The sequence below is a fragment of the Tianweitania sediminis genome (genome assembly GCF_017813335.1).
GTDB classification, from domain to species: domain Bacteria; phylum Pseudomonadota; class Alphaproteobacteria; order Rhizobiales; family Rhizobiaceae; genus Tianweitania; species Tianweitania sediminis.
The window spans coordinates 54,301-168,057 of sequence record NZ_JAGIYY010000010.1; the positions used below are offsets into that span (position 1 = coordinate 54,301).

Below are 113,757 nucleotides of genomic sequence, written 5' to 3' on the forward strand. Positions count from 1 at the left end.
CGACTTCGCCGGGGCGCACCGTCTCGATCCGGTAAGGGCCTGACCCGATCATGGGCTTCAGCGTCGATCTGTCGAAGGCGTCGCGCTCGGTCGCGTGCTTGGGGAAAATCGGTAGCTGCGCCAAAAGCAGCGGAGACTCCCGATCCGCCTTCTCGTTGAACACGAGGCGCAAGCCATGACTGCCAACCCGCTCCATGCGGTCGATCACGCCCACCCAGCGCTGGTAGATCGGACGGCCCTTGTCGCGCAGGAGTTCGAGGGAAAAGATCACGTCGTCCACGGTGACCGGCTTTCCATCGGAAAAGCGGGCGTCGGGATTGAGCGTGAAGGTGACATAGCTGCGGTCGGCGTCCGTTTCTACGCTTTGCGCAAGCAGGGGGTAGAGCGTGAAGGCTTCGTCACGCGACCGCATCATCAGCGTTTCAAAAACGGTGTTGCCAAAATCGACATCGAACAGGCCGCGTGCCGCGTCTCCTTGGACAATGAACGGATTAAGGCTGTCGAAGCTGCCCTGCCACGCATAAACGACCCGTCCGCCCTTCGGCGCGTCGGGGTTGGTGTAGGGCAGGTGCGTGAAGTCGGGCGGAAGTGCCGGCTCTCCTTGCATGGCAATGGCATGGGCGGCTGCCGCCAGCCGGGGAAGCGGCAGCAGAAGCGCGACAGCCAAACAGCCAGTCAGGAGTGTTCTCAGGATCATCGATTGCGGTCCTCGATTCGGCGCACCCTTAGCACGGAATGCCGATGGTCTTGCGCAGCAGCATGATCAAAGGGACGTGTCTGAAGCTGGATTCGCAGCGCACGGCGGTGTAAGGGGCGCCAACAGTCATCCTGTTGCCTCATTTAACGAACACTCAGCGGCCAGCTGCTTCCTAGCGCTGCCTTCCTATCATTCAAAGGGAAAAACGACGTATGAAGTCACCGAACCTCAGTGCGCCGCGAGCGGCCATTCTTGCTGCCGGACTTGCGGCTGTTGTTGCCGGCGGCGCGCCAGCTTCGGCGCAGGAAGCAAATCCTGCAGCGCCGCCCAAGGGCTGGTTCAAGGCGTGCCAGAAGCAGGAAGAAGTGGAGATCTGCAATGTGCAGCAGATCCTGACCGCCAATACCGGCCAGCTTCTCACCGCTGTCAGCCTGGTTGAAGTGAAGGGCAAGGTCAGCCGCCGCGTGTTCCAGGTCACCGTGCCGACCGGCCGCCTTCTGCCGCCCGGCATTGGCCTGCAGATCGACGCCAACAAGGCGCAGAAGCTTGACTACGTGATCTGCTTTCCGGACCGCTGCGTGGCGGAAGCTCCGCTGAACGACGCGCTGGTGAACTCGTTCAAGAAGGGATCCGAGATCACCCTGACCTCGGTCAACTTCCAGAACCAGCCCAACCCGATCAAGGTGACGCTGAGTGGCTTCACCGGCGCTTATGATGGTCCGCCCCTGCAGCAGTCGGATCTCGAAGATCGCCAAAAGAAGCTGGAAGCCTTCGTGAGCAAGAACAACGAAGACTTCGCCAAGAAGCTCAAGGAAGAACAGGAAAAGGCCAAGGCGGCAACCGCCGCGAACTGATCCTTGTTCGAAGCTAGACAACGAAAAGGCGGGCTCAGGGCCCGCCTTTTCCGTTTCCGCTGATGGATGGATCAGTGTTTGGGGAAACCCTTCAGCACATAAGTCCCATCATCGCGTCTGGAAAACATCTGGTCGACCTGGGGATGACGCACGGGCCCCCCTTGCGCGTCCTCAAGCAGGTTCTGCTCCGAAACATAGGCGACATATTCGGTTTCGGCATTTTCAGCGAGCAGGTGATAAAAGGGCTGATCCTTGCGCGGTCGAACCGCAGGCGGAATCGCCTCGTACCATTCTTCCGTGTTGGCGAATTCCGGGTCGACGTCGAAGATCACTCCACGGAACGGGAATACCCGGTGCCGCACCACCTGTCCGATCTGGAACTTTGCTTGTCGCGTGTCTGCCATGCCCCTTAATTCTTCAATGGTGCGCTTTGTTCAACCCCATCTTGCTTGACGCTGCCGCGCCCGCGCTTTAGCGCCACGGGAAGCGCCGGTTCGTGGAGGATGACCCGCAGCGCCGATCCGAGCAAGCGGGACTTTAGGAATGGCGGATGTTGGTGGTTTGGTCTTGCCGTTTTTCGGCATGATCCTGCTTGGCTTCGTAGCCGCTCGCCTGATGAAGCAGCCCATCGAAGGCCTCGCGTGGATGAACATCTTCATCCTTTACGTCGCGCTGCCGGCGCTCTTCTTTCAAATGCTGTCGAGGACGCCGGTGGAGCAGCTGACGCAGTTCAGCTTCGTGCTTGGATCTGCGCTGGCAACGCTGATCGTCTTTTCCCTGATGTTCGTCGGGTCGATGGCAAGCGGAGACCGGATCCCTGAGAGCACCATCAAAGGATTGGCATCCGCTTACGGCAACATCGGCTTCATGGGGCCGGGCTTGGCGCTGATCGCCTTCGGGGAAGAAGCCGCCGTGCCCGTGGCGCTGATCTTTTGTTTCGAAAACGTCATGCACTTCGCGGTGACGCCCTTGCTGATGGCCGTTGCAGACAATGATCGTGCAACGCCGGTGCAGTTGGCTGGGGAGATCAGCCGCAAGATCCTGCTGCACCCTTTCATCATCGCGACAGCTGTTGGCGTGGCGGCTGCCGTTTTCCAGGTTCAAGCGCCATTGCCGCTCGCGCGCATGCTGGAAATCGTGTCCCGCGCCGCCGCGCCTTGCGCATTGTTTGCAATGGGTGTGACCCTGGCGTTACGCCCCTTGAAGCGGATGCCCCGCGCGATCGGCCCGATCCTGTTCCTGAAGCTCCTGCTGCATCCGCTGCTTTGCTACCTTGTTCTGAGCTTCATCGGTGATTTCCCGCCGGTTTGGGTCTGGTCGGCGGTTTTGCTGGCCTCGCTTCCGGCGGCAACCAACGTTTATGTCATGGCCCAGCAGTACAACGTGTGGGTCGAGCGTGCTTCTGCCAGCGTCCTCATCACAACGATCTTCTCTGTTGCGACGGTGACGGGTATCCTACTGGTGATCCGCTCAGGCGCGTTGCCGCCCGACCTTTTCCCATAGGTCACGCAGACCGCTGCCGGGCTGCATGCCTTCCCGCATGAAGAAGGCGCGCAGCGGGCCGAGCTTTTCCAGCAGGCCCAGACCGGCGCTTCGAGCGAGCTGCGCCGGCAGGAGGTCGGAAAGAAGCGACCGGTTGAGGAGGTTCACGGCGCCGTTGCGCGCCATCACGTCGGCACGTCGCGCCTGATTGAACGACCGCATGACGCGCTCGGCACCGGGATCCTCTGCCGACGAGGCCACAATCCTTGCGAGCGCCTGCACATCGCGGATGCCGAGGTTGAGGCCCTGCGCGCCGATCGGCGGGAAAACATGGGCGGCCTCGCCAACGAGGGCGATGCGGTTTCGCGCAAAGGTCACCGGCATGCGTGCTGTAAGCGGATAAATCTGGCGGCCCGGCAAGAGCGATATGCGTCCCAGCATGGATTGCATGCGCTGTTCGATCTGCTCAGCAAGCTGCGCATCGTCCATAGCCGCAAGGCGATCTGCTTCGGTCGGCGAGACCACCCATACGAGGCTCGAGCTTTGGCCGGGAAGCGGCACCTGCGTGAAGGGGCCCATCTCGGTATGGAACTCATTGGATGTGTCTGCATGCGGGCGGGCGTGTTCAAAGGAAAGCACCAGCGCCGATTGCGGGTAGGGATGGCCAACGCTGCGGATCCCCGCCGCTTCGCGGGCTGGTGAGCCTCGGCCGTCCGCCGCAACGGCAAGCAGGCCCTCACATCGGCCGCCATTATCAAGCAGGGCCACGACCTTTTCACTGCCCAGTTCCCACGCGCGGACGCTCGCAGTCACGCGCTCGATCCCCAGCTCGGCAGCAACCGCCTGCGTGAGAAGGTCGAGCAGCACGGAATTGGGGATGTTTTCCCCAAATGACTCGCGACCGATTTCGGCCGCGTGGAACGTGACGGTCGGGCTGCGGATCAAACGTTGGGTCGCGTCGATGATCCGCATCGTGCGCAAGGCTGCCGAGCGCCCGCCGAACTCCGAATCGAGGCCTAGCGTGGCAAGATAATCCAAGGCCGGCGCCATGAGCGCTGTTGTGCGGGCGTCACCCGTGTTGGAGGGCGGGCCTAGGAGTTGCACGGCAAATCCTGCTCGGGCCAAGGCAAGCGCGGCAATCAATCCCACAGGGCCCGCGCCGGCCACGATGATCGGGTTGATGGTGTCGGGAGCGGCATCCATGGGCATGTCCTCGCGGTGGTTGCTTCTATCTAGGGGCGGCTACCCGCCGGGGGCAATGCGGCGGATCGCAACGCAAGCTGTCGATGAATGCGCCGGCAGCGGAGGTTTAAACTTGTTTGCGACGGAAGCTGTTTATAGTGTCCGGCGCATTCAAGGGGTCAGGCCAATGAAGATTTCCAGCGCAGCGATCGGGTGCACAGCACGTGCCAAAGCTTGATCAGCTTGTGAAAAAGCCGAAGAAAGTGACGGCGCCGCAGGCCCGCGCCTTTTCGGTGCATCTGTTCACGGCTTCCGGGTCGTTTCTGGCTTTTCTGTCGCTGGTCGCGGCGAGCGAAGAACGCTGGACAGCCATGTTTTTGTGGCTGGGGCTGGCGCTTCTTGTTGATGGCATCGACGGACCGATCGCCCGCAAGCTTCAGGTCAAGGAAGTTCTGCCGACCTGGTCGGGCGAATTGCTCGACAACATCATCGACTATGTCACCTATGTGCTGATCCCCGCCTTTGCGCTTTACCAGCGCGGCTTCATGGGCGAAGGGCTGTCGTTCCTGTCGGCTGCCATCATCGTGGTTTCGAGCGCGATCTATTATGCCGACACGGGCATGAAAACGAAGGAGAACTTCTTCAGAGGGTTCCCCGTCGTCTGGAACATGCTCGTGTTCACCCTGTTCGTAATCGAGCCTGGTGAGTGGGTGTCTTTTGCCATCGTTGTGGCAGCAGCGATCTTCACCTTCATTCCCATGAACTTCCTGCACCCGGTTCGGGTGAAGCGGCTGCGCAACCTCAACCTGCCTGTTTTCCTGGCTTGGTGCGCGGTTTCCCTGGTTGCCCTGCTTCAGGGCATGAACGCCTCGGGATGGGTGCAGATCGCGGTGGCGATCAGCAGCTTGTATTTGTTTTTCATCGGCGGGGTGATGCAGGTCTTCCCGAACCTAGGACGGCAGGAGGAGCCAACATGACCCACGCAATCCGAATTCATCAGCATGGCGGCCCCGAGGCCATGGTTTTAGAGCAGGTCTCGCTCGGCAGGCCCGCGGCCGGCGAAGTGCGCATCCGCCACACGGCCATCGGATTGAACTACATCGACGTTTACTACCGGAGCGGCGTGTACGCGGCGCCCAACGGTTTGCCGCTCGTTCCAGGCAATGAAGCCGCAGGCGTGGTTGAGGAACTGGGCGAGGGCGTCACGAGCCTCCAAGTCGGCGACCGTGTTGCTTACGCCGCCAAAGGCCTTGGCGCCTATGCAACCGAGCGGCTGGTTGGGGCGGATCAGGTTGTAAAGATCCCCGATGGCGTCAGCGACGAACAAGCTGCGGCGATGATGCTCCAGGGCATGACGGTGGAATATCTTTTGCGCCGCACCTACGAGGTGAAACCCGGGACCACCGTGCTTTATCATGCGGCTGCCGGTGGTGTGGGTCTGATCTTCGGGCAGTGGGCCAAGCATCTGGGCGCGACAGTGATTGGGACCGCAGGCAGTGCCGAAAAGGTGGAACTCGCGAAAGCCCATGGCTTCGATCACGTCATCAACTATTCGAGCGAGAACTTCGTGGAGCGCGTGGCGGAAATCACGGGCGGCGCCAAATGCGACGTGGTCTACGATTCCGTGGGCAAGGACACCTTCGAGGGGTCTCTGGACTGCCTGAGGCCGCGCGGACTGTTTGTGACCTTCGGCCAGTCTTCGGGAGCAATTCCGCCCTTCAACACGGGAATTTTGGCGCAGAAGGGCTCCCTGTACGTGACCCGTCCCACGATCTTCTCCTACAATGCGAAGCGGGAGGATCTGGAGGAAAGCGCCAGAGCCCTGTTCGACGTGGTCAGCAAGGGCATCGTGAAGATCAACGTCAACCAGCGCTACAAGCTGGCCGATGCGGCGCAGGCCCATCGCGACCTCGAAGCGCGGAAAACCACGGGGACCACGGTTCTGCTGCCCTGAATTTGTGCACAGCGACAAGGTGAAGCAGATTTTCAGCAGAAGTTGCTTTTCCTTTTGTCTGGCCTGCGTCATACGATCCGGAAGGTGAGGGCCAAACGATTGGGTTGAGTTCGGTGCAGGGTCCGTGTCTCAGGTGAGTGCCGAAGGCGATCCCGCTTTGCTGGAAACGCGAAAGCTGACGAAGGTCTTCGGCGCCGTCACGGCGTGTGATGCGATTGACCTGCGGATCGCGCGCGGCGAGATCCATGCGTTGCTGGGCGAGAACGGTGCCGGAAAATCGACCCTCGTGAAGATGCTGTTCGGCTCGCTGGAGCCGACGGCGGGCGAGGTCCTGTGGAAGGGAACGCCTACCCGCATCGCCAGTCCGGCGGAAGCACGTCGACTGGGCATCGGCATGGTGTTTCAGCATTTTTCACTATTTGAAGCTCTGACGGCGGCCCAAAACATCGCGCTTGCCCTGCCGGACCGCACCCCAATTGCCACCATTGCGGAGCGGGCACGAACCCTCTCCACGGGTTATGGCCTCCCACTCGACCCTCAATCGCTTGTCGCCGATCTTTCCGTTGGAGAACGGCAGCGCATCGAGATCATCCGCTGCCTGCTTCAGGAGCCGGAACTGATCATCCTGGATGAGCCGACATCGGTACTCACCCCGCAGGAAGCCGACCGCCTGTTCGAGACGCTTCTTCGTTTGCGGGGCGAGGGCAAGTCCATTCTTTACATCTCGCACCGGCTCGACGAGGTGAAGCGCATCTGCGATGCCGCCACCGTTTTGCGTCATGGCAAGGTCGTGGCGCATTGCGATCCGCGTGACGAAACCGCCGGGTCGCTTGCGCGCATGATGGTTGGAACTGAGGTTCACGCCATTCGCCGTAGCGACGCGCCCCTGCTCACCGGGGGCGAGGCGCTTCTGGAGATCAACCAACTCAGCCGGCCGCCTGCCACGCCGTTTGCCATTCCGCTGCGGAACGTGGACCTGCAGGTGCGGGCTGGCGAGATCGTGGGCATTGCGGGGGTGGCCGGGAATGGGCAAAGCGAGCTGTTCGAAGCGCTTTCCGGCGAAACGCTGCAGCCAGACGCGGCAGCCATTCGCATCGGGGGCAGGGACGCGGGACAGCTGACCATATCCGAACGCCGTCTGCTCGGATCCGCCTTTGTTCCAGAAGAGCGCCTCGGCCATGGAGCCGCGCCGCGGCTTCGTTTGTCGGAAAACCTCCTGTTGTCGCGCCACCGCACCGACCGGAACGCTTTTCTCGGCCGGCTTGGCATTGTGTTTTCAGGGGCGATCCAATTGGCCTCCCAGCGCATCACCAAAAGCATGGATGTGCGCAAGTCGGCCGCGGATCCGGAAGCAGCGGCCTTGTCGGGTGGCAATCTGCAGAAGTTCATCATCGGGCGCGAACTTGACCGACAGCCTTCGGTTCTCGTCGTCAACCAGCCGACCTGGGGCGTCGATGCCGGTGCTGCAGCCCGTATCCGTCAGGCGCTGATCGAACTCGCCCGGAACGGTTCGGCGGTTCTCGTGATCAGCCAGGACTTGGACGAACTCTTTGAGATCGCTGACGCCATCGCCGTCATGCATGACGGCCGGCTATCAGCGCCGCTGCCACGCTCGGAAGCGACTTTCGAAGCGATCGGCCTCCTCATGGGCGGCGCCGAACCAGGGCATGCCGGTCGCGCGGGGGAAGCAGCCTGATGCGCGTCGAACTCGTGAAGCGTCCACAGCACTCCAAACTGTTCAGCGCGCTGTCGCCACTGATCGCGCTGGCGCTGACCTTGCTGTGTGGCGCAGCCATTTTTGCCGCACTCGGGAAAAACCCCGCCGAAGGGCTCTACTTCTATTTCATCGATCCCCTGCGGGAAGTCTGGTCTCTGCACGAGCTTGCGGTGAAAGCCGGCCCGCTCATCTTGATCGCGGTTGGGCTTTCCGTCTGCTACTTGTCCAACAACTGGAATATCGGTGCGGAAGGACAGTTCATCATCGGGGCCATTGCTGGGGCAAGCCTGCCGGTGCTCTTGCCCGACTTCCAATCTCCCGTTGTCCTGCCGCTGATGCTGATTTTTGGGATGCTCGGCGGAGCGGCTTACGCCTCTATTCCTGCCTTTCTGAAGACGCGGTTTGGTACCAACGAGATCCTGACCAGCCTCATGCTGGTTTATGTCGCGCAGCTTTTTCTCGACTGGCTCGTTCGCGGACCCTGGCGCGATCCTGCCGGCAACAATTTTCCCCTGACCCGCCGGTTCCACCCGGATGCTGTTCTGCCGGAGATCATGCCCACATCGGGCAGCGCGCACTGGGGCATTGTCTTCGCGCTGGTGGCCGCCGTGGTGGTCTGGTTCCTGGTCAGTCGCACCATCAAAGGCTTCGAGGTGCGCGTGCTGGGTGCAAGCCCACGGGCCGGGCGCTTCGCAGGATTTTCTGGCAAGCGCATGGTCTTCTTTGCGTTTCTGCTGTCCGGCGCCCTTGCCGGCCTTGCGGGGATTTCCGAAGTGTCCGGCGCGATCGGTTACCTTCAGCCGGTCATTTCTCCGGGCTACGGCTTCACGGCAATCATCGTCGCCTTCCTCGGCCGACTGAACCCGCTGGGCATCGTTGCCGCAGGCTTTGTTTTGGCGCTGACCTATCTGGGGGGCGAAGCGGCACAAATCTCGCTTGGCATGTCCGACAAGGTCGCCCGCGTGTTTCAGGGCATGCTGCTTTTCTTTGTTCTGGGATGCGACACACTCATTCACTACCGCGTGCGCTTCGCCGGCCGCGGCGACAGCATGGCGGAGGCGCGCTGAATGCTGTTTGAAAGCGTATTGATCACCATCGCCACGGCTGCCACCCCCTTGTTGCTGGCGGCGATCGGCGAACTTGTGGTGGAGCGTTCGGGCGTGCTCAACCTTGGCGTTGAAGGCATGATGGTCATGGGTGCCGTATGCGGTTTTGGTGCCGCCGCCCTGACCGGCTCGCCGTGGCTCGGCGTGCTGGCGGCAGTTGCTGCAGGCAGCTTGTTTTCGCTGCTGTTTGGCTTCCTGACCCTGTCAATTGCCACAAACCAGGTGGCGACCGGCCTTTCCCTCACACTGCTGGGGCTTGGCCTTTCCAGCATGATCGGAGAGGCTTTCGTTGGGTCGGCCGGAACCAAGCTGCCGACGCTGGCCGCGGGCCTCGGTGCCGTCCCGGTGGTCGGCCCACCGCTGCAGAACCTTCTGACGAACTTGGCGGAGCTTCCGCTGATCGGGCGCTTCCTTTTTGGCCAGGACCCGATCTTCTACATCTCCATCCTTCTTGTTGTGGGGGTGGCGTGGTTTCTGTTTCGCACCCGCGCCGGCCTCACGCTGAGATCCGTGGGAGACAACCATGCCTCGGCCCATGCGCTGGGCATCAACGTCCTCGGCATCCGCTATCTGGCCGTGATGTTCGGTGGTGCCTGCGCCGGCCTCGCTGGCGGTCACCTGTCGCTCGTTTATACGCCGCAGTGGGTGGAAAACATGACGGCGGGGCGCGGCTGGATCGCGCTTGCCCTGGTGGTGTTCGCATCTTGGCGACCGCTGCGCGTGCTGGCGGGCGCTTATCTGTTTGGCGCTGTCACCATCGGCCAGTTGCATGCCCAGGCGATGGGCTTCGGCATTCCATCACAGCTTTTGTCCGCCATGCCCTACCTCGCGACGATCCTGGTTCTCGTTTTGATATCGCGCAACCGGCGCCTGACCTTGATGAACACCCCAGCGTCGCTCGGGCAGCCCTTCGTGCCCGACCGTTGACGAGGCGCGATCAACCATCTTCCCCCCACTTCCCACAGGAGAACACAATGAAGAAACTGCTCCTCGGCGTGTCGAGCGCCATGTTGATGGCCTCAGTCGCCGCGCCCGCGCTCGCACAGGACAAGACGAAAGCTTGCTTCGTTTACATCGGCTCAAAAACCGACGGCGGATGGACCCAAGCGCACGACATCGGCCGTCAACAGGTTGATGCCGAACTGGGCGATCAGGTTGAAACGGCCTTTGTGGAAAACGTGCCGGAAGGCCCCGACGCCGAGCGCGCCATCGAGCGCTTGGCGCGTTCCGGCTGCGACATTGTTTTCGCCACGTCCTTCGGCTTCATGGACCAGACGGTGGCCGTGGCGCAGAAGTTCCCGGACGTGAAGTTCGAGCATGCCACAGGCTACAAGACGGCGGATAACCTCGCCGTCTACAATGCACGCTTCTATGAGGGCCGCTACATCCAGGGGCAGATCGCAGCAAAGATGTCGGAGAAGGGTGTCGCCGGCTATATCGCGTCCTTCCCGATCCCCGAAGTCGTGATGGGCATCAACGCGTTTGTGCTCGGTGCCCAGTCCGTGAACCCGGACTTCAAGGTGAAGGTTGTTTGGGCCAACACCTGGTTCGATGCTGGGAAGGAAGCGGACGCGGCCAAGGTGCTGATCGACCAGGGTGTTGACGTCATGACGCAGCACACCGACTCAACCGCACCGATGCAGGTAGCAGCGGAACGCGGCATCAAGGCTTTCGGTCAGGCTTCGGACATGATCAAGGCTGGTCCTGAAACACAGCTGACGGCAATCCTGGACACCTGGGGTCCTTACTACGTGAAGCGTATCAAGGCTGTGATGGACGGCACATGGACGTCCGGAAATATCTGGGACGGTCTGGCGGAAGGCATTCTCAGCATGGCGCCCTACACGAACATGCCGGACGACGTGAAGGCGATGGCGGAAGAAACCGAGGCGAAGATCAAGTCGGGCGAACTCAAGCCGTTCACCGGCCCGATCAACAAGCAGGACGGCACCCAGTGGCTCGCTGCCGGAGAAAACGCCGACGACAAGACCCTGGCCGGCTTGAACTTCTACGTGGAAGGCGTGGACGACCAGCTGCCGAAGTGATCTGCCAAGAGCATGACGGGAAGAGCGCCTGCGGGCGCTCTTTTTGTTTCTAACGCGGGCTGAGACGGAGGAAGCCGGAGGCGGCAAGCCTTGCCAGTCGACCCTGCAGCCAATGGCGGAGTGGCGTTTCCCCATACTTCCAGAAGAGCAATGAAGCCGTCAGCATCGCCGCCGTGACCAGAAGGACGGCTTGCCAGCGACCCATGGAAGGCGTCAGCGCATTGAGCCCGAGGTAGCCGATGTTCTGGTGCAGGAGGTACAGCGGGTAAGTGAGCCCACCGAGCAGGAGCGTTGTTTTCGACGCAGGCACGCGCCGTCCGAGTGTCACCGCCAGCAGGAAGAGCGCAAACGCAGCGACGACGCCGAGGGACAGCTGTGTTTCGGTCAAGGCTGTTCCATAGTGCTCCAGCATCCACGACCGCCCGCGGAAAGAGGTGGCCAAAGCAAGCAGGAAGGCTCCGGCAAGAAGCCAGCGCGAGGCCGATGGGGGAGAGCGTTTGGCAAGGATCTGGTAGCTGACGATGCCCCCGGCAAACCAGCCGGCATATTCCGTGATGAACACCATGCGCAGAACGGGATGGTCGATCACGAACTCATTGACGGCGGCCAGGAGCAACCATCCAGCGACGAGGACGAGAGGACGCTTCTGGAACTGACCTGTGGCGAGCGCGAGCGTCACCCAGCCGTAGAAGACGAGTTCCAGAACGATGGACCAGTACACGCCATCGACGAAAGGCTGCCCCAGCGCCGGCGAAAGGATCACCAGGTTCGCCGCCCATTGCTCCGGCGTCACAGGCAAACGGCTGTCACCGACGGCAAAAAGAACAAGGAAGCTGGCGGTCATGCCAATCAGGAAGCCAGGGTAAAGCCGGGTGAAGCGAGAGGTGGCGAAGCCGATCCAATCCCGCCCTTCCGCAGACCAGGCAATCACGAAGCCGCTGATGGCGAAGAACAGGCTGACGCCGAGATAGCCATAGAGGGCGAACGGCGCCAGTTCAGGATAGCCGGCGTCGAGAAATGGCTCTCCCGCAGAGCCACGGAAAAGATAATGAAATGCCACCACGCCAAGCGCCGCCACCAGCCGCAGCAGGTCGAGGGCTGCCAGGCGACCGGACGTAGAGGCGAGGGGTTCGGCAGTGGGGTGTCGGGTCATGAGCAGACCCTAGCCGAACCCCCGCACCGCGAGAATTGCTCGAGATGGAAACCTTAAGAGAAGGTAAATGCCAGGCCCCTAGGACACGGTGCCGTGGAGATCATAGGCTTCGGCGCGTTCCACCTTGGCAGTGACGATGTCGCCCACCCGCAAGGGTCGGCGCGCGCTCAGCTTAATGACGCCATCGATTTCCGGCGCGTCATACTTGGTGCGCCCGACTGCCGTCAGTCCATCAGATTGATCGATGATCACCGGCAAGCGCTTGCCGACCTTCTTCTGCAACTGGTTTGCCGAAATCTTCTGTTGCCGGGCCATGAAGCGGTGCCAGCGCGAACTTTTGACCTCTTCCGGCACTTGCGGCAAGCCGAGGTCGTTGGCGCGCGCACCCTTCACCGGTTCGTATTTGAAGCAGCCTGCGCGATCGATCTTCGCTTCGTCCAGCCATTGGAGCAGGAGCTCGAAATCCTCGTCCGTTTCACCCGGAAAGCCCACGATGAAGGTCGAGCGCACCGCAAGATCCGGGCAGGTTTCCCGCCATTTGGTAATGCGGCCGGCTGTTTTCTCGGCATGAGCGGGGCGCTTCATGTTCTTCAGAACGGCCGGCGAGGCATGCTGAAATGGGATGTCGAGGTAAGGCAGGATCTTGCCTTCCGCCATCAGCGGAATGACGTCATCGACATGCGGATAGGGATAAACGTAGTGCATGCGCACCCAGATGCCCATCTCGCCGAGTTCACGCGCCAGGTCGATGAACTTGGCACGGACCTCGCGGTCGCCCAGCAGGCTTGTCTGGTATCTGAGGTCGATGCCGTAGGCGCTGGTATCTTGCGAGATCACCAGCAGTTCCTTGACGCCCGCCTTGGCGAGCTTTTCGGCTTCACGCAGCACATCGGCTGCCGGGCGCGAAACCAGATCCCCGCGCAAAGCCGGGATGATGCAAAAGGAACAGCGGTTCGAGCAGCCTTCGGATATCTTCAGGTAGGCGTAGTGGCGCGGAGTCAGCTTGATACCCTGCGGCGGGACGAGGTCAACGAAGGGATCATGCACGGGCGGCGCAGCTTCATGCACCGCTGCCATGACGCTTTCATAGGCCTGCGGACCAGTAATCGCCAGAACGTTGGGGTGCCTTTGCCGGATCACCTCCGGCTCGGCGCCAAGGCAACCGGTGACGATCACGCGGCCGTTCTCGTTCATGGCCGAACCGATCGCGTTGAGCGACTCGTCACGCGCGGAGTCGAGGAAGCCGCATGTGTTCACCACCACGAGATCGGCGCCGTCATGCTTGCGCGAAATCTCATAACCCTCGGCGCGAAGGCGCGTGATGATCCTTTCGGAATCCACCAGGGCCTTGGGGCAGCCAAGGCTGACGAAGCTGACGCGCGGAGCGGACATGAACGACTTTCGGAGGTGATCGGAGAAGGGCGGGCCTTTACACGACAACAGGCGCCTTGTCACGCGCCACGCCGTCACAGGCGCGTCAGGCGACCAGTGCGGGGTCGGCTGCCGGTCGCATTTCAGCCAGGGTGTAGACCATCGTCGCCGCTGTTCGGCCCTTGACCAGGATAGGGCGAAGCGGCGCCAGCTCGATCTGTTCGGCTGCCGCCAAGGCGGTGGCTTCGCCGATCACGACCGGCACGCCGAGCTCCTTCGACGATCCCTCCAGCCGCGACGCTAGGTTCACCGCATCGCCCAGCGCGGAATAATCGAAGCGCTGCTCGGAGCCCATGTTTCCAACAACGCAAGCGCCCGTGTTGATGCCGATCCCCACATTCAGCACCGCTGCCGCTTCGCCGCGCTCTTGCGCTTCGCGGGCGAGCACAAGGTTGAGCTCGGCGACCGCCTGCACCATCTCGCGCGACGCCTTGACGGCGTGCAAGGCATGGTCGGGATCATCCAGCGGCGCATTCCAGAACGCCATCAGGCAGTCGCCGATGTATTTGTCGATCGTGCCGCCGTGAGCCATGACCACGTTGGACAGTGGTGTCAGCAGCCGGTTGATGAGGCGCGTCAAACGCTCCGGGTCGTCCTTCATCGCTTCGGCAATCGTGGTGAAACCGCGAATGTCGCAAAACAGCACCGTGATGGTCCGCAGTTCACCGCCGAGCTTCAGGAGATCGGGATTGCTGGCCAGCCGGTCCACCAAGGCAGGCGAAAGGTACTGCGAAAAGGCGCGCGTAATTCCTTTGCGCAATTGCCGTTCGGAGGCGTAGTCCAGGAGGCTCTGGCTGCCGGCAACAACCGTGAGCGCGAGGGCTGGAGCAAGCGGTGGCACGAAGATGCGGCCGAAGCGCATCGCCAGGAACGCGCCAAGGCCGATCACGAGCATCCCACCGGCGACGCCAAGCAGAGTGCGCCATCCAGTGCCGCGCCAAACAAGCCCCGCCGCCAGAAGCGCACCGCATATCCCGGTGGCGAACAGCAGCCAGGCTGGCGCTCGTGCGATCGCGTGCCCCTGCGCGAGGTTGTCATAGATGGTGGCCTGAATCTCTACGCCCGGCACCAGTCGGCCGGTTCGCAGCGTCGCCGACGTCGGATAAGCATCCGAGCCCTTCTGGTCGAGCGTCGGCGCGTTCTGCAGGCTCAAGCCCACCATCACAACGCGGTCGCGGAAGAAATTCGGCGGCAGGAAAGCGTCGGGGTCTAACGCCTGGTAGTAGGACACGGTGGTGAAGGTGCGCGCCGGGCCAAGCACCTGCATCATGCGTCCTAGCGCAGGGGGAACGGCAGTGCCGGCGGCCTCGAGCAATGCTCGCGCGAACCCGTCTTCGTAGCCCGGCAAGCGGCGCAAGATACCGTCGCCATCCGGGGAGATCGATGCAATACCGGTGCGCGCGCCGGCTTCGGTAAACTGCGCCAGCGGCTCCACCCGCACGTGTTGCGTGCCATGCGGATCCTCAACGAAGGTTTCATCGCCAGCCAGCACCACATCCGGCCCGACGTTAGCCGCAAGGACGGCATCGGACCGAATGTTGGAGGGTTCGGCGAAGATGATGTCGAGGCCGACCGCCTTGGCACCAGCTGCGCGCAGCTGGCTGACAAGCTGTCCGTGCAGATCCCGCGGCCATGGCCACTGCAGGCCGATTTCAGCGAGCGATGGCTCATCGATCGCAACAATGATCGGGCTGGCTGCCGTTGGTCTCGGCGGGTCGATCGTCGACAGATAGTCGAAGGCCCGCGCTTCGAGGAGTTGCCATGGGGCGAGGTGGCCGAGCGCGCCCGCGAGAATGGCGGCTGCTGCCGCCAGCAGGAGGATGCCAAGTCTTCTGTTTTCGCGGTGGCGGCGGCGTGTCGACGGGCGCCACCACGGACGCCGCGGGTTCATCAGAATCGGACCTTCAGCGAGCCGACAAAGGTGCGGCCCCAGCCCGGTGTCCGCGGCGCTATCTCGAAATCCTCGTCCAGCAGGTTGTAGGCGGCAAGATCAAGCACGAGGCGCTTGTCGAACGGTTCCCAGGTCAGGAAAGCGTCCGTGCTCCAGTAGCCGTCGATCTCCGTTCCCGCTTCATCACCCGCGCGATCACCGACATAGGTCGCCGCGAGCGTGGCCTTGACGTTGCTCGGATGAACATAAGTAAGCCCCACGCGGCCGCTGTGCTCGGGGACGAACGCGAGAGGTTGGCCAAAGCCGACGCTGTCTGGATCCTCGTTTGAGCTGTCCGTGTAGGCGTAAGTGGCAAAGGCACCGAGACCACCACCGATCCAGACATTGGCAGTGGCGCTGACCCGATCGAGCCGACCTTCGGAAAGGCTGATTGTGTCAGCCGTTGCGGGAATGCCGATCGTCTGATCGTGAAACTCCTGATGCTGATAATCAACGGCCGTGAACAAGCGCTGCGTCCACTGCGATTCCCAGCGCGTTGCGATCGTGTCCATATAGCCGTTCGGGGCCAAGCGTGCCTGGTTCGACTGCAAGCCCACCACGCCGATCGGCGCCAGAGTGGTTGAACTCAGAACCGAAGACTCCCGCAAAAAGCCGGCGCGGAGATATTGGCCTTCGAGGGGGGCCCACGCGATGCCGACACGCGGCTCGAGCCGCTCTTCGTCGACATCCGTTCCTGTGAACTCCCCTTGCAAGGACGTGCCGAACAATCCCGCTTCGACCTTCAGGTCTGGGGTGATCTCGTAAAGCGCATCAAGATAGGCGCGGCGCGTGTCCAGGTCCGTTTCGAATGTGGACACGTCCTCCTCAAGCGGGGGCACGGGAGGCACGAAGATCGCCGTCATTGTGTCGCCGCGGATTGTCCCGGCTTCCACGCCATAGCGGAGCGTAACGGCGCCAAGCTCCAGAGAGTGGTTGAAGGCCCCAATGTAAGTTTGCTGGCTGTTCTCGATTTCGGTACGCGGCAGAAGCGCGTCACCATCTGCGGTGATGAAAGGCGTATCAACCGACGAGTTTTCGTCGAGCAGGTTTGTCAGGAACCCGACTGTCGCAACATTGTGGTAGCCGAAGGTGTGCGCCCAAGCCACACCGGCGTTCGTGCTGCGTGCATCACCCGATTGCGGCACGCTTTCTCCGAAAAAAGGAACGAAGATCTCAGGCGTGATCACGCGGAGATCGAATTCGAAGTTCTGCGACGTGACGTAGCCAACCACCGTGTCGTTGAGTGTCGGCCGCGATGCGATGTAGCCGGTGCCGGTGATGGACCGGTCATCGAGACGATACTGTCCCGTTTCAACCGGATCGTCGCCGCGCAAGGAGCCGGCCTCAAGGCCCTCCACATTCACGTAAAGACTGGTCGGGATCGGGCCAGCGGCAAAGCCCTGGACCTCGAGCGAGGCTTGCCAGCCGACATCGCCATTATCCACTGTGACGCCGCCACCCGCGAGCACCTCCAGGAACGGGTAAAGCAGCGCCGTCGGGCTTCCGGAAGGAGCCGCAAGCGATTGCGGGCTGAGCAGCAGGCCCTGCAGCAGCGATGACGCCGAGGTGTCGTTCGTTTCAGGTTCGGTGGGCACGTTGCCGAACCGGAGGTTGTTGATGAACGGGTTTACAGAACCCGCAAGACTCTGATCGAAGTAGGACGAGCCGGAAAAGGGGTCGAAGACCGCATCGCCGTAGAAGCGTCCCCAAGCGTTGAGGTTGAGCAGCCGGAAAGCGTCGTTGAGAGTGGAGCCGGCATCACGGCTGGCGCTGAGCGCGGCGTAATCTCCGCCTCGGTCCCGCGTACGCTTGAGGGCATCCTGCGCCGCGATGATTGCATCGTCGGCGCGGAATTCATCCACGGCGATCGCCGTGCGCACGGATGCGATCACAGGATCGTTGCGGTCTAGCCGATCCGCGTTGTCGAGCGCTTGTTCCCCCGCAACAGGATTGCCCGACTGGTAGTATGCCGCGGCCAGGAGAAGAAGGCTCTGGGCGGACGCCGGGTTGGCGGTGGTGGCGGCGAGCAGATCCTGTTGTGCTTTCGCGTGGTCGTTGGTTTGGAGGTAGTACCGACCGCGTGCGGCAAGCGCCGCATCGAGAGAAGGATCAAGCTGAAGCGCGATATCGATCTGCTCCTTGGCCTCCGCGAAGCGGTTTTCTTCCATGTAGATGAAGGCAAGATTGGTGCGCGTCAGGGGATCAGCCGCATCAAGCGCGATCGCCTTTTGCATGGAAGCCACGGACTCGCGAAGCGCCCCGCGCTGGGATTGGGCAAGCCCCAGCGTGTTCCAAAGCGTTGCAGAGCCGGGTGCAATCGAAACAGCGAGCTCGGCGTCACTCAGCGCCCCCTCGACATCGCCCTTGATGCCAGCTCTGTAGTAGGAGCGGGTTTCCAGCGCGAACGTGTCTTGAGGGTCAAGCGAAAGCGCGCGGGCGATCGCTTCTTCCGCTTGTTCGCGGTCGTCGATCAGCAAAGCAAATCGGGAACGGATCGCCGGCAGGGAAGATTCCTGCGGGTAGCGCTGTTCGGCTCTGCGAAGCACCTCGATGCCCGCCGGCAAACCCTCGATATAAGCCTTTGTGACGGCGTCGGCGATCGCGCCGCCCACGCCTACGATCCCGCCCGATGGTGGCTCTTCCTGCAGGTCGGGATTGGCGAGGGAGCGGGCGAAATATCCGCCAAACCGCGCCACGGATCGCCGCTCGGCGTCGAGGCCGGGCAGCGCCCGCTCGTAAAGCGCAGCGGCTTCGGCATAGCGTCCCGTCTGGTAAGCCGCATTGGCGCGAACAAGGGCGACGCGCGCTTGCTGCGCTCCGGTTAGTCCCCGCCGCTCTGCTTCGTCGGCGGCCGCCACGGCTGCTTCGGGGCCGTCGAATTGCAACCGGATTTCGGCCAGAGCGAGCCAATCTTCCGTGCTGCGCGCCGCGGGCGGGAGCGCCTCGATCCGTCCCCGCTCGGAGCCAAGAGCCGTGCCGGGAAGAGTGGTTGCCGGAAGGATGGTGTTGGTATCGCGGCCGCGCAGCGAGAAGTAGAACTGCATCTGCTCGCGGTCATCGGAGTCCGTCACAACGGTCTTCGAGGGTGCTTGACCGATCGTCGCCGTTGCAGCTTCGCCCGCCGTCAAGGACACCGAACCTTGCGGATTGGAGAAGTCGATTCGCCCCTCAAGGACGATCAGCGATGTGGTGTCCCCGTTCACCGACATCGTCCAATCGGTTCCGCGGATAGCGGCAGCGGCTGCCGGCGTGTCGATCGTCAAGCCTGCGCCGCCCCGTTCGGCGCGGGCCCACAGCGTCCCTGACTGAAGCTCGAAGGCTGAATCGCTGGTGGCGCCCACCTGCTTCACCAGCAAGGTCGTGTTTCGACCAAGCCGCATCTGCGTGCGATCCGAAAACAGAACCGCAAGATTGCCGTTGGCGTTGGTGCGCAGGATGTCTCCAGCCACCACGTCCTGATTGATGTCGACCGTGCGCCAGGCTGGGATTTCGATGAACTTCGCTTCTTCACCCGTTTTGCGGGCGATCACCGCGCCTGCGACACCCTGCGTGCGCGGAAGGATTTCAGCAGAAGCCGAGCCAGCAAGCATTGAGCCGGCAAGAAACAAGCCAACGAACGGCAAAGAACGCATGAAAAGCCACCCCTCGGCCGACGCTCCCTCAAGCGTCCCCTTCGGCAGCCTTATTCTGCCGCAAGGTCACTTCGTCAATATCTTCTCATCAGCAGCAGCAGAAAAGAACAAGATCTTGTTGCGGCAATCGCACACTGATCCTGGTGCAGCAGGTCAGGGACGTCCGCGGGTTGCGTTCACGGCAGCAAGCCCCTTCAGGCCTTCCCGGTTGCCTACGGCAGCAACTGCGCGAAAGACCCGCTCCGCGTCATTCAAGCGCTGCATATTCAGGTAAGCATATCCACGCAGAACCATGAGGTCGGTGCGCTCAGTTGCAAGGCGGGAACGCTGATCCAGAGCCAGAAGCGCCTCGTTATAGCGTTCCTGTTCGAAGAAGCCGGTGGCGCGCTGCGTCAGAATGTCGACTTCGAGCTGATGCGTGCGGTCGCTGGGTTGCGGTGCCTTGACCGCCGCAACGGCCGCGTCATCAACAAGGTTGCGGCGCAGATAAGCCAGCGACTGGCCATAGGCCGCGTCGCGTTGAACGGCAGCATTCCCGGTTTGCAGGGCGCGCTCGAACGCATCGGTCGCCTCAAGCGGCCGGTTGAGGTCCATCAGGCACCAGCCACGCGCCAAGGCGGCTTGGCCAGATAGCTGGTTGTAAAGATCCGTGGTGGCGCAGCCGCGTCCCTGCGGCGTTCGGGCTCTGGGTGCTGCGCTGCCCGATGCGGTTGCGGGCGATGCTGCGCGCGGTCCAGTTAGGGCGGCGGTATACGCCTGGGGAAGCGGCGCAGCGCCGCTCGCCTCGTGCGCTGGGGCTCCCGCAAATCGCTCCACCGCGGCCTGCGGCGTTTGCACGGTTACCGGCGGGGCCGATTGCAATTCCTGCGACGAAGAGGCCGTTTCGCCCGCGGGGGAGGCAACGCTCGAACGCGCCGGGCGTGCCGGCCTTTGGCGCCGGTCTTCGCCCAAGTCGGCGATCCGCTCGGAACGGCCGGCCCAGAGGCGCTGGATTTCCCGAACACCGGCGTGGTCGCCCAGAATATTACGGGTCAGCGCGAGACCATAAGCCGACGCTTCATCGTCAGGCTTCCAGCCGAGTGCTGTTTGAAACCACTGGCCGGCCGTTTGATGCTGGTTCAGGTCACGCGCATACCAGCCAAACTGCTGCGCCGCCGCAGCGTCCTTCACTTCTGCCGTTTCGCCCGCCATGCGCGTCAAAACAGCGGGATCGATGGCAACCCGCGGTTCCGTGGCAAGGTAGTTGGCGACCGCAGCCATGTAGACCCGGCCGATCTCGTCATTTTCATCACGCCACTTGTAAAGCACCTCTTCCGCTTCACCCGGCTTGTCCTGAGCAACGAGGGCAAGAGCCTGCCCCTGCGAGGCCTCCGCCGTATCCTCGCGCTCCCGCGCAGTGGAGAACCATCGCTGCGCGTCTTGCGGGCGATCCCGACGAAGATAATACCAGCCAAGAAGCCGCGCATCCGACGCAGTGCCCGCTTCGGGTTCTGCGGCGGCGGTGACTGCCTGCAGTTCGTCGTCCTGAACAGTTAGGGACGGATCTTCACCGGCATCCGCAACCGATTTGCGGGCGAGCGACAAACGGGCGGCCGCGAACTCATCGCTGCCCGGACGTGCGGTTGCCAAAAGTTCGTCGACCAAGGTGCGCGGCAGAAGCGGAATGGCTTTCTCAACGGTCGCAACGCGCTCTTCCGCATTGTCGCAGTTGTCGAGGACGTATTTGTATGCGTCTCGGGCCCGCTCGGGCCGGTCTGTTTGCGCGAAGGCTTCTGCCACGCGCCACAAAACGTCGACTTCGCTGCAAGTCAGGAGGCTCGGTGTCTCGGAGGCCGTTCGAACCACGGTTTCGAACTGCTTCAGATCAGAGGCGTTCACCAGTCGCTCACGCGCTTCGGCGACTTCGACGCGGTCCAGCAGGTCTGTTGGAGTCGTCCAGGCGGGATCTGCTGCCTGCCGATCGGAAATGGCCTTGCGCAGTTCCGCATACCGGCCTTGGGCGTAGAGTTGCCACATCGCATCGAGTTGCGGATCGCTGACGGCTGGCACCGCGAGTGGATCCGCGGGCGGTGTCCAGTTGGGGTAAAGCGTGCGCAAACGCGCGATCTCGGCTTCCAGGCGGCGCTGGTCGCCTTCGCGAGCGAAGTAGCGCAAGGCTGTTTCGTCCACTTGCGGCTGGCTGACGTCGGGAGCGGTCGTTGCAGCGTTTTGCGCGGTTGCGGCGCTGTCCGCTTGTGCCAGCATCACAGGAGCCGGCGTAGCAGAGGTGGACGGGCGCTTTTGCTCGCCGAGAAAGGCGGAAAAGCGCTCCAGGTTTTGGGGGGCAGCCATGCGCAGCACCCTCCCAGAGCCCGCCGGCGGCGAGCCAGTCGTTCCCTCGGGCGTGCTGGATTGGCTTTGCGTCAGTTCAAACTTTGAAGCGGGCAGCGCGCTGGTTGTTGCCGCATCGAGCATGGCTCTTGCCGCCCTTTTCGGGGGCGCAGGAGCCGTCGGTGCCGGCTCCATCGCGCGCAGCACGAGAGCCGTGCTCAGGCTTGTTGCAAGGGCCGTGGCGATCAGAGCGGTTTTCATGCGCATCCTCCCGGCAAGGCGCGCAAATGGGCAAGCGACAGGAGATGCAGGGTCGATGGGTAGTAAGCGGTCGGCGTGAACTCGAGCAGATCCTCCGGCAGCGCCGTGCCATCCAGAACGCAGGCAACAAGCGCCGGGATAATGCGATAGCCGGGATCAGTGAGGGTCGTGTGGGTGCGGCCGGTTTTGAGATCCACAAGGCTCAGGCCAGCGCCGCCCGCATCTTCCGCGAACGGTCGCAACAGGGCGGGATCGTCGATGCCGGCGCGCAGAAGATAGAGTGGAATGCGGATGGCGTTGTAGCCGAACTCGACTGCAAAACCCTCGGCGGGAGTCGGCCGCTGCTTCAGCGACACCCACTCTGGAGGAAGCTGACGCTCGCTGAAGCGAGCGTTCTTTACGAGAGCCTGACCGGCACGCGCAAGCGCCTTCCAGTCTGTTGCCTTGTCCTGGCTGGCAAAGCGGGTGAAGGCTTCGAACACCCAGTAGGACGGGTTTACCACCGGACCGTCAGGCCGATCGTCGCGGCCAAAGCCGTTGGCTGCCGGAAGAAGGGTGATGCTGCTGTTTAACGGGATCACGACCTCGCGTCCGATCGCGGCTATCAGCCCTTGCGCAGCCGCAGCCAAGTCTGCGCGCTGCCACGCCTCGCCGGCCAGAGACAAGGCGTAAGCGATCAGAACATCGCCGTCGCTGGCATTGTTGGGGTCCGATACATGTGGCGTTTTTCCCGGCTCCCACCGCCACGCCGCCAAACCATCATCGCGCAGCAGAAGCTCTGTTTTCGTGAAAGACCAGATCTGGTCGAAATCCGGGGCGCTGTTTGCCAAAAAAGCCAGAAGCAGCCCATAGCCCTGTCCCTCGGAATGGCTGATTCCTCCATTGCCGGTGTCGACGACCCGGCCCGTGCCTTCGACGAAGCTGTTCTTGAAGGCGCTCCATTCCGCAGCGGTGATTGTGCCGGGCGTGACGGCGACGGGTTGTGCGTTGGCAGGAGACGCCATGATCATCATGAGCGCGCCGATAACAGCTGAAACGAGGCGGTTGGTCATCAGCGTCGCCCAAGATTCTGCAGCAACAGCAAAGTCGCCACGCCGAGGAGCATGCAAGCCACAAACAACGCGGCCGCGAAGGAAAGCACGTTGCCCGAAAGCCAGTTGGCGACCACCAGGCGCACATTGGCGAACGTCAGTGGACCGGTAGGGCGGAAATTGAAGGTGCTGACGGCGTGCGTCGAGGTAGATTGTTCTGTAGCGTTGAACAGCACCATTTCGCCGCCGACCCGGTTCCATTGGGGCGTTTGCGCGAGACCTTCAGCCCCCTCCCACAGCGCATCTGCTGTTGGGGCGGTGACCATGGTCCACACGGCTTCATCGTCCGGTGCCGGCCGCTGTGCGATCAGCAGGGACGTTTCAGCCGAAGGGGTGAATTGGTCAGCTCCGCGCGGCGTCAAGCGCAGCGATTCCAGGGTGATGTCGAAGTTCCGGTTCAGCCACTCCTGCAAGGAGCTGACTTGCCCGCGCCAGCCGGCATTGGACAGTTGATCGCGCCACTTTTCGAACGTCGCGGTGGTTTGCTGCAGATCGATTTCCGGCTGAGGCAAGGCTGTTTCGTCGCCCCAAGCCATGCGGCTTTGCGGCGCGATGCCGACCTGAGCCAGCACCTCAGGCTGGAACTGCGAAATCGGCCCGAAGAACAGGGCGTCGCGCTCGCCGACCATGGCCATCGAGCTGACCGGTTCGATGGCCAGGGGACGACCTGCCGCCACCGACATCTTGGCGAGAAAGGTGGCGGCTGTGGAAAGCGAAGCCGTTCCGCCGCCATTGATCACAACAGGCGTCGGCTGAGGCGAGCGGTTGTAAGGAAAGCCGGTGCCAGCGAGGCCCGCGAGGTTTGGAACCTGAGCCATGCGGGCGAAGTCAGGCATCTCGAAATTACTGGTGTCGAACAGAACGAAGCGGCCTCCGGCATCGGCCTCGCCCCCCGGCACGCAGGCTTCATCGGCCGCGGTGCGCAGATGCGCTTCAACGGCAATCGTGTTCGCGCCCGGCCGGAAGTGCCGCATGGTGACCGAAACCGGCAACTGCCGCAAAATAGCGCCGCCGCCGCTTGTGATCGGCAGCGTCGAAGCGATGTTGCCATTGACATAAACGTCGATGTGGCTGCCGGGCAGAACGTCGGCCGTGTACGCGGCATCCAGCAGGATCCGGGCTTCGCCATAATCGTTGGCGTAGAAGTCGGCTGGAATGCCGATCAGGATCTCTGTTCTGAAGCGCCGCCCCGAAAACTCCTGCGTCGACGCGCCAAGTTTGGCGAAGCTTTGCTTGCCGCCGGAAAAGAAGATCGGTGCATTCGGATAATGCCAAGCCTGCGTTGAAAGAGCACTGCGCTGGGTGTCTATGGGGCGATCAACAGGTGTGGTGATGGTATCCACCGCTGTCTCGATGGCCTGCCACGTCGGTCCGGTCACGACCATTGTTCCGGCGCCGGTTTCCGGGTCGTCCACGAAGCTGATCGTGGGGGAAACCGAAGCTCCGTTGGGCACCTCCGCCAGAACGCGCTGGACATCGGCCGGCAAGCCTACCACGATGTTCAAGCTGCCGGAGCCTGCTGGCCTGACCGCCTCTTGCGTGATCTGGACGCTCTGGTTCGGCATGTTGGCATAAACGGCCAAACCTTCTGCCAAACGTAAAACGGGCTTGGTTGCGGTGACAACATCAATGCCGGGCGCGATGATGTTGAAGCGGGTTTTCCCGGCCGCATCGACGCCGATGCTGGCAACATCCTCCAAACGCGTCATGCGGCGGGTGTCGCCGCGGAATGACAGATACGTCCGTTCCGGTGCGATCTCCGTCCAGAGCTCGTAGGTGGATTCAATCGTGCAGTCTGTTCGATGGCGTTGCTGCGCTGCAATCGTGATCAAGTTCGACCCTTGCCGGACAAGGCCTGCAGGCAGCGGAACAGCGACTTCGCTGATGCCGTCGGGGCTTTTTACCGGGTTTTCCAGGATCGGAACGCCGTTTACGAAGACCCGAAGCACCGAGGTCTCGGGCGCGACAACGATTGCGTTCTGGTAAGCCACGTTCAGCGTGGTTGCGGCTTCCGCTTCTTCCGCGCTGAGTTGTATGGTCCACTGCTTGCTATCAATTTCTCCGGTCAGTGACAGGCGGTCACTGGGAATGACGTATCGCCGTAACGTCGCATCGGTGGGGGTTCCCGAGGGGGCAGGCCTCGAGGCGATGGGCGCGGGTGAGGGCGCAACAGGGAGCTGCCCATTCGATGGGGCGGGGCTCGGAGCTGGTGCCGCTTTTGCAGCTGGTGCGGGAGTTGCAGGTTGCCGCGCTGGCGGTTCGGTCTTGACGGGAGGAGAGGCCTTCCTTTCGGGTGACATGTCGAATGGAGCCGGCTGGCTGGACACCAGTCCGGTGGAGGCAAGCAGCAATGCAAGCAGGGCGGCTGTTCGGGTCATTGATGGGCAACTGCTTGCACGTTGGGCGGGGTGAGCGCGGCTTCCTGCTCGCTGCGGGTTGAGCGGAACAGGTAAACGAGGCCGCGATAGGTCTGGAAAAGCGCCAGTCCAAAGAACCGGACCGAGCCCCGCACCAGTCCAGGATTGCCGCGACGCGACATCTGGAACTGGGTCCACTGGCTTGAATCGGCAAAGACGAGATCCGCGATCAGTTTCTGGTGCATGGGCGCAGCCGGTGAAAACAAGCAACCGACAGCGGTTGTTTCACCCAGCGTCCGCACGTTGCGCACGGTCATCGGCAGAACATGTTGCTCGGCATCGAAGTAGGTCTTGAAGCGAACTCCTGACACGTCGCTGATCTTGGCCGCCGACGCATCATGGCCGTAAAGCACGATGCGCGCGCCATACACGTTGACGTCCTCGATGGTGCCGGGGAGCCAGCGATCCCCCATCTGGAAGTCGCAGCGACGGCTGACCTTGATGCGCCGCGTGATCTGCTTTTCGCCTCGCTCCGAAACGACGCCCAGCGCCGCGCCCGCCATGATGAGGTTCAACAGGTTCCAGCCGCCCACCACCAGCGTGACATCGGCTTTGTAGGGTTCGGTGATGACGCGGTAGATCGTGACGCCGACCGCCACGAGGAGCACGGCGAAAATGATAAAGAAAGGCGCGGCGATCTCCGACAAGCGGCTTTTTGAGATCGACTCGTCCTTCGCCGTCACCTTGAAGGTCGGCTTGCTGGGATGAAGGATGACCGAAACCACGGCCGGCAGCAGGTGGACCGTTTGCACATATTCATAAAGCTCGGAAATCCAGGGCCAGCGGAATGCCCCGTAAAGGTAGTTCTGCATGATCAGGTTCACGATCATGTAGGTCAGCGTATAGGCCATGAACTCACCGCCTGATGCGGTGAAGATCTCAAGATCGAAGAAGAGGTAGAAAAGTGGCGCGACCAGAAAGATGGCCCGCGGAAACGGAAACAGCCAGAACAGCGTCGAGGACATGTAGCAAAGACGCTGCGGCAGGGAGAGGCCGCGCTTCAGGGGCGGGAAGCGATAGCGCAGGATCTGCATCATGCCCTGCGCCCAGCGGCTCCGCTGGCCGATAAAGCTTGCAAAAGTTGCTGGCTGAAGACCGGCAATCAAGGGGCGGTCGATGTAAACGGACTTCCAGCCCTTGGCGTGGAGCGCCAGGGCCGTTTCGCAGTCTTCCGTGATCGAGACACCGCTGAAGCCGCCGGTTTCAGCGAGGGCCTTCCGCGAAAGAACAGCCGCAGACCCGCAAAAGAAGGATGCGTCCCACTTATCGAGCCCGCGCTGGATGATGCCGTAAAACATCTCATTTTCGGACGGCATCTTCTCAAAAGTCTGGAGGTTTCGCTCCAGGGGGTCTGGATTGAGGAAGAAATGCGGGGTTTGCACAAGGAAGAGCTTTGGCTCGTCCAGGAAGTAGCCCACCGTTTCCAGAAGGAAGTCGCGCGCCGGAGCGTGGTCGGCGTCGAAAACCGCAATCAGATCGCCCGTGGAGTGAGCGAGAGCGTTGTTGAGATTGCCGGCCTTGGCATGCTCGTTGCGTTCACGGGTGATGTATGTTGCGCCCAGATCCTGGGCGAGCTGCTTCAGCTCGATGTGGCGCGCTTCGGCTGCGTGGGCATCCGCAACCTTGGCAGAGTTGCGCTTCTGCACGCTTCCGCCGTCGTCCAGCAGCCAAACCTTGAACTTGTCGGCGGGATAATCCATCGACACACAGGCCGCGATGGTCTTGGCAAGAAGATCGGCGTCTTCGTTGTAGGTGGGGATGAATACGTCGACGGTGGGAAGATTTTCGCGATTCTGGCCCTGTGCTTTCGCGCGCGACGGCTTGGATGGAAGCGGGAGCGCAACCACGAACAAGCTGATGGCCAGCATCATGACACTGTACATTTCAGCCATGTACAGCAGGAAGCCTGGAATGAAATCTTCAGGCTGGTTGAAGGGCGGCAGGGTGCTCGTGGTGCGCCAATACACATAGCGTAGAACGATCGCGGTGCCGAAGGCCAGCGAGATCAACCTCCAGATGCCTTCCGGCTTGATGGTCTTCAGCACCATCATGACCACGAGCACGAAAAGGCCCGCGATGAGTTGGGCCCGCAGGTTGATCGGGAGGGTGACGAGCGCCAGGACGATGATCGACATCACTGCCCAGATCGCGATGATCCCTAACTTTCGCATCTGGGCTGATCTCCCACGGATCGCAGCTGGCGGAAGAGATTGCACGCAGTCCGTCCAGAGTCGGCTTTCCTGAACCAAAGAACATGTTCGGTTAATCGCCGGTTAAGATCGGTTAACCGACGGGCTCAAAGCCGCTTCTGGTGTACCTTTCCTTACGGTGCAGGGTACAAATCGCGGCGCGGCGTTAGTTTCCAGGCGGTGGGGGCACGATGGTGCTGGCGCCGACGATAGCTGCCGCGTCGGTCGGCGGTACCAGCGTGGTGCTGACCGCGCCGGGCGGTGGCGGCGGAACAACCGGGCCGATCGGCTGCGGCAGCTGCGGCTCAGCCTGCCGGGGTGCCGGGCGGGCCGTTGGTCGGCGCGCCCTTTGTACGAGACGCGGGGGAGGCGGTGCCGGGGGCAGCACTGTTTCCACCTGTCCGCGCGCAGAAGGATACAGGTCGGGTCCCGGGGCGCCGAGGCCCTCCGGCGGCTTCGCAGCTTCGCCATACGGGTTCCATCCCGTTGCATCTACGAAGGCATTGACGGTGTAGCCATACATGAAGGCAAGCAGGTCCGCCTCGCTTGCATCCGCCTGGCAAAGTCGAACGCGAATGTCGATCGAGCCTCGGTCGTTCCACGAGTACTCACGCGACCGGATGCGCTGAAATCCGTAAAGGCAGGTTTCCGAGCCGCGGCGTCCCACGGCATAGCCGAATGGTCCGTAGCGGTTCTGGACGTAGAAGGGGCTCTTTTGCATCGGCAGCCCCGGAACAGCACGGCGGATGTCATTGTCGACCGAATGCAGCGGCAGGAACTCTTCGGGCATCCGGGTCTGGCCTTCGGAGGGCGCGCGGATTGGACCATAAAGCCGCACCCGAAGTGAGTTCTGCCCCGGGAGGCCGGACCTGGTCGCAAGCGCGATGTCCTGCTGGATGCCATTGGCATAGGTGCGCTGGGTTACGGCAACGATCGCGGGTCCACCGGGCGCCGGCAACACGTAGGCTTCATTCGCCGGAACGACCCGATCCAGCCCGGCCGACCCGACCTGCATGGAGCGGGTACATCCTGTCACCGCGAAAAGGGCAAGTGCTGCCAGCAAGCTGGCGCGGCGTCGATAGGTAAACAGGGCGCATGTCGGCATGGCTGCAGGTTAGAAGATTCGAGCGCCAGCCAGAAGTGCTTGGGATCTCTCCTGTCCAGACCGGCGCAAGCTTCGAAGCATTCGAACGAAATCAACAAATAAGCCGAAACACTTCTCGTGCAGTAGCTCACGCCAGGGGGTTGTCTCTAGCGCAAGCGCATGAAAGGCGGCGGCGGTGAATCCTACTGCTTACGAGCAATATCTTCTTGAACTGATCAACCGGGCACGTGCCAATCCCCTGAGCGAGGCGACGAGCCTCGGCATCGATTTGAACCAGGGGCTCGCCTCTTCTTCGATCAACTCGGACGGCAAGCAGCCGCTGGTTTTCAACGCCACACTCTTGGACGCCGCACGCAGTCACAGTGGCTGGATGCTGGACACCGATATCTTCTCGCATATCGGCGTGAACGGATCGAACCCAGGCAATCGCATGGCGGCAGCAGGCTACAACTTCGCCGCACCTTCTGGTTGGGCCGAAAACATCGCCTATACCGGCACCACCGGCGTCTTGGACCCGAAAACCCACACTTTGCAGAACCACGAAAACCTGTTCCGGAGCCCGGGGCATCGGGTGAACCTGATGGATGCCGACTTCAAGGAGATCGGCATGGCGACACAGGTTGGCGAGTTCTCGTCGGACGGCCGCGTTTTCAAAACGATGATGGTGACTGAGAACTTCGCTTTCTCGGGCTCTCAATCCTATCTCACCGGCGTTGTTCTGGACGATCGCGACCGCGACAAATTCTACGATGTCGGCGAAGGTGTTGGCGGCGCCACAATCAAGGCCAGCGGAACCGGCGGATCCTTCGAGACCAGCACCTGGGGCGCGGGCGGTTATTCGTTGGCGCTGCCATCCGGCACCTACACGGTCACGGTCGGTTATGCGGGGCGCGAAAGCACCACCACGGTCTCCATCGGCTCACAAAACCTGAAGCTCGACGCGATGCTGGCGGACATGCAGGCGGCAACCATTGCGCGCACGGAAGATTCCGGCCCGAACGTGCCGCTGGGCGTGATCTTCACGGGAACGGAGGGTTCAAGCGTCTACCAGGGCACCAGCGGCTTGGATGCGATTGTTTATGAAGGCGTGCATTCCGGCTTCACCTGGTCGCTCGACACGTCGGGAGGGCTCGCCCTCAACAAGCCTTCAGGCGATCGCGACATGCTCCTTGCAATCGAGCGCATAGGCTTCGCCGATGGCGTTCTGGCCGTGGATGTGGGGATCGACGACACCGCAGGGCAGGCTTATCGCATCTATCAAGCTGCCTTCGACCGGACGCCGGATGCAGCGGGGCTGATCTACTGGATCGATCGCATGGACGACGGTTTGAGCCTCGGCGATGTCGCAAAAGGCTTTCTCGCGTCCCAGGAATTTGCATCGATCTACGGCACCGGGGTTTCCGCCATCGACTTCGTGGATCGGCTCTACGAGAACGTCCTTGGAAGGTCCGGCGAAGCCGCCGGCCTGGAATATTGGGTCGAGCAACTCGACACCGGCGCGCAGGATGCGGTGGACGTGCTCGTCGGCTTCTCGCAAAGCGCGGAAAACGTCGCCCTGGTGGGGCAGGCCATCAGCAACGGTGTTTGGTTGCCGGGCGCCCAGTTCGCCTGAAGCAAGGCAGCCGAAGCCAATAACGGCAAGCACAGGGAAGTGACCCCCTGACGCATTGGGCAAAGCGCGTTGGCCGCGTTATAGGGTCTTCCGCAAGCGAACGGAGCCGGAGCACCTCAACCATGGCGATCGACGTCGGCTACCTCAGCGCCATCGGCGCAGGGGCCCTGTCCTTCTTGTCGCCTTGCGTTTTGCCGCTTGTTCCGCCCTATCTTTGCTACATGGCCGGCGTCACCGTTGACGATTTCCGACAGGGCCAGGCGGCGCCGGCTACCCAGCGAACCGCGCTCGTCGCGGCAGCTTCCTGCTTTGTGCTCGGCTTCTCCACCGTGTTTGTGATCCTTGGGCTGACGGCCTCCGTGTTTGGTCGTTTGCTTCTGCAATACAAATACGAGCTTGGTCTCGTTGCAGGCGTCGTGATCGTGGTGATGGGCCTTAACTTCCTTGGGCTCGTGCGAATCCCGTTTTTGTCCCGCGAAGCACGTTTTCAGGCTGAAGGCCGGCCAGCCAGCATGCTGGCGTCCTATGTCATGGGGCTGGCTTTCGCCTTTGGCTGGACGCCCTGCATCGGACCGGTGCTCAGTCCGATCCTGACGCTTGCCGCAGGTCGCGGAACCGTGGGCGAGGGCGCCGTGATGCTGGCTGCCTATTCGTTGGGACTGGGCATCCCCTTTCTGGCTGCGGCCCTGTTTTCCGGTGCCTTCATGCGGTTCCTCGCCCGCTTCCGCGTTCACCTCGGCCGTGTTGAAAAGGTCATGGGAGCAGCCCTCGTAATTGCCGGCGTTGCCTTCATCACGGGCGGCATGCAAAGCTTCTCTTATTGGCTCTTGGAAAGCTTCCCCGCGCTCGGGATGCTTGGCTGACGACCTTCATTCATTTTTTGCCAGCGTTGCGATAAACGGGAACGGCCAATCGTCCCCGGGGAACCTCGCATGACCGATCGCCGCTGTTTGTCCATCGTTCTGGCTGCCGGCGAAGGCACCCGCATGAAAAGTGCGCTGCCGAAGGTCCTCCACAAGGTCGCCGGGCTGCCGCTCGTCGGCCATGTGGTTGTAGCCGCTCGCGCAGCCGGCGCCGGTGACATCGCGGTCGTTGTCGGGCGTGGCGCCGCCGAAGTGCAGGCGGCCCTTGGCGACAGCACGCTTGACGTCTTCACCCAAACGGAGCGCCTCGGAACCGCCCATGCGGTGCTTGCGGCCCGAGAAGCCCTGGCGCGCGGCTACGATGACGTGCTCGTTCTCTTCGGGGACACGCCGCTGGTTGAGGCCGAGGCGCTGACCCTCGCCCGCAGCCGGCTCGCGCAGGGTGCCGCCATCGTGGTGATGGGCTTCCGCACCGAACGACCCGCGGGTTACGGTCGGCTGATCGAGCAGGATGGCGCACTGCTGGCCATTCGCGAGGACAAGGATTGCACCGAGGCTGAACGCACGATCACCTTCTGCAACGGGGGGCTGATGGCCATCAGCGGCCGCGATGCATTGTCCCTGCTCGAGGCTGTCGGCAACAGCAACGCCAAGGGCGAATATTACCTCACCGACATCGTGGCGATCGCACGGGAACGCGGCCTGCCGGTGGTTGCGCAGGAAGTCGGCGCCGAAAGCGTCATGGGCGTCAACAACCGGGCCGAACTGGCGGAAGCGGAAGGCATTTGGCAGCGCCGCCGCCGCACGGCCGCGATGCTCGACGGCGCGACCCTTCTTGCACCTGAAACGGTCTTCTTTTCGCACGATACACGGCTTGGCGCCGATGTGCTGGTGGAACCGAACGTCTTTTTCGGTCCCGGCGTGGAAGTGGCAGCGGGCGTCACGATCCATGCCTTTTCGCATCTTGAGGGCACAAATGTGGAAGCTGGCGCGGAGATCGGTCCCTTTGCCCGGCTGCGTCCCGGCGCCAAGCTTGGCCGCAAGTCCAAGGTCGGCAATTTCTGCGAAGTCAAGAAGGCAGTGTTGGGCGAGGGGGCCAAGGTCAACCACCTCACCTATATCGGCGATGCGAGCATTGGAGCCGGCTCCAACATCGGAGCGGGAACCATCACCTGCAACTACGACGGCTTGAACAAGTTCGAAACCCGCATCGGCAGCAATGCATTCATCGGGTCCAACTCGTCGCTGGTGGCGCCTGTTTCCATCGGTGATGGCGCGTATGTAGCGTCGGGAAGCGTCATCACGCAGGACGTGCCAGCAAATGCGCTCGCCTTTGGCCGTGCCCGGCAAAAGGTGATCGAAGACCGGGCCGATGATCTGCGCGCTCGTCAACAAGCCATCAAGGCAAGCGCCAAGAAATAGAGAGCGGCGTCAAACAAGCTGAAACGTCTGGTCATTATAAGTGACTTCTGGATGAGCGTAGCCGGCCGTAAACGTCCTGCGCTTGGAACAGCGATTCCTGGGGGCATTCATGTGCGGAATTGTCGGCATCGTCGGTCGTGGCGACGTTGCACCTTTGATTGTGGATGCTTTGAAACGCCTCGAGTATCGCGGCTATGACTCGGCCGGGGTGGCGACCCTGGACGGCGGGCAGCTTGACCGCCGCCGGGCTCAAGGCAAGCTGGTCAATCTCGAGCGCAAACTGAAGGAAGAACCGCTCGGCGGCCGCATCGGGATCGGCCATACGCGTTGGGCCACGCATGGCGTTCCGAACGAGACCAACGCGCACCCGCATTTTTCGCATGACGTGGCGATCGTCCACAACGGGATCATCGAGAATTTCGCCGAGCTCCGCACTGAGCTGATGGCCGACGGCTATGAGTTCTCATCTCAGACTGACACGGAAGTGGTTGCGCACCTCGTTGCGCGCGAACGCAAGAACGGCGCGGAACCGGTTGCCGCTGCGCACAACGCGCTGAAGCGCCTGCAGGGCGCTTTCGCGATTGCCCTGATGTTTCGCGGCGAGGACGATCTTCTCGTGGCAGCCCGGAACGGTCCACCTTTGGCTGTTGGCCACGGCGAAGGCGAAATGTATCTCGGCTCGGACGCGGTGGCTTTGTCGCCCTTCACCGACGTGATCACCTACCTGGAAGATGGCGACTGGGCGACCGTGCGTCGCGACAGGGTCGAGATCTTCGATATCGAGGGTCGGCCGGTGGAGCGGTCGCGCACTAAAGCGCGCTCAACCAGCTTCATGGTCGACAAGGGCAACCACCGGCACTTTATGGAAAAGGAAATCCATGAGCAGCCGGAAGTGATCGGCCATACGCTGGCGCATTATCTGGATTTCGTTGGCGGCAAAACAAAGGACATTGCGCTGCCGTTCGACTTTGCCAAGCTCGACCGATTGTACATCTCGGCCTGCGGAACGGCCTATCTCGCCGGATCGATCGCCAAATACTGGTTCGAGCGCTACGCCCGCCTGGCTGTCGACATCGATATCGCCTCGGAATTCCGGTATCGCGAAATGCCGCTGTCGCCCAACTCGGCGGCGCTGTTTATTTCGCAGTCGGGCGAAACCGCCGACACCCTGGCCTCACTTCGCTATTGCCGCTCCGCGGGCGTGCCGATCGCGGCTGTGGTGAATGTCCAGGAATCCACCATTGCACGGGAAAGCGACGCGATCTTTCCGACACTGGCCGGCCCGGAAATTGGCGTCGCGTCGACAAAGGCCTTCACCTGCCAACTGTCGGTTCTGGCGAGCCTGGCAATCCGTGCTGCAGTTGAACGCGGCTTTGTTTCGCCCGAGCGTGAACGCGAGCTCGTCCGCGAGCTTTCCGAAACACCGCGCTTTGCTTCCGCTGCGCTGAAGCTTGACCGGCAGATCGAGAAGCTTGCCCGCGAACTGGCACAGGTGAAGCACGTTCTTTACCTCGGCCGTGACACCAGCTTCCCGCTCGCCATGGAAGGCGCCCTGAAGCTCAAGGAAATCTCCTATATCCACGCCGAAGGCTATGCGGCCGGTGAACTGAAGCATGGGCCGATCGCTTTGATCGACGAGTCGATGCCGGTGATCGTGATTGCACCGCATGACCGCATCTTCGACAAAACGGTTTCCAACATGCAGGAAGTCGCTGCCCGCGGGGGCAAGATCATCCTGATCACTGACACGGAAGGGGCGCGGCGCGCCACCATAGACGCGCTCGAAACGATCATCCTGCCCACCGTGCCCGAGCTGATCGCCCCCATCGTTTACGCCGTCCCGATCCAGATGCTCGCCTATTTCACGGCGGTGTTCATGGGCACGGATGTGGATCAGCCACGGAATCTGGCGAAATCCGTCACGGTGGAGTGATCGCGAGGACGCACTTTGTCTTCGCGCTGTCGCTTGATTGAGTTTTGCTGCAGCGCCCTGGTCCGCTAGAAGAATCAGGGCAAAGGCAGGAATTTATGGCTGATCCAATCAAGCCACATGGCATGGCGCGCTTGCGGAACTACTTTTTGACGGGCGTTGTCGTGATCGCGCCGCTGGGGATCACCGCCTATCTGACGTGGTACTTCATCAGCAAGATCGACAGCTGGGTGAAGCCCTATATTCCGCACCGGTATAATCCGGAAAGCTATCTGCCCTTTGCGGTGCCGGGGTTCGGGCTCCTTGTGGCGCTGGTCTTCATCACGCTCGTCGGTTTCCTGACCGCGAATTTCGTGGGTCGCTCCATCCTGAATTTCGGCGAGCGGATCCTTGATCGCATCCCGCTCGCTCGCAACATCTACCGCGGCCTGAAGCAGATCTTCGCGACGATCCTTGCCAATCGGGCGGATCTTTTCAGCCAGGTGGGTCTGGTTGAATGGCCGCGCCCCGGTTGCTGGTCCATCGTCTTCATCGCCCGCCAGCATGATTCTGAGATCAACGTCGCTTTGGCTGAACGGGAAGGCCGCATCCTTTCGGTGTTTCGCCCTATCACGCCGAACATCACCACGGGATATCTGCTTTACGTCAACGAGAAGGACGTCATTCCCTTGTCGATGACCATCGAGGAAGCTGCGCGACTGCTTGTTTCCGCAGGGCTGGTTGTGCCGGAGTTCCAGGGCACAAGGGAAGAGGTGGCCGAGAAACTGACGCCGCCAGGGGCCGCTTCAACCGGCGCGTAACAGTCGAACCGCCTCGTCGCGCCCGAAGATATAAAGCAGCATCCGGATCGCTTCCCCGCGCGCCGACTTCAGGTCGGGGTCGCGCTGGAGGATCAGGCGGGCGTCGTCTCGGGCAATCTCCAGCAGGTCGGCATGATGCTCGAGCCGAGCAACGCGAAACCCCGGTGTTCCGGATTGCCGAGTGCCCATCAATTCGCCTTCGCCGCGCAGCTTCAGGTCTTCTTCCGCGATCAGAAAGCCATCATCGGTGTCACGCAGCACGGACAGCCGCTTGCGCGCCGTTTCGCTCGTCGGCTCCTTGTAGAGGAGCACGCAGGTCGACGGCCTGGACCCGCGGCCGACGCGGCCGCGAAGCTGGTGCAACTGCGCCAAGCCGAAGCGTTCGGCATGTTCGATCACGATGATGGTTGCGTCAGGTACGTCGACGCCCACTTCGATCACAGTGGTGGCAACGAGTACACGGATGTCGCCACTCTTGAACGCGGCCATGGCGGCATCTTTCTCCACACCCTTCATGCGTCCATGCACCAAGCCGACGCTGGCGCCAAAGATCGGCTGGAGCTTGCGAAAACGATCTTCGGCAGACATCAGTTTGATCTCTTCCGATTCCTCCACGAGCGGGCAGATCCAATAGACTTTCTGACCCCCGTCGATCGCCCCCCGGATCCTCGCGACGAGATCATCAAGGCGCTCGAGCGGCAGGGTCACCGTCTTGATAGCCTGTCGTCCGGCGGGCTTCTCCGTCAGCTTGGAAACATCCATGTCGCCGAAGGCCGTCAGCACAAGCGTTCGCGGGATGGGCGTTGCGGTCATTACTAGCATATCCGGCGCGGCCCCCTTGGCCGTCATGGCAAGCCGCTGATGCACGCCGAACCGGTGTTGCTCGTCGACGATCGCAAGCACCATGTCGTGGTAAACCACGCCTTCTTGGAACAAGGCGTGAGTTCCGACAACGATGTGAATACTGCCGTCGGCGAGGCCGGCGAGGATCCGGCTGCGCTCCTGGCCCTTTTCGCGGCCCGTCAGAACCGCTGCACGCAGACCGGCCTTCTCGGCAAGGGGGGCGATTGTGCTGAAATGCTGCCGTGCGAGGATTTCGGTTGGTGCCATGAGGGCGGATTGCCCGCCCGCTTCCGCTGCTCGCGCCATGGCAAGGAGGGCCACCACGGTCTTGCCGGCCCCGACGTCGCCTTGCAGAAGCCGCGCCATGCGCTCATCGTCCGCGAGATCTGCTTCGATCTCCTTGAATGCGCGCTCCTGGCTGGCGGTCAGGCTGTAGGGAAGGGCGCTGCGAATCGCTGCCACAAGCCGGCCATCGCCTTTGAGGGGACGCCCTTGCAGCCGCCTGAGCCGGGACCGCACGAGAGCCAGGGCGATCTGCCCAGCCAGCAGTTCATCATAAGCAAGCCGGCGAAAGGCCAGACTTTCCGGAGAAACATCTTCGGGTGCGTCGAGATCGTGAAGGGAAAGAAGCGCTTCCTTGAAGTCAGGCCAGGACTCACGCTCAGTCAGTGGCGGGTCGAGCCATTCCGGCAGAGCGGGGACCCTGCCAAGCGCATGGGCAATCGCCTTGCGGAGAACCTTGGACGACAGCCCGGCGGTGAGTGGATAGACCGGCTCCACGAGCGGCAGCGTATCGGCCTCAGACAGGAGCGCCATGTGGTCGGGATGCACCATGCTCGGCCGACCGTTGAACCAGTCGACGCGGCCGCTGACCACAACCGTTTCGCCTTCCGGGAGCTGTTTTTCGAGCCAGGCGGCATGACCGCGAAAGAAGGTCAGCGCGATTTCGCCCGTGTCGTCATGGGCAAACACGCGGTAGGGCACGGAACGGTTGCCGCGCGGCGGCGGTTGATGGCGATCGATCCGCACCTCGAGCGTTACCACCGCACCGGGCGGCGCAAGCGCGATGCCAGGCCGGTCTCGCCGGTCGATCACGCCTTGCGGAAGAACAAACAGGAGGTCTCCAACGCGCACCTCGCGATCGCCCACGTCCACAGGCACCACATTTTCCAGCAGTTGCGCCAGCTTCGGACCAACGCCGTCGAGCGAGGTGACCGGGGCAAACAGGGGATCAAGCAGAACGGGGCGCATGCATGCTTCTATGCTCTTGCCGGTCCGGTTCCAAGAACACGCTTCCTGCAGCCAGGCGGCTGACACTGACCAGCCGGCGCGCTATATGCGGCTCGACCTTCCTTTTCACCGTTTCAGGCAAGCCCATGACCGGAACCAACCGCTCCAGCGAGGGCCTGGATAATCGTCGCCGGAAGGCCCTGATCCGATCATGGCGACGGGGCATTCGCGAAATGGACCTGATTCTCGGTCGCTTCGCCGACGCGGAGATTGCGACCTTGTCCGACGGGGAAATCGAACAATATGAACGCCTTCTGGATGTTCCGGACGTCGACCTCTTTACGTTCGTGACTGGTGAACGTCCGACCCCACCAGAACTCGCCACTCCCTTATTTCAGCGCATCGTCGCTCTATCGCGCAGGCAAGGCCTCATCTTCTCAACATGACTCTTCTTCCGAAACTCGGCCTTCCCAAAGCTTCCACGGGCTCGATCATCCTTGACGGCGTAGCGGACGGCTTCGAAGCCTTCGCCCTTGCGCGCGTCGTCACCGAAAGCGGCAACGGCCCGATCCTTTTCGTTGCGCGTGACGGGCAGCGATTGCCGGCGCTGGCGGACGCCCTTGCTTTCGTGGATCCGGGCATTCCTGTTCTGCAGCTGCCTGCGTGGGACTGCCTCCCTTATGACCGCGTTTCACCAGGGGTCGACGCCGCGGCCCGGCGTTTGGAAGCGCTCGCCGGCATCCTTGCGCTTCGTCAAAAGCCGCATCGGGCGGTGATCCTCACCACTGCCAATGCCGTTCTCCAGAAAATGCCGCCAATGGAAGTTCTGGCTGCGCAGTCTTATACGGCGCGGCCTGGCAACCAGATCGACATGAAGGCGCTGATCGCGCGGCTCGAAAGCGAAGGCTTTGACCGGGTCGGCACCGTACGCGACGTCGGTGAATTCGCCGTGCGAGGCGGCATTCTGGATCTGTTCGTGCCGGGATCTCCCGAGCCCCTGCGGCTCGACTTCTTCGGCGATACGCTGGAGTCGATCCGCGCGTTCGACCCGGCTGACCAGCGCACGGTGGGCCAACGCAAGGAGTTCACGCTCCAGCCGATGAGCGAAATCACGCTGGATCCTGAAACGATCAGCCGCTTTCGCCGCAACTACGTTTCCACCTTTGGCGCGCCGAGCCGCGATGACGCCCTCTACGCGGCGATCAGCGAAGGCCGCCGCTTTGCCGGCATGGAGCACTGGCTTCCGCTGTTTTTTGATCGGGTGGAAACCGTGTTCGACTACCTGCCGGAAGCGCCCGTCGTGTTCGACCACCTCGCGCGCGAATCGCTGGGAGAGCGGCACACGCTGATCAACGACCACTTTGAAGCCCGAAAGGCGCAGAGCGACACCAAGGGCCTGGCAGACGCGGTCCCGTATAAGCCGATCCGCCCCGAGCTCCTTTACCTGACCCCGGACGATGTTTCGCGCGCCGAGCAGGATCGCCTGTCCGTGGAACTCACCCCTTTCGATGCGCCGTTCACGAGCGGTCGCAAGATCCTGCATGCCGGTTCACGGAGCGGGCGCACTTTTGCGGAAGAACGTGCTGACCCCAAGGCGAACGTTTTCGAGGCGGTGGCACGCTACATCGCCGATGATCGCGCTGCCGGCCGGCGCGTGCTGATCGCCGGCTGGAGTGAAGGCTCGCTGGACCGTTTGGCGTCCATCCTGGAAGAGCGAGGCCTCGAAAACCTGGTGATCGTCGACCGGCTGGCGGGGGTCGAAAAGCTGAAGCCGGGGCAAGCAGCGCTTGCTGTGCTGCCGGTGGAAGCGGGTTTCTCCACCGACACGATGACGGTGATCGCCGAACAGGACATACTTGGCGACCGGCTTATCCGCCGCAAGAAGCGGAAGAAGGCATCGGACTTCATCGCCGAGGTGGCATCCTTGGCGGCCGGTGACATCGTGGTTCATGCCGATCACGGAATCGGCCGGTTCGTCGGCTTGCAAACCATTCAGGCGGCGGGCGCGCCGCATGACTGTTTGGAGATTCGTTACGCCGGCGATGACCGGCTTTACCTGCCCGTCGAAAACATCGAGCTCCTGTCGCGCTATGGTTCGGACGCAGCGGAAACGACGCTCGACAAGCTCGGCGGCGTTGCCTGGCAATCGCGCAAGGCCAAGCTCAAGAAGCGGCTGCTGGAGATGGCAGGCCAACTGATCCAGATCGCGGCCGAGCGCAAGATGCGCGGCGCACCGACCATGGTCCCTCCGGAAGGCGTTTATGGCGAGTTTGCAGCCCGCTTCCCCTATGACGAAACGGATGACCAGCAGGCGGCAATCGACGCCGTGCGTGATGATCTGGGCGCAGGACAGCCGATGGATCGCCTGATCTGCGGCGATGTCGGCTTCGGCAAAACGGAGGTGGCGCTGCGGGCGGCCTTCATTGCGGCTATGGAAGGGTTCCAAGTTGCGGTGGTGGTGCCAACCACCCTGCTGGCGCGGCAGCACTTCCGCACCTTCTCGCAGCGCTTCGCGGGCCTACCCGTGACGGTTCGCCAAGCCTCGCGTCTCGTCACCGCCAAGGAGCTGAATGAAACCAAGAAGGGCTTGTCGGAAGGCACCATCGACGTAGTGGTCGGCACCCATGCCCTTCTGACCAGTTCGGTCAACTTCAAGCGCCTCGGTCTGCTGATCATCGATGAAGAGCAGCATTTCGGGGTCAAGCACAAGGAGCGCCTCAAGGAGCTGAAGAGCGACGTGCATGTGCTGACCCTGTCAGCCACGCCGATTCCGCGCACCTTGCAGCTCGCGTTGACCGGCGTACGCGAGCTTTCGCTGATCACAACGCCTCCGGTCGACCGCATGGCCGTGCGCACCTTTATTGCGCCCTTCGATCCGCTGGTGATCCGAGAAACGCTGCTTCGCGAGCGGTTTCGCGGCGGCCAAAGCTTTTATGTCGTGCCTCGCATCGCGGACCTGAAGGAAATCAGCGACTTTCTCGCCAATGCTGTGCCGGAGTTGAAGGTGGCGGTCGCACATGGGCAGATGCCGCCAACGGAACTCGAAGACATCATGAATGCCTTCTACGACGGGCAATATGATGTGCTCCTGTCCACCACCATTGTGGAATCAGGCCTCGACATCCCGACGGCCAATACGATGATCGTCCACCGCGCCGACATGTTCGGTTTGGCGCAGCTCTATCAGCTGCGGGGACGCGTGGGGCGCTCGAAACTAAGAGCCTTCGCGCTGTTCACTTTGCCGGCAAAAAAGACCATGACGCAAACGGCCGAGCGCCGACTCAAGGTTTTGCAATCCCTCGACACCTTGGGGGCCGGCTTCCAGCTCGCGAGCCACGATCTCGATATCCGCGGCGCCGGAAATCTCCTAGGTGATGAGCAGTCCGGCCACATCAAGGAAGTCGGCTTCGAACTTTACCAGCAAATGTTGGAAGAAGCGGTGGCTGAGTTGAAGGGCAGTGGCGAGGTCCAGGATGGCAGCTGGTCGCCGCAGATCTCCGTCGGGACTGCCGTCATGATCCCGGAGTCCTACGTGCCCGACCTGCAACTGCGTCTTGGCCTTTACAGGCGAATTGCAGAGCTCGAGGGTGCGGCGGAGATCGACGCATTTGGCGCGGAACTCATCGACCGCTTCGGCCCGTTGCCGGAAGAGGTGCAGCACCTCCTGAAGATCGTTTTCATCAAGACCTTGTGTCGTCAGGCGAATGTGGAGAAGCTGGATGCCGGGCCGAAGGGTGTTGTGATCCAGTTCCGCGAAAAGCAGTTCTCCAATCCGGCCGGGCTCGTGCGCTATGTCGGCGAGCAGGGCTCGCAGGCCAAGATCAGGCCGGACCACAGCATCGTGTTCATGCGCGACTGGCCGACACCGGAAAAGCGCCTCGCCGGTTCAGCCGTGGTTATGACGCAGTTGGCACGCCTGGTGGACAAGGCAGCCTGAAGCAGCGCCTCAGCGTAGCTTGAAGACGCGGCAGGAGCTTCCGGCTTGCGCCGGCGGCGCGAAGGGCGGACGGATGATCAAGGCGTCTGACTGCGCCAGCGTGCTCAGCATGGATGAATCCTGCACCGGCAGCGGCGTGGCCACAAGCGCGCCGTCGACCAGCTTCGTTGTGGCGCGGACGTAATCCTCGCGCTCGCCGTTTTCGGCCATGGCCAAGCCCAAGCGGGCGTCGCGAATGTCTGCCACATACTCAAGCCCGCCAAGGCGCGCGAGGAGCGGTGCCAGAAACAGGTGAGAACAAACGAGGCTTGCCACCGGATTGCCGGGGAGACCAAGGACCCGTGTCGTGCCCAGGCGCCCAAACATCAGTGGCTTGCCGGGCCGCATTGCGATCTTCCAAAACGACAGGTCAATGCCGGCTTGTTCCAGTACTGGCCGCACCAGATCATGATCGCCGACGGATGCGCCGCCCAGCGTGACGATCACGTCGGCTTGCGCTTTGGCTCTTGCTATGGCGTCGCCGATCGCCTGCTTGTCGTCGGGGACAACGCCAAGATCGATAACCTCGGCCCCAACGCCGCGGGCAACGGCCGCAACCCCGAAGCTGTTGGACGCGATGATCTGGTCGGGTCCGGGCTCAGTGCCGGGAAGAACCAGTTCGTTGCCGGTGGCGATCAAAGCAACACGCGGGCGGCGCACAACCGGAAGCACGGAAAGGTTGGCGGCTGCTGCCAGTGAAAGCGCACCGGGATCCAGCCTGCGCCCTTTCGGCAGAAGAGATTGGCCTTCGGCGAAGTCCAGCCCGGCGCTCCGGATGTTTCGCCCTTCAGCAACCGGTTCGAGGGCAAGTATCAGATCGCCCGCACGATCAACGTTTTCCTGGATCAGAACGGCGTCTGCTCCTTCCGGCACCGGGGCACCGGTGAAGATGCGAACGGCTTCGCCGGCACCAACCCGTCCGCCGAAGCGCCGGCCGGCTACGGCCTCACCAATCACGCGCAGGTTCCGCTTCGGATCAGTGGTGTCTTCCGCTTGAACGGCATAGCCGTCCATGGCCGAAGCGTCGAACGGGGGCTGCGTACGGTGCGCGATCAATGACTCAGCCAGCACGCGTTCTGCTGCTTGGTCGAGGTCAACCCATTCCATTGGCAGCGGCTCCGCGCCGTCCAGAAGCCGATGATGCGCTTCACCGATGGGCAGCAGCGCCATGGTCAATCGGCTCGCGGGCGAAAGTCGCCTGACTTGCCGCCGGTCTTTTCCACAAGGCGGACGCCCGTGATGGTCATGCCGCGATCAACCGCCTTGGCCATGTCGTAGATCGTCAGGCAGGCCACGGATGCGGCTGTCAAAGCTTCCATCTCCACGCCTGTTTTGCCGCTGACGCGCGCCAGTGCGGAAACACGCAGTCCGGGCAGGGCAGAGTCCGCCTCGATCTCCACAGCGACCTTGGTCAGGAGAAGAGGGTGGCAAAGCGGGATCAGATCATGGGTTTTCTTGGCGGCCATGATGCCGGCAACACGCGCAACGCCCAGAACGTCGCCTTTTTTCGCGTTGCCTTGCATGATCATGGAGAGCGTTTCCGGCTGCATCAGGACAAGCCCTTCTGCTCGCGCCGTCCGTTCTGTTTCGGCTTTGGAACCGACATCCACCATGCTGGCCTGGCCGGCAGCGTCGAGATGCGTGAGGTCGCTCATCCCGCGATCTCGACCACGTTCTCGCCGTGGAGCAGGCGGCGCGTTGCCGCTTCCACATCGGCCTGCCGCATCAAGCTTTCACCGATCAGGAAGGTGCCGATCCCGACCCGCGCGAGGCGCAAGCAGTCCGCATGCGTGAAGATGCCGCTTTCACCCACCAGCAGACGGTCACTCGGGAACTCGGCAGCCAATCGTTCTGAAACCGCGAGATCGACCTCGAAGGTGCGGAGGTTGCGATTGTTGATGCCGATCAGGCGCGACGAAAGCTTTAGCGCGCGCTCCATCTCGGCTTCATCGTGAACCTCGATGAGCACGTCCATGCCAAGCTCATGCGCCAGATCTTCGAGCGTCTTCGCGTCGCTGTCGCTGAGACTGGCCATGATCAGGAGAATGGCATCGGCGCCCCAGTGCCGCGCTTCGTAGACCTGATAGGGCTCGAACATGAAGTCCTTGCGCAGAACGGGCAGGCGGCAGGCGTCGCGGGCGGCGATCAGATATTCGGGCGCCCCTTGAAACGAAGGCGTGTCGGTCAACACGGACAAGCAGGCAGCGCCGCCAGCTTCATAGGCTCGAGCTAGGGCCGGCGGATCAAAATCGGGTCGGATTAGGCCCTTGGAAGGGCTGGCCTTCTTGATTTCAGCAATCAAGCCGAACCCGCCATCCGCCCGCTTTGACTCGATGGCTTCGATGAAGCCGCGCGAGGAGGGCGCATTATGAACAAGATCGCGCAAGCCCTCGATCGGCAGCCGTTGTTTTGCCGCCGCGATCTCCTCACGCTTGTAGCGCTCGATCTTGGCAAGGATGTCGCTCATCAGTTTGTCTCGCTGGAAACATGAACGAGCCGGTCCAACGCGGACAGCGCATCGCCATTGTCGATGGAATGTGCCGCGAGCAGCAGTCCGCTCTGAAGATCAGGTGACTTGCCGGCAATCACAAGCGCGGCGGCTGCGTTCAGAAGCGCAATGTCGCGATAGGGTGTCTTCGTGCCAGCCAGCACATCGCGGAGCGCTTCCGCGTTGTGCGCGGCGTCCCCGCCCTTGAGATCGGCCATGCCGACGCGCTGGAGGCCCAGGCTCTCGGGTTCGATGGTGAACGTCCGCACGTCCCCGCCCTGAACGGCAGCCACTTGCGTAGTGCCAGCCGTTGTCATCTCGTCGAGGCCGTCGCCATGCACGACCCAGACATGCTCGGCACCGAGCCCTTTCAGCACGTGGGCGATCGGCTCAACCCAGTTGGGCGAGAAAACGCCGACCAGCTGGCGCTTGACACCCGCTGGATTGGACAAGGGGCCAAGCAGATTGAAGATCGTGCGCGTGCCGAGCTCGACTCGGCTTGGACCGACATGGCGCATGGCGGCGTGGTGCGCAGGCGCGAACATGAAGCCCAGTCCTGCTTCCCTGATGCAGCGGGTGATCGCCTGGGGTGAAAGTTCGATATTGACCCCGAGAGCGGTCAAAGTGTCAGCAGCGCCGGATCGTGACGACAACGCACGATTGCCGTGTTTGGCAACCTTGACGCCGGCGCCGGCCACGATGAAGGCAGCACAGGTGGAAACATTATAGGATCCGGACTGGTCGCCGCCGGTGCCGACAATATCCACCGCATCGGCTGGCGCTTCCACCCGCAGCATCTTTGCCCGCATGGTGGCGACTGCGCCGGAAATCTCATCCACGGTTTCGCCGCGAACCCGCAGTGCCATCAAGAACCCGCCGATCTGGCTGGGTGTTGCTTCGCCCGACATCATGATGTCGAAGGCGTCGCGCGCTTCCGCGAAATCGAGCGCTTGTCCTTGTGCCGCTTTGCCGAGGTAGGTCTTGAAGTCCGCCATGGCTAAAAGGCGAGCGCCCCGTCGATCGCGGCCCGATTGATGGCAACCGGATACTCGCCCTGCAGCCGAGCAACAAGCTGATCCAGAAGATCATCAGCCATGCCCGTGTTGAAGCGACGGCGCTGGTCTTCGGGCAGGCTGGCGGCATCGGCGCCGACAGGCTGCGTCACTTCCGTAACCTGGAACAGGATCTGCCCGCCGTCTTGCGGAGCCGGGGTGAGGCCCACAGCGCCTTCAACGACGCCAAAGATGGCTGCCACACCCTCGCGGCCGAAATCCACGTCGTCGGCTTCACGCTTGAGGCCCCGCTTTGTTTGCTTTTCCAGCCCCAGTTCTGTCGCCACCTGGTCTAGCGTCGCGGTTCCGTCGGAAACGCGCTTTTGCAATTCCGCCGCTCGAGCTTGCAGCCGGCTTGCGGATTGTTCGTCCTTCCATTCCTCGATAGCCTGGGCGCGGACTTCATCCAGCGTGCGGTCGCGCGGCGGGATCACCGCATCCACGGCAAAGAAGACATAGCCATTGGCATCTGTTTGGAGTGCCGGATTATCCGCCCCGACATCGGTTTCGAACGCTTCCCGGAGGAGGTCGGCCGAAGCAGGCAGATCGTCGACGATGGTTCCATCCGGCCGTTGCGCCTGCCGGTCCACCGCTTCCACCGTGGCGACGCGGAGGTTGAGCTGCTGCGCGGCTTCGCTCAGCGTCGACCCGGCTCCACGCGCATCTTCGAAGCGGTCATGCGCATCGAGAAGGATCCGGTTGGCCTCGCTCAAGGCAAGATCACGGCGGATCTGCTCGCCCACTTCTGCGAGGGGCCGCACGATCTCGGGGGTGATCTCGGTCACGCGCACGATCACAGGTCCGAAATTGCCTTGCACCACGCCGCTGGTCTGGCCGGCCTGCAGTCCGAAGGCCGCTTCGGCAATCGCCTGATCGGCAACTTCCGACTTGGCCAGCGTGCCCAACTGGACGTCGTCCATCGTTTTGCGCTGCCCCTGCACCACGCTTTCGAAAGAAGCTCCGTTGTTCAGGGCCGTGGATGCGGCTTCCGCATCGGCGGCGTTGCTGAAAACAAGCTGCTCGATCCTGCGGCGTTCCGGCGTGGTGAAGCGCGCCCTATTGGCATCGTAGTCACGCTGCACTTGTTCGTCTGAAATAGACGCAGGATCGGCAATATCGGCCGGCTCCATGCGCACATAAGAGATCTTGCGGTACTCGGGAGCTGCAAAGCGAGACTTGTTCGGTTCAAAGAAGGTCTGCAGCTCGGCTTCCGTCGGTTCGGCAATCGGCTCCACCAAGGAAGGGGGAAGGGTGATGAAGTCGGCTGTTCTGTCTTCGCCACTGTGAAGCGCGACCGCCTGAAGGAAAGCATCAGGAGCGTTCAGGCCGTCCGAGACGGCTTCCACGATTTGCTGCCGCACTGCTACCTGTTCCCGGTTGAGAAGGTAGTCCTGCGGCCGCATGCCGACCTGGCTTAGCACATACTGGAACTGCTGCCGGTTGAACTGTCCGTCAGGGCCGTGAAAGGCGGTATCGGATGCCGTCAACGAAGCCACGCGGTCTTCCGAAACGCCTAGACCCATGTCTTTGGCCTGCTCGTCGAGCAGGGCGCCGGCCACCAGCTGCGCGATGACCTGGTTTTCGATGCCGAAGCTGCGCGCTTGTTCGCGGGTGATCTGCATTCCCAGCTGCTGCGAATAAAGGCTGAGCTGCCGGTCATAGGCAAGTCGGAAGTCCTGCTGCGAGACGCGGGTGTCCCCGGCCGTGATGACGCTGCTGGCTGCACCACCGCTGACCATTTGGGCCGAAATGCCCCAAACGGCGAAGCTGATCACAAGAAGGACCAGCAGCAGCTTGGCGACCCAGGTCCCGGCAGCGCTTCGAAGGAATGACAGCATAAAGAGTTCCGTAGCTCGATCGGCGGCCCTTTGAATGGGCCATGTCAAGCGTCGGGCAATAACCCGCCCGGCCGGCAGTGTCGATTGCTTTGTACCGGCAATTTGATACGGAAGCAGCTTCAGGGAGCATCGAGGAGGAACCATGACCCCGGGCATACGACCGCTTGTAGCCGGCAATTGGAAGATGAACGGCTTGGGCGCTTCCCTGGACGAGCTGTCGCGGATCGCGCAGGGTTTCATGCATGGGCTGGATGCGGAAACCGAAGCCCTGATCTGTGTCCCGGACACGCTTCTTTCGCGCGCGGTTGAACGCACAAAAGGAACACCGGTGCGGATCGGCGCGCAGAACTGCCACACGGCCGAAAGCGGCGCGCACACCGGCGACGTTTCCGCCGAGATGCTCAGGGATGCGGGTGCCAAATATGTGATCGTCGGCCATTCGGAGCGCCGTACCGATCACAAGGAAACGGACGAACTGGTGCGGGCGAAAGCAGAAGCCGCCTGGCGGGCCGGACTGGAAGCGATCTTGTGCATCGGGGAGACCCGTGACCAACGCGACGCGGGGCAAGCCCTGCAGGTTCTTTCGCGGCAGGTTGCCGGCTCGGTGCCGAGAACGGCCACCGGGCACAACCTGGTTCTTGCCTACGAACCTGTTTGGGCGATCGGAACCGGCTTGACGCCCACGGTCGGCGATGTTGCAGCCGCGCATGCCCATATCCGGGGAGAACTTTCGAAGCTGATCGGCGATCAGGCGGCTCGAATCCGAATCCTTTATGGTGGTTCGGTGAAGCCCTCAAACGCCCGCGAGCTCTTGTCGATCGAGAATGTCGATGGGGCGCTTGTGGGCGGTGCAAGCCTGAAGGCTTCAGACTTCCTCGCCATTGCGGAAGCCTATCAACAGCTGCCCTAACGCGGGTTGCAGGGCTCTTTCACCGGCACCATATCAGCCCCGCGCCCGAGCGTGTCGTTACGCGGCGGGCGGCGCAGGGCTTGGATTGACGGCGGATTGCGTGTAGGAGCCGCCCAACAATCAAGCGGGCTGTCTAGCCGCAGGATCTTCCGGAACCATCATGCAGACCATTCTTATCGTCATTCATCTTTTGGTGGTGCTCGCCCTCGTTGCCGTTGTTCTTCTGCAGCGATCCGAAGGTGGCGGACTGGGGATTGGCGGCGGCTCGGGTTTCATGACGGCGCGGGGTGCCGCCAACGCACTCACTCGAACCACGGCGATCCTCGCCACGGCCTTTTTCGTGACTTCGCTCGCGCTGTCCATTGTGGCGCGCTACTACGGTGACAATCCGCTCGATATTCTTGACCGCCTTCCAAACAACCAGCCGGGGCAGACGCAGCCTGTTGGCGGCGGCGGCAATGGCGTTCTGGATCAGCTTGGCGGCAGCGCCACGCCAGCCGCACCAGCAACGATCACTGAACCCACTCCTGCACCGGTAACGCCGCCTTCAGGTGATGTGGCACCGGTTTCCCCGGCCCCCGCTCAACAAGCTCCTGCTGCGCAGCCTCCTGCGGATGCCGGCGTTCCTTCAGGGCAGTAGTCGGCTGGAGTGTGGAAGGTTTAATGAAGGTCCGCTGCGGCGGACCTTTTTGCTTTCCGAGTAACGCCCTTTGTGACCAAACAGTCACAGCCGGAGCTGAATAGCAAAACCGGGCTGCGTTCGGCGCCGCCGCGGACGCGTTGGATCTTGAGCGGCGGGCAACAAAGCATTACGACCATTTCTTGAGGGTGGCGCTATGGCGGGCGCCGTTGCGCGAGTCGCTCTCTTTAATCGATCTCAGGTTCGTCTCATGCTGCTCCGTGACTTCGTCATTGCCGGGTTCTGCTCGGCCGTTGTTTTCGCCACGCCTGCCCTTGCACGCGACGGTGATAATCCGCACAGCGCTCATCCGCAGCGTGTTGTGTCGGTGGAAACCACCGGCTCGACACCGAAAGCGTCAAAGCAGGCGGAAAGTTCGAAACGAGCTGATAACCGCAAGGGCGACAAGGCACAGCCGAAGAAGTCGGCCAACGCCGCCAAATCCACCAAGCGCCAGAAGCAGTTCGAAGCTGAACGGGCGGCCAAGCCGGTAAAGTCCGCAGCCAAGGCAATCCCCGTTTCAACGATGCCGACCGTGGATGTTGCGCTTGAAGGCAACAACGGCGAGTTGCGCAGCAGCGACAGGCCGCGCGGCGGCTTCTTTGACACAATCTTCGGCAAGGATGCCCCGCGCTACCTGCCGGAAACCACCACGCTCGACACCAAGCTCGCGGCGCGCTCTGCCGCGAAGCCTTTCACCGTTCGTCCCGAGTTCCAGCCGCAAACGGTGGCCTTCTCCGGTTATGAGCGCGGCACCATCGTGATCGATACCACTAGCCGCTACCTTTACCTTGTGGAGTCACGTGACACGGCGCGCCGCTATGCCATCGCTGTCGGCAAGGAAGGCCTTGCCTTCAAGGGCACTGCCAAGGTCGGCGACAAGCAGGAATGGCCGCGCTGGTTCCCCACAAAGGAGATGCAGGAGCGTGAGCCGAAGAAATATGGGCCCTATAAGGACGGCATGAACGGCGGTCCGGACAATCCGCTCGGCGCGCGCGCGATCTACCTTTACCAGGGCAAGCTTGATACCCATATCCGCATCCATGGCACCAACCAGCCGCAGAGCATTGGCAGCGCCTCCTCCAACGGATGCTTCCGCATGATCAACGATCACGTCATGGATCTTTACAATCGCGTGCCGATGGGCACGGAGGTCGTCGTTCTCTAGGCGATCAAGGCCAAGGCATATCCGAGAGGCCGGCTCGCCGGCCTCTTTTCTTTTGTTCACAGTGTCATGGCGCGAAGGCATGACACTGCCGATTTTGTTCTGGCGGAATCGATCCGCCCCAGCTAAGCGGTAGCTCCCATGGCCCGATATGTATTCATCACCGGCGGCGTGGTTTCCTCTCTTGGCAAAGGCATTGCAGCCGCCGCGCTTGGCGCGCTCCTGCAGGCTCGCGGCTATCGCGTTCGCATCCGCAAGCTCGATCCGTATCTCAATGTCGACCCCGGAACGATGTCGCCCTATCAGCACGGGGAAGTCTTCGTCACGGACGACGGCGCGGAAACGGATCTTGACCTCGGACACTACGAGCGTTTCACCGGTCGCTCTGCCAACGCCCGCGACAACATCACGACGGGGCGCATCTACAAGAACATTATCGAGCGCGAGCGCCGCGGCGATTACCTTGGAGCCACGGTTCAGGTGATTCCGCATGTCACCGACGAGATCAAAAATTTCGTGCGCAGCGGCAACGAGGACTATGACTTCGTGCTCTGCGAAATTGGCGGCACCGTTGGCGATATCGAGGCCATGCCGTTCCTTGAAGCGATCCGCCAGTTGGGCAACGAGCTGCCGCGAGGGCAGGCGATCTACATCCATCTCACCCTGATGCCCTATATCCCGGCGGCCGGTGAACTGAAGACCAAGCCGACGCAGCATTCCGTGAAGGAACTGCAGGCCTTGGGGATTGCTCCCGATATCCTTCTGGTGCGGGCCGATCGACCGATCCCACGCGAAGAGCGCCGCAAGCTCTCCTTGTTCTGCAATGTGCGGGAATCAGCGGTGATCCAGGCCCTGGATGTCGCCAACATCTATGACGTTCCGACCGCCTATCATGGCGAAGGCCTCGATGGAGAAGTGCTGGCGGCGTTCGGGATCGACCCGGCTCCCAAGCCTCGTATGGAGCGGTGGGGGGAAGTCGCCAGCCGCATCCACAATCCCGAAGGCGAAGTTACCATCGCCATCGTTGGCAAGTACACGGGTCTGAAGGACGCCTATAAGTCGCTGATCGAAGCCCTGGCGCATGGCGGCATCGCCAACCGCGTGAAGGTGAAGCTCGACTGGATTGAAAGCGAGGTCTTCGAGAAGGAAGATCCTGCGCCTTTCCTTGAAAAGGTGCACGGCATCCTTGTGCCGGGCGGCTTCGGCGAGCGCGGTGCTGAAGGCAAGATCATGGCCGCAAAATTCGCCCGGGAGCGGAAGGTGCCGTATTTCGGGATCTGCTTCGGCATGCAGATGGCCTGCATCGAAGCGGCCCGCTCTCTGGCGGGGATTGCCGACGCAACATCCACGGAATTCGGACCCGCCGAGGAGCCCGTTGTCGGCTTGATGACCGAATGGCTGCGCGGCAACATGTTGGAAAAGCGTCAAGCGGCCGGCGATCTCGGCGGCACGATGCGCCTTGGTTCCTACAATGCGAAGCTGGCCGAGGGATCAAGGATCGCGTCGATCTATGGCGACACACAGATTGTGGAGCGTCATCGCCACCGCTATGAAGTCAACATCGACTACAAGGATCGGTTGGAAGCCTGCGGCTTGGTGTTTGCCGGCATGAGCCCGGATGGCGTGCTGCCGGAAACGGTGGAGTATCCCGACCATCCCTGGTTCATCGGTGTGCAATATCATCCGGAACTGAAAAGCCGACCCTTCGACCCGCATCCGCTTTTCGCTAGCTTCATCGAAGCCGCGATGGCGCAAAGCCGGTTGGTGTGAACAGTTCAGGCAGACCGCCCATCATGAGCAACCAACTTCGACCCCTCGACCATCTTGTTCTGCCCGTCGCCGATCTGACGGTTGCCGAACAACGCTACGCTGCGCTTGGCTTCACCGTCGCGCCGCGCGGTGAACACCCGTTTGGCACGGTCAATGCCTGCGTTTATCTTTCCGATGACACATTCCTCGAGCCGCTCGCCGTTGGCAATGCCGACGCCGCAACCACGGCCGTCGAAAGCGGCAACGTGTTTGTCAGCCACCACACGAAGTACCAAACCCGCGCCGGTCAGGAAGGCTTTTCCGCACTCGTGCTTGGAACCCTGGATGCTGCGGCGGACCACGAGCGCTTCAGGGCTGAGGGGATATCCGGAGGCGACATGCTGCGCTTCTCGCGACCGTTCATCGGGAAAGATGGTTCAAGCGGCGAGGCGACTTTCCTGCTGGCCTTCGCGGCGGATCTGCGGGCGCCAGACGCGCTGTTCTTCACTTGCGAACGGATCGGCGTTCCGAAAGTTGATCGTGCCCCGCTGACGGAGCATGCCAATGGCGCGGCGCGGTTGAAGCGCGTCATCCTCGTTGCGCCCGAACCGCAGCTCTTTGAAACGCTTTTCACGAAGCTGCTGGACGATGCTGCGGTCGTGCCGACATCAAGCGGCTTCAAGATTGCCACGGCAACAACCGACATCGAGGTGCTTGAACCAAAAGCCGCCGCCACGCTTTTGGGAACTGAAACCTGGGATGCGTTCGACCCCACGCTGCAATTGGCTGCTGTCGAATTCGCCGTTTCCGATCTCGGGGCGACTGGCGAACTGCTTCAGCGCAAGGGCATCGCCAGTGATCAGCGGAATGGAATCATCTGCGTTGCGCCCGCACCCGGACAGGGCGTTCCATTCCTGTTTTCCGAGGACGGTCGATGACGACGATGCCCAACGCGCAAGTTTCTGTCGGCAATGTGCGGTTCGGGAATGACCTGCCGCTAACGCTGATCGCCGGACCATGCCAGCTTGAAACGCGGCAGCACGCTTTCGATATGGCCGGTGCACTGAAGGAGATCGCAACACGGCTCGGCATCGGCCTTGTTTACAAGTCGAGCTTCGACAAGGCGAACCGGACCTCGCTCGGTGGAAAGCGAGGGGCAGGCCTCGATGCCGCGCTGCCGATCTTTGCCGATATCAAGAAGGACCTTGGGCTTCCGATCCTCACCGACGTCCACACGGAAGAGCAGTGCGCCCTCGCTGGAGAAGTCGTCGATATCCTTCAGATCCCTGCTTTTCTCTGCCGGCAAACGGACCTGCTGGTTGCCGCGGCCCGGACCGGGAAAGTGGTCAACATCAAGAAGGGTCAGTTCCTGGCGCCTTGGGACATGAAGAACGTGGTGGCAAAGGTTACCGAGTCCGGCAATGCCAACGTTCTTACAACCGAGCGCGGCGTGTCCTTCGGCTACAACACGCTCGTGTCCGACATGCGCGCTCTTCCGGTGCTTCGCCAGATCGGTGCTCCGGTTGTTTTCGACGCCACTCATTCGGTGCAACAGCCAGGCGGGCAAGGTGGCTCGTCGGGGGGGGACCGCCGGTATGTCGAGACGCTGGCGCGCGCTGCCGTTGCGGTTGGTGTTTCCGCAGTCTTCATCGAAACGCATCAGGATCCGGACCATGCTCCGTCTGATGGGCCCAACATGGTGCGGCTCGGCGACATGGAGGCGCTGCTCACGCGCTTGACGGCGTTTGACCGCGTCGCAAAGCAGGCAAGCCCAAGCTGAACTTTCGTAAACTGCGCTCGGTACTAAGCACGCAATATTAGGAGGAACGCGTTACAACGCATCCAAATGCTGGCTCATGTGTTGTTGTGACATGATCCGCCAGGTGCGCTGATGACGACCTCTGACCGCGACTTTGCTTTATTGCTGGACGAACTGCTCGCATCGGCGACGATTGTCGATGATCAGCCTTTGTCGGCAACGAAGGTCAGTGTTGACTATCTTGCCGTTGCTGACGAACTCAACCACATCTCGATCACCCCGGATGAGGCGGTTGCGGAGTACCACTCGCTTGACGAGCAAACGCCGCCAATCGAACCCAAGCTGGAGGAGATCGTCACTGTCGGGGATCTGCCGTCCATCGAGCCCGAAGAAATCGCGCGCGAACTCTGCATTGCGCGCGTGAGGGTCCCGCATGAACTCGACCGCATCCGCCGCGACTTCGCCTTCATCAATCATCCCGACCGGGTGGAAACCTGGGCCCGGTCGCGAGCCGAAATCCGCATGCAGATCGCGAACCAGCTGATCGACGATGCCAAGAAACGTTTGGCCGGGAGCTTGGTCTGACGGCCTCTGCGTGGTGCGGGCGACGGGAATCGAACCCGTACGATCAAAGATCGAGGGATTTTAAGTCCCTTGCGTCTACCAATTCCGCCACGCCCGCAACGCACGGTTTCAGCCCCTAGCTCACCGTGAGTGGCGGATCAACAATGAATGCGCGCTGTGCCACCCGCCTGATGAAGGCGACCACGCGCTCTGTTTCGCTGTACTGGGGCATGTGTCCAATCCCGTCCAGCAGTTCGAGGTCAAGCTCCTCCACCTGATCGAGCATGGGAAGCCCGTGTTCGCGGTAGTCGAGGACGCGGTCGGCCGTTCCGAACAGGATGCCGATGGGTAGCGAAAGCTCCCGGTAGCGGGACTGCTGGCGGGCGAGATCAAGAGGAATCGCGACTGCATCACTCGATGTCGCGTAGAAATGGCTGGGCCGCATGCCAAGAATTGCCCCACCTTCGACTGCGAAATCCTGAGGCGCTTTCTGTGGGCCGAACACGAAGTCGAGTGTGGCTTCTGAATGGCGCATCGACAGGGGCACCGCGAAGGAGTGGGCGATGAAGCGGCGCAGCAGCGGGTTCGGAATGTAGAGGCTTCGAAATTCCGGGCGCAGTGTTTGGACCGGCTGCGTCAACGGTGAAATCAGGGCGAGTCCCCCGACGCTTTCCGGAAAGTCCAGCGCGGTGGCAAGGGCAACTGCGCCGCCAAGCGAGTGCCCGACAAGCAGAGGGCGCTCCAAACCAAGCTTTTCGATGATGTCGCGGATCAGCCTCGCTTGTTCCGTCAATCGACCCGTCATGCCCCGAGCGCGGGAAGAATGGCCGGAACCGGCCCGGTCAATCGCGATCAGCCGATATCCCGGCCCGAAAGCCTCCATGAGCGGCCTGCGCATATGGTGGTGATGTCCGCCAAGGCCATGGATGAAGAGGATCGGTCGACCTTCGCCGATCTCGTAGTAGTGAATGCGATTGCCGTCGACCTCGAGGAACTGGCCCATCGCAGGCGCCAGGCGGTTTGCCATGCGCGCGATGCGCCGGGTCGAGACCACGCCCCAGCCGATCACGATCAGGGCAAGAAGAAGCAGAAGCGCAAGAACGACAAAGAGAATGCTTGAAGCTGTCATGGGTGCCAATTGCGTTGACAGGCAAATTAGCCCGTCGAACCCCTGCGGCAAGGCTGAAAAAGAAAGGGCAGCCGAAGCTGCCCGTTCTCCTGAATCAGAGCGACGACGCTTACCCGTGCAGCTTGATGGCGATCTCGGCCACGCGCTTGCCCTGGAACGTTGCGCCTTCGAGCTCCTGAGCCGATGGCTGGCGCGACCCGTCTCCGTCGGACGTGGTCGTCATGCCGTATGGAGCGCCGCCGCGCACGACGTCATTGCCCATCTGGCCTTGGTAAGCATAGGAAAGCGGAACGATGACCATGCCATGGTGCTGCAGCATGATCTGGGTCGTTACCAAGGCGATCTCTGCGCCACCATGCTGCGTTGCAGTTGAAGCCATGACGGAGCCCACCTTGTTCACAAGCGCGCCCTTGGCCCAGAGCGGACCGGTCTGATCGAAGAAGTTCTTGAGCTGCGCGGCCATGGCGCCGTAGCGGGTGGAAGCGCCCACAATGATCGCGTCATAGTTTTCCAGTTCGAGCGGATCAGCGATGGGGGCGTCCTGGTCGAGCTTGTAGTGTGCCGCCTTGGCGACTTCGACCGGTACCAGTTCGGGCACCCGCTTGATTGTCACATCGGCCCCTGCAGACCTTGCGCCTTCCGCAGCCGCTTTCGCCATCTGCTCCATATGGCCCCAGCTGGAGTAATAGATCACGAGTACCTTTGCCATTTCACGGCTCCTTGGAAATCAGTGGTCGGGTCAGTCAGGACCGGCAGATAGCACCACCATCGTTCATTGTAAGGTCTGCATCAGCCGACACATCGTTCATGAAAGTGGAACCATTGCGGCGCGCCGACAACCCACGTACATCGTGATTCAGAGCCCAAAGGAATGCCGTATGTCCGACGTCGTGACTGCCGCCATGATCGTGATAGGTGACGAGATCTTGTCGGGCCGTACCAAAGACAAGAACATCGGTCACCTGGCTGACATGCTCACGGCAGTGGGCATCGACCTCAAGGAAGTGCGGATCGTTCCGGACGAGGAAGACGAAATCGTCGCGGCGGTGAACGCGCTGCGGAGCCGCTACACCTATGTCTTCACCACGGGCGGCATCGGGCCGACCCATGATGACATCACGGCCGACTCCATAGCAAAGGCGTTCGGTGTTCCTTGCGATTATGACCCCGCTGCCTACAAGCTCCTGCAGGAAACCTATTCAGCGCGCGGCCTCGAGTTCAGCGAAGCGCGAATGCGCATGGCCCGGATGCCGGTGGGTGCGACCCACATCGACAATCCCGTTTCCACCGCGCCCGGCTTCACGATCGGGAACGTCCATGTCATGGCCGGTGTCCCTTCCATCTTCCAGGCCATGCTCGACAATGTGCTGCCGACCTTGAAAACCGGTACGAAGATGTTGTCCGCTGCCGTGTCCTGTCCGCTGGGCGAGGGCACCATCGGAGGACCGCTTGGGGATATTCAGAAGGCGCATCCCGACACAATCATCGGCTCATATCCGAAATATGCCGAGGGCAAGTTCTGGACCGAACTCGTGGTGCGCGCGCGCGACCCGCAGGTGCTGGAAACGGCTCGCGCGGAGGTGCAAGCGATGGTGGAGCGGCTGAGCACCCCGGTCGCGCGCTAGTTCCGCCTCTCAGATATCCAGCGCTTCGGCGAATTCCGCATTATCCTGGATGAAGCGGAAGCGCAGTTCCGGTTTGGTACCCATCAGCGCGTCCACTGACGCCTTGGTTGCGTCGGCCTCGTCTTGCAACTGCGGAACCTCGACGCGCAGAAGCGTGCGCTTCTTCGGGTCCATCGTTGTTTCCTTGAGCTGTGCCGCCATCATCTCGCCTAGGCCCTTGAAACGGCCAAGCTCGACTTTTCCGCGGCCGGTAAACTCGGTTTTCAGCAACTGGTCCTTGTGAGCGTCGTCGCGCGCATACATGACTTTGCCGCCCTGGCTGATGCGGTAAAGCGGTGGCACGGCCATGTAGAGGTGGCCGTCTCGGATCAGGTTCGGCATTTCCTGGTAGAAGAAGGTGATCAGCAGCGATGCGATATGCGCGCCGTCGACATCGGCGTCCGTCATGATGATCACGCGATCATAGCGCAGGTCTTCGTCCCGGTATTTCGAGCGCGTCCCGCAGCCGAGCGCCTGGATCAGGTCCGAGATCTGCTGGTTGGCGGAAAGTTTCTCCGACCCTGCGGACGCGACGTTGAGGATCTTGCCACGCAGCGGCAGCACCGCCTGGCTGGCGCGATCTCGCGCCTGCTTCGCCGAGCCGCCGGCAGAGTCGCCTTCGACGATGAAGAGTTCTGCGCCTTGCGCCGCGGTCTGGGTGCAGTCAGCAAGCTTGCCAGGAAGGCGCAGCTTTCGCACCGCGCTTTTGCGGCTGACTTCCTTTTCCTGACGCCGCTTCAAGCGTTCGTCGGCGCGCGCGATCACCCAGTCAAGCAGCTTGGACGCTTCCTGCGGATTGTCGGCCAGCCAGTGGTCGAACGGATCCCGAATGGCGTTTTCGACAATGCGCTGCGCTTCCAGCGTGGCCAGCTTGTCCTTCGTTTGCCCGACGAACTCCGGCTCTCGGATGAAGACCGACAGCATGCCGGCGGCCGAAATCATGACATCATCGGCGGTGACGATTGTCGCGCGCTTGTTGCCGGTGAGCTCCGCGTAGGCTTTCAGGCCGCGGGTCAACGCCGTGCGGAAACCCGCTTCATGCGTCCCTCCTTCCGGTGTCGGGATCGTGTTGCAATAGGAGTTGACGTAGCCGTCGCCGCCAAACCAGGTGACGGCCCATTCCAAACCACCATGCCCGCCCTGTTTCTCGCTTTTGCCGGCGAACACTTCGCGGGTGACCTGCATCTCGCTGCCGAGCTGGGCCGCGAGATAGTCCTTCAAGCCTCCCGGAAAATGGAAGGTGGCGCGCGCCGGCGTGTCGTCCTTCTCCTTTAGGAGAGCCGGATCGCAGGACCAGCGGATCTCAACGCCACCAAACAGGTAAGCTTTCGACCGCGCCATCTTGTAGATGCGCGCCGGCTGGAACGCCGCGCCCTTGCCGAAGATGTCCGCATCGGGATGGAAGCGGACCCTGGTCCCGCGGCGGTTGTGCACCTCGCCGAGGCTTTCCAACCCGCCCTGCGGCACGCCACGCGAAAAACGCTGGCGCCACAGCTGTCGGCCGCGCGCGACCTCCACTTCGAGATCGTCAGACAATGCGTTCACCACCGAAACGCCGACGCCATGAAGGCCGCCCGACGTTTCATAAACCTTGGAGTCGAACTTGCCGCCTGCATGCAGCGTCGTCATGATGACCTCGAGAGCCGACTTGTCCTTAAACTTGGGATGAGGATCGACGGGGATGCCGCGCCCGTTGTCGGTCACGGTCAGGTAGCCATCCGCGTTGAGTTCGACTTCGATGAAGGTCGCATGACCGGCAACCGCCTCGTCCATCGAGTTGTCGATGACCTCGGCGAAAAGATGATGCAGCGCCTTTTCGTCCGTACCGCCGATATACATGCCCGGACGGCGGCGCACCGGCTCAAGCCCTTCCAAAACTTCGATGTCAGCCGCGGAATAGCCCTCGCTGCCATCCTTGCCGGCAGACCGCGGCTGCGGGGAAGGGCGCGTGGGCGTTGTTGGAGCGGTTGTCTGGCTTGGCTTCGGTTCTGCCGACACGGTCTGAGCAACCTCCGCCGCCGGTTGTGCCGCCTTGCGGGCGCGGGCTGCTTCCAAAATCGGATCAACCGGCCGCGGCTGCTTCTGCCGCGCTGGCGCTGCGTCGAAACCGAAGAGATCGTTGGTGTCGTTCATTGCCGAGGTGGACCTGCCTAGTGCGAATCACCCCGCAATATGGCACGCCCGAGCTCGCGTTGCGACAAAGGTTCCGGTTCTGTTCACAGGCTGGGCCTGTTCTTCCCCGTTATCCCTCGCGTCCCCCATCGAAAACAACGAGGTGACGGATCCGTCGTCCTGCGACGTTTGGCTCCCGGAGGTCCGTCAGGTGGCGGGAACCCGGCGCGAGGGAGGGCACTTCAACAGCTGGGCGGTTTTTCAGGAACATGGGCTCGAGGTCGGCGTCGATCACCCGGACGGTGTCCACGACGTTGAAGCGGATTGGATCGGCGCCTAGCCAGAACGGGCGCGTTGCGGCGCTAACGATTCCCAGGCAGCGCGGACTTTCACGGCCACCCGAAAGCGGAAGGAGCAGCAGCTCGAACTCGTTCTGCCGCTGAGTGTCCGTGTGGCCCTGATAGGTCACGCAAATCACCGTCTTGTCCGTGAAGGCAGCGTTGTAAAGGCGCGCGATCATCGCTTGATCACGGCCGATCCAGAGCGATGCGAATGTGAACCCCTTCAGTTCTCGGCCATGGGTGGCGCAAAGCCGGGTTCCGGCCAAGCGGAACACGGCCGCTCCCCGCGCGTCGAGCTCCAAGATAAAAGTGTCGGCAAGCAGGCTCTTGATGTCAGCAGGCTCGATCTCGGTCCGCTGGGGAGCAGGGCGCCCGTCGCGCAGCCGATTCCAATATTGGAACAGCTCTGTTGAACCCTGCAGCTTCATCTCGTTCTGTCTCTCCAGTGTCGTCGCCAGGCCGCGGTCGGTGTGCCATCGGTGAACATGTTGGAGCCACCCGAAGCCCTTCATGGGGCGCGGAGCAGGATGCGTGCCAGTCGGGCTTGCCGGCTGTGCACGGGAGGGGTCGGTTAAGGTTAACGGTTGGTTTACGTTGCCAGCGGCGTTGTTTCAGGTCACGCTGCAAAAACCGCAGAGAAGCGCGGTTATGGCATCATCTTTGGGGAGCGTGGGGCTCGACCGGGGCCGTTCGAGGGAAACCTTGAACGGCCTTCTTTTTCGTCCAAAAAGCAGGTCATGACACAGCAAACCGAGAATCACACCGAGTTCGACGATCCGCCTCCGAGAGAGCCGGTGTTCAACCTACCAAAGGTGGTGCTGGCAGCGATCGCGCTGTGCGTCGGCATCCACATCCTGCGCTTCTACGGGTTGAGTGTCGAACAGGATGTGGCGCTTCTTGTACGCACCGCCTTCATCCCTGTTCGGTATTCCGGCGACTACATCCTGGACATCTACGCGTTCACCAGCCCTTTGAGCTATTCGCTCCTCCATGGCGGCTGGCCTCACCTGATCATCAACATGGTCTGGCTCGCTGCATTCGGAACGCCGTTGGCGAACCGGCTCGGAACCAGTCGCTTCCTCTTGTTCTGGGTCGCGACCACCCTGGGCGCTGTCGGCCTTCACTATGCGCTCCACCCCCTCGATAACATTCCCCTGGTGGGCGCTTCGGGCTCGATTTCCGGCATGATGGGCGCGGCGGCTCGCTTTGCCTTCCGCATCGACCGCTCATTGGGCCATGGCCGGTTTTCCGGACGCCCGCTGACGATCCTGGAAAGCCTGACATCCCGCACGGTGGTCGTTTTCCTGGTGGTGTGGTCGGCCGTCAACTACATCTCCGGAATGGGTTACCTGACGCCCGGCGAGTCCGCGTCGGTCGCCTGGGAAGCTCATATCGGCGGCTTTCTTGTCGGCTTCCTGTTTGTGGGCGCCTTCGGTGAGACGCGGCCGCGCCAGATCGGGAGTAGTTGATCCGCCTTGTCAGGATCGCTGTCCCGAGGCACGATGCAGGGCGTAGGGATTGGACGACCGGAGGAGTACGCTCATGACGGTGAATGACATCCTGGCGGTGAAAGGTCGTGACGTCACCACGATCAGCCCCGATCGAACGGTGCAGGAAGCGGCCGTTCTGTTGGCGCAACTGGGTATTGGCGCCCTGGTTGTGACGGACAGCTTCAACCGCATCGTTGGCATCTTGTCCGAGCGCGATGTCGTTCGCGCCATCGGACAGAGCGGCAGCGCCGCCTTGCAAGGTTCGGTCGAAGCGCTGATGACCAAGCAGGTCACGACCTGTCACGATGACCAGAACACCCGTGATCTGCTGGAGATCATGACGGCCGGTCGCTTTCGGCACATCCCGGTTGAAAAGAACGGTTTTCTCGACGGGATCGTGTCTATCGGTGATGTGGTGAAGCGTCGGCTCGAAGATGTCGAGCGCGAAGCCGAAGAGATCAAGCTTTACATCGCGACAGGCTGAACCCTGACCGTGCAGCCCTGTATCGCTTCTTACGTGCCTTTTGTTGCGTTCGGGTGGCGAGGTGGCTAGATGCGAGTGACTTTGCCCGCCACCTTCTGTTCGGACTTCGCCCATGACCATCGTCGACACGCGCACGCCTGATCCCAAACGCTTCCTTCCTGGCGCCACCGGCGATTGGGAAATCATTATCGGCCTGGAAGTTCACGCGCAGGTAACATCCGAGGCGAAACTGTTTTCCGGCGCATCCACGACCTTTGGCGCCGCGCCAAACGAGAATGTCAGCCTTGTGGACGCGGCGATGCCCGGCATGCTGCCGGTGATCAACGAGGAATGCGTGCGGCAGGCGATCCGCACGGGCCTCGGCCTCAAGGCGCAGATCAACCACAAGTCGGTGTTCGACCGGAAGAACTACTTTTATCCTGATCTGCCGCAGGGCTACCAGATCTCGCAGTTCAAGCAGCCAATCGTCGGCGAGGGCAAGATCATCATCTCGGTCGGTCCGGACCGGCAGGGCAATTTCGAGGATATCGAAGTCGGCGTTGAGCGGCTGCATCTGGAACAGGATGCCGGCAAGTCGATGCATGACCAGCATCCAACCATGTCCTTCGTCGACCTCAACCGCTCAGGCGTGGCGCTGATGGAGATCGTGTCAAAACCGGACATGCGTTCGGCCGATGAGGCCAAGGCTTACGTCACCAAGCTGCGGACCATTCTGCGCTACCTCGGCACCTGCGACGGCAACATGGACGAAGGATCGATGCGTGCCGACGTGAACGTGTCGGTCCGCAAGCCGGGCGACCCGTTCGGCACGCGTTGCGAGATCAAGAACGTCAACTCCATTCGCTTCGTCGGGCAGGCGATCGACTACGAAGCACGCCGTCAGATCGCGATCCTGGAAGAGGGCGGCGCAATCGATCAGGAAACGCGCTTGTTCGACCCGAACAAGGGCGAAACCCGCTCCATGCGCTCCAAGGAAGAAGCGCATGACTATCGCTACTTCCCCGATCCCGACCTTCTGCCGCTCGAATTCGACCAGGCTTATGTTGATGCTTTGGCGGCAGAACTGCCGGAACTCCCCGACGACAAGCGCAAGCGGCTCGTCAACGAGCTCGGCCTTTCTGTCTACGACGCTTCGATCCTCGTTTCAGAAAAGGCGATCGCCGCGTATTTTGAGCAGGTCGCGAAAGGCCGCGACGGCAAGCTTTCCGCGAACTGGGTCATCAATGAACTGCTCGGTGCGCTGAACAAGGCTGGCCGCGACATCGAGGACTCGCCGGTTTCGCCTGGTCAGCTGGGCGCCATCGTCGACCTCATCAAGGATGGCACCATCTCCGGCAAGATTGCCAAGGATCTGTTCGAGATCGTCTGGAACGAGGGCGGCGACCCGAAGGAACTGGTGGAAACACGCGGCCTGAAGCAGGTCACCGATACCGGAGCCATCGAGAAGGCTGTGGACGAGGTCATTGCGGCCAATCCCGACAAGGTCGAACAGGCCAAGGCCAAGCCGACCATGGCGGGCTGGTTCGTGGGCCAGGTCATGAAGGCCACGGGGGGCAAAGCCAATCCGCAGGCCGTCAATGATCTGGTGAAAGCCAAACTTGGACTGGACGCTTGAGCGTTTACGTTCGCACGGCTGGCGTGCGGGATATTCCCGCGCTTCAGGCACTGCTTCTGGAAACGTGGCACGCCACCTATGATGCGCTTTACGGCGCAGATGTCGTGGCCGCACTGACTTCCCGCTGGCATTCAGAAGCGGCGCTTGCCGCCATGCTCGAGCGGGAGAGGTCGGATTACCTCGTTGCCGACGATGGCGTGCGCTTGTGCGGCTGCGCCTATGCGGCGGCAACCGGCGAGGACGGGCGGGTCGTGACGCTGTTCCAGCTTTATGTCCTGCCACTGCATCAGGGCAGGGGCATCGGCGGCATGCTTCTGGAGGAGATCGAGCAGTCCTTCTTCGAATCGGAACTTTTGCGCCTGGAAGTCGAAGAGCAGAACAGCCGCGCCATCGCCTTTTACAGGACTCAAGGATACGCCGAGATCGGGCGCGAAGTGCATGCGGGTGAGATGGCACGAACCGTTCTTATCTTCGAGAAGTCGCTGGTGTGAGGCCTTTCGCCTCCTTGCCAATCCCGCTCCAGGACGCCATAACCCGGACATTCTGATGGTCTGCCTGCTGTGCAGGATTGCGTGACCTCAAAGGACAATGCGATGTCGAAGAAATTCCTGACGCAATTCTTCACCTGGTGGAACGGGCAGACCCTCGGCACCCGTTTTCACACTTGGCGGCACGGCACCAAGGTCGGGCAGGACGAGTTCGGCAACGTTTACTACGAAGGTGGGAAAAACTCGGACGGCATGACGCGCCGTTGGGTGATCTACAACGGCTATTCCGAAGCTTCTTCCATTCCGCCCGGCTGGCACGGCTGGATGCATCACCGGGTCACCACGCCTCCGACGGCGGAGGCTTACACGCCTCGTGAATGGGAAAAGGGCCATCAGCCCAATCTCACCGGCACACCCTTGGCTTATCGCCCGAAGGGCTCCATTCTGCGGGAAGGCGAGCGGCCGCGCGTCGACGGCGATTACGACGCCTGGACGCCGGGAAGCTGACACGCGGCATCTTTGTCGCCACATTCGCACTTTATCCGAAAGTGGCGGCGGTGAGTCGCGTTTTTCTGCCGAGGACCTGATGAAGCGCACGAAGCGGATCTTGATGGCAGCGCTGTTCAGCGCCCTGGCTGTCTCGCCAGCCCTGTCGGAGCGCATCAAGAACCCCGTGGCCGAGTTTGCCGGCATCGACAAGATCACCGGCCGCATCATCAACTTCGATGTGTATATCGACGAGACCGTGCAGTTCGGCGCTCTTCAGGTGACGCCGCGGGTTTGCTTTGCAAGCGCGGAGAACGAAGAGCCGAACACGGACTCCTTTGTCGAAGTCGACGAGATCACGCTCGACCGCAAGATCCGACGCATCTTCACCGGCTGGATGTTTGCTGAGAGTCCCGGCCTGAACGCGGTGGAACATCCCGTTTATGACGTGTGGCTGAAGGCCTGCAAGCCGAACTCCGATGTTCCCGCCCCCACTGCCTCGAACTGAGGCTGCATTCCGCACTTGAACAAGCGCCTTTGCTTCGCCATTACAACCGCCGCAAACTAATTCGAGGCGGGCGAGCGGATGAGCGAGTTCAACGAGCCGGAACCGATGCTCCAAAGCGAGCCGACGGCAATCATCGTCGAAAACAAGATCGGCGATCGCGAATATTTCGATCACGTGAAGAAGGTGAACGACACCTTCTACGATCAGGTGAAGGCGGCCGACCAGAAGGCAGCCTATATCTTCACCTTCCTTCTCGCTTTCATGATCAGCTCAACGGAAGGCAGGGGCGTTTTTCGTTTCTCTCAGTATACCACTGGCGACATTCCAACCATCATTGCCTCGGCATGCTTGGCCGGGTCGCTGGTCTTTTCGATGGTCGCGGCGATCCTGGTGGTTCTTCCCCGGGTGCGGCTGACCTCGGCAACATCGCTGTTCTGGGGAACCTGGCACATCAACCAGCTTGAGGTGCGCGCGGCCCATGACCGCATGGATCAGAACTTCCTGTTCAACGAGTACATGGAAAACGCGACCAACCTGTCGTTGATCGCCAAGGCGAAATACCAGTATGTGGGACGCGCCTTCAGAGCGCTGATCGTGGCGGTGCTTTCCTATGTCGCACTGCTGATTACCGCTGCAAACTGACGCTATTCGCCGTTGTTCAGCCGCTGGAGCTCACGGCTGACGCGATCGATGATGCGGCCGGTATCTTCATGGATCCGCCGCAAGCGCTCGATCTGAGCGTTTAGCGAGGCGAGGGGATCCGGGCCGATCTCATCGGCCGGAGCGTCGCCCACGCCGTGCAACAGCCACATCATGTGAACGTTCAAAACGCCCGCAAGCAGGGAAAGGCGCTCGACGCTAGGCTCCGACCGGTCATTTTCCCAGTCGATCAGCGTTTGCTTCTTTGTTCCGATCCGACGCGCAAGTGCGGCCAGGCTGATGCCCTGGGCGTCACGCGTGCGCGACAAGCGACCGCCGAGCGTATCGGTATCGACGCTGCGCGATGGAAAAGCGCGAATAACGGTCACGGCTGCCCCCAGAACCAGTGAAACACCCGACCACACCTAGCATTTGCAAGCGGCAAGGCAAGGCCGCCACGGCGCCGCCATGCGACGCTTCTTGAACAATCGTTAGGTCGCCCGCAGAAAGAATCCGTCCGTGTCCCGGTTGGCTCAAACGAGCTGTTCTGCCGCTGCAAGCACTTCCTGTGCATGGCCGGGAACCGAAACCTTGCGCCAGATTTGTGCCAAGCGGCCGTCCTTGTCGATTAGGAAGGTGGATCGCTCGACGCCCATATACTTGCGCCCGTACATGCTCTTTTCCTTCCAAACGCCGAGCGCTTGGAGCGTCGTCTTTTCCTCGTCTGCTATCAGGTCGACGTCGAGCCCGTGCTTCTGCTTGAACTTGTCATGTTTCTTGGCGCTGTCCGGCGAGATGCCGACCACGGTGATGCCCTTCTGTTCGAAGGCCGGTTTCAAGGTGGTGAAATCAACCGCTTGCGCGGTGCATCCGCTCGTGTCGTCCTTCGGGTAGGCGTAAAGCACCACCGGGCGACCTCTCAGCGCTTGCAGTGACATAGTTCCGCCCCCATCGCGTGGAAGTTCGAAGTCCGGTGCGATGTCGCCGATTTGAAGCTCTGCCATTGTTTCACCGTTTGCCGTTCGAACTGCATCGCGAGATATAGGGCTCACCTGGATTCGTCCATCATTCGTCAGGACTTGTCGACCCCGTTGGAACAAGAGCGTCGCGCGCACAAGAAGATCCGTTTCCGCCGCGACGAGATCGTCAATCTTGGCTCAATGCCCTCCGCTGCGCCGCCATCGGTCACCCTTGGCACTCCCGGGCCGCTCAGAAAGCGGCGGCGGTTCCATCGCGCAGGAATGCTGTTTGGCGCCTGCGTCGCTCTTTTTCTTCTGATCGGCTTCCTTGTGGCAGGGATTGGCCTGCCGAGCCTTGGAACAGAGCGGCTGCGCTTGCAGGCCGAACGTGCCGCAAGCCGGTTTGCCGGCGAGCCTGTTCTCGCTTCACTCGGATCCCTCGGCATTTCGTTTGACTCCGCACGCTTGCTGTCCTTGCAGGTGTCTGCCGTGGAAATGGCGGCCCAGAACCCGCTCGGGCCCCAAGTGTCTGCAGGCGAGGTGCGCTTCGGCCTGCAACTGCTCCCACTTCTTCAGGGTCAGGTTCGCCTGGGGAGCGCGTCGCTTGTGGACGGGCGCATCGTTGCCGGTGCGCTACAGCAGGACGGACAAGCGGATTGGGCGGCAGGGCTCAAGAACAAGGACGGTTTGATCGAGCCGGACCGGGTTCTGAACGCGCTGTTCGATGGATTGCACCGAGCCTTCAATGGGCTCGATTCCGGCGCGACGCGTGAGCTTGATCTTGAAAACGTTCAGATCGTCCTTCCGGGCCGAGAGCAAGGCGGCACCTTTGTGGTTCAGTCCGCCACGCTTAGGAGGGAAGGCGCCAATCTGGAGATTGCCGCCAAGCTCAACCTAAACGGGCGCCTCGTGACGCTCAGCGGCACGGCCACGCGGGATGCACCGGATGCCCCGATCAGCGACCTGGTTTTTGCGGCCGACTCCGACCCAATCGAGCGGGACGATCCCGTGATCGACGATGGCGCGGCAACTGTCGACCCCTCGCTGGGCATTCTGGCCATCGACGTTGCGGGTGCGGAAGCAGCGGGTGGCGCGGCAAGCCGGCTCAACGCGCGCGCGTCCATGACGCAGGCGGCGATCGACCTCGGCAAGAACGGCATCATTGCCGGGGATGCGGAGCTTCAGCTTGCACTCGTCGGCGGCACAAACAAGCTGGAGGTCAAGCACGCCGTTCTGCAAACGGGCCAGTCGAAGCTGGCTTTTCACGGGCATTTCGCTCCCGACGCCGGTCTCCCCGGCGTTGAGGCGGCAGCCGGCAACTACCGTTTCGAGATCCTGAGCGACGGTTCGCAACTGGCGGCGGAAGGCTTGTCTGAGCCGCCGCTGACCATCCAGTCGCGATTGGTCGGCGCATACAACCCCGAAACTTCGAAGCTCCTTGTCGATGACCTGCGTGTCAGTGCCGGAGACGGCGCCTTCACCGGCCGCGGAGAATTGCAGTTCGACGGCCGACGCGCGCCGGGCTTGCAAGCCACCATGACCACCACCGCTATGCCGATTGCTGCGGCCAAGCAGCTGTGGCCGTTCATTGTTTCACCGAACGCCCGCCGCTGGGTTCTTCAACACGTCCGGGGTGGGGAACTCGTCGAGAGCGCCATCAAACTGGCGATCGCGCCAGGACGGATGGGTGACGGCATCCCCTTCCGGGCCGACGAAGCGAGTGGCCGCTTTGTGATCGAGAACACCGAATTCGATGTTCACGGTGACATCCCCCCCGTGCATGACGCCGACGGCATCGTGACCTTTGGCGGGAACGACGCCGAGATCGCCCTTTCCGCAGGCGTCGCTTCCATGGCCGAGAACAAGCCCGTGACGATCAGCAACGGCACGTTGCGGATCCCGGGAAATCAGCATGATGGCACGGTCGGTGAACTCACTCTCGACGTTGCCGGCGACGCGGTCGCGATTGCTGAACTGGTCTCTCATGAGCCGATGAACGCGATGCAGGTTCTCGGCATGCAGCCGAGCGATCTCAAGGGCGACATCTGGGGGACCGTGCACGCCAGCATCCCCCTCAGCGACAATGTTCCGCGTGAACGGGTGAACTGGGGCGTGGAGCTTGCCTATGACGGCCTGGCATTTGCCAAGCCCTTCGCCGGACAGCTCGTTTCCGAAGCATCTGGAACAGCCACGATCAACCAGGCGAGTGCAACCATTGCTGGCAAGGCTCGGCTGAACGGCATTCCGGCCGACCTTGATCTCGTGGAGCCTCTCGGGAATGCCAGTATTCAGCGAAAACGCTCTGTTCGGCTGGATCTCGACGATGCGACCAGGCGAAAGCACTTTCCAGCCCTGGATACGCTGGTCTCCGGGCCGATGAAGCTCACGGTGGATGCCACGCAGGCCGAGCAGCAACGCGTCACGGCCGAACTGTCAGCCACCGAGATCCGCCTCCCGTGGGTGGGCTGGAATAAGGGGGTGGGCGTACCGGCGAGCCTGAAGTTCAATCTTGCGCAGAAGGACGGGCGGACAACCCTTTCCGATTTCGAGCTGTCTGGCGACAGCTTCAGTGTTGCCGGGGATCTGAGCCTGGACAAGGACGGCCTCCTTTCCGCGAAGATGAACAAGGTGCGCCTCAACCGAGAGGATGATGCGCAACTGACCGTCGAACGGAAGGGCAAGGGCTATTCCGTGCGCGTGCGCGGCTCGCGCTTCGACGCGCGGGCGCTGATCAAGAAATATCTGGCTGATTCAGCCGCCACCGCCGGCAAGCCTGCGGATGAAACACCTGTTTCGCTGGATGCTGCACTCGACAATGCGGGAGGCTTTTTTGGCGAATCGCTAAGCAACCTCTCGGCAACCTATGAAAGCGCAGGCAATGCGCTGCGCATCAGCGGGGTTCTCGCTTCTGGCGGAGCGGTTGCGGTGCAAACCGACAGCGTTAAGGGAACCAGCAGCGTACGCGTTCAATCAACCGACGCCGGCGCGGCTCTTCGGTTTGTTGACCTGTATGAGTATATGCGCGGCGGTCGCATAGAACTGGCGCTTTCCGGCCCGACCGGCCGCTCCTTGATCGGCAGCGTGGATGCGCGTGACTTCTCGATTGTCGGTGAGCCGAAGCTGCGCTCCATCGTGTCCTCGGCGCCAGCTGACGGACGTTCGCTGAACCAGGCGCTGGACCGCGAGATCGACACCAGCAGCGTTTCCTTCGAGCGGGGCTTCACGCGCATAGAAAAAGCCCCGGGCTTCCTGCGGCTGGCCGACGGTGTCGTGCGTGGCCCGTTTATCGGCGCAAGCTTCCAGGGAACCGTTTATGATCCAAACGGCAACATGGATATGACCGGCACCTTCTTGCCAGCCTATGGGGTCAACCGGATCTTCGGCGAAATTCCGCTGATCGGCCAGATCCTCGGCAACGGACGTGATCGGGCCCTGATTGGCATCACCTTCCGCCTTGTGGGTGATGCCAAGAAGCCGGACCTTCAGATCAACCCGATTTCGGCCATCGCGCCGGGCATCTTCCGCTCGATCTTTGAGTTCTGATGTCCGGCGCAGCGTGTTTTCACGCCGCGCGCACCAGGATGTGCTTCTTCTTGCCCAGCGACAGCTTTATGGCGCCGCTTTCGCCGACTTCACCGGTACCAACCGTCATGCGCTCATCGCTGACGGGCTTATCGTTGATGCGCACAGCGCCGCCCTGGATATGCCGGCGCGCTTCGCTGTTGGTCGCCGCGAGCTTGGCCGTCACCATGAGGGCGAGCAGGCCGATGCCGCTTTCGAGATCGGCGGCCGGCACTTCGATGGTCGGCAGGTCAGCGGCGAGCGCGCCTTCCTCGAAGGTCTTGCGCGCCGTTTCTGCAGCCTGTTCGGCATTGTCGCGGCCGTGCAGCATAGCGGTGATCTCGGTGGCGAGGATCTTCTTCACCTCGTTGATCTCGGAGCCACCCAGCGCCGACAGACGCGCGATCTCGTCCATCGGCAGCGTCGTGTAGAGCTTCAGGAAGCGCGACACGTCGGCATCCTCCGTGTTGCGCCAGTACTGCCAGAAGTCATAGGCCGAAAGCATCTCCGGGTTGAGCCACACTGCACCGGACATGGACTTGCCCATCTTGGCGCCCGATGATGTGGTCAAGAGCGGCGAGGTCAACGCATAAAGCTGCGGCGTTTCCATGCGGTGGCCGAGATCGATGCCGTTGATGATGTTGCCCCACTGGTCGGAGCCGCCCATCTGCAACCGCGTGCCGGTGCGCTTGTTCAACTCGACAAAGTCATAGGCCTGCAGGATCATGTAGTTGAATTCGAGGAATGACAGCGACTGCTCGCGGTCGAGCCGCGTCTTCACCGAGTCAAAGGACAGCATGCGATTAACAGAGAAATGCCGACCCACATCGCGCAGGAACTCGAGGTAATTGAGATCGAGCAGCCAGTCGGCATTGTTGATCATCAACGCGTCTTGTGGACCGTCGCCGAAGGTCAGGTAATTTGAGAAAACCTTTTTGATGCCGTCGATGTTCGTCTGGATGATCTCGGGCGTCATGAGCTTGCGCGCTTCGTCCTTGAAGGACGGGTCGCCCACCATGCCCGTGCCGCCGCCCATCACGGCGATCGGACGATGGCCGGTTTTCTGCATCCAGTGCAGCATCATGATCTGGATGAGCCCGCCGGCATGAAGGCTGGGTGCCGTCGGATCGAAGCCGATATAGCCTGTCACGATTTCGCGCGAAAAGAGCTCGTCCAAACCAGCCTCATCGGAGATCTGGTGGATGAAGCCACGCTCCGAAAGCGTGCGCAGGAAATCGGACTTGAAGGCGGGCATGGTTCCAGACTTTCGGGATTGATTGCTCGGCCGTTAAGAAACGGGAAGACTGCGCGGCTTTAGCATCGCCGAACAGGGAATCAAAGGGATCGCATGGTGGCGTTGACGACGGCAATCGGCTTGATGAGCGGCACGTCCATGGATGGCATCGACGTCGCCGTTTTGCGCACGGACGGCGAGGCCGTCGTCCAACAGGGACCGTCGCTGTTTGTGCCTTATGACGATGCTTTTCGCGCCCGCATCGAAGCTGGTTTGAAGACAGCGAAAACGATTGCGAAGAGAGCCGAGCGGCCCGGTGACCTCGCTGAGCTTGAGCGCGATCTGACGCTTCGCCATGCTCAAGCGGTTCAGGCGTTCCGGACTCAATATCAGGATTGGCGAGCGGAACTGGTAGGCTTTCACGGGCAAACCATTCTGCACCGCCCGGGTGAAGCGCTCACTGTGCAGCTTGGGGACGGTGCCTTGCTTGCGCGCGAAACAGGGCTGCCTGTGGTTTACGACATGCGTGCAGCCGACATGACGGCCGGCGGGCAGGGGGCACCTTTGGTGCCGGCCTACCATCAGGCACTGGCGAACAGTCTGGCTCCGGATTTTCGCGCGAAGATGCCAGTCGCGTTCGTCAACATCGGCGGCATCTCCAACGTCACCTATGTGCCGGCGGATGGCGACCCGATTGCATTCGACAGCGGACCCGGAAACCAGCTGATCGACCAGTGGATGCAGCGAGAAGGCGACATGGCTTTCGATGAGGATGGCAACACGGCGGCAAAAGGATCGTCTAGTGCCAAGATCGTTGGCGATTATCTGCGTCTGCCGTTCTTCTCCTACCCTGCGCCGAAGTCACTTGATCGCGGGGATTTCAGCCTTGCTGGGCTGGAGGGCCTGAGCCTCAGCGATGGCGCCCGCACGCTGGCAGCGCTTGCGGCCGAAGCGGTGTTTGCCGCGCGCAACCACATGCCGGAAGAGCCCGAGCTCTGGATCCTCTGCGGCGGTGGACGCAAGAACCCTCATATCGTGGGGGATCTTCGGAGACTTGCGGGGACCACGGGAACAGTTGTCGTTGCAGCTGAAGACGTCGGTTTAGATGGCGATGCCATGGAAGCCGAGGCATGGGCGTATCTTGCCGTGCGTTCGCAGCAGGGACTGCCGCTGACCTGGCCCGCCACAACGGGATGCAGGAAGCCAATGCCGGGCGGTGTTCTGGTTCAGCCATAAGAAAACCCGCCGGATCGCTCCGGCGGGTTTTTGCTGAAACATGCCACCAGATCAGGCGGCGAGTACGGCCTTCGGCTCGGCAAGATCGTAGCCGAGTGCTTCCGCCACAGCAGCATTGGTGATGCGACCCTTGTGGACGTTCAAGCCATTGCGCAGATGCGGCTCGTCCACCAGTGCCTTGATGCCCTTGTTCGCGAGCGCCAATCCATACTGCAGCGTGGCGTTGTTGAGCGCATGGGCTGACGTTACGGGCACTGCGCCCGGCATGTTGGCAACGCAGTAGTGGATCACGCCATCGACTTCATAGGTCGGATCGGCATGGGTTGTGGCGTGGCTGGTTTCGAAACAGCCGCCCTGGTCGATGGCGACATCGACGAGCACTGCGCCCTTTTTCATTCCCGACAGCATCTCGCGGGACACCAGCTTGGGTGCAGCCGCACCGGGGATAAGCACGGCACCCACAACCACGTCAGCCGAGAAGCATTCTTCTTCCAGCGCTTCAACGGTGGAATAGCGCGTGTGCACGCGGCCATTGAAAATGTCGTCCAACTGACGCAGGCGCGGAATGGAGCGGTCGAGGATGGTCACATCGGCGCCGAGGCCAACCGCCATTTTCGCGGAATGGAGACCGACGACGCCGCCGCCGATCACCGTGACCTTGCCCGGCAAAACGCCCGGTACGCCACCCAGCAGCACGCCGCGGCCGCCATTGGCTTTCTGTAGCGCTGTTGCACCGGCCTGGATCGCGAGGCGTCCCGCCACTTCCGACATCGGTGCTAGCAACGGCAGCCCGCCACGGTCATCCGTTACGGTTTCATAAGCGACGGCCGTCACGCCGGAGGTCAGCAGGCCTTTCGTTTGTTCTGCGTCCGGAGCCAGATGGAGATAGGTGTACAGGATTTGGTTTTCACGCAGTTGCACCCATTCGTTCGGCTGCGGTTCCTTGACCTTTACGATCATGTCGGACTTGGCGAACACTTCTTCCGCCGTTTTGGCGATCGTCGCACCGGCGGCGCGATAAGCGTCGTCATTGGCGCCAATGCCCGCACCGGCACCGGTTTCCACCAGCACCTGGTGGCCATGAGTGACATATTCGCGAACCGAGCCGGGGGTCAGGCCAACGCGGTATTCGTGGTTCTTGATTTCCTTGGGGCAGCCGACGCGCATTGTTTGCACTCCCATTTTGTTGCATCCCTCGAATGGGCATGAAACAGCAAAACGTGCCGCATGTCCTTGCGTTGCAGCTTGCATCTCCTTGTGGAAATGGGAGATTCTTGCTTTCAGTGCCGTATTCTTCGAAGGATCTTGCCATTTCGACCCTGGATCGCATCGATCTCGCCATTCTGGACACTCTTCAGCGCGACGGTCGTATCTCCAACGCAGCCCTGGCGGAAAAAGTGGGGCTGTCGCAGTCCGCCTGCTCCCGACGTCTTGATCTCCTGGAAAAGAACGGCACGATCAGGGGCTACCACGCACAGATCTCAAGCGCCGGTCTCGGCCACCCGATGACAGCTATCGTGCACATCTCTTTGTCGGGCCAGTTCGAGAAAACGCTGTCGGAGTTCGAAGCGGCCATCAAGCGTTGCCCGAATGTCCTGTCCTGCCACCTGATGACGGGTGAGTACGACTACATCCTGCGGATTGCGGCGCGCGACCTCGCCGACTACGAGCGCATCCACAAGGAATGGCTGTCAGCCATGCCGCATGTCACCCGCATCAACTCGGCCTTCGCCATGCGCGAGATCATCGACCGGACGGCGATTGGCTTGAAGACGGAGCTGGCCTGAGCGGCTGGTCGCCGTCGGCATCAAGATCGAACACCTTGGTTCCAACCGGTGGCGAGCGCAAGATCACATCCCGCACCGGGAATGGGATCTCGATGTTGTTGGCCTTGAAGGCGTCCCAAAGCGCCAGGTAGACCTTGCCACGAACATTGGTGAGGCCCTGCTGCGGATCGTGGATCCAGAAGCGTAGCAGGAAGTCGATCGACGAGTCGCCGAAGCCGGTGATCCAGCAGACCGGCCGCCGGTCGGCTTCCACCCTGGCCACGCCTGAGGCCGCTTCGATGGCAACCTTCGTCACCAGATGAGGGTCGCTGTTGTAGGAAACGCCAAAGGTAATATCCAAACGCACGAGCTCGTCGGTAAAGCTCCAGTTCACCACGCGCTCGGTGATGAAGTCCTCGTTCGGGATCAGGTATTCGCGCCCGTCGCGCGTCACCACCGACACGAACCGAGCGCGCAGCTCACGGATCCACCCGAAGGTCTCGCCGACAGTAATCGTGTCGCCCGGCTTGATGGAGCGATCCATCAGGATGATGATGCCGGAGATAAAGTTCGACACCACTTTCTGAAGGCCGAATCCCAGGCCGACGCCGATTGCGCCGGAAAAGATCGTGAGCGTCGTCAGGTCCAGCCCGGCAGCCGACACGGCCAAAAGCACCGCCACCACGATCAGCCCGACCTTGAAGATCTTGCCCAGCAGCACCTGCATGGAGGGAGTCAGGCCCTCCGTGGTGCGCAGCTTTCGATCAACGAAGCTTCCGGCGATGCTGGCGATCCAAACAGCGGCTCCAAGCAAGGCTAGCGTCTTCAGAACCGTCAGCAGCGACAAGCGCGTCGCGCCAAGTGGCAGAGCGACGCGGTCGAGCAGAACGGCAGCATCGTCAAGGAGACCCAGGATCAATAAGGCAACGAGGATCCACACGCACCAAGACACGGCTTTGGCTGCGAGCCGGTTGCGGATGATGCGCGATAGGACAACCGTGACGAACCACGCGGCTGCAAGGGCAAGCGCCAGCGACAGGAGGACGGTCTGTCTCAGGCTGAAGGCGCGGATGGCGGTGATTGCCAGAAACAAAAGCGCTATGAAGATCGGCCAATGCAGCCGGCGCAGGAGCGCCGCGATCATGCGCAGCAGACCCCGCTGATGCCGAATGCGGCGAGCTCGCTCGTCCAGCGACGGCTCGATGCGCGTTGCGATCAGCTTTGCAAGGAGAAACAGCAAAACGAGCACACCAGCTTGCACCAGAAGCCAGGTGAGATCGGTCGCACCCGCCCAGCGTTGTGCTTCTCGAGCGAGGGCGTCGCCAAGTTGCTCGAGTTCAGATGGCATGCGGTTTCCCCATCAGGCGTGCCCCACGAGTTTCGTGAACGTGTCCGGAGCTTGCAAGTTGCTTGCCCATGTTACGCGTCGTTTAAGAAGGGCCGTTGCGTGTGGAGCGGTAGGCTTCTAATGCTTGGGTCCGCGCCGCCGCATGATCCACAACAGGACGGGGGTAAGTCTTGCCGAGCTCGACCTTGGCTTTGGCCAAGACATTGGCGGGCGCGGTCCAGGGCTTGTGGAGGTACTTGTCCGGCAAGCCTGCGACTTCCGGCACGAAGCGACGGACATAGCTGCCGTCGCCGTCGAATTTTTCGCCTTGCAAGATCGGGTTGAAGATCCGGAAGAATGGCGCGGCATCGGCCCCAGAGCCGGCAATCCACTGCCAGTTTGCGGGGTTGTTGGCGGGATCGGCGTCCACCAGCGTATCCCAAAACCAGCGCTCGCCCTCGCGCCAGTCGATCAGCAGATGCTTCACCAGGAAGGATCCGGTGATCAGCCGCACGCGATTGTGCATCCAGCCGGTTTGCCAAAGCTGGCGCATGCCGGCATCGACAATGGGATAACCGGTCCGGCCGCGCTGCCACGCCTTCAAGGCGTCTGGTGCGGATTGCCAAGGAAAGGCATCGAAGCTTTTGTCGACGTTCGAAAGGTGCAGGTCGGGTTTGTGGAACAGGAGATGGTAATTGAACTCGCGCCAGCCGATCTCGCGCAGGAAGCCTTGCCCGTCTCCAGCGTGGTTGGCATTCACCACCTGATGTACCTGGAACGGCGTCAGCTCGCCGTGGGCGAGGTAGGCTGATAGCTGCGACGAGCCTTTGCGGCCGGGGAAATTGCGCGCTTCCCCATAGTCCTGCAGCCGCGCGCGCACGAAGTCATGAAGCGCTTCGTGCGCAGCCGTTTCGCCGGGCTTGCAGAACTCGTCAAATCCCGTGCTCCAGTCCGGGTTCGTTGGCAGCAGCTTCCAATCGGCAAGCGTGTCACTTTGCAGTTTTCTGTCATTAAAGCCTGCGAGCTTCTTGGGCGCAGGCATCGGATCGCGGGGATGGAGGCTGTTGTTCAGCGCCCGCCAGAATGCACCAAACACCTTGTAGGGCGTGCCGGCACCGGTTGTGAGCTGCGTCGGCTCATGCAACAGCGCGCCTTCGAAGCTCTTTGCCTCGATGCCGTTTTCCCCGAGCACGCGCTTCAGTTCCGCATCCGCTTCGTTTGCGGGATCATAGCGTCGGTTCCAGTAAACCGCGCTTGCGCCGCTTTCGCCAACCAGTTGGCGCACCACATCGTTCTGCCGGCCCCGGCGCAGCAGCAGCGGCGCGCCCAACCCGTCCAGTCGATCGGAAAGTTCGGCAACAGAATGGTGCAACCACCAAAGCCGTGCACCCCCCGGCCCGCGGCCATGTTGGGGATGATGGTCTAGGATAAAGACCGGGATGATTGGTTTACCCGTCTCGTGCGCGGCGTAGAGGGCATGATTGTCAGCGACGCGCAGATCGTCGCGGAAAAGAACGATGGTGGGTTTGGAAGCCTGCTTGGCCGACATTGCGCCTGCTCGAACGAGTTATGCTGCGGACATGAGCTAGCGTCGGGGCGTTTCTTTTCGATACGCTTATGTCAGGAGCGTAAACGGCGTGCCTTCAAACGCTTCCGCGCCACGCCCAATGGCCCGAGCGGCAGCGATCATCCGGCCCTTCCGGTCCAGGAGATCGTCGGCCAGCGCAACGATGCGGGGGTTGGGCGTGGCGGATGGTGCGTGTCGGCGCAGCTCACGCGCCAGTTCCGCTTCATCAATGTCGGGCCGCAACGCCGCAGCGATGATAAAGGCCGCCGCAGTGGAGCGGCTGATGCCGGCATAGCAGTGGATCAGCAGGGGATCGTCGGCCGTCACGCGTTCGGCGAAACGGAGGATGGCCGCCACCTGCTCACGTGAGGGCGCGACATAGCCTTCACGTTCTTCCGCGATGTCATGCATGGCCACTTGCAGGTAATCGCTTGGCGCAATGTTGGCCGGCCGGTTGAAGGTTGCGCCGAGCGACTGCAGCGAAATCATCCGCCGCGCCCCAGAGGCAGCCAGCGTTTCGTCGAGCCGGGAAAGAGGCGTGACGTGGATCATGCCGCCCCCGCGTCGAACGCCATCAACGCTCCTTCAAGCCGGCTAAGTGCTGTGTCGTCGGCGGGGAGGCCGACCCGCAGAACATAGGGGTCGAAGCGGAAGGGTCGTACAAGGATGCCCTGTGCGCCGAGGTGCTGGAACAACGCGGAAGCATGGAGCGAGCGCACGAAACGGAACAGGCTTGTGCCGCCAGCGATTACCAAACCGTGCCTCGAAAGCAGACCGTCCAGCCGCGCTGTCTCCTTGATCAGTCGCCGCCGCATATCGTTTGCCCAAACCTGATCCGCGAGTGCTTCGCTCGCGATCTGCACCGTCGGTCCAGCAACCGCCCAGGGGCCGAGTTGCGCGTTCAGCCAAGCGGCGCGCGTCTGATCTGCGAGAACGAAGCCCAGCCGTATCCCTGCTAGGCCATAGAACTTGCCAAACGAGCGCAGCACCACCAGCCCCTCGCGTCCGGCGTCGCCGGCAACGCTGTGCTCCTGCGGTCCAACTTCCATGAAGGCCTCATCCGCTACCAGCAGCCCGCCCTTGGCGGAGAGATGCCGCGCCAGATGGAGCAACTGCTCGCGCGCGATCACCCGCCCGTCGGGATTGTTGGGGTTCACGACAACCGCAAGATCGGCATCGTAGAGCGCCTCGAAGGCACCGACTTCGCCCACCGTATGCCCCACCAGCGCGGCCGCACGGGCGTGCTCGGCATAGGTCGGCGACAACACGGCAGCGCGTCCGGGCTGCAACAGTCGCATCACCAGCGGCAAGAGGATCTGGGTACCCGGTCCGCACGCAATGCAGGCTGGTTCGCTTACGCCGTAGGCACGTGCTGCAAGGGCGGCCAGCCTTGCGGTGTCTTCCGGTTCAGGCAGGCGCGAGAAGGCGGTGGCGGGCAGGGGTGAAAACGGGTAGGCGTGCGGATTGATCCCTGTCGACAGATCGACCCACGGTTTCGGGGCTTGCGGAAAGCGCTGTTCGGCGCCTGCGAGGCTTCCACCATGGTCAGGCACGGCAGGCACTTCAACCGGGTTGCGCATGACGGTCCTGCTTGCCTTTTCCGCCTTGATCGTCGAACTCGCGCTTGGTTATCCCAGCCGTCTCTTCGCTGCCATCGGCCATCCGGTGACCTGGATCGGCGCGCTGATTTCGCGTTTGGAACGGCACCTCAACCGCCCAACTCGAAGTGATGCTGCGCGAAAGGTTGGTGGCGTACTGACGCTTGTCGTGCTGCTGGTGGTGTCCGGCGGCATCGGGTTCCTGATCCAGAATCTGCTGGGAGCGGGATGGGGGCTCATTCTCACCGCCCTCGCGGCGAGCGCGCTTCTGGCGCAAAGAAGCCTCGCGACGCACGTTCAGGCGGTCGCGAATGCCTTGGAGGCCGAAGGGCTCACCGGCGGCCGCAAAGCCGTTTCGATGATCGTGGGGCGCGACCCGGAACAGCTGGATGAACCCGCCGTGTGCCGCGCCGCAATCGAAAGCCTCGCGGAAAACTTTTCCGACGGCATCGTTGCGCCCGCTTTTTGGCTGGCGGTAGGCGGCTTGGGCGGCGGTGCGGCCTACAAGGCGGTGAACACGGCTGATTCCATGATCGGCCACAAGAACGAGCGCTATCTTCACTTTGGCTGGGCGGCCGCTCGCCTGGACGATCTGATCAACCTGCCGGCCTCGCGACTGACAGCACTGCTGGTGATCCTTGCTGCCGCGGTTCTGCCAGGTTGTTCGGCTGCGGGTGCATGGGCCGCGGTTCGCCGCGATGCGGGCAAGCACCGCTCGCCCAACGCCGGTTGGCCCGAAGCAGCTTTTGCCGGCGCGCTCGGATTGGCGTTGAACGGTCCACGCTCCTACGGAGGCGTTCAGGTCAACGACGCCTTCATGGGCAAAGGCGGGCGCCGCGAAGCCACGAGTACTGACATCCGCCGCGCGCTGCGCCTTTACTGGACCGCCGACCTCCTGATGGTCGCCCTGGCTGGCGTGGGTGCGCTGGCGATCTTCAGCGTGCATTAGCCAACATCGCATCAAGATCGAGATACCGCTCGCAATGGGCAGCGAGACCGTCCAAGACACGGTCAACCCCGGCATCGTAGTCAGCCAGTTGCGACACGCCGCCAAGCTTGGTGAGCCACGCCGCGCGTTGCTCGTCGTCGGCAAAGAAGCCGTGAACATAGGTGCCCGAGACCAGCCCGTCCGCTGACGTCGCGCCATCCGGCCGCCCATCGCCAAGCGTCGCAAAAGGTCTTTGCATACCTGGTCCCTCGGTGCGCCCGACATGCATCTCGTAGCCGCGGAACGAGGTGCCATCGACTGTTACGCCGGCGACCGGATGCAGCGACTTGTTTCCGGTCAGAACCGTGTCGACGTCAAGCAGCCCCAGCGCGTCCACCGTGCCGGCCGGTCCTTCAATCCCTTGGGGGTCGCTGATCGTGCGCCCCAGCATCTGAAACCCGCCACATAAGCCCAACACGCGACCGCCGCGCCGGATATGAGCGGCCAGATCCACGCCGAAGCCTGCATCTTGCAGGACCTTGAGGTCGGCGATCGTCGCCTTGGAACCCGGCAACAGAACGAGATCGGCGTCGCCGGGCAGGGCTGTTCCCGGCCAAACGCGGACGAGTTCAACATCCGGCTCGGCTTCCAGCGGATCAAGGTCATCGAAGTTGGAGATTGAGGGCAGGATTGGGACAGCAATGCGCACCTTGCCAGATCCCGCCTTGCGCGCGGACTTAGCCGTCAGCGCCAGCGCATCCTCGGCCGGCAAGCGCCGCGCATCGTCAAAATGCGGCAGCAGACCAAAGGCGCGCCAGCCGGTCTGCTCAGCGATTGTGATCATGCCTTCATCAAACAGCGAGGGATCGCCACGAAAGCGATTGACGAGAAACCCGCAGATCATCGCGGCGTCCGACGTATCAACCACATGCTTGGTGCCCACCAGGCTCGCAATCACCCCGCCGCGATCAATGTCGCCGATCAGCACCACAGGCACGTCGGCGGTGCGGGCGAATCCCATGTTGGCGATGTCGTTGGCGCGTAGGTTGACTTCGGATGCGCTGCCCGCACCCTCCACCAGCACAAGATCGGCCTCATTCTTCAGGCGCCCAAAGCTTTCCAGCACGCGCGGCATCAGGCCTGCCTTCATGGTCTGATACGCGCGCGCATCGGCAGTGCCGACCACCTTGCCCTGCACCACCACCTGTGAGCCGACCTGACTTTGCGGCTTCAGAAGGATCGGGTTCATGTGCACCGTCAGCGGCGTGCGGCAGGCTAGCGCCTGCAGCGCTTGCGCCCGGCCGATCTCGCCGCCGTCGCTGGTGACCGCGGCATTGTTCGACATGTTCTGCGGCTTGAAGGGCCGGACAGTGAACCCGCGCTTCGTGAATGCGCGGCACAGGCCTGCCACCACCAGCGACTTGCCGACATCCGAGCCGGTGCCTTGGAACATGAGCGCGCGGGCGGTCATAGAACTAGAACTCGATGCCCTGCTGTGCCTTCACGCCGGCTTTGAAATGATGCTTCGTGGCCGTCATCTCGGTAACGAGATCGGCGACCTCGACGAGTGCCGGCTTGGCGTTGCGGCCGGTGACCACGACATGCAGATCAGGGCGGCGCGCGGTGAGCGTCGCCACCACCTTTCCGAGGTCGAGATAGTCGTAGCGCAAGGCGATGTTGAGCTCATCCAGGATCACGAGGCCGATCGTCGGATCCGCCAGCAGTTCCTCCGTTTTTTCCCAGGCGCGTTCGGCCGCCGCGATGTCCCGCTGCAAGTCCTGCGTTTCCCAGGTGAAGCCTTCGCCCATCGTGTGCCAAACGACCTGGTCGCCAAAGAGCTTAAAGGCGTCCATTTCGCCGGTGTGCCAGGCACCTTTGACATACTGCACCACGCCCACGCGCTTGCCATAGCCCAGCATCCGCAGAGCAAGCCCGAACGCCGCCGTGGTCTTGCCCTTGCCCGGCCCGGTGTTGACGATCAGCAGGCCTTTTTCGACGGTTTTCTCCGCAACTTCGGCATCCTGCACCTGCTTGCGTTTTTCCATCTTCGCCTTGTGGCGCGCGGCCTCTGCCTGGTCGATCTCGGTCATATCACTTCACTTTCATCGGCAGGCCAGCCACCATGAACAGAACCTCGTCGGCCAATGCCGCGATTTTCTGGTTGAGCCTGCCTTGTTCATCACGGAAGCGGCGTGCCAGCGCATTTTCCGGTACGATGGAGAGGCCAACTTCGTTGGAAACGACATGCCACGGGCCCGTCGGCGCAGCCAGCGCGGAGGAAAGCTTGGCAACCGCAGCCTCCACGTCGCGCTCCGCCAGCATGATGTTGGTCAGCCAAAGCGTGAGGCAATCCAGCAGAACCGGCGTGCCGGTCGGCAGCGCGTGTAGGGTTTCGGCGAGATCTAAAGGTGCGTCCAGCGTCTGCCAGCCACCGTCACGCCGGTCGCGATGGTGCTGGATGCGCTCACGCATCTCGCTGTCGAAGGCCTGCGCCGTGGCGATATACGTCCAGGGCGCGGGGAGCCTCGTGATCAACTGCTCGGCGTGCAGGCTCTTGCCGGAGCGTGCGCCGCCGAGAAGGAAAGTAAGCCGGGGCGGTGCCAGTTCGGATCAGCCCGCCAGGTTGCCAACCAGGGCGGTCAGTCCGACGCCGAACGCCGCGGCTCCAGCGAGGCGGGGCTGCAGGTCGGCCGGGAGCCAGGAACGGCTCGACGCAAGACCTGCAACACTGACCGCGAGGGCCGACTGGATGATGGCGAGGCCTGCCAGGTAAGCTATCAACGGGGTCTGCTCAGCTCCAACGATCGACTCGCCGAAAGCATAACCGTGGACAATGCCCGCCCCAGCAAAGGCGACGAGCCAAACCGAGCGGCCGGCGCCTGTGCGCGCCAGGGCCAGTGCTGCGCCGGCACCCAGAGCAGAAAGGGCGATCAGCAGTTCAACGGCGGGAAGATCAAAGGCGCCAAGATGGAGGAGGACGCCCGCAAGCGAAGCGACAACGAAGGCGATTGGGGCGGCGATGCCCATGCGGGTGACCGCTGCGATCAACCCGGCCGCCACGATAAAGGCGAGGTGATCGATGCCGATCACCGGATGCGCGAGGCCAGAAACGAAGCCCTGGAAGAAGGTCGAAGGCATTTCGCCGTCCATCGCGTGATGCGCGTAGGCCGGTGCCGCAAACACGGCAGCAGCAAGGAAGGCGGCGGCGCGGCCGATGCGAAGGGTCATGGTAAGCCTTTCTCCCTCCACCCGAGGGATGTTGTACAAATGTTTGTCTCGGGCAGGTCTCCTGGCTCACGACTCGGGCGCTTCTGCCGACCTTCCCGGAGTTTCTCCAGTGGCATTCGGCACAGCTTGTCGCTTACAGTTGCGGGGGCAGCCACGGCTTTGGACTACGTCCGCACCGCGTTCCCTTTGAACCCCTTGCGGGGACCGTTGACAGGGGAAGCATAGAGCTTTCACGAACGCGTGCAATCCGATTTGCGACATGGAAAGCAGGTCGAAGGGCGCTGCAGCGCCCGCGTTGACGCCCGTTCTGACAAGTCCTACAAGCGTAAGCGACGGTCTGGCGGTTCATCCCCGCCGGCTAAGAGGGAATGCGGTGCGCGAAAGCCAGTCCGCAGCTGTCCCCGCAACTGTGATCGGGTGAGCGGTTCTTCCGAAAGCCACTGGGCGACGACAAGCCTGGGAAGGCGGAAGGGCGCAATGATCCGAGAGCCAGGAGACCTGCCGTCAGCGAACTGATCCTGAACATGTCCGGCGGGCGATCCGGGCGAGGAGAACGGAATATTGGCGGCAGACTCACCCGCAACTTCGATCGTGCCCGGTGCGGCATCCACCACGGCTTGCGAGCCGCCTGCGGTGACTGTCCTTGTGTGCCGGTCCTGCCGTTTGCGGGACATACCCGCGGAAGGGGTGCGCCCGGGCTCTCGACTGCTCGACGCGGTTACGAAGGCAGCGGAAAACACCGGTATAACCGTGCAGGGCGTCAGTTGCCTCGCCAACTGCCGCCGGGGCGTCAACGTCGCCATGCTGCGCGACGGCGGCTGGAGTTATCTGTTCGGCAAACTCGATGAGGAAAGCGCTGGAGACATCATCGCCGGCGCAGAACTTTTTGCGACATCTGCAGACCCGTTCATGCCGTTTCGCGGACGTCCCCAAGCCTTGAAGCGCGGCCTGATCGCGCGCATCCCGACATTCGACCATTTGAAGGACCTGCCATGAGCGTTTCCGCCGGCCGCACTCCCTGCACTGTCGTCACAGGCTTTCTGGGGGCGGGCAAGACCACGCTGCTGCGTTCCATGCTGGAGAAGTCAGGAACAAAGCGTATCGCCATCATCGTCAACGAGTTCGGCGACGTCGGGATCGACGGCGAGATCCTGAAAAGCTGCGGCGTCGAAAACTGCCCCGACGAGAACATCATTGAACTTGCCAATGGCTGCATCTGCTGCACGGTGGCCGATGATTTCGCACCCGCGCTCGACCAGATCCTGGCGCTGGAGCCGAAGGTCGATCACATCCTGATCGAGACATCCGGGCTGGCTCTGCCCAAGCCGCTGATTCAGGCCTTCCAGTGGCCGGCGATCAAGAACCGCGTTACCGTGGACGGCGTCGTTGCCGTGGTTGATGGCCCGGCGCTCGCGGATGGTCGTGTTGCGTCCGACATGGACGCCTTGCAAGCGCAGCGTGCAGCCGACGAGTCGCTCGACCATGACGACCCCGTTGAAGAAGTATTCGACGACCAGATCGCCTGCGCCGATCTCATCGTGCTTTCGAAAAGCGACCTCCTGGATCCTGAGGCGCTTCAGCGCGCCGAAGGGCGCATTGCAGACCATCTGCCGCGCGCGGTGAAGATCGTGCCGTCAGCGCATGGCCAGATCGATCCGGCAGTGTTTCTCGGCCTAGGCCTCGCTGTCGAAGACGACATCGAGAACCGCAAGACCGGCCATGACGGCCATTTCGACCACGAGCATGACGACTTCGACACCTTCATCGTCGAATTGCCCGCGATCACCGATCCTGATGCGCTTGCGACAAAGGTCGCGAAGGCAGCGGAAAAAGAAAACGTCCTGCGCTTGAAGGGCTTTGCGGAAGTGTCGGGCAAGCCGATGCGGCTGCTGGTTCAGGCCGTTGGCCCGCGCGTCGCCCATTATTTCGACCGCCCATGGAAGGCAGGAGAAACCCGTGGCACGCGGTTGGTCGTAATTGGCTTGAAGGGTCTCGACCGCGGCGCCATCGAAGAAATCCTCGCCGCGTAGTACTCTGCCGCCATGCACATCCTTGCAACCACGACCGCTTCGCTGGATGACCTGATCGAGCCCGTCGATCTGGGCCAGCAGCCTGCGGATTTGGTTGCCCTGTCGTTTTCCGACAGTGACCTTGCCAGTCTCGATCGCGCCGCGAAGGCCGACGAGGCGCTGCCGGATCTGCGCCTCACGGCACTGCGCGATCTGCGCCATCCGATGTCCGTCGATCTTTGGGTCGACCGCATCGGGTCCCAGGCCAAGGTCATCGTGGTGCGCGTGCTGGGTGGCTACGACTGGTGGCGCTATGGCTGTGACCGCCTGAGCGAAACTGCCCGCCGCAATGGCGTGAAGCTTGCGCTGTTGCCCGGCGAATGTCGCGTCGAAGACGAGCGCCTCGCAGCCCTGTCGACGATGGAGCCTGCGGAGCGGCACGCGCTGCTCGCCTGTTTTCGCGAAGGTGGGCCGGACAACATGCGCCGCGTTGTCGAGCGGATGGCGATGCTGGCCGGCCAAGATCGCGTCGTGGAAGTGGCCGAACCGCTTCCGCGCGCCGGCTTTCATCGGCCTGTTGAGGCGAGCACTGGATCGCGCGTCCTGATCCTGTTTTACCGCTCGATGCTGCTCGCCGACGATGTCGCACCCATCGATGCGCTTGCCGACGAACTCGCGGTGCATGGCATGGTGCCCGTGCCGATCTATGTTTCCAGCCTGCGCGACGGGGAGGTGGAGAGTTTCCTGCGCCAGGCTGTTGAGCAGCATCGGCCGGCGGCCATCCTCACCGCCACGGCCTTTGCAAGCGGCGCCGAGCCGGGCGCGCAAACGCTGTTTGACACGTTTGGCATCCCTGTGTTCCAGATCGTCACCGCCACCACGCGGCGCGAGGCGTGGCAGGACGGCCAGCGCGGCCTGGCGCCGGCTGATCTTGCCATGCATGTCGTTCTGCCCGAGCTCGATGGTCGCATTCTTGCGGGCGCCATTTCCTTCAAGGAGCCGGGGCTGCTTCCGGGGTCAGCGCAGATCAACCGTCCGGAACCCGACCGCGTCAGGCATGTTGCCAGTCGCATCGCAAGCTTCCTGCGCCTAGCGCAAACTCCGCGGGCCGAACGGAAGATCACCATCCTCGTGCCGGATTATCCGGGTGCTGCTGGCCGCACCGGCTATGCCGTAGGACTTGATGTTGCCGGGAGTGTTCTGGCCATGCTCGTCGATCTGCGTGCTGCCGGTTACACGATTGAAGGCATACCCGAGCTTCCGCGCGAGCTCATGCATCAGATTCAAACTTCGCGGGAGATCGTTGATGTTGCTTTGTATCATGATCATCTTGCCACGATCTCGGAACGCGCGCGGGACAAGCTCGCTGCAACATGGGGCGAGCCCGAAGCAGAAGCCGAAGACGGTGCCTTCGGTGTTCGTGCCGCTCGATTCGGCAACGTCACCGTAGCTCTTGCGCCCGACCGTGGTCGCTCGGCCAATCGCCGGGCCGACTATCACGATCCAGCTTTGCCACCACGCCATGCGCTAGTCGCCTTCGGCATGTGGATGCACGACGTGCTCCGCAGCCACGCGATCATCCATGTCGGCGCGCATGGCACCCTGGAATGGCTCCCGGGGAAAACCGTCGCTTTGTCGCAAGACTGCTTCCCCGAGATCGTTACCCACGGGCTGCCGGTCATCTATCCGTTCATCGTTTCCAACCCCGGTGAAGCGGCGCAGGCCAAGCGGCGTATCGCGGCTGTCACGATTGGCCATCTCACCCCGCCACTGGAAGGCGCCGGACTGAGCGACGAGCAGCAGGAGCTGGAGCGGCTCGTTGATGAATACAGCCAGGCCGACGGCCTCGACCGCCGCCGCCGTGACCGCCTCGCGAAGCTGATTGTGGAAACCGCGCAGAAGACCGGGCTGGCAGGCGACGCGGGTGTCGACGCCGCGGATGATCCGGACGCCGCGCTGACGCGTATCGACGCCTGGCTCTGCGACCTCAAGGAATTCGCGGTCAAGGACGGCCTGCATATTTTTGGTCGCGCGGCCGGCGACGACCTCATGCGCCGGCACTGCGCCGAGACCGAACGGGATGCGCTTTTGGCCGCGCTCGACGGCAAGCATGTTCGCCCCGGTCCGGCGGGCGCGCCGGCGCGCGGCCGCACCGACGTTCTGCCCACCGGACGCAACCTTTTCACTTCCGATCCGCGCACCCTGCCGACGCCCACCGCCTTTTCGCTGGGGCAAAAGGCGGCTGACGAAGTGCTACGCTCCTTTATGCAGGACCACGGCGATTGGCCGCGATCGCTCGTGATCGACCTGTGGGGCAGCGCGTCATTACGCACCGGCGGTGAGGAGATCGCGCAAGGCCTTGCGCTGATGGGCTGCCGTCCGCAATGGGATCCGGCAACCGGTCGTGTCACGGGCATCGAGGTTCTACCGCCAGCGGCCATGGGACGGCCACGCGTGGATGTGACCTGGCGCATTTCCGGCCTGTTCCGCGACATGTTTGCCAGCCAGATTGCGCTGCTCGATGCCGCGGTCGCTGCCGTTTCGACCCGCGATGAAGCTGAGGGCGACAATCCGCTGGCGGCGTCGCGACGCGCCGGCCAAACCCCAGCCCGCATCTTCGGGTCTGCGCCGGGCACCTATGGTTCCGGCATCGAAGACAAGCTTGCGTCGGGTGAATGGGACGAACAGGCCGAACTCGGCCAGGCCTATCTCAATGGCGCAGCCTACGCCTTCGGTGGTCATGACGGGGAAGGGCGCTCCGATGCAACCTTCGCAGAACGCCTTCTGGACGCCGATCTTCTCGTCCACAGCGCCGACGATCCGGGCCGTGACATCCTGGAAGGCTCGGCCGATGTCGCCTTCATCGGCGGCTTCGCGGCGGCGGTTAAAGCGCTCGGCGGCAAGGCTGACCTCATCGTGCTTGACACAACGAAGGCCGAGCGCCCGCAGGCGCGTTCGCTGAAACAAACCATCGCACGCGCCGTGCGCGCCCGCGCGCTGAACCCCCGCTTTATCGCCGGCCAGATGCGCCACGGCCCGCGCGGCGCATCGGAATTCGCCGAAACCGTTGATCGTCTTGTCGGGTTTGCCGAAACTACGGATGCCGTGCCCGGCGCTTTGATCGGCGATCTGCATGCCGCTTACGTCGAGGACGAGGCCGTTCGCGCTTTTCTTCTTCATGAGAACCCCGCCGCTGCCCGCTTCATCGCAGAACGGTTTGCGGCGGCGCGACGTCGCGGCCTGTGGCATCCGCTGCGCAACTCGACCGATGACGATCTCGCCACGCTTATTGCGGAAGCGCAGAGTTTGGAGTTCGCGGCATGACCGCGGTTTTCCCCCCGCGTCAACGCGGTGAATGCCCGTCGCTCTCCAAGCCCATGACCACAGGCGACGGGCTGCTCGCCCGCATCAACCCGATCAATGGCGCAATCTCGCCAGCCGATCTTGCAGGTGTGGCGGAAGCCGCCAGACGCTTCGGCAACGGCTTGCTCGAAATTACCCTTCGCGGAAGCCTACAGATCCGCGGTCTGCGCCCTGACACCGTTGCCGGCATGAACGCAACCGTTGAAGCGCTTGGCTTGCAAATCCGAAGCGGTCTTCCGCTCGATGTCGCGCCGCTGGCCGGCCTTTGCCGTAACGAGCGCGCCGATCCGCGCCCGTTGGCTGAAGCGATCGAAAACCAAGCGGCAGACTTTGCCCCCAGGCTCGGTCCCAAGGTTTCCGTTGTGGTGGATGGCGGCGGGCCGTCGATGCTCGCCGGCGTGAAAGCCGACGTGCGGCTGACGGCGCTTGGTGCCACGACCTGGCAGTTGGCAATTGCCGGCGACGCCAACGCCGCACGATTTGTCGGCACTTACGAGGCCGAATGGGCTGTTCAGTCCGCCGTGTCCCTTCTGCGCGCAATCGCCGACGGTGGCCGCAAGACACGCGGAGGCGATCTCTTGCTGACCTACCAAGACGTCCAGCCGCCGGTGAAGCCACGGAAGTCTGAGCCCTCTCGTCTTCACCCCGGCGACATCACGCTCCTCACCGACAACCGCTTCGCTGCCGTGGTGGCCTTGCCTTTCGGCACCGTCAGCGCCGAAACGCTGATCGCCTTTTCAGTTGAAATGCAAAGCCTCGGCATCACGGAGTTTCGCTTGTCGCCGCAGCGCATGCTGATCCTGCTGTGCCCTGACGAGGCCACCGCGCGTGCCGCCCTGACCCGCTCCGATCCCCATCACCTTATCATCCAGCAGGACGACCCACGTCTGCGAATCGTTGCCTGCGCCGGAGCGCCCGCTTGCGCTTCGGGCTATTTCAACACGCATGCGCTCGGCCGCGATCTCGCTGCCAACCCTCCGGATTGGCTCGACGGGCCTTTTCTTTTGCATCTTTCTGGTTGCGACAAGCAGTGTGCGAAGCCCGCCGGTGCGCACGTCGATGTGATTGGTGTTCCGGGCTCTCGCAAGATCGTCGCGAACGGGATAGTGCTGCCGCCCGATTTCAGCGACAGGCTGACGAACATACCACCCATGCAGCGGGCTTCATGACCACGGACTACATCAAATCGGGCGACGCCATCTACGAGAAGAGCTTCGCGATCATCCGGGCGGAAGCTGACCTCTCGCTGTTTACCGAAGCGGAAGCCGATGTCGCCGTGCGCATGATCCATGCCTGCGGGGTGGTGGAAGCCGCGCAACATTTCCAGTTTTCGCCGACCTTCGTTGCAGACGCCCGCGCAGCATTGCAGGCCGGCGCTCCGATCCTGTGCGACGCCGAAATGGTAGCGCAGGGCGTCACCCGCGCCCGGCTGCCGGCGACCAATCCGGTGATCTGCACCTTGCGCGATCCCCGCACGCCGGATCTCGCGAAGGAGATCGGCAACACGCGCTCCGCCGCAGCACTCGAACTCTGGCGACCGCAACTGGAAGGTGCGGTTGTCGCCATCGGCAATGCGCCCACCGCTTTGTTCTACCTGCTGGACATGATCGCTGCCGGTGCTCCGCGGCCGGCCGCCATCATCGGCATGCCGGTTGGCTTTGTGGGCGCGATAGAATCCAAGGACGCGCTGGCTGAAAGCAACCTCGGCATCCCCTTCGCCATCGTGCGGGGACGCATGGGCGGCAGCGCAATGACTGCCGCAGCAATCAACGCCCTTGCGAGGCCGGGCCTATGAGCGCTGCCCCTGGCAGATTGATCGGCCTCGGCACCGGCCCGGGGGATCCCGAACTGCTGACGCTCAAGGCCGCGCGCTATCTGGCAGAAGCCGATGTGATCGCGAATTTCGCCAAGCGCGGCAATGCCGGCAATGCCCGAAAGATCGTTGCCGGGCATATGCGGCCTGAAGTCATTGAGCTTCCGCTGTATTATCCCGTGACCACCGAGATCGACAAGGATCATGGGGATTATGTCTCCGCAATCAGCGACTTCTACGAAGAGTCTGCCAAGGCGGTTGAGGATCATCTTCTTGCCGGCCGCACCGTTGTGGTGTTGTCGGAAGGCGATCCGCTATTCTACGGCTCTTATATGCACCTGCATGTCCGGCTCTCGCATCGCTTCTCCACGGAGGTCGTGCCGGGCGTCACCGCCATGTCCGGCTGTTGGTCGGCAACCGGCGTTCCGATCGTGCAGGGTGACGACATTCTGAGCGTTTTACCCGGCACCTTGGCCGAAGACATTCTGGCTCATCGCTTGTCGGATACGGATGCGGCCGTGATCATGAAAGTCGGTCGCAATCTGCCCAAGATCCGCCGCGCCCTTGCGCAGGTCGGCAAGCTCGAGCGCGCCATCTATGTCGAGCGCGGCACCATGGAAAACATGGCAATCACGCCACTGGCGGCCAAGCCGGACGACATCGCGCCATACTTTTCCATCGTGCTGGTGCCTGGCTGGGCTGCCAAACCGGGCGAGAGCGTCGATACTTCCTCCCAGATGGCGGAGGTCGTGGCATGAGCGGACGTCTCACCGTCATCGGCACCGGGCCGGGCAACCCCGATCAGATGACGCCGCAAGCGCGTGCGGCTATCGAAGCTGCCAGCGACTTCTTCGGCTACAAGCCTTATCTCGACCGTCTCCAAGTTCGTGCCGACCAGACGCTGCACGCGTCCGACAATCGCGAAGAACTCGACCGCGCCAAGGCCGCACTCGATCTTGCCGTGTCCGGCAAGCATGTCGCCGTTGTATCCGGCGGCGATGCCGGCGTGTTCGCGATGGCCGCCGCGATGTGCGAGACGATTGAGCATGGCCCGGCCGAATGGCGCGCGCTCGACTTCGCCGTGGTTCCCGGCGTTACCGCAATGCTGGCGGTCGCCGCACGCGTCGGCGCGCCGCTCGGGCATGATTTCTGCGCCATGTCCTTGTCCGACAATCTCAAGCCCTGGGACCTCATTGAAAGCCGCCTGCTGGCCGCCGCTTCAGCCGGTTTCGTGATCGCGCTCTACAATCCGATTTCCAAGGCCCGTCCGTTCCAGCTTGGCCGCGCCTTTGAAATCCTGCGCACCGTCTTGCCGGAAACAGTCCCGGTTGTGTTCGGCCGCGCCGCCGGCCGTCCGGACGAGCGCATCCGTATCGTGCCGCTCAGCGATGCCGATCCGGCCTTTGCGGATATGGCGACCTGCGTCATCATCGGCTCGCCCGACACCCGTCTGATCGAGCGTCCGGGAATGGAGCCACTGGTTTATGCGCCACGTTCGGCGAAGGCTGCAACGTGACGGTTGATCCAGTCCTCCACGGCCTCAACAGAGCTTACGGTATCTGCACCGGATGGAGCAGGGCGCTTGACCATGATCACCGGAAGCCCGAGCCGGCGCGCCGCGACAATCTTGCCATAGGTCGCCGCGCCGCCGCTGTTCTTGCTCACCACCACCTGAACGCCGTGCGTGCGCATCAGCGCCTCCTCGACCTCCGCATCGAAGGGGCCGCGATCCAGGATGATTGTGGCCTTCGGCAGGGTCACATCGGCGGGATCAACACTGCGCTGGATGAAGTGATGCTGCGGGCGAGCGGCGAAGGGCAGGAGTTCCTGTCGTCCGATGGTCAGAAACACTGTGCGCGGCGAATTGCCGAGCGCAGCCGCCGCAGCGACCATGTCCCCCACCTCGATCCAGCGATCGTCATTCGTCTTCTCCCAAGCGGGGCGGTCCAGCTGCACCAGCGGCGCACCGGTGCTTCGAGCGGCCGCGAATGCATTGGCGCTGATGCCGGCGGCGAAGGGATGCGTGGCATCGATCAAAAGATCGACGCGCTCGGCATGGATGTACGTCGTCAGACCATCGACGCCGCCAAATCCGCCGATCCGCGTTTGCACGGCCTGCATCAGCGGCGCTTTCGTGCGGCCGGCGAGCGACAAACTCACGCGCAAGTCGGTGCGGGCGCTCAGCCGCTCGGCCAGCTCGCGCGCGTCGCCGGTGCCGCCCAAGATCAGACAATGCGGTGTTTCCATGCCGCTGCATAATCCGCTTGGCCTTTCCGCAACAGACACGAAATGGCTTTCGATCGTCGGCATCGGCGAAGACGGGATTGCTGGATTGTCTGTGCGAGCGCGCGACCTGATCGCCCAAGCCGAGATTGTCATGGGCGGCCGTCGCCATCTCGCGCTCGCCCAGGATCTTGTCACTGGCGAAACGCGGTCTTGGCCGGAGCCCTTCGATCCATCCATGGCCGAACTCGTCGCCCTGAAGGGCCGCAGGGTCTGCGTGCTGGCGTCCGGCGATCCTTTCCTGTTCGGCGTCGGCGCTACAATCGCTCGTGTCATCGATGCCGAGGAAATCGAAGTCCTGCCTGCTCCGTCCTCTTTCAGCCTTGCCGCCGCGCGTATGGGCTGGGCGTTGCAGGACATCGAAATCGTCTCTCTTCACGGCCGCCCGATCGACCTCATTCGCCCGCTGCTGCATCCCGGCCGACGCATTCTGGCGTTGACCTCTGATGGTCAAGCACCAAACATCATTGCGGGTTTGCTGGCAGAGATCGGCTTCGGCGCTTCAAGACTGCATGTTCTTGAAGCGCTTGGCGGTGAAGGTGAGCGCGTCAGCACATGGTCGGGCAGGGACCGCTTGCCTGAGTTCAACCCGCTCAACGTCCTCGCCATTGAGGTCGCTGCGGGGGATGGCGCCCGCATCCTGCCGCTGGGCTTTGGCCTCGCCGATGACCTCTTCGAGCATGATGGCCAAATTACCAAGCGCGCTATCCGCGCTGCGACGTTGTCCGCTCTGTCGCCGCGCCGGGGCGAACTTCTGTGGGATGTTGGTGCAGGCTCCGGCTCAATTTCCATCGAGTGGATGCTGTCCCACCCCTCAATGCGCGCGATCGCCATCGAGCACGTGCCCGAGCGCGCCGAGCGCATTCGGCGCAACGCCCACCAGTTTGGCGTGCCTGGCCTGAAGATCGCGGAAGGCCGCGCGCCGGAAGCGCTCCATGATCTGCCGCGGCCGGATGCGATTTTCGTCGGCGGCGGCGGTTCGGACCACGGCACCATGGACGCGGCGATCGCGGCGCTGAAACCTGGAGGGCGGCTCGTCGCCAACAGCGTCACGCTAGAAATGGAAGCCGTGCTTCTGTCGCATTACGCCCGGCTTGGTGGCGAACTCACGCAGATGGCGACCGCACGCGCAACCCCGGTCGGCAGCATGAGCGGTTGGCGCCCGGCCATGCCGGTGTTGCAATGGGCGTGGGTGAAGCCATGATGGTCGCCGGACTTGGCTGCACCCAAAACACGCGCGCGATGGCCGTTCTGGCCACGCTCGATGCTGTTTTGGAAGCGCAGGGTTTCGCGCGTGACGATCTTGCCATGCTGGCCACCGTTCCGGCAAAGAAGGACGAACCTGGCCTGGTCGAAGCCGCCGAAATCCTCGGAATTCCTTTAGCCGTGCCGGACGACACCCAACTGAAAGCGGCCGACAGCCGCGGCCTGACCCGCAGCGAAGCCTCGCTCGCCGCGACGGGATTGGGTTCAGCCAGCGAAGCGGCCGCGCTCGCTGCCTGCGGCACGCAGGCGCGCCTGCTCGCTCCGCGGCTAGTTCAGGACGGCGTGACCTGTGCTCTGGCGGTCAGCGGAGACGACGAATGACCGTGCACTTCATCGGCGCCGGACCGGGCGCCCCGGACCTCATCACCGTGCGCGGCCGCGATCTTATCGCGCGCTGCCCGGTCTGCCTTTATGCCGGTTCCATCGTGCCGAAAGCACTGCTGGACTACTGCCCGCCGGATGCCCGCATCATCGATACGGCACCGCTTTCGCTCGACGAAATCGAGCAGGAGTTCGTTGCTGCATCGCAGGCCGGCCAGGACATTGCCCGCCTCCATTCCGGCGACCTGTCTGTTTGGAGCGCGGTTGCCGAACAGATCCGTCGTTTGGAGCGGCTTGGCATTCCTTACACCCTCACGCCCGGGGTTCCGTCCTTCGCCGCCGCTGCCGCCGCGTTGAAGCGCGAGCTGACGATTCCAGAAGTCGCACAAAGTCTGGTGCTCACCCGTGTGTCCGGCCGCGCCTCCGCCATGCCCGCCAGCGAAAACCTTGCCGCCTTCGGCGCAACGGGTGCCACTCTTGCGATCCATCTCGCGATCCATGCGCTTGACCGCGTTGTGGCCGAACTTACCCCGCTCTATGGCGCCGATTGCCCGGTCGCCATTGTGGTGCGCGCGACGTGGCCTGAAGAGCGCATCCTGCGCGGCACGCTGGCCACCATCGAAGCGCAGGTCGCTGCCGATCCGATCGACCGCACAGCGCTGATCTTCGTCGGCCCCGGACTTCGCTCGGACGATTTCCGCGAAAGCTCGCTTTATGATCCCGCCTATCAGCGCCGCTTCAGGGGGCGCGACAGCCTGTGAGCCTTGTTGATGCCCTCGCGCGGCTGGATGTCCGCATTCCTCAGTTTGAGCCCGGCCATGTCTGGCTCGCCGGCGCGGGGCCCGGCCATCTGGCCGGTCTGACGCTGGAGGTCGTTGCAGCATTGGGTCTGGCGGATGCAATCGTTTATGACGCGCTCGTGGACGCCGCGGCTCTGAAGGCCAGTCCTCAAGCCGAAGCCCATTTCGTTGGGAAGCGCGCCGGCCAGCCTTCTGCCACGCAGTCCTTCATCAACGAGCTGATCGTGCGGCTGGCGCAGGAAAACAAGCGCGTGCTGCGGCTGAAGGGCGGCGATCCGAACGTGTTCGGGCGCGGCGGCGAGGAAGCGTCTGCACTCTCGGCAGCCGGCATTCCGTTCCGCTTTCTGCCGGGCGTGACGTCTGCCTTCGGCGCGCTCGCGTCTGCTGGCATTCCCGCCACGCTACGCGGCGTCAACAAGGCGATCATTTTGGCCACCGGTCACGGCATCGACGACACCGATCATCTCGACTGGGCCTCGCTGGCGCGAACCGGCCAGCCAATCGTGGTTTACATGGGGATGAGCAACCTGCCGGTGATCGTCGAAGGCTTGCGGCGGGGCGGGCTGGCCGAGGCAACACCTGTCGCCGTGATCCAAGGTGCAACCACCGCGAAAGAACGGTTGCTCGTATCCGATCTCGCGCGAGTCGATGCGGATGTGCGCGCAGCCGGCATCGTGCCGCCCGCGCTGATCGTCGTCGGCGAGATCGTGGCGCATCGTCATGCGCTCGGTTCGCTCATCCGCGAGGCCATTCTGCCGTGAGCGCGCGCGGTTTGATCATCGGCGCGCCTCGCTCCGGCTCCGGCAAAACCAGCGTCACCATCGGTTTGATGCGCACCTTGGCGCGACGGGGCCACACGGTGCGCGGCGGCAAATCGGGACCTGATTACATCGACCCCGGCTTCCACGCAGCCGCCACCGGCCAACCGGGAGTCAACCTCGACAGCTGGTCAATGCAGCCTGATCTGCTCGACCATCTTCTGAGCCATCAAGCGCAAGGCTCTGATTTCGTGATTATCGAAAGCGCGATGGGGCTGTTCGACGGCATCCGTGCCGACCCAGGTCGATCAGGTGCCGCGGCCGAACTGGCCCGCCGCTACAGGCTGCCGACACTGCTTGTGCTCGATATTTCTGGCCAGTCCATCACGGCTGCGGCGATCGCGCATGGCTTTGCCACTTTCGATCCAGATGTCACCATCGGCGGCGTTGTCTTGAACCAGGTGGCAAGCGCCCGGCACGAAGATCAAGCCCGTGCCGCGATCGAAGCACGCGGCATCCCCGTCGTTGGCGCCGTTTATCGCAACCCGGACATGGCGTTGCCCGAGCGGCATCTCGGGCTGGTGCAGGCGAGTGAACATCAGGCGCTGGAGGCGTTCATTGATCGGCTCGCCGACACGATGGAAAAGAGCCTCGATCTCGATGCGGTGATCGCCCTTGCGCATCCCGTTGAAGCGCCCCAAGGCAGCGTCACGCATGCGCTGCCCCCGCCCGGTCAGCGCATTGCGTTGGCATCTGATGCGGCCTTCACTTTCGTTTATCCCCATGTGGCGCGGTTGTGGCGGGAACAAGGGGCCGAGATCATCCCGTTCTCTCCTTTGGCCGATCAGGTCCCCGACGAAAGCTGCGATACCTGCTGGCTGCCCGGCGGTTATCCGGAGCTTCATGCAGGCCAGCTTGCGGCGGCGGATACCTTCAAGACCGGCCTGCATCGCTTTGCGGAAACGCGGCCGGTCCATGGCGAATGCGGCGGCTTCATGGTTCTGGGCCAGGCGCTGGAAGATGCCGAGGGCGTTACGCACGCCATGACCGGCCTGCTCGGCCATGCCACCAGCTATGCCAAGCGCAAGCTGAACCTTGGATACCGCCAAGCCGTGCTTACCGCCGATTGCCTGATCGGTCGCGCCGGGGAGACCGTGCGCGGGCACGAATTTCATTACTCGCGGGTGATCGACTCCGGCCATGACACGCCTTTGGCCGAGCTCGCCGATGGCATTGGCAATGCGCTTGGGCCCTCGGGTGCGCGGCGCGGTCATGTCAGCGGCACCTTCTTTCACGCGATTGCCCGCGCATGACGAGCAAGGAGGAGAACGGTCGTGACTGGCTGGGTGAGATGTTCGCCTGCCTCGGCTTTTTTACGCGCCTGCCCATACCTGCTTACCGCCTCGCTCGCGATGGCTTCGGACGCGCTTTATGGGCTGCGCCGCTTGCCGGGGTTGTTCCGGCTTTCGGTGCCGCAACCATGCTGGGCGTCGGCCATGCGCTCGACCTGCCGCCGCTCGCTTCCGCAGTCCTCGCCCTATTGGCCACTCTTTTGATCACCGGCGCGCTGCATGAGGATGGCCTGGCTGACGTGGCCGATGGTTTCGGCGGTGGCGCGACCCGCGAGCGCAAGCTCGAGATCATGAAGGACAGCCGGATCGGCACCTATGGGGTCGCGGCCCTCGTGCTGTCGCTGCTTTTGCGCGCGAGTTTGATGGCCGCGCTTGTGCCTTTCGGATTCTGGACCGCGCTTGCCGTCCTGATCGCCGCGCATTGTGCGTCGCGCGCGCTGTTGCCCGCCATGATGCATGATCTTCCAAACGCGCGGTCCGGTGGTGTTTCGGCCGGCGTCGGCCGGGTGCCTCTGGAAAGCGCGATGATCGCGCTTGCCCTCGGTGCCGTCCTGTTGGCCCCTCCGGGCGTGGCGGCGGCGTTTTTGTCGGCGCTCCTGCTTGCCTCTTGTTATGGCGCATTGCGCTGGCTGGCGTTGCGCCAGATTGGCGGCCAGACCGGCGATGTCCTGGGAAGCTTGCAACAGGCCGGCGAGGTTGCGGTGCTGATCGCCGCGACATCCCAACTGAATTAAAAGGAGTAGAATTTTGGGTCGTTTCACCTCTATCGAAGAGCTTCGCAAAGCGTGCAGCGACCTTCCGGCTCGCGATCCCGAGGCGGAAAAGCAGGCGCGCGACCGCGAGGGCATGCTTACCAAGCCGCCCGGCAGTCTTGGCCGGCTGGAAGAGCTGGCTGTCTGGCTCGCCGGCTGGCAGGGGCGGGTCAAGCCGAAGCTCGATCGGGTCGAGGTGTTCGTGTTTGCCGGCTCGCACGGCGTTACCGCACGGGGGGTGTCGGCTTTTCCGGCGGAAGTGACAGCGCAGATGGTTGGCAATTTCGAAGCGGGCGGCGCCGCCATCAACCAGCTTGCAAAACAGGTCGGCGCGTCCTTGACGGTGATACCGCTCCACGTCGACCGGCCAACGGCCGACTTCACGGTTGCACCGGCCATGGACGAAGAGGCGCTGCTTGAAGCGGTGAATGCCGGCTATGACGCTGTCAAGGATCGGCCGGATCTGATCGTGCTCGGAGAGATGGGCATCGGCAACACTACCGTTGCCGCGGCTTTATCAACTGCGCTTCTTGGCGGCGCGGGCGCAGACTGGGTCGGGCGCGGCACCGGCGTTGATGACGACGGCCTCCGGCGCAAGGCGTCGGCCGTGGATGATGCGGTGACCTGCCATGGCGACGCTCTCAAGGACCCGATCGAAGCCCTGCGCCGCGTTGGCGGGCGGGAACTCGCCGCAATGTTCGGCGCGACGCTTGCTGCACGGCATCAACGCGTGCCCGTGCTGCTCGATGGTTTCGTTTGTACCGCCGCCGCTTTGCCGCTTGCCAGTCTTGACCCCGACGGTCTTGCGCACGCCTGGGCCGCGCATGTCTCGGCTGAAGCAGGGCACCGACGCCTGCTCGATGCCATGCAGTTGAAGCCGCTGCTCGACCTCGGCATGCGGCTTGGAGAGGCGTCGGGCGCTTGCCTCGCCGTCAACATTCTGCGCGGTGCAATTGCCTGTCACAATGGCATGGCAACCTTTGCCGAAGCCGGCGTGTCCGACGGCTGATTTGATGCGCAAGCTTCTGGTGATCGGCATCGGTACGGGCAATCCCGAGCACATGACCGTGCAGGCGGTGAGTGCGGTCAACCGTGCCGACGTCGTTTTGATCCCGCGCAAGGGCGAAGCGAAAGACGACCTGGCGGAAGTGCGCCGTCAGATCTGCGCCCGCTTCGTCACCAACCCCGAGACTCGCATCGTCGAGTTCGATCTGCCGGTACGGGATCAGTCGGGCGACTACCGAAAGGGGGTGCACGATTGGCACCAGGCAATCGCCACAACCTACCGGGATCTGCTGCAAGCCGAAACGAACGAGGAGGGCGCTGCCGCCTTTCTCGTTTGGGGCGACCCGTCGCTCTACGACAGCACGCTGCGGATCATCGAACGCCTCAAAGGCCTTGCGCCCTTTGATCTGTCGATCGAGGTCATTCCTGGCATCACCAGCATTCAGCAGCTTTGCGCCAGCCATCGTATCCCGCTTAACAAGATTGGCGATCCGGTGGTGGTCACAACGGGCCGGCAGTTGCGCGACGGGTTTCCGGCAGGCGTGGACACCGCTGTGGTGATGCTCGATGGCGAGTGCTCCTTCCAGCATCTCGAGGCCTCCGCCTTCACGATCTTCTGGGGCGCTTATCTCGGGACGAAAGACGAGATCCTTGTCGAGGGTCCGCTTTCAGCCGTGGGGAGCGAGATCGTTGCTGTCCGCGAAGCAGCCCGAGCAAAACACGGCTGGATCATGGACACCTACCTTCTTCTTCGCCGTTCCAACTCTTAGGCTCTGCTCTATCTCATTTCGTGCGGTCTTCATCGGGCCCGCACGAACATTGCAAGGCGCGGGGAATGCCACCTCGTGCATGGAGGGGTAATGCTGAATACAACAAGCGGCCAGCCAACCACTTTCCCGGATTTCGCTTCGATCTACCGCCATGGCTTTGCACGCGTGGCCGCCTGCGTGAACCTTTCCCATGTTGCGGATCCCCAGAGCAATGCGCAGGCGATCATTAACGCGGCTGAAGAGTGCCACGCGCAGGCTGCCGCCGTCGCGGTGTTCCCTGAACTGTGCTTGTCCGGCTACGCGATCGAGGATCTGTTTCATCAGGACGTTCTCCTTGATGCCGTTGAAGCAGGCTTGGACAAGATCCGCGAGGCATCGGCCGAATGGATGACCCTTGTGATCGTCGGAGCCCCCCTGCGCCACAATGCTCGAATCTATAACTGCGCCGTCGCGATCCACCGGGGCGACATTCTTGGGGTCGTGCCGAAAACCTACCTGCCGACGTATCGCGAGTTCTATGAAGCGCGGCATTTCGCATCCGGAAGCGATATCGTCGGTGAAGACATCGTCGTGGCGGGGGACCTTGTTCCGTTCGGAACCGATCTCCTGTTCCAGGCAGAAGACGTTCCGAGCCTGACCGTTGGCATCGAGATCTGCGAAGACATGTGGATCCCGCACACGCCGGGGGCGACGCTAGCGCTCGCGGGAGCCACTGTTGTCGCAAACCTTTCCGGCAGCCCCATCACCATTGGTCGCGCGCGCGCACGGTCCCAGCTCTGCCAATCTTTCTCCGTCCGCTGCCTGTCGGCTTACGTCTACGCTGCTGGCGGAACGGGAGAATCGACTACCGATCTGGCTTGGGATGGACAAACGTCGATCTTCGAAAACGGCGTTCTCCTTGCCGAGGGGCCGCGCTTCAGCCGCGACAAGCAGGTGACGCTGGCTGACGTCGATCTCGATCTCCTTCGGCAAGAACGCCTCGCGATGGGGACCTTCAACGACAACAGAGTGGCGCAGGGAATCGAGCCATACCACTTTCGGATCATACCGTTCCTTGTCGAGCCGCCGGCGCACGACGTCGGCTTCCATCGAGCGATCGACCGCTTCCCCTTTGTTCCGGCCGATGAGGAGCGGCTCGAACAGGACTGCTATGAGGCCTACAACATCCAGGTCGCCGGTCTTGCCCAGCGCATCAAGGCGATCAACACGAAGCACCTGGTGATCGGCGTGTCCGGAGGGCTGGACTCCACCCATGCCCTAATCGTCGCTGCGAAAGCGATGGATCAGCTCGGCCTGCCGCGTTCGCGGATCCTTGGCTACACAATGCCTGGATTTGCCACGGGCGCGAAGTCGAAGGGGTTCGCTCACGCGCTGATGAAGTCGCTGGGTGTCACGGCGGAAGAACTCGACATCCGCGCCACGGCAACGCAGATGCTGAAGGACATGGGGCATCCTTTCGGGCGTGGCGAGCCGGTTTATGACGTCACCTTCGAAAACGTCCAGGCGGGTCTGCGGACCGATTATCTGTTCCGCCTGGCCAACCAACATAAAGGCATCGTCGTCGGCACCGGCGACCTGTCCGAACTCGCGCTCGGCTGGTGCACCTATGGCGTTGGCGATCAGATGGCGCACTACAACGTCAATTCCGGCGTGCCGAAGACGTTGATCCAGCATCTGATCCGTTGGGTGATTTCTTCAGGTCAGTTCGACAACGAAGTCGGCCAAACACTTGCTTCCATTCTCGCGGCCGAGATTTCGCCGGAACTCGTTCCAGTGGAGGAAGGGGAGAAGCCCCAAAGTACGGAGGCCGCGATCGGGCCCTATGAGTTGCAGGACTTCAACTTGTTCTACACCCTGCGCTACGGGTTGAAGCCGTCCAAGATCGCCTTCCTCGCCTGGCAGGCGTGGAAAGAAGGGTCCACCAGCGATTGGCCCACCGGCTTTCCAGACGACGGGCGGCGCAGCTACGACCTTCCCACGATTCGGAAATGGCTGGAGGTTTTCATCCGCCGGTTCTTTGCCTTCGCGCAATTTAAGCGATCCGCCATGCCGAATGGACCAAAGGTGTCGTCGGGCGGGTCCCTTTCGCCGCGAGGGGATTGGCGGGCGCCGTCCGACAGCAGCGCGGCTGCCTGGCTCGAGGAGTTGGAACGAAATGTCCCTAAGAGCTGAAGGTCCGACGGGTAGGAACTTCGCTTATGGCTGGGTTTAGGGGGAAACGAATCGGGTGAATGACCGGAAGGTGCTGGCAGGATCGGGCGGCACGAACAGAGCCTTTCTGATCGGCCTCGCGCGTGCCTTCGCCGGCGCCATCATCTTTGCGCTGCCGCTGTTCATGACAATGGAGATGTGGTCGATCGCCTCTTACATCGAGCCGCTGCGCTTTCTCCTTTTCCTCGGCTTTGGACTGGTTCTGATGATCGTCCTCGCTTTCTTCAGCGGCTTCGAGACGTCGGATGGATGGTTGGATGCAACGCTCGACGGGGTCATCGCCTTCGCCGTCGGCATGATCTCAAGCGGCATGCTGCTCTGGCTTTTTGGCGTATTCCCCGAAGATGTAACCGTAGCCGGCGCGCTGGAGATCATAGCTCTCCAGGCCGTTCCCGCTGGCATGGGAGCGGTGCTCGCCACCAAGCAGCTTGGCGATGAGCGCGATGAGAATGAGAGCGAGCAAACGAACGAAGGTCGCGCTGGCTATTTCGGACAGCTGATCCTGATGTTGGGCGGCGCGTTGTTTGTCGGTTTCAACGTGGCTCCAACGGAAGAAATGCTCCTTATAACCGTCAGCATCACGCCCTCGAAGGCGTTGGCGTTGATGGCCTGCTCCATCCTGATCCTACACGCTTTTGTTTACACCGTGGGATTCGCGGGCCAGGAAGAGCGCCCGGACGGGGCAGGGTTCTTGCTGACCTTCGCTCACTACAGCGTGGTAGGCTATGCGCTTGCACTTGCCTGCAGCGCCTATGTTTTGTGGACCTTCGGCAGAATGGATGATGTTTCGCTTTCGCTCGCCGCAGCCATGTCTGTGGTTCTGGCATTCCCGGCGTCGATCGGCGCTGGCATTGCGCGCCTGGTGGTTTGAATGGCCAAGCCTGCAGCAGAATGGATCTGTGCGGCCATAGGGCTGGTGGTCACAGGCACGACGTTTGTTGTTGTTGCCCATGATCTCGGCGGGGCGCCAGAACAAGCGCCGATGATCGAGCTGGCTGTGGACGGGATCATCGACCAGGGCGAGGGTTACGTCGTGACCTTCAGCGCACGAAACGTATCGGAGGCCACGGCAGCAGCTTACCGCGTCGAAGGCCTCCTCACCCGCAATGGCGCGGTGGTGGAGCGCAGCGACGTCACGTTCGATTATGTGCCGCGTGGGTCTACAGAAACGGGCGGGGTTTGGTTCACCCATAACCCGGCGGAGTTCGATCTGAAGTTGCGCTCGCTCGGCTATCAACAGCCGTGAGGAAACAGGCTCAGGTCTCGTCCGAGCCTTTGCGGGCGTGGTATTGCTCGTCGATCGAGCCTTGTTCTGCCTTGTGAAAATATTGCGAGCAGACGAGCCAGCCCTTGATCGGCCGAAGCAGCAGCAAACAGCCGAGGACCGTAAAAGGTAGGGTGACGAAAAGGTGCGCCCACCATGGCGGCTCGAAGGACAGTTGAAACCAGAGCGCAAAGGCGAGGGCCGGTACGGCTACGATAGACATGGCGAAGAAGGCCGGTCCGTCGGCGGGATCGGCGAAGGTCAGATCCAGGCCGCAGACTTCGCAGCGTTGCGAGAGCGTGAGAAAGCCGGAAAACAGATGACCTTTCTGGCACCGGGGACAGCGCCCTTTGATGCCGGTCAGTGCCGGGTTGGTGGTCGGTTCGTAGTCTTCCATATCGTGATCTGGTCCGCTGCTGGCTGCTTCTAGAACCTGCGGGGCGCCGCAACCTGTTCCGCATTGATTAGGTGAGCTCTGCTCGCCAGACGATCGGAAGGTAACCCATCTTCCTTGCCTCCGCACCTAGGCTTGGCTTGGACCGGCCCTAATTAGGCAGATGCAAGAGTAGCAGGGACGCAATCATGCAAAAAGATGTACAGTTTGCACCGGGGCAGATCCGGGCGACGCAAAAGGCCGACGCCACGACCAAGGCTGCAAAGTCGATTCTGGATGCCGAGATCGCAGCGCGCGAAGCCAAAACCGAGCGGCTGCGCCAAGCACGCCTGAACAATGGCAAGCAGTCCGGTGAGAGCGCCACGCCGGCCCTGCGCTAGATAAATCTCGTGGCTTGGCGGCTTCAGCGCTCACTCGCGAGCGAAGCCGCCAAGCATCATCTTTAGATGACCCGATCGGTCCTCAGCTTTCTGCTGCAGTATCCATCCAGGCCTTGTGTCGCGTTTCGTCAGCAAGTGCCTTCTGAAAGAAAGTCCGGGCTTCCGGCGTGGCGACGGTGTTCTTCGAAGCCTGATCATAGGCCATCTTCGTTTCGATCTCGTTGGTCGACATCGCCTTGAGGATGGTCTTATCGCCGACCATCGAAGCAAGAGCAATCTTGCCGGTGGTCAGGTATTCCTTCATGTCGCCTTCTTGCGGAGCAGATACTCCCAGCGTCCCCGCCATGCGGGTCAGCTCGGCAACGTGGCTGTCGTGATCAGCCTTAAATTCGCTGATTTTCGCCTTGGATGTGGGATCCTCGAGTTTCTGAATCGTCGACTCGTACGCGGCGATCGCGTCATGTTCGAGGATGATGAGGTTCTGAACCAGCTTTTCAAAAGTGGATTCGGTGCCGACTGTGGTGACCATAAAGCTTTCCCTTCTGTTAGAGCCAAACCAATCCAGAGGCGCGACGGAAGTTCCATGCGCGACGCTGCGCCATTGCGTAAGGTTCATCGGTTCCAGGGGGGAATGAAGCGGCGATCCTGATAATCGGACAGGTAGCCGCTGTGGAGCGGCTTCAGCCAGCTTTCGTCCTTCATATATCCGATGGCCTCCTGTCGAAGGCCGCCGCCTTCCGGTTCCACTTGCAAAGTGGTGCGGAAGCTTCCGGAAGCGCCGAGATCTTCCAGCCGATCGAGCACCGGAAGCTGGTCGTGCTTCACAGCATAAAGCTCTCCATGGACGACCAGTCCTTCGCCGGGTCGATCCAGCATCATGGGCCCAAAGAAATCGGCCGCAATCATGAGGGGATAGGCTTGCGCGGTTTGAACCGTGCCAAGGAACTGCGCCTCGGACAAAGCAAGAGGATGAAAAGGAAAGCCCGCCTTGAGCGTGCCGTATACGAAGACTGTTTTCATAGCCGCAGATAAGTCGGTCGCGATCCACGCGTTCCATGGTTTCGCTTCACGGCAGCTCACGCTCGCGATACCGGGATGAAAACGCATCGCGCCCTGCCAACCAAACGATTGACAGGACGACAGCGAAGCCGGATGTTTCGCAGGCAGCGGGGAGGAGCTCCGTTGTTCAGCAATGGATGCGGAGAATGCAGGCGGCGCTTGAGTTCTCCTAGAAAGGCTTGGCAGCACGACTGATCCCTTTGCAGGTGCAGGCAGGGAGCCTTTGCATGGCCAGCCCCGCGGCAGCGATGTGGATGATGCCTGCCAGGTTGGCCGAGATGGAACGACATGACTGAGCCTGCCATTCGTCACGAGGTACACTATGGCCGCGTGGTGCGGTGTTTTTCGGAGCGGCCGGCCAATGTCGACCAGCTCTTGCGTGATGCCGTTGCGCACGCACCGGATCAGGTTGCGCTGGTGCTTGGTGACACGCGGCTCACTTACCGCGACTTCGACGCCAAAGTTTCAGCCGTCGCCGCGAACCTGTTGAGCCTCGGTCTGGCGCCCGGGGATCGGGTCGCGCTGCTGATGGGCAACACGATCGAATTCGCGGTTTGCACGATGGCAACGGCGCGGGCAGGGTTGATCGCTGTACCCATGAATGTTCGCCAGCGGCGACCGGAAATCGCCTTTGTGCTTCAGCAATGCACGGCCGCGGTTCTCGTGTACGATGCCGAGCAGGAGGTCAACCTGCCGGATGCCGAGGAGATGCCTTCCGTTCAGCATGTGGTGTGCGTGTCAGGGTCTGGGCGCGGCATGCCTTTCGCCGACCTGGAACGGGCCGGAAGCAGCATCGACTTTCCGGAGCTGCCGGAGGAAAGCACGTATTGCCTGCTTTATACGTCCGGCACCACCGGCCGGCCCAAGGGAGCGATGCTGAGCCACTTCGGGGTGGTGCATTCTGTGATGCACTATCAGCATGGGTTTCAGCTAAACGAGAGCGACGTCGGTGTGCTGGCCGTTCCGGGTTCTCATGTCACGGGGCTGGTGGCAATCCTGCTCACCATGATCCGCTGCGCGGGCACCACGGTGATCATGCCGGCTTTCAAGGCCAAACATTTCCTCGAACTCGCAGAGCGTGAGCGCATGAGCTACACGCTGATCGTGCCGGCCATGTACAATCTGTGCCTGCTTGATCCGAACTTTTCCCGGTATGATCTCAAGTCTTGGACGAAAGCCGGCTTCGGTGGCGCACCAATGCCAGCGGCCACGGTTGAGCGGCTCGCCCAGACCCTGCCGGACCTGCAACTCGTGAACTGCTACGGATCAACTGAAACGACTTCGCCTTCCACACTGCTGCCGTTCGGTGCCATCGCTACGCATCCCACCTCAGTCGGCAAGGCCTTGCCCTGCGCCGACATGATCGTGGTGGATGAAAATGGCGTCGAGGTTGCTTCGGGCACCTCCGGGGAAATCATGATTGCCGGGCCGATGGTGGTTCCCGGCTATTGGGACAATCCCGATGCCAACGCGAAAGGCTTTGTGGGCGGCTACTGGCTTTCAGGCGATGTCGGATCCAAGGACGAAAACGGCTTCATCTATGTTCATGACCGCAAGAAGGATATGATCAACCGAGCCGGATTCAAGGTCTATTGCATCGAGGTGGAGAGCACCTTGTCCTACCATCCGGATGTTGTTGAAGTGGCGGTGATCGGCAAGCCCGACCCGGTTCTGGGAGAAAAGGTGCATGCCTTCGTTTGGAGCGACGGCCGACCGCAGGATCCTGCTTCCCTCAAGGCATGGTGTGCCGAGCGCCTGTCTGACTACAAGGTCCCCGACAGCATCAGCTTCCTGGATGAGCCGTTGCCGCGCAACCCGAACGGCAAGATCCTGAAGACCACTCTTCGCGAGCAGTTGCCCGCCTCCTAAGGCTAACCGCCGCCTCCTCAAGCGAACGAACCGAAAAGGAAGATCCATGAAGGCACTGCTGAGCCACAGCGTCGGTGGCCCCGACACGCTGCAGATCGGAGAAGCCGCTTCGCCAGAACCGGCACAGGGGGAGGTTCGGATCCGCGTGGCTTCAGCGGGAGTCAATTTTCCGGATCTCCTGATCATCGAGGACCGCTACCAGTTCAAGCCGCAGCGGCCGTTTTCGCCCGGCGCGGAAGTCGCAGGAACGATCGACGCCATCGGCAGCGGCGTCGAAGGGTTTCAGGTCGGTGACCGGGTGCTTGCAATGCTCGGATGGGGCGGCATGGCCGAACAGGTCGTTGCGAAAGCACCGCGAGTCTTCGTGATCCCCGACGCGATGCCGTTTGAAGAGGCTTCCGCCTTTCTGATGACCTACGGCACCTCCTACCACGCTCTTGGCGAGCGCGGCGGTCTGAAGCCCGGCGAAACGCTTCTCGTACTAGGAGCTGCAGGTGGCGTCGGGCTGGCAGCAGTGGAACTCGGCAAGGCAATGGGTGCGCGGGTCATTGCCGCCGTGTCTTCGCAGGAAAAGCTGGAGATCGCGAAGGCCGCCGGCGCGGATGACGGTCTCGTTTACCCGCAGGGTGCACTCGACTCCGCTGCGCAAAAGGCGCTCGCCACCGAGTTCAAGGCCATCTGCGGTTCGGAAGGACCGAATGTCATCTACGACCCGGTGGGCGGTGACTATTCCGAGCCGGCGCTTCGCTCTATCGCCTGGAAGGGGCGGTACCTGGTTGTGGGCTTCCCAGCCGGCATCGCGAAGCTCCCGCTCAACCTTCCCTTGTTGAAGGGATGTGATGTTAAAGGCATCTTCTGGGGCGCGGCCATTGACCGGGAGCCAGCAGCTCATCGTAATGCGACAGCCGAACTGCTCGAGCTTTACACCAGCGGCAAGATCAAGCCGCACATCCATGCACGCTATCCTCTGGCACAGGCAGCCGAGGCCCTGAAGATGCTCGCCTCGCGGCAAACGGCCGGTAAGGTCGTGATCGACGTAGCAGCTTCCTGAGGCGCGAAAAGACCCCTCAACAGCTTCGCGAGTTCACTTGCACTCCGTACAGCCCGACTGTACGCTTTGTTCAGTGACGCTCGTTTGCTGTTGGGGAACGCTTGAAGTCGTCGATGCAAGTCATGGAATGGAAGGTGTCGGCGCCTGAGCCAACTGAGCTTGGACAGCGCGTTCGAGACTTGCGGCTTCGGCGTCGGCTGACTTTGCGCCAGCTCGCTCAAATGACGGATGCAAGCGCCAGCTTCATCAGCCAGCTCGAACGAGGGTTGACAGGCGCGAGCACGGCATCGCTCAACCAGATCGCGTCAGCGCTGGGCGTCAGCGTTGCGCTTCTCTTCGAGGGGCCTGTGGCACCTTCCAGTGCAGGCGTCCTGCCGCGCAGCCGCCGCCCGAGCCTGCCAGCCAGCCATGGCTGCCGCAAGACGCTGCTTTCCCGTCCGCCAATCCGAGACATGGAAGTTTACGGCGGGGAATTCGAGATCGGCGGATCGACCGGTCCCAACTTGTACACTCATGGCGACGCTCACGAGATTCTTGTTGTTTTGCGGGGCGTGGTGGAAGTCAGCCTGGGCGAGAGCCGGCATGTGCTCGAAGAAGGGGACAGCATTGAATATGCGACATCAACACCGCATCGAACGGAAAACATCGGCAACAGCCGAGCGGAAGTGATGTGGATCATCGCCCCGCCGACATCGCGCGGGGAAGAACTTGACGAATACGTCGCCTGGACACCGCTCGCGGCCCGATGACGACGATTTCATGCGAGCCAATGGGAGAATGAGAATGAATCAGCGTCTGCGTTCAATGATCACTACAACCGCAGCGGTCGCGCTGCTTGGGCTGGGGGCTGCAACAGCTGTTGCGCAGGACGCGCCGGTCGCGGGCGAGGTCGCGGAAGGGTCACTCAAGGGGAAGACACTCACCTTTGCGTCCTTCGGCGGTATTTTCCAGGACGGTCAGCTGGCGGCGCTCCAGGACTTCGTCCAAAAGTCCGGCGTAACGCTCTTGAGCGACGGACCTACCGAGATCGCGAAGGTGCAGGCGCAGGTGGAATCCGGCAATGTGACCTGGGATGTCGTCGATACCGCCGATTTCCCTCCCTATGTCCATTGCGGCACGCTGTTCCAGAAGCTCGACTTCAGCAAGATCGACACCTCCAAGATCCCGGAAGGACAGACCAGCGAGTGTTCCGTTCCCGCGATGAACTATGGTGTCGTGCTGATGTACAACACCGAGAAGTACAAGGATAATCCGCCACAGACCTGGCTCGACTTTTTCGACACGGAGAAGTTCCCGGGTGTTCGCGGTATCGACGGCTCCGGCGACTTCACGGGCGGACTGCTCGAGCAGGCCTTCCGCGCCACGGGCGGCGATCCGAAGGCCATGACCGCCGACGACATCGACACGGCCATCGATAAGGTGCGCCAGCTTGGTCCGGACACCATCTTCTGGAAAACGGGCGCGGAATCACAGCAGCTGATCGAATCCGGCGAAGCCGACATGGCGATGATGTGGACGGGTCGCGCGATGACGGCGGTGAAGAACGGCGCGCAGTATACGCCGGCGTGGCAGGACTGGCTGGTGGTGATGGACCAGTTGACGATCCCGGTTGGCGTCAAGGATCCCGATGCCTCGCATGCGCTCATCAACGCCTATCTCGGCAAGGAAGCGCAGGAGATCCTCACCGAAAAGACCTCCTACACGCCGATCAACACCGAGGCGAAGCCTGAGGTGGAGCCGGCCGTTGCTGCCTTCCTTACCAACACCCCGGAGCGGCAAGCGCAGGGCTATCAGCAGAACATCAAGTTCTGGGTGGACAACTTCGACACCACGCAGGAAAAATGGAGTGCAATGATGGCCGGCGGCTGACGCCATGAGCGCGGGTGCTGCACGAGCGGAAGAAGACACAGGAAGCGCCTCCCGGCGCTCCCTACGTCCGCTTGCTCTTGCCTTGCCGGCACTCGTGCTTCTTGTTGCTGTTATCGGGATCCCGCTGGCAACCATTGTTCTGCGAAGCTTCAACGATCCCGAATGGGGCTTCCAGAACTACGTCTGGTTTTTCGGCACGCCGGTCAATCTGGTGGTGCTGCAACGGACCTTCACCATGGCGGCCTGGGTCACGGTGGTTTGCGTCATCTGCGCCTATCCCTATGCATACGCCATGTCAGTGGCAGGGCCAAAGATCCGACTGTTGCTGACGCTTTGCGTGCTCATCCCGTTCTGGGTCAGCGGCGTGGTGCGCACCTTGGCGTGGATGATCCTTTTGCAAGATTCGGGCATCATCAACATGGTTTTGCGGGCAGGCGGGTTCGAAGGTATCCGCCTGATCCGAACGCAAACCGGAGTGATCATCGGCATGGCGCAGATCCTGCTGCCGTTCATGATCCTGCCGCTTTATTCCGTGATGAAGGGCATCGATCTGAGGCTGGTGCAGGCGGCTCGAAGCCTCGGCGCTGCACCGCCTCGGGCTTTCTTCAGCGTTTACCTGCCGCTTTCCTTGCCCGGCGTTTACGCCGGCGCGATCATCGTCTTCATCCTTGCTCTGGGCTTCTATATCACGCCTGCACTGCTTGGCGGACCGCGCTCCACCATGCTGTCGACCCTGGTCCAAAATCAGGTTCTCAGTCTCCTGCAATGGGGCAGGGGTGGCGCCATGGGTGTGGTGCTCCTCGTGGCGACTTTCCTTCTTCTGGCCCTTGCCGGACCTCTCATGCGGCAGCGCTACAAGCTGGCGGCACGGTGATGGCCATGCATCCGTTCACGCGCGTGCTGCTCGGCCTTTCCTGCCTGCTTGTTGCCGTTTGGCTGATTGCGCCGACGCTGGTGGTCGTCCCGATGTCGTTCAATCAGAACAAGTCGCTGGCCTTTCCGCCGCAAGGCTTTTCCTGGCAGTGGTATTCGAACTTCACGACCAACCCGGAGTGGTCCACCAGTTTCCTGAACTCGCTCAAGGTTGCGACGATTGTTGCGATCCTTGCCACGGTGCTGGGAACATTGGCCGCTTTCGGTCTTGATCGGATGCGTGCCCGCACTGCAGGCCTCTTGCGCATGCTTCTGCTGACCCCGATGGTGGTACCCGGCGTCGTGCTGGCGATCGGCATCTACGCAGTTTATCTGGACGCACAACTGGTGGGCACGATGACAGGATTTGTGTTGGCGCACACGATCCTTGCTCTTCCCTTTGTTCTGATTGCCGTTCAGGCCAGCCTTGAAGTCTTCGACAAGCGATTGGAAACGGCAGCGGCGAGCCTCGGCGCGGGTCGTCTGGCGACCTTCCGAACCGTGACCCTGCCACTGATTGCGCCAGGCATCCTTTCAGGCCTCCTGTTTGCGTTCGTAACCTCTTTTGACGAAATCATCGTGTCGCTGTTCATCACCAGCCCCTACCTCAAGACGCTACCGGTTCAGATCTTCACGTCCATCACCCGGGATGCGGATCCCACGGTGGCTGCCGTGGGGACCATCCTGCTGTGTGTCACCACAATCCTGATCGGCGGCGGTCTGCTCTTGCTGGGGCGCGAAAGAAGGAGCGGCGTTTGAACGGGTTACGGGAACAGCGCGGAGCGGCGATCGAACTGTCGCGCGTCAGTAAGGCCTACGGCAGCTTCAAAGCGCTGGATGACATTTCGCTGCAGATTCAGCCGGGCGAGTTCATGACCCTGCTGGGGCCAAGCGGTTCAGGCAAGACCACGACACTCAATGTCGTGGCGGGTTTCACGGAAGTTTCGTCCGGAACCTTGCAGATCGGCGGGAGCAACGTCGTCGGCGTCCCGGCTCACAAGCGCAACATCGGTGTGGTGTTCCAGCACTACGCCTTGTTTCCGCACATGACCGTCGGGCGCAATGTCGCCTATCCCCTGCGGCTGCGCGGCGTGGGTAAGGCGGAACTGGAAACGCGCGTTCGCCGCGCCTTGGACATGGTGAAGATGGCGGACTTCGCGTATCGCTATCCAAGCGAACTTTCCGGTGGGCAGCAACAACGCGTCGCGCTCGCGCGCTCAATCGTTTTTGATCCACCGCTGCTCCTCATGGACGAGCCGCTCGGTGCGTTGGACAAGAAGCTGCGCGAATGGCTGCAGCTGGAAATCAAGCGCATCCACCGCGAGCTCGGAACGACATTCGTTTACGTCACGCACGACCAGGAAGAAGCGCTTGTGCTTTCCGACCGGATCGCTGTGTTCAACCGCGGCAGGATCGAGCAGATCGGGACCGGGCACGACCTTTATGACGCGCCCGAAACGCTGTTCGTCGGGCGCTTTATCGGAGACTCCACGGTGCTGCGGGGGGCCGCGCGTTCCGATGGGTCAAGCACTGCGCTGGATGTCGCGGGAGAGACGGTGACGGTTCCGCGCAGACACCGCGACACGGACCGGCCGGTGATGCTGCTCAGGCCGGAAAAGCTGGTGATGCGCAAACCGGGTGTGGATCGCAGCGACAATGAAAACCGCCTTTCTGGAACCGTGTCCGAAGCGATCTATCTCGGCTCCGGTTCCAAATACGAGGTGTTGCTGCGCGATGGCTCAACGGGGATCGTCCGCTCTTCCCTGACAGACCAAAGCTTTGCGATCGGCGATGCGGTCGAGCTTTGTTTCCGGGGCGCCGACGCCAAACTGCTCGCTGACGACAGCACCGCCGACACCACACTGACCTGATTTTCCTCGCGAAAGAGCAGACCCATGCATGCGAAGCGCAATGGTGACATCTCCTTCTGGTATGCCGATATCGGGGGGCTGCCTGCCCCACGTCCTCCTTTGCCGGGTGACCGGAAAGTGGATGTTGCGATCGTCGGCGCCGGTTACACCGGGCTTTGGACGGCCTACTACCTGAAGCGGGCGCAGCCCGACCTGCGGATCGCAATCCTGGAGCGGGAGTTTGCTGGGTTCGGCGCATCGGGGCGCAATGGCGGCTGGCTTTCCGGCGGCTTTGGCTGGTCGCGTGAAAAGTACCTCAAGACGTCGTCACGCGAGGGTGTCATGGCCATGCAAAAGGCAATGGCAGGCACCGTGGACGAAGTGATCCGCGTGGCCGAAGCGGAAGGCATTGACGCTGATATCCGACGCACCGCCAATCTGACCGTCGCCACGAACGAGCCGCAGCTCGAGCGCGCCAAGGCCGAATTCGCCGACACGCGCGCTTGGGACTTCGACCCCTCGCGCATGCAATGGCTCGACGCCAGCGAGGCGAAGGCCCGCATCAACGTGCACAACGTGCTGGGCGGCTATGTGATCAACGGACAGGCGAGGGTGCAGCCCGTTAAGCTTGTGCAGGGACTGGCTGCAGCTGTTGAGCGGCTCGGCGTCGAAATCTTCGAGCAGACCACGGTGACGAAGATCGCGCCGGGGGAGGTTTTCACGAACCGCGGCACGGTACGGGCAGAAACCATCATCCGGGCCACAGAAGGTTTTACGGCACAGCTTCCTGGGGAGGAACGGACGTGGCTTGCTCTCAACAGCGCGCAGATCGTGACCGAACCGGTCCCCGACGCGCTGTGGGCCGAGATCGGCTGGCAAGGCCATGAACTGCTTGGCGACACCGCTCATGCCTACTGTTATGCCCAGCGCACACGCGAAGGCCGCATAACCATGGGCGGACGCGGCGTGCCCTACCGATTCAACTCGGCAACCGACGTGAACGGCCAGACACAGCAGGCGACGATCGACAAGTTGCATGCGATCTTGAAGCGGCTCCTTCCGCAAGCCGCGCATTTGCGCATCGATCATGCCTGGTGCGGCGTGCTTGGCGTGCCGCGCGACTGGTGCACAACGGTTGGACTTGATCCGAAAACCAGAATCGGCTGGGCAGGGGGGTACGTCGGCCTCGGCGTTTCCAGCTCGAACCTATCGGGCCGCACCCTCACGGACCTTGTGCTTGGACGACAGACAGACCTGGTTCGGCTGCCATGGGTCAACCGGTCCGTGCGCAAATGGGAGCCCGAGCCGCTGCGCTGGCTTGGCGTCCATTCCATGTACCAGCTTTACCGCATGGCGGACGAGCGGGAAGAGCGAGGCATGACGCGCTCGTCGCGGTTGGCCGCCTTGGCCGATAGGATTACCGGACATTGAAAACCGAAAAGCTGGCGAGAACCTCCCATGATTGATCTCGAAACCTTCAAGAGCCTCGCCGCGGTCGAGCTCGAGAACTTCAAGCCAAAGCCGACATCGTTGGAAGGCGACCAGCAGGAAGCTGCCACCACCCTTTGGCAGTCTCCCGATGGACGTCTCGAGGTCGGGGTTTGGGAATGCACGCCGGGGCGCTTCACAGCGGACCGCTCAACCTCAACCGAGATTTGTCACTTCATTTCAGGTGTGGTCGAGATGACTGATGCTGAAGGTCAAAAGCGAAAGCTTGGCGCAGGTGATCTTCTTGTGCTCCCGCGCGGGTGGAAGGGTGAATGGTGCATCATCGAGAGAACGCGCAAGTTGTACCTGATCCAGAGCGACTGACACGTCGCTCCGCCAGGCACTTCGGCGGCTTTCCTGCACTCGGCGCCGGCTCGCAATGACAATGGAGTGATAGCTTCGGAGCAACGGGAACCGACCCGATGCGCCGGGATTGGGCCGGCATATCTCTTCTTTGCATCGAGGTTGCATGACGGGCGCCTACATCAATCGCATCAGCACCGCCGTGCCTCCCAACGAAGTGCATGGCTACTTCCTTCAGTTCGCAGCGTCGCAATTGAGTGAAACGCCCAGGCATCAGGCCCTGTTCAACCGAATGGCCGAGCGCGGCGGGATTGATCACCGCTATTCCTGCATCAAGCCGGCCGATGACCCGGACGGCCCGGCTGTGGATCAGGCCGGCTTGTTTGCGCGCGGAGCGTTCCCAGGCACTGCCGAGCGCATGTCCCTTTTTGCCGCCAACGCCCATGGCCTGGCCATCCGCGCGGTGGAGCAACTCGAACTTGGCGAAGACAAGAGCAAGATCACGCATCTGATCGTGACGACCTGCACGGGTTTTTCGGCACCGGGCATCGACCTGGAAATCATCGCTGGGTGCGGCCTTTCCCCTTCCGTGGAACGCACGATCATTGGCTTCATGGGGTGCTACGCAGCGATCAACGGTTTGAAGCTCGCCCGCCACATCGTGCGGTCCGAGCCGAGTGCCAGAGTGCTCGTGGTGAACATCGAGCTTTGTACGCTTCACCTGCGGGAAACACGCGACATGGAAAAGCTTTTGTCGTTCTGCCTATGGGGGGATGGATGTGCCGCGGCGCTGGTGACATCCGACCCCCATGGCATACA

The 113,757-nt window shown here is 62.2% G+C and carries 101 protein-coding genes, 1 tRNA gene and 2 riboswitches (2 of these 104 cut by a window edge); of the genes, 63 read left to right on the forward strand and 39 right to left on the reverse strand.

The genetic code is table 11. The features are described 5' to 3' along the window. Positions 1 to 697: the start of an extracellular solute-binding protein gene (locus J5Y06_RS20045; protein WP_209336976.1), read on the reverse strand. 1,115 nt of this gene lie to the left of the window's left edge; the window shows 697 of its 1,812 coding nt (coding positions 1–697); its start codon is at positions 695 to 697; its stop codon lies beyond the left edge, outside the window. Positions 698 to 909: 212 nt separating this feature from the next. Between J5Y06_RS20045 and J5Y06_RS20050 the strand changes: the two genes are divergently transcribed. Continuing rightward, positions 910 to 1,551 (forward strand): invasion associated locus B family protein, encoded by a 642-nt coding sequence (locus tag J5Y06_RS20050; RefSeq protein ID WP_209336977.1) that lies wholly within the window; start codon positions 910 to 912, stop codon positions 1,549 to 1,551. A gap of 71 nt (positions 1,552 to 1,622) precedes the next feature. Here the strand turns inward: J5Y06_RS20050 and hspQ are convergent, their stop codons facing one another. Further along, positions 1,623 to 1,955, reverse strand: a complete 333-nt coding sequence (gene hspQ / locus J5Y06_RS20055) for a heat shock protein HspQ (protein ID WP_209336978.1) — start codon at positions 1,953 to 1,955, stop codon at positions 1,623 to 1,625. Positions 1,956 to 2,094: 139 nt separating this feature from the next. Between hspQ and J5Y06_RS20060 the strand changes: the two genes are divergently transcribed. After that, complete coding sequence (locus J5Y06_RS20060; protein WP_209336979.1) at positions 2,095 to 3,054, forward strand: AEC family transporter; 960 nt, start codon at positions 2,095 to 2,097, stop codon at positions 3,052 to 3,054. Here J5Y06_RS20060 and J5Y06_RS20065 read toward each other — a convergent pair. Continuing rightward, positions 3,022 to 4,236 carry a UbiH/UbiF family hydroxylase gene (locus J5Y06_RS20065; RefSeq protein ID WP_209336980.1) on the reverse strand — a complete coding sequence of 405 codons (1,215 nt, stop codon included), beginning with the start codon at positions 4,234 to 4,236 and terminating at the stop codon, positions 3,022 to 3,024. The genes J5Y06_RS20060 and J5Y06_RS20065 overlap by 33 nt on opposite strands. Positions 4,237 to 4,439: 203 nt before the next feature. Between J5Y06_RS20065 and pcsA the strand changes: the two genes are divergently transcribed. The 6 genes from pcsA (at position 4,440) to J5Y06_RS20095 (ending at position 11,037) form a co-directional block, all read left to right on the forward strand. Beyond that, positions 4,440 to 5,192, forward strand: coding sequence for a phosphatidylcholine synthase (gene pcsA, locus J5Y06_RS20070; protein WP_342453468.1), 753 nt, complete (start codon positions 4,440 to 4,442; stop codon positions 5,190 to 5,192). Then, the gene (locus tag J5Y06_RS20075) at positions 5,189 to 6,169 is read left to right on the forward strand and encodes a quinone oxidoreductase family protein (protein WP_209336981.1); all 981 of its coding nucleotides are present in this window, start codon (positions 5,189 to 5,191) and stop codon (positions 6,167 to 6,169) included. Before pcsA ends, J5Y06_RS20075 begins: the two co-directional genes overlap by 4 nt. A gap of 133 nt (positions 6,170 to 6,302) precedes the next feature. Beyond that, positions 6,303 to 7,865, forward strand: a complete 1,563-nt coding sequence (locus tag J5Y06_RS20080; protein ID WP_209337080.1) for an ABC transporter ATP-binding protein — start codon at positions 6,303 to 6,305, stop codon at positions 7,863 to 7,865. Next, positions 7,865 to 8,953, forward strand: coding sequence for an ABC transporter permease (locus J5Y06_RS20085; protein WP_209336982.1), 1,089 nt, complete (start codon positions 7,865 to 7,867; stop codon positions 8,951 to 8,953). Before J5Y06_RS20080 ends, J5Y06_RS20085 begins: the two co-directional genes overlap by 1 nt. Further along, the gene (locus J5Y06_RS20090; RefSeq protein ID WP_209336983.1) at positions 8,954 to 9,919 is read left to right on the forward strand and encodes an ABC transporter permease; all 966 of its coding nucleotides are present in this window, start codon (positions 8,954 to 8,956) and stop codon (positions 9,917 to 9,919) included. It begins immediately after the preceding gene. A gap of 47 nt (positions 9,920 to 9,966) precedes the next feature. Further along, positions 9,967 to 11,037 carry a BMP family ABC transporter substrate-binding protein gene (locus J5Y06_RS20095; protein ID WP_209336984.1) on the forward strand — a complete coding sequence of 357 codons (1,071 nt, stop codon included), beginning with the start codon at positions 9,967 to 9,969 and terminating at the stop codon, positions 11,035 to 11,037. 49 nt (positions 11,038 to 11,086) lie between these two features. Here the strand turns inward: J5Y06_RS20095 and J5Y06_RS20100 are convergent, their stop codons facing one another. The 9 genes from J5Y06_RS20100 to bcsN form a co-directional block, all read right to left on the reverse strand. Next, positions 11,087 to 12,190, reverse strand: a complete 1,104-nt coding sequence (locus J5Y06_RS20100; RefSeq protein WP_209336985.1) for an acyltransferase family protein — start codon at positions 12,188 to 12,190, stop codon at positions 11,087 to 11,089. A 78-nt stretch (positions 12,191 to 12,268) separates the two neighbouring features. Then, on the reverse strand, positions 12,269 to 13,582 hold the full coding sequence (rimO, locus tag J5Y06_RS20105; protein WP_209336986.1) for a 30S ribosomal protein S12 methylthiotransferase RimO: 1,314 nt from the start codon (positions 13,580 to 13,582) through the stop codon (positions 12,269 to 12,271). 85 nt (positions 13,583 to 13,667) lie between these two features. After that, positions 13,668 to 15,512, reverse strand: a complete 1,845-nt coding sequence (locus J5Y06_RS20110) for a CHASE2 domain-containing protein (protein WP_209336987.1) — start codon at positions 15,510 to 15,512, stop codon at positions 13,668 to 13,670. Continuing rightward, on the reverse strand, positions 15,512 to 19,183 hold the full coding sequence (locus tag J5Y06_RS20115) for a FecR domain-containing protein (RefSeq protein WP_209336988.1): 3,672 nt from the start codon (positions 19,181 to 19,183) through the stop codon (positions 15,512 to 15,514). Before J5Y06_RS20115 ends, J5Y06_RS20110 begins: the two co-directional genes overlap by 1 nt. 153 nt (positions 19,184 to 19,336) lie before the next feature. Then, a complete protein-coding gene (locus tag J5Y06_RS20120) occupies positions 19,337 to 21,754 on the reverse strand; it encodes a cellulose synthase (RefSeq protein WP_209336989.1) in 2,418 nt (805 codons plus the stop codon). Then, positions 21,751 to 22,767 carry a family 8 glycosyl hydrolase gene (locus tag J5Y06_RS20125; RefSeq protein WP_385932017.1) on the reverse strand — a complete coding sequence of 339 codons (1,017 nt, stop codon included), beginning with the start codon at positions 22,765 to 22,767 and terminating at the stop codon, positions 21,751 to 21,753. The genes J5Y06_RS20120 and J5Y06_RS20125 overlap by 4 nt, the downstream gene beginning before the upstream one ends. Before the next feature lie 38 nt (positions 22,768 to 22,805). After that, positions 22,806 to 25,223 (reverse strand): cellulose biosynthesis cyclic di-GMP-binding regulatory protein BcsB, encoded by a 2,418-nt coding sequence (locus tag J5Y06_RS20130; protein WP_209336991.1) that lies wholly within the window; start codon positions 25,221 to 25,223, stop codon positions 22,806 to 22,808. Beyond that, positions 25,220 to 27,433, reverse strand: a complete 2,214-nt coding sequence (bcsA, locus tag J5Y06_RS20135) for a UDP-forming cellulose synthase catalytic subunit (RefSeq protein WP_209336992.1) — start codon at positions 27,431 to 27,433, stop codon at positions 25,220 to 25,222. Before bcsA ends, J5Y06_RS20130 begins: the two co-directional genes overlap by 4 nt. 184 nt (positions 27,434 to 27,617) lie before the next feature. After that, the gene (bcsN, locus tag J5Y06_RS20140) at positions 27,618 to 28,466 is read right to left on the reverse strand and encodes a cellulose biosynthesis protein BcsN (protein ID WP_209336993.1); all 849 of its coding nucleotides are present in this window, start codon (positions 28,464 to 28,466) and stop codon (positions 27,618 to 27,620) included. A gap of 265 nt (positions 28,467 to 28,731) precedes the next feature. Between bcsN and J5Y06_RS20145 the strand changes: the two genes are divergently transcribed. The 5 genes from J5Y06_RS20145 to J5Y06_RS20165 all read left to right on the forward strand — a co-directional run bounded on the left by J5Y06_RS20145 (position 28,732) and on the right by J5Y06_RS20165 (position 35,183). After that, complete coding sequence (locus J5Y06_RS20145) at positions 28,732 to 30,168, forward strand: DUF4214 domain-containing protein (protein WP_209336994.1); 1,437 nt, start codon at positions 28,732 to 28,734, stop codon at positions 30,166 to 30,168. A gap of 122 nt (positions 30,169 to 30,290) precedes the next feature. Further along, positions 30,291 to 31,031: a cytochrome c biogenesis CcdA family protein gene (locus tag J5Y06_RS20150; protein ID WP_209336995.1), complete on the forward strand. Its 741-nt coding sequence runs from the start codon at positions 30,291 to 30,293 to the stop codon at positions 31,029 to 31,031. A 69-nt stretch (positions 31,032 to 31,100) separates the two neighbouring features. Further along, complete coding sequence (gene glmU / locus J5Y06_RS20155) at positions 31,101 to 32,453, forward strand: bifunctional UDP-N-acetylglucosamine diphosphorylase/glucosamine-1-phosphate N-acetyltransferase GlmU (protein ID WP_209336996.1); 1,353 nt, start codon at positions 31,101 to 31,103, stop codon at positions 32,451 to 32,453. A 109-nt stretch (positions 32,454 to 32,562) separates the two neighbouring features. After that, the gene (gene glmS / locus J5Y06_RS20160) at positions 32,563 to 34,386 is read left to right on the forward strand and encodes a glutamine--fructose-6-phosphate transaminase (isomerizing) (protein WP_209336997.1); all 1,824 of its coding nucleotides are present in this window, start codon (positions 32,563 to 32,565) and stop codon (positions 34,384 to 34,386) included. 95 nt (positions 34,387 to 34,481) lie between these two features. After that, entirely contained in the window at positions 34,482 to 35,183 is a 702-nt protein-coding gene (locus tag J5Y06_RS20165) for a DUF502 domain-containing protein (protein ID WP_209336998.1), read from the forward strand. Here J5Y06_RS20165 and recG read toward each other — a convergent pair. Further along, positions 35,169 to 37,277 (reverse strand): ATP-dependent DNA helicase RecG, encoded by a 2,109-nt coding sequence (gene recG, locus J5Y06_RS20170; protein WP_245248170.1) that lies wholly within the window; start codon positions 37,275 to 37,277, stop codon positions 35,169 to 35,171. The two genes, J5Y06_RS20165 and recG, sit on opposite strands and share 15 nt — an antisense overlap. Before the next feature lie 125 nt (positions 37,278 to 37,402). Between recG and J5Y06_RS20175 the strand changes: the two genes are divergently transcribed. Then, on the forward strand, positions 37,403 to 37,702 hold the full coding sequence (locus J5Y06_RS20175) for an FAD assembly factor SdhE (protein WP_209336999.1): 300 nt from the start codon (positions 37,403 to 37,405) through the stop codon (positions 37,700 to 37,702). Further along, positions 37,699 to 41,193 (forward strand): transcription-repair coupling factor, encoded by a 3,495-nt coding sequence (mfd, locus tag J5Y06_RS20180; RefSeq protein WP_209337000.1) that lies wholly within the window; start codon positions 37,699 to 37,701, stop codon positions 41,191 to 41,193. The genes J5Y06_RS20175 and mfd overlap by 4 nt, the downstream gene beginning before the upstream one ends. A 9-nt stretch (positions 41,194 to 41,202) precedes the next feature. Here the strand turns inward: mfd and J5Y06_RS20185 are convergent, their stop codons facing one another. The 5 genes from J5Y06_RS20185 to J5Y06_RS20205 are packed head-to-tail and all read right to left on the reverse strand — an operon-like array spanning position 41,203 to position 46,610. Beyond that, entirely contained in the window at positions 41,203 to 42,402 is a 1,200-nt protein-coding gene (locus tag J5Y06_RS20185) for a molybdopterin molybdotransferase MoeA (protein WP_209337001.1), read from the reverse strand. A 2-nt stretch (positions 42,403 to 42,404) separates the two neighbouring features. Next, positions 42,405 to 42,887 carry a cyclic pyranopterin monophosphate synthase MoaC gene (gene moaC, locus J5Y06_RS20190; protein WP_209337002.1) on the reverse strand — a complete coding sequence of 161 codons (483 nt, stop codon included), beginning with the start codon at positions 42,885 to 42,887 and terminating at the stop codon, positions 42,405 to 42,407. Continuing rightward, positions 42,884 to 43,702, reverse strand: coding sequence for an indole-3-glycerol phosphate synthase TrpC (gene trpC, locus J5Y06_RS20195; protein ID WP_209337082.1), 819 nt, complete (start codon positions 43,700 to 43,702; stop codon positions 42,884 to 42,886). Before trpC ends, moaC begins: the two co-directional genes overlap by 4 nt. Further along, positions 43,699 to 44,715, reverse strand: coding sequence for an anthranilate phosphoribosyltransferase (gene trpD / locus J5Y06_RS20200; protein ID WP_209337003.1), 1,017 nt, complete (start codon positions 44,713 to 44,715; stop codon positions 43,699 to 43,701). The genes trpC and trpD overlap by 4 nt, the downstream gene beginning before the upstream one ends. 2 nt (positions 44,716 to 44,717) lie before the next feature. After that, positions 44,718 to 46,610 (reverse strand): SurA N-terminal domain-containing protein, encoded by a 1,893-nt coding sequence (locus J5Y06_RS20205; RefSeq protein ID WP_209337004.1) that lies wholly within the window; start codon positions 46,608 to 46,610, stop codon positions 44,718 to 44,720. Between the two features lie 142 nt (positions 46,611 to 46,752). Between J5Y06_RS20205 and tpiA the strand changes: the two genes are divergently transcribed. The 7 genes from tpiA (at position 46,753) to J5Y06_RS20240 (ending at position 53,457) form a co-directional block, all read left to right on the forward strand. Beyond that, positions 46,753 to 47,520 carry a triose-phosphate isomerase gene (gene tpiA / locus J5Y06_RS20210; protein WP_209337005.1) on the forward strand — a complete coding sequence of 256 codons (768 nt, stop codon included), beginning with the start codon at positions 46,753 to 46,755 and terminating at the stop codon, positions 47,518 to 47,520. A 160-nt stretch (positions 47,521 to 47,680) separates the two neighbouring features. Then, entirely contained in the window at positions 47,681 to 48,160 is a 480-nt protein-coding gene (gene secG / locus J5Y06_RS20215) for a preprotein translocase subunit SecG (RefSeq protein WP_209337006.1), read from the forward strand. Positions 48,161 to 48,410: 250 nt separating this feature from the next. Further along, positions 48,411 to 49,367, forward strand: a complete 957-nt coding sequence (locus J5Y06_RS20220) for a L,D-transpeptidase (RefSeq protein WP_245248172.1) — start codon at positions 48,411 to 48,413, stop codon at positions 49,365 to 49,367. A 138-nt stretch (positions 49,368 to 49,505) separates the two neighbouring features. Then, positions 49,506 to 51,134 (forward strand): CTP synthase, encoded by a 1,629-nt coding sequence (locus tag J5Y06_RS20225; RefSeq protein ID WP_209337008.1) that lies wholly within the window; start codon positions 49,506 to 49,508, stop codon positions 51,132 to 51,134. A gap of 23 nt (positions 51,135 to 51,157) precedes the next feature. After that, a complete protein-coding gene (locus J5Y06_RS20230) occupies positions 51,158 to 52,051 on the forward strand; it encodes a VOC family protein (RefSeq protein WP_209337009.1) in 894 nt (297 codons plus the stop codon). Continuing rightward, complete coding sequence (gene kdsA, locus J5Y06_RS20235; protein ID WP_209337010.1) at positions 52,048 to 52,893, forward strand: 3-deoxy-8-phosphooctulonate synthase; 846 nt, start codon at positions 52,048 to 52,050, stop codon at positions 52,891 to 52,893. Before J5Y06_RS20230 ends, kdsA begins: the two co-directional genes overlap by 4 nt. A gap of 111 nt (positions 52,894 to 53,004) precedes the next feature. Further along, positions 53,005 to 53,457 carry a hypothetical protein gene (locus J5Y06_RS20240; protein WP_245248174.1) on the forward strand — a complete coding sequence of 151 codons (453 nt, stop codon included), beginning with the start codon at positions 53,005 to 53,007 and terminating at the stop codon, positions 53,455 to 53,457. Positions 53,458 to 53,468: 11 nt separating this feature from the next. Here the strand turns inward: J5Y06_RS20240 and J5Y06_RS20245 are convergent. From J5Y06_RS20245 to wrbA, 3 genes are all read right to left on the reverse strand, one after another. Beyond that, positions 53,469 to 53,554: transfer RNA gene (locus J5Y06_RS20245), tRNA-Leu, on the reverse strand. An 18-nt stretch (positions 53,555 to 53,572) separates the two neighbouring features. Then, complete coding sequence (locus J5Y06_RS20250) at positions 53,573 to 54,565, reverse strand: alpha/beta fold hydrolase (protein ID WP_209337011.1); 993 nt, start codon at positions 54,563 to 54,565, stop codon at positions 53,573 to 53,575. Positions 54,566 to 54,674: 109 nt separating this feature from the next. Beyond that, complete coding sequence (gene wrbA, locus J5Y06_RS20255; protein WP_209337012.1) at positions 54,675 to 55,274, reverse strand: NAD(P)H:quinone oxidoreductase type IV; 600 nt, start codon at positions 55,272 to 55,274, stop codon at positions 54,675 to 54,677. Between the two features lie 169 nt (positions 55,275 to 55,443). Here wrbA and J5Y06_RS20260 point away from each other — a divergent pair, with 169 nt between their 5' ends. Further along, a complete protein-coding gene (locus J5Y06_RS20260) occupies positions 55,444 to 56,190 on the forward strand; it encodes a competence/damage-inducible protein A (protein WP_209337013.1) in 747 nt (248 codons plus the stop codon). 9 nt (positions 56,191 to 56,199) lie between these two features. Here J5Y06_RS20260 and parE read toward each other — a convergent pair whose 3' ends face one another. Together parE and J5Y06_RS20270 are read right to left on the reverse strand one after the other, a co-directional pair. Continuing rightward, positions 56,200 to 58,362 carry a DNA topoisomerase IV subunit B gene (gene parE / locus J5Y06_RS20265; RefSeq protein ID WP_245248177.1) on the reverse strand — a complete coding sequence of 721 codons (2,163 nt, stop codon included), beginning with the start codon at positions 58,360 to 58,362 and terminating at the stop codon, positions 56,200 to 56,202. A 109-nt stretch (positions 58,363 to 58,471) separates the two neighbouring features. Next, positions 58,472 to 59,110: a PAS domain-containing protein gene (locus J5Y06_RS20270; protein ID WP_209337014.1), complete on the reverse strand. Its 639-nt coding sequence runs from the start codon at positions 59,108 to 59,110 to the stop codon at positions 58,472 to 58,474. Positions 59,111 to 59,419: 309 nt separating this feature from the next. Between J5Y06_RS20270 and J5Y06_RS20275 the strand changes: the two genes are divergently transcribed. The 7 genes from J5Y06_RS20275 to J5Y06_RS20305 all read left to right on the forward strand — a co-directional run bounded on the left by J5Y06_RS20275 (position 59,420) and on the right by J5Y06_RS20305 (position 64,395). Continuing rightward, positions 59,420 to 60,151, forward strand: a complete 732-nt coding sequence (locus tag J5Y06_RS20275; protein ID WP_209337015.1) for a rhomboid family intramembrane serine protease — start codon at positions 59,420 to 59,422, stop codon at positions 60,149 to 60,151. A gap of 73 nt (positions 60,152 to 60,224) precedes the next feature. After that, positions 60,225 to 60,656 (forward strand): CBS domain-containing protein, encoded by a 432-nt coding sequence (locus tag J5Y06_RS20280; protein ID WP_209337016.1) that lies wholly within the window; start codon positions 60,225 to 60,227, stop codon positions 60,654 to 60,656. A 112-nt stretch (positions 60,657 to 60,768) separates the two neighbouring features. Then, positions 60,769 to 62,271 (forward strand): Asp-tRNA(Asn)/Glu-tRNA(Gln) amidotransferase subunit GatB, encoded by a 1,503-nt coding sequence (gatB, locus tag J5Y06_RS20285; RefSeq protein WP_209337017.1) that lies wholly within the window; start codon positions 60,769 to 60,771, stop codon positions 62,269 to 62,271. Then, positions 62,268 to 62,762 carry a GNAT family N-acetyltransferase gene (locus tag J5Y06_RS20290; RefSeq protein ID WP_209337018.1) on the forward strand — a complete coding sequence of 165 codons (495 nt, stop codon included), beginning with the start codon at positions 62,268 to 62,270 and terminating at the stop codon, positions 62,760 to 62,762. The genes gatB and J5Y06_RS20290 overlap by 4 nt, the downstream gene beginning before the upstream one ends. Positions 62,763 to 62,864: 102 nt before the next feature. Then, the gene (locus J5Y06_RS20295; protein ID WP_209337019.1) at positions 62,865 to 63,266 is read left to right on the forward strand and encodes an NADH:ubiquinone oxidoreductase subunit NDUFA12; all 402 of its coding nucleotides are present in this window, start codon (positions 62,865 to 62,867) and stop codon (positions 63,264 to 63,266) included. A gap of 79 nt (positions 63,267 to 63,345) precedes the next feature. Then, a complete protein-coding gene (locus tag J5Y06_RS20300; protein ID WP_209337020.1) occupies positions 63,346 to 63,753 on the forward strand; it encodes a DUF2155 domain-containing protein in 408 nt (135 codons plus the stop codon). 78 nt (positions 63,754 to 63,831) lie between these two features. Next, a complete protein-coding gene (locus tag J5Y06_RS20305; RefSeq protein ID WP_209337021.1) occupies positions 63,832 to 64,395 on the forward strand; it encodes a Pycsar system effector family protein in 564 nt (187 codons plus the stop codon). Between the two features lie 2 nt (positions 64,396 to 64,397). Here the strand turns inward: J5Y06_RS20305 and J5Y06_RS20310 are convergent, their stop codons facing one another. Both J5Y06_RS20310 and J5Y06_RS20315 read right to left on the reverse strand, forming a co-directional pair. After that, positions 64,398 to 64,781 carry a helix-turn-helix domain-containing protein gene (locus J5Y06_RS20310; RefSeq protein ID WP_209337022.1) on the reverse strand — a complete coding sequence of 128 codons (384 nt, stop codon included), beginning with the start codon at positions 64,779 to 64,781 and terminating at the stop codon, positions 64,398 to 64,400. Positions 64,782 to 64,925: 144 nt separating this feature from the next. After that, positions 64,926 to 65,396, reverse strand: coding sequence for a peroxiredoxin (locus J5Y06_RS20315; protein ID WP_209337023.1), 471 nt, complete (start codon positions 65,394 to 65,396; stop codon positions 64,926 to 64,928). 87 nt (positions 65,397 to 65,483) lie between these two features. Between J5Y06_RS20315 and J5Y06_RS20320 the strand changes: the two genes are divergently transcribed. After that, positions 65,484 to 68,894, forward strand: coding sequence for a YhdP family protein (locus J5Y06_RS20320; protein ID WP_209337024.1), 3,411 nt, complete (start codon positions 65,484 to 65,486; stop codon positions 68,892 to 68,894). Positions 68,895 to 68,913: 19 nt separating this feature from the next. Here J5Y06_RS20320 and tyrS read toward each other — a convergent pair whose 3' ends face one another. Beyond that, positions 68,914 to 70,167, reverse strand: coding sequence for a tyrosine--tRNA ligase (tyrS, locus tag J5Y06_RS20325; protein WP_209337025.1), 1,254 nt, complete (start codon positions 70,165 to 70,167; stop codon positions 68,914 to 68,916). 93 nt (positions 70,168 to 70,260) lie between these two features. Here tyrS and J5Y06_RS20330 point away from each other — a divergent pair, with 93 nt between their 5' ends. Then, on the forward strand, positions 70,261 to 71,382 hold the full coding sequence (locus J5Y06_RS20330; protein ID WP_209337026.1) for an anhydro-N-acetylmuramic acid kinase: 1,122 nt from the start codon (positions 70,261 to 70,263) through the stop codon (positions 71,380 to 71,382). A 51-nt stretch (positions 71,383 to 71,433) separates the two neighbouring features. Here the strand turns inward: J5Y06_RS20330 and ald are convergent, their stop codons facing one another. After that, positions 71,434 to 72,549, reverse strand: coding sequence for an alanine dehydrogenase (ald, locus tag J5Y06_RS20335; protein WP_209337085.1), 1,116 nt, complete (start codon positions 72,547 to 72,549; stop codon positions 71,434 to 71,436). 116 nt (positions 72,550 to 72,665) lie between these two features. On the opposite strand from ald, the gene J5Y06_RS20340 reads away from it, so the two are divergent. Next, entirely contained in the window at positions 72,666 to 73,169 is a 504-nt protein-coding gene (locus J5Y06_RS20340; RefSeq protein ID WP_342453470.1) for an Lrp/AsnC family transcriptional regulator, read from the forward strand. On the opposite strand, the gene J5Y06_RS20345 is transcribed toward J5Y06_RS20340, so the two are convergent. The 4 genes from J5Y06_RS20345 to cobD all read right to left on the reverse strand — a co-directional run bounded on the left by J5Y06_RS20345 (position 73,126) and on the right by cobD (position 77,622). Next, complete coding sequence (locus tag J5Y06_RS20345) at positions 73,126 to 74,496, reverse strand: mechanosensitive ion channel family protein (RefSeq protein ID WP_209337028.1); 1,371 nt, start codon at positions 74,494 to 74,496, stop codon at positions 73,126 to 73,128. The two genes, J5Y06_RS20340 and J5Y06_RS20345, sit on opposite strands and share 44 nt — an antisense overlap. A gap of 82 nt (positions 74,497 to 74,578) precedes the next feature. Further along, positions 74,579 to 76,024 carry a cryptochrome/photolyase family protein gene (locus J5Y06_RS20350; protein ID WP_209337029.1) on the reverse strand — a complete coding sequence of 482 codons (1,446 nt, stop codon included), beginning with the start codon at positions 76,022 to 76,024 and terminating at the stop codon, positions 74,579 to 74,581. A gap of 66 nt (positions 76,025 to 76,090) precedes the next feature. Further along, complete coding sequence (locus J5Y06_RS20355; protein WP_209337030.1) at positions 76,091 to 76,594, reverse strand: tyrosine phosphatase family protein; 504 nt, start codon at positions 76,592 to 76,594, stop codon at positions 76,091 to 76,093. Then, a complete protein-coding gene (gene cobD, locus J5Y06_RS20360; protein WP_209337031.1) occupies positions 76,591 to 77,622 on the reverse strand; it encodes a threonine-phosphate decarboxylase CobD in 1,032 nt (343 codons plus the stop codon). Before cobD ends, J5Y06_RS20355 begins: the two co-directional genes overlap by 4 nt. Here cobD and cbiB point away from each other — a divergent pair. Then, the gene (gene cbiB, locus J5Y06_RS20365; RefSeq protein ID WP_209337032.1) at positions 77,621 to 78,589 is read left to right on the forward strand and encodes an adenosylcobinamide-phosphate synthase CbiB; all 969 of its coding nucleotides are present in this window, start codon (positions 77,621 to 77,623) and stop codon (positions 78,587 to 78,589) included. The genes cobD and cbiB overlap by 2 nt on opposite strands. Here cbiB and J5Y06_RS20370 read toward each other — a convergent pair. The 4 genes from J5Y06_RS20370 to J5Y06_RS20385 are packed head-to-tail and all read right to left on the reverse strand — an operon-like array spanning position 78,576 to position 81,796. After that, complete coding sequence (locus J5Y06_RS20370) at positions 78,576 to 80,039, reverse strand: cobyric acid synthase (protein WP_209337033.1); 1,464 nt, start codon at positions 80,037 to 80,039, stop codon at positions 78,576 to 78,578. The genes cbiB and J5Y06_RS20370 overlap by 14 nt on opposite strands. A gap of 4 nt (positions 80,040 to 80,043) precedes the next feature. Further along, a complete protein-coding gene (gene cobO / locus J5Y06_RS20375; protein WP_209337034.1) occupies positions 80,044 to 80,658 on the reverse strand; it encodes a cob(I)yrinic acid a,c-diamide adenosyltransferase in 615 nt (204 codons plus the stop codon). A 1-nt stretch (position 80,659) separates the two neighbouring features. Beyond that, entirely contained in the window at positions 80,660 to 81,172 is a 513-nt protein-coding gene (gene cobU, locus J5Y06_RS20380) for a bifunctional adenosylcobinamide kinase/adenosylcobinamide-phosphate guanylyltransferase (protein ID WP_209337086.1), read from the reverse strand. 6 nt (positions 81,173 to 81,178) lie between these two features. Then, positions 81,179 to 81,796, reverse strand: coding sequence for a HupE/UreJ family protein (locus J5Y06_RS20385; protein WP_209337035.1), 618 nt, complete (start codon positions 81,794 to 81,796; stop codon positions 81,179 to 81,181). A 34-nt stretch (positions 81,797 to 81,830) separates the two neighbouring features. After that, a riboswitch (cobalamin riboswitch) is annotated at positions 81,831 to 82,020 on the reverse strand. A gap of 92 nt (positions 82,021 to 82,112) precedes the next feature. Beyond that, positions 82,113 to 82,316, forward strand: a riboswitch (cobalamin riboswitch). 41 nt (positions 82,317 to 82,357) lie between these two features. Between J5Y06_RS20385 and J5Y06_RS20390 the strand changes: the two genes are divergently transcribed. The 7 genes from J5Y06_RS20390 to J5Y06_RS20420 are packed head-to-tail and all read left to right on the forward strand — an operon-like array spanning position 82,358 to position 90,497. After that, on the forward strand, positions 82,358 to 82,792 hold the full coding sequence (locus J5Y06_RS20390; protein ID WP_245248179.1) for a DUF1636 family protein: 435 nt from the start codon (positions 82,358 to 82,360) through the stop codon (positions 82,790 to 82,792). Next, entirely contained in the window at positions 82,789 to 83,826 is a 1,038-nt protein-coding gene (gene cobW / locus J5Y06_RS20395) for a cobalamin biosynthesis protein CobW (protein ID WP_209337036.1), read from the forward strand. The genes J5Y06_RS20390 and cobW overlap by 4 nt, the downstream gene beginning before the upstream one ends. 12 nt (positions 83,827 to 83,838) lie before the next feature. Further along, positions 83,839 to 87,129: a cobaltochelatase subunit CobN gene (gene cobN, locus J5Y06_RS20400; RefSeq protein WP_209337037.1), complete on the forward strand. Its 3,291-nt coding sequence runs from the start codon at positions 83,839 to 83,841 to the stop codon at positions 87,127 to 87,129. After that, positions 87,126 to 88,337 (forward strand): precorrin-3B synthase, encoded by a 1,212-nt coding sequence (cobG, locus tag J5Y06_RS20405; RefSeq protein ID WP_209337038.1) that lies wholly within the window; start codon positions 87,126 to 87,128, stop codon positions 88,335 to 88,337. The genes cobN and cobG overlap by 4 nt, the downstream gene beginning before the upstream one ends. After that, positions 88,334 to 88,963 carry a precorrin-8X methylmutase gene (locus tag J5Y06_RS20410; RefSeq protein ID WP_209337039.1) on the forward strand — a complete coding sequence of 210 codons (630 nt, stop codon included), beginning with the start codon at positions 88,334 to 88,336 and terminating at the stop codon, positions 88,961 to 88,963. The genes cobG and J5Y06_RS20410 overlap by 4 nt, the downstream gene beginning before the upstream one ends. After that, the gene (locus J5Y06_RS20415) at positions 88,960 to 89,739 is read left to right on the forward strand and encodes a precorrin-2 C(20)-methyltransferase (RefSeq protein WP_209337040.1); all 780 of its coding nucleotides are present in this window, start codon (positions 88,960 to 88,962) and stop codon (positions 89,737 to 89,739) included. Before J5Y06_RS20410 ends, J5Y06_RS20415 begins: the two co-directional genes overlap by 4 nt. Further along, a complete protein-coding gene (locus J5Y06_RS20420; protein WP_209337041.1) occupies positions 89,736 to 90,497 on the forward strand; it encodes a precorrin-3B C(17)-methyltransferase in 762 nt (253 codons plus the stop codon). The genes J5Y06_RS20415 and J5Y06_RS20420 overlap by 4 nt, the downstream gene beginning before the upstream one ends. Here the strand turns inward: J5Y06_RS20420 and J5Y06_RS20425 are convergent. Next, positions 90,464 to 91,228, reverse strand: coding sequence for a cobalt-precorrin-6A reductase (locus tag J5Y06_RS20425; protein ID WP_209337042.1), 765 nt, complete (start codon positions 91,226 to 91,228; stop codon positions 90,464 to 90,466). The two genes, J5Y06_RS20420 and J5Y06_RS20425, sit on opposite strands and share 34 nt — an antisense overlap. Between J5Y06_RS20425 and cbiE the strand changes: the two genes are divergently transcribed. The 11 genes from cbiE (at position 91,227) to J5Y06_RS20480 (ending at position 101,745) form a co-directional block, all read left to right on the forward strand. Beyond that, a complete protein-coding gene (gene cbiE / locus J5Y06_RS20430) occupies positions 91,227 to 92,468 on the forward strand; it encodes a precorrin-6y C5,15-methyltransferase (decarboxylating) subunit CbiE (protein ID WP_209337043.1) in 1,242 nt (413 codons plus the stop codon). The genes J5Y06_RS20425 and cbiE overlap by 2 nt on opposite strands. Further along, positions 92,447 to 92,851, forward strand: coding sequence for a cobalamin biosynthesis protein (locus tag J5Y06_RS20435; RefSeq protein ID WP_245248181.1), 405 nt, complete (start codon positions 92,447 to 92,449; stop codon positions 92,849 to 92,851). The genes cbiE and J5Y06_RS20435 overlap by 22 nt, the downstream gene beginning before the upstream one ends. Then, entirely contained in the window at positions 92,848 to 93,612 is a 765-nt protein-coding gene (cobM, locus tag J5Y06_RS20440; protein ID WP_209337044.1) for a precorrin-4 C(11)-methyltransferase, read from the forward strand. The genes J5Y06_RS20435 and cobM overlap by 4 nt, the downstream gene beginning before the upstream one ends. Continuing rightward, positions 93,609 to 94,412, forward strand: coding sequence for a uroporphyrinogen-III C-methyltransferase (gene cobA, locus J5Y06_RS20445; protein ID WP_209337045.1), 804 nt, complete (start codon positions 93,609 to 93,611; stop codon positions 94,410 to 94,412). Before cobM ends, cobA begins: the two co-directional genes overlap by 4 nt. Then, entirely contained in the window at positions 94,409 to 95,722 is a 1,314-nt protein-coding gene (locus tag J5Y06_RS20450) for a cobyrinic acid a,c-diamide synthase CobB (protein ID WP_209337046.1), read from the forward strand. Before cobA ends, J5Y06_RS20450 begins: the two co-directional genes overlap by 4 nt. Continuing rightward, positions 95,719 to 96,495: an adenosylcobinamide-GDP ribazoletransferase gene (gene cobS, locus J5Y06_RS20455; protein WP_209337047.1), complete on the forward strand. Its 777-nt coding sequence runs from the start codon at positions 95,719 to 95,721 to the stop codon at positions 96,493 to 96,495. Before J5Y06_RS20450 ends, cobS begins: the two co-directional genes overlap by 4 nt. Positions 96,496 to 96,508: 13 nt before the next feature. Next, entirely contained in the window at positions 96,509 to 97,522 is a 1,014-nt protein-coding gene (cobT, locus tag J5Y06_RS20460) for a nicotinate-nucleotide--dimethylbenzimidazole phosphoribosyltransferase (RefSeq protein ID WP_209337048.1), read from the forward strand. Between the two features lie 4 nt (positions 97,523 to 97,526). Further along, positions 97,527 to 98,288 (forward strand): precorrin-6A synthase (deacetylating), encoded by a 762-nt coding sequence (cobF, locus tag J5Y06_RS20465; RefSeq protein WP_209337049.1) that lies wholly within the window; start codon positions 97,527 to 97,529, stop codon positions 98,286 to 98,288. A 90-nt stretch (positions 98,289 to 98,378) separates the two neighbouring features. Beyond that, on the forward strand, positions 98,379 to 100,460 hold the full coding sequence (locus J5Y06_RS20470) for an NAD(+) synthase (protein ID WP_209337050.1): 2,082 nt from the start codon (positions 98,379 to 98,381) through the stop codon (positions 100,458 to 100,460). Positions 100,461 to 100,515: 55 nt separating this feature from the next. Continuing rightward, complete coding sequence (locus J5Y06_RS20475; RefSeq protein WP_342453469.1) at positions 100,516 to 101,370, forward strand: TIGR02587 family membrane protein; 855 nt, start codon at positions 100,516 to 100,518, stop codon at positions 101,368 to 101,370. After that, a complete protein-coding gene (locus J5Y06_RS20480) occupies positions 101,371 to 101,745 on the forward strand; it encodes a hypothetical protein (protein WP_209337051.1) in 375 nt (124 codons plus the stop codon). A 10-nt stretch (positions 101,746 to 101,755) separates the two neighbouring features. Here the strand turns inward: J5Y06_RS20480 and J5Y06_RS20485 are convergent, their stop codons facing one another. Next, a complete protein-coding gene (locus J5Y06_RS20485; RefSeq protein WP_209337052.1) occupies positions 101,756 to 102,160 on the reverse strand; it encodes a DUF983 domain-containing protein in 405 nt (134 codons plus the stop codon). A gap of 185 nt (positions 102,161 to 102,345) precedes the next feature. Between J5Y06_RS20485 and J5Y06_RS20490 the strand changes: the two genes are divergently transcribed. Then, complete coding sequence (locus J5Y06_RS20490; RefSeq protein WP_209337053.1) at positions 102,346 to 102,537, forward strand: hypothetical protein; 192 nt, start codon at positions 102,346 to 102,348, stop codon at positions 102,535 to 102,537. An 82-nt stretch (positions 102,538 to 102,619) separates the two neighbouring features. Here J5Y06_RS20490 and J5Y06_RS20495 read toward each other — a convergent pair whose 3' ends face one another. Further along, positions 102,620 to 103,066, reverse strand: coding sequence for a DUF2383 domain-containing protein (locus J5Y06_RS20495; RefSeq protein ID WP_209337054.1), 447 nt, complete (start codon positions 103,064 to 103,066; stop codon positions 102,620 to 102,622). A gap of 83 nt (positions 103,067 to 103,149) precedes the next feature. Next, complete coding sequence (locus J5Y06_RS20500) at positions 103,150 to 103,557, reverse strand: gamma-glutamylcyclotransferase family protein (protein ID WP_209337055.1); 408 nt, start codon at positions 103,555 to 103,557, stop codon at positions 103,150 to 103,152. Positions 103,558 to 103,884: 327 nt separating this feature from the next. Between J5Y06_RS20500 and J5Y06_RS20505 the strand changes: the two genes are divergently transcribed. The 10 genes from J5Y06_RS20505 to J5Y06_RS20550 all read left to right on the forward strand — a co-directional run. Then, positions 103,885 to 105,465 carry a class I adenylate-forming enzyme family protein gene (locus tag J5Y06_RS20505; RefSeq protein WP_209337056.1) on the forward strand — a complete coding sequence of 527 codons (1,581 nt, stop codon included), beginning with the start codon at positions 103,885 to 103,887 and terminating at the stop codon, positions 105,463 to 105,465. A 46-nt stretch (positions 105,466 to 105,511) separates the two neighbouring features. Continuing rightward, positions 105,512 to 106,516: an NADPH:quinone oxidoreductase family protein gene (locus tag J5Y06_RS20510; protein WP_209337057.1), complete on the forward strand. Its 1,005-nt coding sequence runs from the start codon at positions 105,512 to 105,514 to the stop codon at positions 106,514 to 106,516. Between the two features lie 122 nt (positions 106,517 to 106,638). Continuing rightward, positions 106,639 to 107,265 carry a helix-turn-helix domain-containing protein gene (locus J5Y06_RS20515; protein ID WP_245248183.1) on the forward strand — a complete coding sequence of 209 codons (627 nt, stop codon included), beginning with the start codon at positions 106,639 to 106,641 and terminating at the stop codon, positions 107,263 to 107,265. A 55-nt stretch (positions 107,266 to 107,320) separates the two neighbouring features. Further along, a complete protein-coding gene (locus J5Y06_RS20520; protein ID WP_385932013.1) occupies positions 107,321 to 108,385 on the forward strand; it encodes an extracellular solute-binding protein in 1,065 nt (354 codons plus the stop codon). Positions 108,386 to 108,389: 4 nt separating this feature from the next. After that, positions 108,390 to 109,259 carry an ABC transporter permease gene (locus tag J5Y06_RS20525; protein WP_209337060.1) on the forward strand — a complete coding sequence of 290 codons (870 nt, stop codon included), beginning with the start codon at positions 108,390 to 108,392 and terminating at the stop codon, positions 109,257 to 109,259. Next, positions 109,259 to 110,056, forward strand: coding sequence for an ABC transporter permease (locus J5Y06_RS20530; protein ID WP_209337061.1), 798 nt, complete (start codon positions 109,259 to 109,261; stop codon positions 110,054 to 110,056). Before J5Y06_RS20525 ends, J5Y06_RS20530 begins: the two co-directional genes overlap by 1 nt. Next, positions 110,053 to 111,168 carry an ABC transporter ATP-binding protein gene (locus J5Y06_RS20535; RefSeq protein ID WP_209337062.1) on the forward strand — a complete coding sequence of 372 codons (1,116 nt, stop codon included), beginning with the start codon at positions 110,053 to 110,055 and terminating at the stop codon, positions 111,166 to 111,168. The genes J5Y06_RS20530 and J5Y06_RS20535 overlap by 4 nt, the downstream gene beginning before the upstream one ends. A gap of 24 nt (positions 111,169 to 111,192) precedes the next feature. Continuing rightward, on the forward strand, positions 111,193 to 112,578 hold the full coding sequence (locus J5Y06_RS20540; protein WP_209337063.1) for an NAD(P)/FAD-dependent oxidoreductase: 1,386 nt from the start codon (positions 111,193 to 111,195) through the stop codon (positions 112,576 to 112,578). A 27-nt stretch (positions 112,579 to 112,605) separates the two neighbouring features. Continuing rightward, on the forward strand, positions 112,606 to 112,959 hold the full coding sequence (locus J5Y06_RS20545) for a cupin domain-containing protein (RefSeq protein WP_209337064.1): 354 nt from the start codon (positions 112,606 to 112,608) through the stop codon (positions 112,957 to 112,959). A gap of 145 nt (positions 112,960 to 113,104) precedes the next feature. Further along, on the forward strand, positions 113,105 to 113,757 hold the 5' portion of the coding sequence (locus J5Y06_RS20550) for a type III polyketide synthase (RefSeq protein WP_209337065.1). 418 nt of this gene lie beyond the right edge of the window; the window shows 653 of its 1,071 coding nt (coding positions 1–653); its start codon is at positions 113,105 to 113,107; its stop codon lies beyond the right edge, outside the window.

Coding starts and splice junctions, on each gene's coding strand:
- J5Y06_RS20050 (WP_209336977.1), top strand. CDS start 910: ATGAAGTCACCGAACCTCAGTGCGCCGCGAGCGGCCATTCTTGCTGCC.
- hspQ (WP_209336978.1), bottom strand. CDS start 1,955: ATGGCAGACACGCGACAAGCAAAGTTCCAGATCGGACAGGTGGTGCGG.
- J5Y06_RS20060 (WP_209336979.1), top strand. CDS start 2,095: ATGGCGGATGTTGGTGGTTTGGTCTTGCCGTTTTTCGGCATGATCCTG.
- J5Y06_RS20065 (WP_209336980.1), bottom strand. CDS start 4,236: ATGGATGCCGCTCCCGACACCATCAACCCGATCATCGTGGCCGGCGCG.
- J5Y06_RS20075 (WP_209336981.1), top strand. CDS start 5,189: ATGACCCACGCAATCCGAATTCATCAGCATGGCGGCCCCGAGGCCATG.
- J5Y06_RS20085 (WP_209336982.1), top strand. CDS start 7,865: ATGCGCGTCGAACTCGTGAAGCGTCCACAGCACTCCAAACTGTTCAGC.
- J5Y06_RS20090 (WP_209336983.1), top strand. CDS start 8,954: ATGCTGTTTGAAAGCGTATTGATCACCATCGCCACGGCTGCCACCCCC.
- J5Y06_RS20095 (WP_209336984.1), top strand. CDS start 9,967: ATGAAGAAACTGCTCCTCGGCGTGTCGAGCGCCATGTTGATGGCCTCA.
- J5Y06_RS20100 (WP_209336985.1), bottom strand. CDS start 12,190: ATGACCCGACACCCCACTGCCGAACCCCTCGCCTCTACGTCCGGTCGC.
- rimO (WP_209336986.1), bottom strand. CDS start 13,582: ATGTCCGCTCCGCGCGTCAGCTTCGTCAGCCTTGGCTGCCCCAAGGCC.
- J5Y06_RS20110 (WP_209336987.1), bottom strand. CDS start 15,512: ATGAACCCGCGGCGTCCGTGGTGGCGCCCGTCGACACGCCGCCGCCAC.
- J5Y06_RS20115 (WP_209336988.1), bottom strand. CDS start 19,183: ATGCGTTCTTTGCCGTTCGTTGGCTTGTTTCTTGCCGGCTCAATGCTT.
- J5Y06_RS20120 (WP_209336989.1), bottom strand. CDS start 21,754: ATGAAAACCGCTCTGATCGCCACGGCCCTTGCAACAAGCCTGAGCACG.
- J5Y06_RS20125 (WP_385932017.1), bottom strand. CDS start 22,767: ATGATGATCATGGCGTCTCCTGCCAACGCACAACCCGTCGCCGTCACG.
- J5Y06_RS20130 (WP_209336991.1), bottom strand. CDS start 25,223: ATGACCCGAACAGCCGCCCTGCTTGCATTGCTGCTTGCCTCCACCGGA.
- bcsA (WP_209336992.1), bottom strand. CDS start 27,433: ATGCGAAAGTTAGGGATCATCGCGATCTGGGCAGTGATGTCGATCATC.
- bcsN (WP_209336993.1), bottom strand. CDS start 28,466: ATGCAGGTCGGGTCGGCCGGGCTGGATCGGGTCGTTCCGGCGAATGAA.
- J5Y06_RS20150 (WP_209336995.1), top strand. CDS start 30,291: ATGGCGATCGACGTCGGCTACCTCAGCGCCATCGGCGCAGGGGCCCTG.
- glmU (WP_209336996.1), top strand. CDS start 31,101: ATGACCGATCGCCGCTGTTTGTCCATCGTTCTGGCTGCCGGCGAAGGC.
- glmS (WP_209336997.1), top strand. CDS start 32,563: ATGTGCGGAATTGTCGGCATCGTCGGTCGTGGCGACGTTGCACCTTTG.
- J5Y06_RS20165 (WP_209336998.1), top strand. CDS start 34,482: ATGGCTGATCCAATCAAGCCACATGGCATGGCGCGCTTGCGGAACTAC.
- recG (WP_245248170.1), bottom strand. CDS start 37,277: ATGCGCCCCGTTCTGCTTGATCCCCTGTTTGCCCCGGTCACCTCGCTC.
- J5Y06_RS20175 (WP_209336999.1), top strand. CDS start 37,403: ATGACCGGAACCAACCGCTCCAGCGAGGGCCTGGATAATCGTCGCCGG.
- mfd (WP_209337000.1), top strand. CDS start 37,699: ATGACTCTTCTTCCGAAACTCGGCCTTCCCAAAGCTTCCACGGGCTCG.
- J5Y06_RS20185 (WP_209337001.1), bottom strand. CDS start 42,402: ATGGCGCTGCTGCCCATCGGTGAAGCGCATCATCGGCTTCTGGACGGC.
- moaC (WP_209337002.1), bottom strand. CDS start 42,887: ATGAGCGACCTCACGCATCTCGACGCTGCCGGCCAGGCCAGCATGGTG.
- trpD (WP_209337003.1), bottom strand. CDS start 44,715: ATGGCGGACTTCAAGACCTACCTCGGCAAAGCGGCACAAGGACAAGCG.
- J5Y06_RS20205 (WP_209337004.1), bottom strand. CDS start 46,610: ATGCTGTCATTCCTTCGAAGCGCTGCCGGGACCTGGGTCGCCAAGCTG.
- tpiA (WP_209337005.1), top strand. CDS start 46,753: ATGACCCCGGGCATACGACCGCTTGTAGCCGGCAATTGGAAGATGAAC.
- secG (WP_209337006.1), top strand. CDS start 47,681: ATGCAGACCATTCTTATCGTCATTCATCTTTTGGTGGTGCTCGCCCTC.
- J5Y06_RS20220 (WP_245248172.1), top strand. CDS start 48,411: ATGCTGCTCCGTGACTTCGTCATTGCCGGGTTCTGCTCGGCCGTTGTT.
- J5Y06_RS20225 (WP_209337008.1), top strand. CDS start 49,506: ATGGCCCGATATGTATTCATCACCGGCGGCGTGGTTTCCTCTCTTGGC.
- J5Y06_RS20230 (WP_209337009.1), top strand. CDS start 51,158: ATGAGCAACCAACTTCGACCCCTCGACCATCTTGTTCTGCCCGTCGCC.
- kdsA (WP_209337010.1), top strand. CDS start 52,048: ATGACGACGATGCCCAACGCGCAAGTTTCTGTCGGCAATGTGCGGTTC.
- J5Y06_RS20240 (WP_245248174.1), top strand. CDS start 53,005: ATGACGACCTCTGACCGCGACTTTGCTTTATTGCTGGACGAACTGCTC.
- J5Y06_RS20250 (WP_209337011.1), bottom strand. CDS start 54,565: ATGACAGCTTCAAGCATTCTCTTTGTCGTTCTTGCGCTTCTGCTTCTT.
- wrbA (WP_209337012.1), bottom strand. CDS start 55,274: ATGGCAAAGGTACTCGTGATCTATTACTCCAGCTGGGGCCATATGGAG.
- J5Y06_RS20260 (WP_209337013.1), top strand. CDS start 55,444: ATGTCCGACGTCGTGACTGCCGCCATGATCGTGATAGGTGACGAGATC.
- parE (WP_245248177.1), bottom strand. CDS start 58,362: ATGAACGACACCAACGATCTCTTCGGTTTCGACGCAGCGCCAGCGCGG.
- J5Y06_RS20270 (WP_209337014.1), bottom strand. CDS start 59,110: ATGAAGCTGCAGGGTTCAACAGAGCTGTTCCAATATTGGAATCGGCTG.
- J5Y06_RS20275 (WP_209337015.1), top strand. CDS start 59,420: ATGACACAGCAAACCGAGAATCACACCGAGTTCGACGATCCGCCTCCG.
- J5Y06_RS20280 (WP_209337016.1), top strand. CDS start 60,225: ATGACGGTGAATGACATCCTGGCGGTGAAAGGTCGTGACGTCACCACG.
- gatB (WP_209337017.1), top strand. CDS start 60,769: ATGACCATCGTCGACACGCGCACGCCTGATCCCAAACGCTTCCTTCCT.
- J5Y06_RS20295 (WP_209337019.1), top strand. CDS start 62,865: ATGTCGAAGAAATTCCTGACGCAATTCTTCACCTGGTGGAACGGGCAG.
- J5Y06_RS20300 (WP_209337020.1), top strand. CDS start 63,346: ATGAAGCGCACGAAGCGGATCTTGATGGCAGCGCTGTTCAGCGCCCTG.
- J5Y06_RS20305 (WP_209337021.1), top strand. CDS start 63,832: ATGAGCGAGTTCAACGAGCCGGAACCGATGCTCCAAAGCGAGCCGACG.
- J5Y06_RS20315 (WP_209337023.1), bottom strand. CDS start 65,396: ATGGCAGAGCTTCAAATCGGCGACATCGCACCGGACTTCGAACTTCCA.
- tyrS (WP_209337025.1), bottom strand. CDS start 70,167: ATGCCCGCCTTCAAGTCCGATTTCCTGCGCACGCTTTCGGAGCGTGGC.
- J5Y06_RS20330 (WP_209337026.1), top strand. CDS start 70,261: ATGGTGGCGTTGACGACGGCAATCGGCTTGATGAGCGGCACGTCCATG.
- ald (WP_209337085.1), bottom strand. CDS start 72,549: ATGCGCGTCGGCTGCCCCAAGGAAATCAAGAACCACGAATACCGCGTT.
- J5Y06_RS20345 (WP_209337028.1), bottom strand. CDS start 74,496: ATGCCATCTGAACTCGAGCAACTTGGCGACGCCCTCGCTCGAGAAGCA.
- J5Y06_RS20350 (WP_209337029.1), bottom strand. CDS start 76,024: ATGTCGGCCAAGCAGGCTTCCAAACCCACCATCGTTCTTTTCCGCGAC.
- J5Y06_RS20355 (WP_209337030.1), bottom strand. CDS start 76,594: ATGATCCACGTCACGCCTCTTTCCCGGCTCGACGAAACGCTGGCTGCC.
- cbiB (WP_209337032.1), top strand. CDS start 77,621: ATGACGGTCCTGCTTGCCTTTTCCGCCTTGATCGTCGAACTCGCGCTT.
- cobD (WP_209337031.1), bottom strand. CDS start 77,622: ATGCGCAACCCGGTTGAAGTGCCTGCCGTGCCTGACCATGGTGGAAGC.
- J5Y06_RS20370 (WP_209337033.1), bottom strand. CDS start 80,039: ATGACCGCCCGCGCGCTCATGTTCCAAGGCACCGGCTCGGATGTCGGC.
- cobO (WP_209337034.1), bottom strand. CDS start 80,658: ATGACCGAGATCGACCAGGCAGAGGCCGCGCGCCACAAGGCGAAGATG.
- J5Y06_RS20385 (WP_209337035.1), bottom strand. CDS start 81,796: ATGACCCTTCGCATCGGCCGCGCCGCCGCCTTCCTTGCTGCTGCCGTG.
- cobW (WP_209337036.1), top strand. CDS start 82,789: ATGAGCGTTTCCGCCGGCCGCACTCCCTGCACTGTCGTCACAGGCTTT.
- cobN (WP_209337037.1), top strand. CDS start 83,839: ATGCACATCCTTGCAACCACGACCGCTTCGCTGGATGACCTGATCGAG.
- cobG (WP_209337038.1), top strand. CDS start 87,126: ATGACCGCGGTTTTCCCCCCGCGTCAACGCGGTGAATGCCCGTCGCTC.
- J5Y06_RS20410 (WP_209337039.1), top strand. CDS start 88,334: ATGACCACGGACTACATCAAATCGGGCGACGCCATCTACGAGAAGAGC.
- J5Y06_RS20415 (WP_209337040.1), top strand. CDS start 88,960: ATGAGCGCTGCCCCTGGCAGATTGATCGGCCTCGGCACCGGCCCGGGG.
- J5Y06_RS20420 (WP_209337041.1), top strand. CDS start 89,736: ATGAGCGGACGTCTCACCGTCATCGGCACCGGGCCGGGCAACCCCGAT.
- cbiE (WP_209337043.1), top strand. CDS start 91,227: ATGCCGCTGCATAATCCGCTTGGCCTTTCCGCAACAGACACGAAATGG.
- J5Y06_RS20425 (WP_209337042.1), bottom strand. CDS start 91,228: ATGGAAACACCGCATTGTCTGATCTTGGGCGGCACCGGCGACGCGCGC.
- J5Y06_RS20435 (WP_245248181.1), top strand. CDS start 92,447: ATGGGCGTGGGTGAAGCCATGATGGTCGCCGGACTTGGCTGCACCCAA.
- cobM (WP_209337044.1), top strand. CDS start 92,848: ATGACCGTGCACTTCATCGGCGCCGGACCGGGCGCCCCGGACCTCATC.
- cobS (WP_209337047.1), top strand. CDS start 95,719: ATGACGAGCAAGGAGGAGAACGGTCGTGACTGGCTGGGTGAGATGTTC.
- cobF (WP_209337049.1), top strand. CDS start 97,527: ATGCGCAAGCTTCTGGTGATCGGCATCGGTACGGGCAATCCCGAGCAC.
- J5Y06_RS20470 (WP_209337050.1), top strand. CDS start 98,379: ATGCTGAATACAACAAGCGGCCAGCCAACCACTTTCCCGGATTTCGCT.
- J5Y06_RS20480 (WP_209337051.1), top strand. CDS start 101,371: ATGGCCAAGCCTGCAGCAGAATGGATCTGTGCGGCCATAGGGCTGGTG.
- J5Y06_RS20485 (WP_209337052.1), bottom strand. CDS start 102,160: ATGGAAGACTACGAACCGACCACCAACCCGGCACTGACCGGCATCAAA.
- J5Y06_RS20490 (WP_209337053.1), top strand. CDS start 102,346: ATGCAAAAAGATGTACAGTTTGCACCGGGGCAGATCCGGGCGACGCAA.
- J5Y06_RS20495 (WP_209337054.1), bottom strand. CDS start 103,066: ATGGTCACCACAGTCGGCACCGAATCCACTTTTGAAAAGCTGGTTCAG.
- J5Y06_RS20500 (WP_209337055.1), bottom strand. CDS start 103,557: ATGAAAACAGTCTTCGTATACGGCACGCTCAAGGCGGGCTTTCCTTTT.
- J5Y06_RS20505 (WP_209337056.1), top strand. CDS start 103,885: ATGACTGAGCCTGCCATTCGTCACGAGGTACACTATGGCCGCGTGGTG.
- J5Y06_RS20510 (WP_209337057.1), top strand. CDS start 105,512: ATGAAGGCACTGCTGAGCCACAGCGTCGGTGGCCCCGACACGCTGCAG.
- J5Y06_RS20515 (WP_245248183.1), top strand. CDS start 106,639: ATGGAATGGAAGGTGTCGGCGCCTGAGCCAACTGAGCTTGGACAGCGC.
- J5Y06_RS20520 (WP_385932013.1), top strand. CDS start 107,321: ATGATCACTACAACCGCAGCGGTCGCGCTGCTTGGGCTGGGGGCTGCA.
- J5Y06_RS20525 (WP_209337060.1), top strand. CDS start 108,390: ATGAGCGCGGGTGCTGCACGAGCGGAAGAAGACACAGGAAGCGCCTCC.
- J5Y06_RS20530 (WP_209337061.1), top strand. CDS start 109,259: ATGGCCATGCATCCGTTCACGCGCGTGCTGCTCGGCCTTTCCTGCCTG.
- J5Y06_RS20540 (WP_209337063.1), top strand. CDS start 111,193: ATGCATGCGAAGCGCAATGGTGACATCTCCTTCTGGTATGCCGATATC.
- J5Y06_RS20545 (WP_209337064.1), top strand. CDS start 112,606: ATGATTGATCTCGAAACCTTCAAGAGCCTCGCCGCGGTCGAGCTCGAG.